Here is a 115,343-nt window from a genome sequence, read left to right as displayed (position 1 = left end):
TCGTAAATATAAAAAAGACGATATCGACAAACGTGTGCGTGAAGCTGCTGCTAGCCTTGGTTTGACTGAGTTCTTAGATCGTAAGCCGGCAGACCTTTCTGGTGGTCAACGTCAGCGTGTAGCTATGGGACGTGCCATCGTTCGTGATGCTAAAGTCTTCCTCATGGATGAGCCTCTTTCAAACTTAGATGCTAAGCTTCGTGTTACCATGCGTGCCGAAATTGCTAAAATCACTCGTAATATTGGGGCAACTACCATCTACGTAACCCACGACCAAACAGAAGCCATGACCCTTGCTGACCGTATCGTTATCATGAGTTCTACTAAGAACCCTGATGGTTCTGGTACTATCGGTCGTATCGAGCAAATTGGTACACCTCAAGAACTTTATAATGAGCCAGCCAATAAATTTGTTGCCGGATTTATCGGAAGTCCTGCTATGAACTTCTTCAATGTCAAAGTTGATGGCAACCGTATCACTAACTCTGAAGGCTTGGATATTGCAATTTCTGAAGGTCAAGCTAAAATTTTGAAAGAAACTGGTTATCAAGGTAAAGAAGTTATCTTTGGTATCCGTCCTGAAGATGTTTCAAGCCGTCCAATCGTTCAAGAAGTATATCCAGATGCCAATGTTGATGCTGAAGTCGTTGTTTCAGAGCTCCTCGGTGCAGAAACAATGCTTTACCTAAAACTTGGAGAAACTGAATTTGCTGCTCGTGTTGATGCGCGTGACTTCCACAATCCAGGTGAAAAAGTTAACCTTACTTTCAACGTTGCTAAAGGTCACTTCTTCGACGCTGAAACAGAAAAACGTATCAGCTTGTAAGCACAAAAAATCAGCCTTCCTGAGCTGATTTTTTGTATGGCTTGATCAAACTACCTTTTAACTTTTACTTCCTGATACTCACTAACCATAACTCTATCAATCTATGATATAATAGCCCTTGGCACCTCGACACCGCCTACGAAGGGAGGTGAATTTGCCTATGATGGATTTACTATTCAAAACTATCATCGGACCTATTGTGGTCGGTGTTATCCTTCGTCTAATCGACAAGTGGTTAAACAAGGATAGATAGTGCTAAAAAAGACCCCGAGCTTATGTGGAAGTTAGCTTGGGGTCTTTTCTTGCCTATGATATAGACTTACTATTCAATACAAGAGTATTATGTCATAAAAGCTTATAATTGTCAAGAAACTTGAAGATATTCACTAAGTAGAGATCCTAGTCTTTAGTCTTGTCTTCTTCGTCTTTTTTATCATCATCGGTCTTATTTACAGCCGCTTTAAATTCGGATAGCATTTTACCAATAGATTGACCAAGTTCTGGCAAGCGTTTAGGACCAAAGATGAGGAGGGCTCCTAGGACAATGATGATAAGTCCTGGGGCTCCGATATCACGTAGAATTCCCATGAGATTTCCTTTCTATTTATCTTTATATTTTCTTTGTTTACGTTTATAAATGAGCTTACTAAGCGTTACGCTAACTTCATAAAGCAAGATTAAGGGTGCCGTCATGGCCAAGTCGCTAATAAAGTCAGCTGGTGTCAGAATGACCGCCAAAACTAAGAGAATAAAGTAAGCATAGCGTCTATAGTGTGTCAGAAAAACTGGTGTTATTATGCCGATAGATGTCAAAAAACTCACAACTACGGGAAGTTCAAAGAGAACAGCCAAAGGCACTGTCGTATGCAGTAAAAAACTGAGGTAGTTTTGCGCTGTAATTTGTGTATTAAAGAGCCCTTCGCCTAGTTTTAAAAGCACTTCTAAGATAGCTGGACTCACAAAATAATAGCCAAAAGCCAAGCCCAATACAAAACAGACAAAAGTTGCAGGTATATAAGCAAAGATTGCACGAGCTTCATTGTCCCTCAAACCTGGTTTCACAAACTGCCAAATCTGGTAGGTCGTGAAAGGCAAAGTGACCGTAAAAGCCATGAGACTTGCTAGATTAATGTAAATCCAAAGAATATCGTTAGGTCCTAGAACTAACAAAGGCTTGTCAAATCCTCTTGTCAAATAAGCATAGAGCTCCCCGGCGAACAACAAGGTGATACAAAAAACTAGGAAAAAGCAAATGACTACTGCAATGAAGCGTCTCCGAAATTCCACCAGATGCTCAACAATTGTCATCTCATCCTTATTTCTTACCATGCTGTTTCACCGTCACAAAGGCAATAATAACAATAAAGATCAGTTGTGGAATCAAGACTTCCAAGCTTGGATAGATACCAGCCCAATCAATGGTTGGGAAACCACTAATCAAATGATTAGACATCATATTAGTCAACTGAAGGGCATGAATGCTGACACCGAGCATCTTAAAGGCCAGGGCATAAATCAACCAAGTTAAAATAAAGAAGATACGATGTGGTTTAATATAGTGACTCGCTTTAGTCATAGCTACAGCAATGATAACAAGAACTGCAATGGCTAAACCAATACCAATCAAGAAATTAGCTGTCGTGATACGTGGGATAATACCAACATAGAAAAGGATTGTCTCGGCACCTTCACGGAAAACAGCCAAGAAACTGAGGGCAAACATTGACACAAAACTTCCGGTAGCTGTCACCGCCCTCATCTGACGATCCATAAAGTCATTCCACTGTTTAACTGAAGACTTGCTGTGGAGCCATATTCCGATAAGAATCATCATCGCAACTGCAAAGATACCAACGCCACCTTCAATAATTTCACGGTTAGCCCCAGAGGTCACAGCTGGAAAGACAACTTGCAAGATAACAGCTATAACTGCGCTGGCAAGAACACCAGCAAGGGCTCCGCCATAAACCCATTTGAGTCCCTTACGCATCTTGGCTGCCTTAAGAGTTGTCACAAGGGCCATAACGATGAGGAGGGCTTCTACTCCTTCACGCAAGAGAATCAACATGGCATCAAAGGCATTATAAGAAGCGCTAGTATCGATAGCAGATAAATCTGTAATTAAGGCTTGGAGTTTATCTTGATAAGCCTTTTCTTTCCCCTTAACCATGATAACAGGCGTTTCACTCTCCACACGTGTATAGAGGCTAGGATTAGTTGTGCTTACATCTCCTTCAATGGTTGGCCAGATAGTGATGAACTTCTTCATCGTTGCCGCAGCTGTTTTATCATCACCTGCTTGGAATTGACCTAAAGCCTTTTTCAAGAGTTTAATACCATCATTAAGGGTTAAACTTGAGCTTGTACTATCAAGAGGAACTCCCTTGATGAAGTCATCAATTCCACCCTTGAGATCATCATAAGATGACTGGATGCTGGTGAAATCAGTAGGCTCCGTCTCAATACTGCTTCGTAGAAGTGAAATAGCCGTCTCAATCTTACCGTAGTAAGCAGTACTATGGTCACGGACAACAGCTTCATTTCGTGTCCAAGCATTATTTAATTCACCGTAAGTTTTGCGGGTCGCGGCTAGGTCTTTAGCCGTAATGGCATCCTGTAAGTTCTTGAAATATGGCTCAAGGCGAGTATTTAGTTTTTCCTTCTCTGCGTCTAAGTCAACAGGATTTTGCTCTTTTTCAAATTTAAGAAGGGCTGACGAGATAGTGGTTAAATCTTCTTCTGTTACATCGCCCTTAATATCAAGAGCCTTGCTGACTTCTTTACCAGCCTTGGAATCGTGATTTTCTTTAGTTTCGAAATCGGACTTAATCTCACCAACCAATTCCTTAGCTTTAGCTTGATCTTTATTTTGAACAGCTGTTGTTGCATCTGTGATTTTGATATAGAGATCACTATAGGATTCAGCAGCTACTGGATAAGTCCAGAATAAGGCCAGTAGCCCCACCAAAACGAGGAGTTTATTCAAAGAGTGCTTGACCAAGGTAGCCTCCTTTCTCCACGCCAGCAAAGCAAGCAAATAGCCCGCTACCGATATGGGTGATGTACTCGTTCATCTTGTCTACAGCACCAAGATTGGTCTGAATTTTAACAAAACTATTTGGATCTTTTTGAAAAGCGATAAAAATCAAGCCTGCATCAAATTGCCCTGTTCTCTCATCGATTCCATCCGAATAGGAATAAGACCGCCGTAAAATAGGGAGATTTAGCTCTTTTGCCAAGCGAACATGTGAATCTACTGGTAGTTTAGATAAATCTACTTCATCAAATTCGTTGGTTTTCCCAAATGGAGCACCGGACTCCTTGTAGCGACCAAAAGTATTTTCCTGCTCCTGCAAATTGGTACGATCCCAAGTTTCTAGGTGCATCTGTACCAGACGAAGAGCCATATAAGAACCACCCTTCATCCAATCCTTACTGTCAGTCCAGACAACCTTGTCAAATTCCTTTTCTGTCGTAACATTAGCAGTTCCGTCCTTGAAACCAAAGAGATTTCGAGGCGTTTCCTTGCGGTCACCGATGGCTGCAAAACCGGACTTGCTCCACTTCATAGTGATGCTATTACGACCTTTGCGGATGAGATTTCGGACCGCATGAAAGGCTACTTGCTCATCGTCGGCACAGGCCTGAATGACGATGTCACCACCAGTGTATTTGTCCTGCAACTGCTCCTTTGGAAAAGGAGGCAAATCACGAAAGAGCTTGGGACGTTTAGATTCCAAACCTAATTTCTTGAGAAAGCTAGCAGAGACACCAAACGTCAGGCTCAAGCGATAGGGGTTCAGTCCGACCGTTTCCCCTGTATCTTTTGGTGGTAAGAACCCATTGGCACCATTTTTTTGAACCAACTGCCCTTCGACTAATTTACTACTATAATCGGTCCAGTCTTTAAAGAGCTGGATGACTTCTTTTTTGTCCGTCGTGTGAAGATCTAATACCACCAAGTAGCAAGCCTTCTGCATGGCCGTCGTAATCCCAGCCTGGTGCTTACCATAAAAAGTGATATCTTCATCACCATCATAAGCCTTTTTACTTGAACTATCCTGATTAGCGAAAAAAGCAGATGCACCAGAAAGACCAAGTGCAAGACCAGCCCCTCCAATACCTGCTTTTTTAAGAAATTCACGACGGTCCATTTTTCGATTTAAAAATTTTTCGTCAGTCATTTTTCTTATTTCCCATCTAGGATAACACCCATTTGTGATAATGGTTCACCAAGTTTCGTTACAGCTTCAGCCAATTCCTTAGTATCAGTCTCACTCAAATCAGTATAAGACTTATAGTTTTTATCATCAATCATGTGTTTGTCCAAAAGTCCATTCACATTCTTGAACTCTGTTTCCAAAGTCTTCACAAGCTTAGCATCTTTCTTCTCAATCAATGGTTTGAAGAGTTCAAAGATTTTTTCAGCCCCTTGAATATTGGCACGGAAGTCGTAGAGATCAGTGTGTGAGAAGACTTCTTCTTCACCTGTAATCTTTTGAGTGGCTACTTCGTTAAGAAGGTCAACAGCACCTGTCAACATGATATCTGGAGTAACTTTAACAGTTGCAATTTTAGCCTTGAGTTCCTTGATATCCTTAACCAATTGATCTGCATAAGTCGCAGTCCCATCCGTCGTGTTGTCCTGCCACATGATGCGTTCAATACGGTGGAAACCTGACCAGCCGTCTTCTGATTTATTTTCATCCATGTAATCTACCAAACGGTAATCGATTTTCACATCAGACTCACCAAAGCTTTCTGCAATTGGTTCTGAACGTTCGTAAGCCATACGAACTAATGGGTATTGTTTCTTAGCTTCTTCAAGATTTCCTGACTTGAGGGTTTCACTGAATCCCTCAGTATCTTTCAAAAGCTGATCAATTTCGCCTTCTATGAAAGTCTTGTAATCACTTGTAGCCTGCTTCAATTGCTTTTGCTCACTGGCTGTGAGTTTTGAGCTAGTTGAGCTTGAATTACTTGAATTACCAGATTTGGCACAAGCTGTTAACAAAAGACCTGATGCTAAAAGAACAACACCAAGTTTATTTAATTTTTTCATGAATGCCTCCTATTTTCAAGATAGTGTGCGACATCTGTCGATATATATGTGAATCGCCGCTTTCATGTTTATGAAAAACGAACGATGATAAGTCAATAATGATCTCTCGTATGTAAGAGAACATAATTCTAAACTAACAGAAGAAACCTGCACTGTCAACGGTTTTAGCCTATTTAAGAACTATTCTAAAGAGCAGATAAGAATGATTCTAAATAAAAGAAAAACAACAGGAAATAACCTGTTGTCACTTATTATTTCATCCGTCGTTTTCTAAGGAATCCTAGGCTAAGAATGCTTAGAAGACCTGCTAAAAAGAGTCCACGATTTGTCTTTTCACCAGTGGATGGCAGTTGCTTATCAGTTTGACGACTAGCTTCAGTCTTAGCCTGACCATTGCCATGATTAACAAGTTCAGCATCTCCAACAAGGTACTCTTGACTTGAGGTTTTAACAGTTGTTTTTGTTAACTCAGTATCTCTATCAGCAAATGACCCGTTCCTTTCAGAAGGCTGATCTACTGCCGCAGTTGGCGTCTGAGCATTGGTCAAACGAATAATAGTCGCTGTTAGTGGATCCAAGGTCAAGATGTGATTGTTGATTGTCACACCTGATAACTCACTAATGCCGGATAGATTGACTTGACTGCCATCTGCCAAAACCAGATAGGATAGACCATTTGTAATCTTGCTCAAATTAAACTGACGAGCCTTGCTATCAGCATTGACATAGACAAGGTAACGGTCTCCATTGGAAGCAACAGTTTGGTATCCTAATACCAAATCTTCTTGAGCGACATTGTCCTGACCAAGAACTGTCAATAGCGTTAGACGTGCATCTACATCTGCTTTTGATTTAAAATTGAAGGCATCTGTAGACTTACGTAAAGCGATTAATCCTTTGGTAAAGGCACGTGTTTTCGTATTTTCTGGGAATAACTTAGTATCAGTAGCCTTAGTCCAGTCAAAATGGTTAACCGCGTCACTAGAATCATAAGAATCATGGATAAAGTACGGATAATCAAATGGATTGCCCTTTTCATCCACTAAGAAATGGGACTTATTCGGCACCTTGTCCTCAGACACAGGATAACGGTAGGCAGGATCACGGAACTGTTTGGTGCGGCCGTATTCCTGACCAGAGTGAATAAATGGTGTTCCCTGAGCAGTCAAGACCATGAGGTTTCCTAGACGCAAGCGACGATGAATTTCAGCATTATTCTCAGTCTTGCTTGGATCCTTCTTGATTGATTGGGCGATGATATCAAAAAGGGTCAAATTATCGTGAGCAGCAATATATTGAATCACATCACCTGGAGAATCAGCCTCGAAGTTAGTTGGTTGTGCCTTGATATTGTCAAAAACCTTATTAATATCACGTTTGCCACCTGTAATGAAAGCTGGTGTCCCCTCGTTTGGATAACCTGATTTGAGGGTGTTTCGAATATCATCTGAAAATACAGCTACGGTATCAGTATCTTTCATCCAAGACTGATCGGCAGGCTGAACAGGGCTATTTTCATCGCCAGTATAAGTCACCCAGCCCTCACCAAGCATAATAAGGTTTGGATTAAGGGCACGTGCAGCATGGTAAGCTTGCTCGATACTTTCAGCATCATGGTCACCCATCATATCAAAGCGGAAACCATCTACCTTGTATTCCTTAGTCAAATAAGCAATCGAATCAACCAAGACACGACGGCTCATATAGTGAGTTGTTCCAAGACGCCCTCCACCAAAACTCGAACGAGGAGTACCATCAGCATCCATAAAGTGATAATAATTTGGCTCAAGGTCTTCAAAAATAGCTGTCTTGGCTGTATGATTATAGACCACATCCAAGATAACGCCCATACCGTGGGCATGAATAGCCGCAACTAAATTCTTGAATTCTTCGATCCGTTTACCTGGTTCACTTGGATTTTCAGAATACATACCCGTCAAAGAGAAATAATTTTGTGGATCATAGCCCCAGTTGTAGTTACTATTACTTGAAGCGTAGGTATACAAACGCTTCCCATTTTGCATTTCATTAACAAAATAGTAGCTTAATACTGGCAAAAGCTGAATATGGGTAACACCGAGATCTTTAAGATAATCCAAACGCTCCGCAAAGGCTGCGAAGGTACCAAACTGGTGTTTCAATTCAGCAGAGATAGCCTTATCAGAAGTGAAATCTCAGACATGAGCCTCATAAATGATGGCATCTTCTCGAGATTTAAAGTTAGGAATCTTAGCGTAATCAAGGTCTTTTGGTCCATAATTAGCAGGATCTACAAAGGCAGCCTTGGCAATCTTATGGTCATGTCCCTTGCTGGCATCGTCACTATTCCAAGCAGCCAAAGACTTAGCATAAGGATCCAAAACGATTACTGACTGATCACCACGTTTAATGCGGTATTGATAGAAATAACCTGTTAAGTTTTCAAGACCAAGGTCAGTCGCAAGCAAGTCAGCTTGCCAAGTACCCCGAGGTCCTTTGCTTAGTTTATGTTCAGCAAGCACCTTGTCTTGATTATTCCTATCATAGACAATGATATCTACTCGATCAGCACTTGGTGACCAAAGGGTCACATGTGCCTTACTACCATTCTCTTCTAGACGAGCACCCAATTCTCCATCGTAACTGTAGAGCGCATCCTTCAATTGCCAACTCTCAGACGTTTTAAAACTATCATTGCCCAAAGTGACCTTGTAAGGCAGATTTTCCGCAGTAAAATCACCTGTTAATGTAGCTTTTTTGAGTTTAGCATCCAAGTCAAGCTGTTTAAGAGTGACGCTATTACCATCCTTATCTGTCACCTTGAGGTCTTTGAGAATATCTTCAGATGAAACCTCTTCTAGATTGGTGAAGCTAAGTTCGATTTGGCTTGGACTAAGCTGCTGAGCTCCAGTCAAACGCACATCCTTAACAAAATAAGGGTTAGTGTAGACTGTCGTATCAGTATCTCGTACGAAAAGCTGACGAGTTTTTTTCAAGTCACTAAATTTATAATCATTTGGTTGAATTTTCACATCATCTCCTGTTTTGCTCTCATCTAAGAGTAAAAATCCGATAGATTTAGCAGCCTCGGTTAGCGGAATGTCTAAATAGGCACCATACTTACCATTTGGTTGGAAATTGACACCATCAGGCCAATTACTTGGAGCGTCCTTAACATCACCCCAATACCAGACAGACTTATTACTATAGTCGCCATCCGTACGGAAATAATTGATACGAACGTGATCTTGAGGGATAGGTTGATAACTGTAAACTTGAAAATCTTTGTCAATCCAAGCCTCATTCATTTGAGGGCTAAGAATTTCTACTGCTTTATCCCCTGAAAGGTTCGTTCCAGCGGCATTATTAATCAAGAAGCTAAGCTTTTTGGGAGAAGCAGACAACTTCACATCTAAATAGACGCCATAATCATCCTGTTTAGCTTCTGCAAATGAGGTTGCTCCTGTTGGCCAGGCACCCTTCTGAGATGATGGTGTCTCAACATCATCCCAAGTCCAAAGTCCAAGTGAAGCCTTGTCTAGACTTGGTAACTCTTGAAAATGCAAGCGAATAGTTCCCTCAGCAACAGGATCCTCAGACGCATTAGTAAGAGATTGACTATTGTTAGTACTTACTGTTTTTGGTGTGTTTTCAGTTGTTTCATTTAGCTTGTAAGCCACAGTAGGGCTAGTATTTTCTTCTGAAAGAGAAACTGGCTCATTTTCCTTGGACACTGTGGTATTATCAGCTGTTACAGGAGCTGTTGGCGTTTCAATTACTAGACCACTGCTGGTAAGACTAGAATCAGATGGTTCTACCTGTGTACTTGATACAGGTGTTGAAACTTCTTCTGCCTTTACCCCTTGAACCGCAGTAAAGCTCAAAAAAACAGCTCCAATTGTTACAGAAGCCAAACCTAACTTGTACTTACGAAGACTATAACGAAGGACTTTTTCGTTATTAGATTGAGTATTTCTTTTCATTATAACTCCTTTTAATAGCGTTTTCACATTTTCTAATATACCATTTAGATTACATTTATGCAAGCGTTTTCGCTCTTTGAAAATAAAAAGAGAACCATTAGATTCTCTCAATTTCTTAATTATAAACAGAATAATAACGCTTAATCCCTGCTACAATCGCATTAGCCAAAGTTTCTTGGTAAGCAGACGTCGTTAAGCGAGCTGCTTCTTGAGGATTTGACAAGAAACCTAGTTCTAGAAGGACTGCCGGCGCTGTTGTTTCTCGCAAGACCGCAAAGGTGCGACGCTTAACGCCCTGATTCTGAGCTCCAGTTGCGTTAATAAGGCTAGACTGAATAGCATTTGCCAGGGTATCACTCATACTCAAACGAGTCGGATTGGCATGATAAGCCGCATTAATACGTGAAGGATATTCCGCAAAAGGTTGGTAATAATAAGTCTCAATACCTTGCACATCAGAGCTTCCTGCAGCATTGATGTGGATACTGACGAAAATATCTGACTCAGATGCATTGGCTGCACGTGAACGATCTGTTAGGTCAACAAAGGTATCACTTGTGCGTGTGGTGACTACTTGATAGCCTTCTGCTTCTAGTTTAGCTTTCACACGACTTTGGATAGCCAAGGTCAAGCTCTTTTCAGAAATACCAAAGTACGAAGCTCCTGGATCATAGCCACCATGACCAGCATCTAGATAAACAATCTTATTAAAGACATCATAGTTTCCTCGTGAGGCTGAACCGATTTTCTTATGAGCTACCACGTCAACAGAAGTTGCACCAAAACCAACATTCTTACCCGATGCATCTGTCAAATATCCGTGAACGATGTACTTGCCTGAATTCCACTTGTGTTGGCTGGCAGAAACGGTCACCTTATAGGAACCATCCTCCTGTTTTGTAGCATTATGCCAAACAAGATCGTCTTGGCCATTTTGGTCAGACCATACAGGGATAACGACACCTGTAATCCCCCCTGGATTGGTGAGATTAGTGATGACAACATCAAAAGTGCCTCGATTTTTGTCGTTGTTGACAATAGTTAAGGTTCCTTGAGTCTTGGTAATATCAAGGGTTACTTGTTTGCCTCCAAGGCCAATGAATTTACCATCATTATCAACCAAGTAGACATGAGAGTTATAGAGACCGCTATCACCTTTATGGTTGCTTGAACGAACGGTTACCTTATAGTCTCCATTAGCTTGTTTAGCTGCCTTGTACCAGATGATATCATCTTGACCATTCTTTTCTGACCAGGTTGGAACTAGAACTTCTTTGAAGCCGTATGGTGCAACCAAATTTGAAATGACAAGATCATAGCTACCAGTAGCATTGTTCAAACCTGTAATGGCAAGGTCTGCTTTAGGTTCCGATAAAGTCACTTTTGCTTGAGTCGCCCCAACTCCAACTTGTGAGCCATCGTTTTGAATATAGTAAAGATGGACATTGTAAGTACCTGTCGAGTATTTGTGATTAGCCACTTGGACATTAACTTTGTAACTGCCATCAGCTTGACGAGTCGCTTCATACCAGCGAATATCATCTTGCCCATCTTTTTCGGACCAGATAGGCACTTGAACCGTACGCACACCCTTAGGACTATAGACATCACTGATAAGCACATCAAAACTACCAGCACCATTGTTATTTAAGATAGAAATGCTGCCACTTGGCTTAGTCTCACTAACCTCAACCACAGTCTCAGTCAAATACTGACGGTTACCAGCATTATCTATGAGATAAGCATCCGCTCTGTATTTACCAGTTGAATGTTTGTGGTCTGAGGCTTTAATGGTAACACGATAGCTACCGTCTGCTTGCTTACTTGCCTTATGCCACACCAAATCATCCTGTCCATTAACAAGACTCCATGACGGTACCAAGACTTCCTTCAAGCCATTTGGTGCAACAATATTTCGAACCACAGCATCAAAAGTGCCTGTCGTAGCATTGTTATTTTCAATCGTTAGGCTGGCACTTGGACGCGATTGGCTAACTTCCACCACTTTTTCAGTCAAGTAGAAACGCTTGTTAAAATTATCTACAATATAGGCATCGGCACGGTATTTACCAGTTGAATGTTTGTGGTCGCTTGCCTTAATAGTAGCGCGGTACGAACCGTCCGCTTGTTTCGTAGCCTTGTGCCAAATTAAATCATCTTGACCACCGACTAAACTCCATGACGGTACGAGGATTTCTTTTAAACCTGTAGGAGCAATGATGTTTTTCACTACAGCATCGAAGGTACCTGTAACCGCATTATTGTTTTCAATAACGAGACTTGCACTTGGACGAGAGTAAGTTACAGAGACTACTTTCTCAGAAATATAATGTCTCTTATTTGTTCGGTCAACAACATAGGCATCTGCACGGTAATTGCCGGCTTCCCCCTTGTGATCAACCGCCTTAATCGTTACACGATAAGAGCCGTCCATTTGCTTAGCTGCCTTATGCCAAATCAAATCATCTTGGCCATTGGCTAAACTCCAAGATGGTACGAGAACTTCTTTGACACCCAAAGGAGCGACAATATCACGCACAACTGCATCAAAGGTACCAGTCGTCTGATTGTTATTCTCAATTGAAAAATTTGCTTTAGGTTGCAAGGCATCTGCAGTTTGACCTGCTACCGAATGAGTCAATCTTTCTGGCTCAGTCGAAGCTGCACTTGATACCTCTGAAACACTTGAAGTAGATGTATTTTCTGAACTTGCTACCGAACTTACTTTAGCTACTGATTCGGAAGCGACTGTCCTTGATTCAGTAGTTTCAGTTGAAACTACCACTGATTGACTGACTTGTGGAGTACTTGAGTTTGCTACTTCACTTGTAGCGGTTGACGGAGTTGCCACAGTGGATGCTGCTGATGATGACGGTGCGTCCTTAACCAGAACTCCTTCACCTCCAAAAATATCAGCTGCTGTTGCAGGTTGATAATGACTACCTTCAGCAACGGTAGGTATTTGAGTAGCTACCTCATCGGCACTAGCCACTTGAGTGGTTACTGCCATAAGAACAGCTGCACTGGCATAGTAGATAAAATCTTTTGTTCGCATTTAACTTTCCTTTAACACTTTTTTATACGTCAATCATTTTACCACAGAAACTGTTTTACGAATAGGGGAAAAGTGATAATTCTCTAAAAAAATAACAAAAATGAAAAAAGAATAAGTGTTTTTCAAATAAAAGACTACTCAATTCAGGTTAATTAATCTAATATTCATCATAATAACAAGGATTTAAATACAAAATAAAAGATTTTGACAATTGATTGATTTAGTTCCAAGAATACACAATAGGAACAATAAAAAGCCCACAGAAATTCACTTCTGAAGACTTTTCATTTAATAAACTAAGCAAAGATTGAGAAGAATGGTGCACCAAGTTTAGTGTCCATTGGATCTGTACTCTTAACACCATGAATGTAATCCAAAGAATACCAGCCATTATTTGCAGCATTAAATGGATCACGTACATAAGTTTTACCATTATCATAGCCATGAAGAACAATTTCATGCGTATATGGATAGTTGATAAACTGACTTGCTCCTACCGCAGCAAGAACGTGTTGACCGGACAACAAAGCAGAAGCAATACTAGAGATGCTTGAAAGCATGTTACTCTTAAGCCCCCAGTTTTTACTTGCTGAGACAATACCTTCTGCATCAGTACCAGCAACTGATGTTTTATTGAATGAATTTGTATTGTAATACAAGTAATCCGCTACAGTTGTTGGTGATACAGTTGTTCCCAAGATATCTGTAAAAGTCATCGCCAATGATGTTGGGACACAGCCAGATTGATCCATATTGCTGACACCATACCACTTAGAAGCCCAACGAGGGTCACGTTGAGAATAATAAGTCGTTTGTGGCTCAACACGACGATTACGTGGAGCAAGAGCTGTCTCACCAAGGTTGAAACCTTGTACAGTATTATCTACATAATCAACATAAACATGAGTCGTGTAATTTCCAGCAAGATTCTTATGATTGACTGTAGAAACATTGACCTCAGTATGTGTGCCAGTCGGTGTAGCATCGTACCAAGAAAGGTTCCCTTGGTTGCTCTCAGACCAAACCGCCACTCGAATTTTCTGAATTTGACGCCCTTGAGGTGCCTGATCTACCACTACAGTGAAGCTACCAGCTTCTGAATTAACATTAGTGATATAGGTTTGCGTTTTAGTCTTAGCATTACGGAATTCAACTGTTGTCGTTGTCCCTCCTACACCAACTTGTGCCCCATCATTTAAAATGTAGTACAAATGAATATTGTACAAACCTGTTGAATTCTTGTGGTTAGTAGCTTGAACATTTACCGTATAAGTGCCATTAGCTTGATGTGTTGCTTCATACCAACGAATATCATCTTGTCCGTCTTTTTCAGACCAGATAGGTACTTGAACAGTACGGACACCTTTAGGGCTATAGACATCACTGATAATGACATCAAATGTTCCAGCATCCTTGTTATTGTTGACTACTGAAATCGTACCAACTGGTTTATTATGTTTAACGTCTACCACCGTTTCAGTGACATAGTAGCGTTTGTTAGTATTATCTACGATATAAAGGTCAGCACGATAATTGCCAAGCGAATTCTTGTGTTCATTAGACTTGATAGTGACACGATAACTACCATCTGATTGGCGAATCGCTTTGTGCCAGATAAGGTCATCTTGACCGTTCACAAGACTCCATGATGGCACTAAGACTTCCTTAACACCATTTGGAGCAGAAATATTACGAACAACGGCATCAAAAGTTCCCAATTCAACATTATTGTTTTCAATAATGAGACTTGCAGTAGGACGAGTTTGAGTAACTTCTACCACTTTTTCAGTAAGGTAGAAGCGATTGTTTGAGTCATCTACAATATAAGCATCGGCACGGTATTTACCAGTTGAATTCTTATGGTCTGTTGCCTTAATCGTCACACGGTAAGAGCCATCAGCTTGACGAGTTGCCTTATGCCAGATAAGGTCGTCCTGACCACCAGCTAAACTCCATGAAGGAACAAGGACTTCTTTCAAACCTGTAGGAGCAACAATATTACGAACAACTGCATCAAAAGTACCTGCTGCCGTATTGTTGTTTTCAATCGAAAGGACACCACTTGGACGTGCATAGTCAACCGATACTACTTTTTCTGAAATATAGTGACGATTGTTAGAGTTATCTACAATATAAGCATCCGCACGGTAATTACCTTTATTGCCCTTATGCTCACTTGCCTTAATGGTTACACGATAGCTGCCATCGCTTTGTTTAGTTGCCTTATGCCAAATAAGGTCGTCTTGACCGTTTTCAAGGCTCCATGATGGCACCAAAACATCCTTAACACCCAAAGGTGCTGTGATATTAGTGATGACGGCGTCAAATGTACCATTTTGGGCATTGTTATTCTCAATAGCAAAACTTGCTTTTGGTCTTAGCTGCTCAGGGGTCTTGCCAATGAAGACTTGCGTTGTTGTTCCCCCTACACCAGTCAATTGTCCATCTTTCTGAACATAGTAAAGATGAACATTATAGAGACCTGTTGTGTTTTTATGAGCTGAAGCTTTTACATTGACAGTATAAGCACCATTGCTTTGACGGTCAGCCGTATACCAAATAATATCATCCTGACCATCAACTTCTGACCAGATAGGCACTTTTACAGTCTCAACTCCATTTGGTGCCTTGACATTAGAAATGACAACATCAAAGCTACCTAGAATTGGGTTGTTATTGACAATCGAGATAAGACCACTCAAATCACCTTGAGTTGGATCTGCCTCAACACCGACATTAGCTGTAAATCGCCCAGTATAATCAACACTTTGGTCAAAGACATGTTTTCCTGGCAAAAGATTAGCCGTCGCTGAGAACTGCCATGCACCAGTTTTACCGTTATAGCGCATATTCTTAGCACTTGTAGCTGTAAGTGTTGTTGATGGATATTGAGCAACCCAGAAGTTTTCAAGACCAAATTGAGAGGTTGAAACTGGACCTCTATAACCTAGATTGTTTTCATCCAACCAGCTGGCACTTGTGTAGAACATCAAGTTGTTATAGCCATACTTACGCATTTCATTAACCCAGGCTTGGGTATTACGGTTGATGTTTGGAAGCATGTTGGAATCTTCAAAGTCATTAACCATAACAGTGCTCTTTGGAAGGTTAAGTCTTTGTGCTGCTTCGATATAGAAGCGAGCCTCTGCACGTGCTTCTTCCTCAGTTGTGTATCGAGAAAAATGATAAGTCGATACTTGGAGACCTGCGATTTGAGCATTGCGAACCTGTGAAGGAGCTTGGGGATTATTGTACCAAGTGTCTTCAGTCAATTTAACGACGACACCACCCACACCTTGGCGGGCAAGAGCACGGTAATCTTCTACACTGATATCACCGTTATGGCTGCTGACATCAATAAAAGTCTTAGGCTGAACCCTAAGATTTGTCGAAGAGACATCCGAAGAATTCGTTAATTTAGCAGGTGTGGCAACAGCGTTGTTAGGGGCCTCATAAGCTGTTGAATGTGCAGAAGCGGTCACACTCTCAGAGCTAGCGTTTGAAATCGCTGTTGATGTAGACGTAACAATCGTTGTTGAGTTAGCTACAGATGTTGATGCAGTTGAGGTTACAGCCACACTAGACACTTCCGAACTTTGTTTAGCAATAGCTGTAGAGACTGCTGGAGTGTTAGCTTTTGGCACTTCACTTGTTGCTACAAAGGCAGGGGCTGAAACAGTTGAGCTTGGTGTTTCAGTAATTGACGCTTCACCACCAAAAATTTCTGCTGCAGTCGCAGGTTGATAGTGGTTTCCTTCAGTAATAGAAGGCGTTTGTGTTGCCACTTCATCAGCTTGAGCAACCTGAGTAGTTACAGCCAAGAGAACAGCCGCACTGGCATAGTAGATAAAATCTTTCGTTCGCATTTAACTTTCCTTTTGCATTTGTAATACTTGAACCATTTTACCACATAAAAACTCTCGTGGAAAGGTTATTATTAAAAATTTTCTAAATAAAATAGAAATATTATAAAATTATAAACAAACTTTCTCTCTTGATAGAGAACTCTTTAACTTATTATTCGTATGTTTCTACAAAACTATTGAAAATCCGTGACGATTTTTTCAAATAAATACAAATGAAAATGTATGAAAAAATTCCCGAACCTTTGTTCGAGAATTTAATTTATCTTTATTTACGTTTTGGTGGGTTATGGATAGCTTCTCCAAGTACGTCAGCAAAGGCTTCGTACATATTTTCAGAGAAGGTTGGGTGACCATGAATAGATTGCAAGAGTTCATCTACAGTCAATTCATTTTCCATAATTGTTGATGCTTCGTTAATCAATTCGGCTGCAGCCGGACCAATAATGTGAACACCAAGGATTTCATGGTACTTCGCATCTGCAACGACTTTAACAAAACCTTGAGCTTCGTTGGAAGCAATGGCACGTCCGTTACCAGCAAAGCTTGATTTACCAATCAGAACATCGCCGTATTTAGCGCGTGCTTCTTCTTCAGTAATACCACACATCGCAACTTCTGGGTGTGTGTATACAGCAGCTGGTGTGTAGTCAAGGTGAGCCTTACGAACGTTACCATGCATTGCATTTTCAGCCGCAACTTCACCCATACGGTAGGCAGCGTGAGCGAGCATCTTGGTTCCATTGACATCACCTGGAGCATAGATTCCTGGAATAGATGTTTCTTGGTAAGCATTAACTTTGATACGACCACGGTCGAGTTCAAGATTAAGATTTTCAAGACCATCCAACTGAGGAACACGTCCGATAGAAAGAAGAGCACGGTCAGCTACAATCTCTTCACCATTATTAAGTTTAAGGGTCAATTGGTTGTTAGCTTCTACAATCTCAGAAACTCCGACAGATGTCATAATCTTAATACCCTTCTTAGCAAGGATTTTTTGAAGTTCAAGTGATACTTCTTTATCCATAGCAGGGATAATGCGGTCAGCCATCTCAACAACAGTTACATCCACACCGTATGAAGCATAAACAAGACCAAGCTCGATACCAACGACACCACCACCCATAACAGCGAGTGATTTAGGCAACTCACGCAAGTCAAGAATATCGTCAGATGTCATCACAAGTTGTGAATCAATGCCAGGGATATTGATACGTGAAACTTTTGATCCAGTCGCAAGGATGATATTACGTCCCTTGATTGTTTCTGATCCGATTGTAACCGTCTTATCTGGGTTAACTTGACCAAGACCGTTGAAAATAGTCACTTTGTTAGCCTTCAAAAGACCTTGAACACCACCAGTAAGTGTCTTAACGACAGAGTTCTTAAAGTCAACAGTCTTATCCATATCGATAGTGTAGTTTGTTGACGCTAGGTTGATACCACGACCTGCAGCAATCTTAAGTCCATTAAGAATTTCTGCATTTTTAAGGTAGGTCTTAGTTGGGATACATCCTTTATTCAAACATGTTCCACCAAATTCAGATTTTTCTATGATAGCAACCTTACCACCAAGTTGTGCCCCACGAATAGCAGAATAATATCCTGCAGGACCACCACCAACAACGATAATATCGTATTCATTGTCAGCAAGTGGTGCTTTTTCTGTAGCAGCTACTGGAGCAGCTTGGGCAGGTGCTTTAGGAACTTCAAGTCCAGCTGATTCCAATTGAGCAGATGCTTCTGCAGCTGGTGCGCTCGCAGCATTATCAGCCACAACTTCACCTTCTGCTCCGATATAACCAATTACCTCAGTTACTGGAACTGTTTCACCAGCCTGACGAGTAATCTTCAAAAGGACACCTGAATCTTCCGCTTCAAGTTCCATGTTCGTCTTATCTGACATGATTTCAAGAAGGATATCTCCCTCATTAACCACATCACCCTCTTGTTTTTTCCACTCGATGATCTCGCCTTCCTGCATATCAACACCAAGCTTAGGCATAATAATCTCAAAAGCCATATTTTATGATACTAAGAACGCTAAAATGCGACAGAATTTTAGGAGTTTTACGTTAGTGTGCTTGCACACAAGTAAAACTATCTAAATTCCGAAGCATTTCGTTCGAGTTCAAATCAACTCAAACGCTTTAACGCCCTCTCCTTTCTATTTCAAAACTTCAGTTTTCAGATATTTTATTTCACTTAAATCAACAATTCCATTGGATTTTCAATCAGATGCTTCAAATCAACCATGAATTTGGCACCATTCATACCATCCACAATACGGTGGTCAATAGTTAAGCAAAGTCCCATAATTGGACGCACGACAACTTCACCATCAACAACGACAGGTGTCTGAATAGTTGCTGAAACACCAAGGATAGCTGAGTTTGGTTGGTTGATGATTGGATTAAATGATTTAGTTCCAAACATTCCCAAGTTAGTAATTGAGAAGGTAGAACCTGACATTTCGGCAGCCTTCAATTTACCAGCTTGAGCTTTTTTAATGACATCCTTAGAGGCCACAACAAACTCGGACAAACTCATCTTATCTGCACCATGAACAACTGGCACAATCAAACCATCATCAAGACCAACGGCAATACCGATATTAACAAATTTGTGTAATTCGATATTTTGCGCATCATCAATCAAGGATGCATTGAGGTAACGATGTTCCTCCTTCATAAGGGTACGAACGACTGCTAAACCAATCAAATCAGTGAAAGTCACCTTCATACCAGTCTTGTTCATGATTGGATCAAGGACTTGCTTACGAAGAGCCATAAGGTTAGTCATGTCCACATCATAGTTAAGAGTAAATGTTGGTGCAGTCAAGTATGAATGCGTCATTCCCTTAGAAATCGCCTTACGCATAGCAGACATTGGAATGACTTCCACACCTTCTGGCAAGACTTTTTCAGGTTTAACTTCAACCGCAGGTGCAGCAGCAGCTTCCTTAACTTGTGCTGGAGCACTGATTGCAAGGACATCTTCCTTAGTAATCTTACCACCAAAGCCTGTTCCAGAAACGGTCGCTAAATCAATACCGAGGTCTGCAGCAATCTTACGTGCTAATGGGGTTACCTTAGGTTGAGCACCTTTGAAGTTCTCAACGTCATCTGCATGAACCCGACCTTTTGGTCCAGTTCCCGGAACCTGAGCAAGGTCAATGCCCAACTCACGCGCCACCTTACGAGCCTTAGGCGTTGCACGAACCTTACCACCTTCATGAACCACAGCTACTTGTGGTTGAGGCGTAGCGGCAGGCGTTTCCACAACAGCAACTTCTTCAACTTGCGGTGCAGCTGCTGCAACTGGTGCGCTCGCAGCATTATCAGCCACAACTTCACCTTCTGCTCCGATATAACCAATTACCTCAGTTACTGGAACTGTTTCACCAGCCTGACGAGTAATCTTCAAAAGGACACCTGAATCTTCCGCTTCAAGTTCCATGTTCGTCTTGTCTGACATGATTTCAAGAAGGATATCTCCCTCATTAACCACATCACCCTCTTGTTTTTTCCACTCGATGATTTCACCTTCCTGCATGTCCACACCAAGCTTAGGCATAATAATCTCAAAAGCCATATTTTATGATACTAAGAACGCTAAAATGCGACAGAATTTTAGGAGTTTTACGTTAGTGTGCTTGCACACAAGTAAAACTATCTAAATTCCGAAGCATTTCGTTCGAGTTCAAATCAACTCAAACGCTTTAACGCCCTCTCCTTTCTACTTTAAATTATATTTTCCGATACTCTCACAGTTAAAACAAGAAACACATTTTACTAGCGAGACATATCACTTAACCGTCGCTAGAAAGTTAGTTTCCTTTATTGGCCATCTTGATAATAGCAGCCTTAATCTTTTCAACATCTGGAAGAACCGCTTGTTCCAAGACACGCGCATAAGGTACAGGCACATCTTCACTTGCCAAACGTACAATTGGGTGGTCAAGGTAATCAAATGCTTCACTTTCAGTAACCATAGCAGCAATTTCGCCGATAAAGCCACCAGTCTTATAAGCATCATTTACCAACATCAATTTTCCAGTTTTCTTAACTGAGTCGAAAATCAATTCCTTATCAAGTGGAACGAGGGTACGAGGGTCAACGACCTCAACATTAATACCTTGTTCAGCCACTTCTTCAGCCGCCTTAAGAACACGTTCCAACATACGACCATATGATACGATTGTCAAATCAGTACCTTCACGTTTAATCTCACCTTTTCCAAGTGGGATGTAGAAATCAGGATCTTGTGTTACTTCTTCTTTCTTACCGTAAAGTGCCTTAGGTTCCATGAAGATAACAATGTTATTATCTTGAATAGCAGATTTCAAAAGGCCTTTAGCATCATTAGCATTCCCTGGTGCAACCACTTTAATTCCTGGGATGTGGGTCAACCATGACTCAAGAGATTGTGAGTGCTGTGCTGCAGAACCAATCCCTGAACCAGATGCCACACGGAAGGTTACAGGTGTCTTCAATCCACCACCAAACATGTAGTTGTTCTTTGCACCGTTATTAACGATAGCGTCAAGGGCAATTGTGATGAAGTCCATGAAAGTCAAGTCAACAATCGGACGAAGACCTGTGATGGCAGATCCAACAGCAGCACCAGCGATAGCTGCTTCTGAAATTGGCGTATCTCTAACACGTTTTTCACCAAATTCAGCCAACATACCCACTGAAGTACCAAAGTCACCGCCGTAGATACCAACATCTTCACCCATAAGGAATATATTTTCATCTTTACGCATTTCCTCGCTCATGGCAAGGTTTACTGCCTCACGTAAGGCCATCAATTTTGTTTCACTCATACTTGTTATTCCTCAACCTTTCTCTTTAGTCTACCCATACATCTTCAAAGGCAATTGAAAGTTCTGGATCTGGGCTATTTTGAGCAAACTCATACGCTGCATCGATTTGTGCCTTAACTTGGCTTTGAATAGCATCTAGTTCCTCATCACTTGCGATTTTTTCAGAAACCAAATAGTTACGGTATTTAATGATTGGATCGTTATGGTTCTTCCACTCATCAACCTCTTCCTTGGTACGATAAACTCCAGCATCGGCAGTGGAGTGACCAAACCAACGGTATGACTCTACCTCAACGATAGCAGGACCATTTCCACCACGAACATGTTCCACAGCCTTGCCCATTGTTTCGTAGACTGCCATGACATCATTACCATCCTGACAGTAGAAACCTGGAATACCATAGGCTTCCGCACGTGTATACAAATGAGGAGTGTTGGTAGCTCTATGAATATCCATTGAGATACCATAACGGTTGTTAATGATGAAGAAAATTACTGGCAATTTCCAAGCAGAAGCCATATTGACTGACTCGTGGAAAGAGCCTTCATTAGTAGCACCATCTCCTGAAAAGGCAACAACGATATTTCCAGTTTCTTTATATTGTTGCGTGAGGGCTGCGCCTACGGCAAGGGCATAGCCACCACCAACGATACCATTGGTACCATAGTTACCTTTTTCGAAGTCAGCCAAGTGCATTGAGCCACCACGGCCCTTTGAAACACCCGTTGCCTTACCAGCTAGTTCGGCCATCATTTTGTTCAAGTCCATGTCTTGAGCAATAGATTGTCCATGACCACGGTGGTTTGAAAAGAAAATATCATCGTAGCTCAAGTGTTGAACAGCCCCAACGTTAGCGGCTTCTTCACCAACTGAAAAGTGAGTCATCCCTTGAACAAACCCACGACGAACCAATTTATTAATACGTGAATCAAATTCACGGATACGTTCCATTTTAGTGAACATCTCAAGATGTGTCTCTTTAGAAAGTTTTATCATATCGATCTCCTCTATCGAATTTTTTCTATACATCTAGAATAGGGGAAAAAAACTTTATGGGCAAGAAATATGCTTGAAAAATGAAAAGCCTTACATAACTGTCACTAAGAGGCAATTCGTATGCTATTTTTCCAAGGGGTATGATATAATTGAATAGATTTTATCCGAATAGGAGATTATATTATATTGAGTGATGCCATTGTTCACGGGCTTACGGCATGTACAGCTTTTATATTACAAATTGTTATCTTCAAATTAACCACGCATAGACCCGTAAGATACTGGGTTCTCTTTTTAGCTGGAGTAGCGATTATGACTTTCAGCTTTTTAGGTATTCTCTTCCCAAAATCAGGTTTTATAGCGCTTGTATTCCTTCATTCTGTCAAATCCTTCAAAAATCTTAGACATACCATCTTGGAATCCTTCTTTATACCATTTACCTTTGCCCTAATGGTAAGGCTTGTGATTTCCCTCATTATTCCAATCTTTTTTCCTTTTGTCTTAGATTACAATTTCGCTGGCTTCTTAATCCTTTTCTTAGCCTTCTTACTTTGGTTTGCTCAGAATGCTCTTCTACAAGTCGATTATAATCGCTTAAAGCAAATTGATTCTGCCAGACCATGGTACAGATCTACGTCAGTCGCACTTTATAGTCTAGCAGTCATTTACTTTATCTCGGAATTGATTACGAATAATATCCAACTCACTCTTTTCTTTCTTATTGCTACGGCTTTAATTCTATCTAAACAAGTTACCCTCTATAGAAAAGAATTAAAAGCCCAAACAAGGGCTGCTCAAGAGGTGCATATAGACCTTCTGCAAAAATCAAGTCAAAACATCAATACTTGGTATCAAAAAAAGACTAGCCAAGAACTTTTTATCAAGGATGAAGCTGAAAATCTCTATGACCTCATTCGCTTCCAACAAAACGACGAAGCTGAGGAACTTATAGATTATTTGCTAACACCAAACCCTTTAGATAAAAAGATTGACCGATTCTACAGAAATAAGCTTGAAAACATAAAATTAGCTGACTTGCAGGCGCTTTTTGAAGCTAAATTTTTAAAGGCTAAAGAACTAGATGTCTGGGTTAGTATGGAAATTCCCGAACCAATCACTGTCTATCCTATTTATCCCTTAGACTGGGTTTATATCTTATCGACTATCTTAGATCATGTCATTGACCAAGCAAGAGACAGTAGACAAAAATACCTTAGCTTTGCCTATTTTAAAGACGAGGACAGTCAGCACTTTGTCGTGGAAAGCTCAAGCACAAAAGAAGATTCACCGATTACTTCTGATTTTAGCGACCCAGAATTAAAACGTGTCACCCACATTCTGGTCAATTATCCAAATGTTAACATTATTTCAAATACACGTGCTGGTATTTATCGTCTACAAATTGAAATTGACATGACCAAAGGAGGTTATCATGATTACTAATATTATCAATCCTCTCCTGCAGGCCATTAGTTTTATTTCTATCTGGTACCTTTATCAAATCATGTCTAAGGTTAAACCATTACCTGGGCACCTCTTTCTCATTTTCATCTCTTACGTTGCTGGGGCATCTTACTTCAACCTTGTCAAAATCATTGTAGACCCTCTTTTCTTTCTAGTTGTTGACTTGGCTCTTGTTAGAGAACGCTCCTTTTATCATCGACTTCTTTTTGCTTTTTATCCAACTATTCTCTTTGATGTTGCCACGCGATTGCTCTCAATCGTCATATTGCCTCATGTCCTACATATCAAGGGAGATGTGAGTCTTGATAATAACCTACATATTCTGACTTACTTTTTAGCTCCTCTTATCATCTTTCTGATCCTTAAGATTTTCGCTATTGATTTAGATCAGATGAGCAAACTCGATGAATACTGGGCGAGACGTAATTGGTTGCGTAGTACCACTTTTCTCGCTGTTTATTACGTCTTTTTCACAGTCATCCATGGTCTTAATAGCGTTCTTCCAACTACGAATGACCCCCAGAACTTATTTGAAATGGTATTTAGAGTGAGTTCAAATAGTATCATCGTTTTGATGCTTTACCTCGCCCTTCTCCTATGGGATTTTTACAATTGGAACGAAGCCGTCCACTCACAGTTCATCAAAAGATTGAACAGAGAACGTTTTAAATTGCTAGGGACTATGACTAATTACAACAAAGCCCTAGTCCAAATTATCACCCAAAAACAAAAATTTTCAGAGCTTTACAAAAAAAATCTGAAGGATGTCTCAGTAGCTTTAAAGGCTGATGATGCCACAAAAGCTAAAGATTTACTTGAGATTTATAAAACGAGTAATTCCATCATTAGTAGCCCAGAAACTCAAGAAAAATTGAATCAGCTGACTAATCCTATCTTAGCTAGTTTTCTTTCTAATCGTATTGTAGGGACGAGGTCAGCTCATATTGATATCACGATCAATATTAGTCCAAAATTTGGAGAAGTTCCTTTATCAGACTTAGATTTGTACCAACTTCTTCAGGCCTCAGACAAAGCTGTTCTCAAACAACTCCGTCCTGATACCAAGATACATAGTAGCTATCTACAAATGGACCATTCCCAACTTTTTGTTGTTGAACTACCAGTCCTAACTGATTCCGTTAGCAAGGACAAGGAACTTAATGATTTGGTTAAAACGCTGCCAAACGTCGATTACCGAGTCGGTTTCCATGAAGGCTACCTTATTCAAATTATTGAAGTCTTTGAGCCTGGATATTAAAACGATAATAAAAAGAGCCAATGGCTCTTTTTTGGTGTGCATATAAAGAAAAAGCGCTTGTTTTGGAACCTTTAGAAACAACACAGTTCTAAAACAATAAGGAGTAGTCTATGACAAGGTATGACAGCATTTCTACCTATAAGATATGCTGCTTACAACGGCAATACTTAAAAAGTAATCAACTAATTAGCGGATCTAAAAAGAGACCTCAACCAATCGATTTATATTGTCATATCATCATTTGACTAAAATTTGTAGGATCACCCCCGCGTGTGCGGGAAAAACTTATCGAGCAAGGCCGCAAGTCAAAGAATGGTAGGATCACCCCCGCGTGTGCGGGAAAAACAACAGTATCCATGAATTAGAGTTTTCAATCCCGGGATCACCCCCGCGTGTGCGGGAAAAACTCGTGTGGGACTTCAAAAGTTGGCTCTGGCTTAGGATCACCCCCGCGTGTGCGGGAAAAACAACGACATTGCACAACCGTTCGAAATTATTGTAGGATCACCCCCGCGTGTGCGGGAAAAACAACAGTATCCATGAATTAGAGTTTTCAATCCCGGGATCACCCCCGCGTGTGCGGGAAAAACCAAGCAATATCCAAGAGGGTGTTAATACTCTTGGGATCACCCCCGCGTGTGCGGGAAAAACTCACTAAGAGGATTGTCTAGTGACCTCATGTTGGGATCACCCCCGCGTGTGCGGGAAAAACGTTAATGATGTCCATAACCTTATCAATACAACGGGATCACCCCCGCGTGTGCGGGAAAAACTCTCAGAAAAAATTGAAAACTGTATCAAGGTTAGGATCACCCCCGCGTGTGCGGGAAAAACAGGTGCTTGTCAATAGGTGTTTCCAGTCTAGCGGGATCACCCCCGCGTGTGCGGGAAAAACTAATAAGTTTTTTCATTTTCAATTTCCTTTCTAGGATCACCCCCGCGTGTGCGGGAAAAACAAGTGATGGCATTGTCAGCCGTATTCGCTAGTGGGATCACCCCCGCGTGTGCGGGAAAAACTCTATTGCTCTCTGCTTAGACTGGCTATTGGCGGGATCACCCCCGCGTGTGCGGGAAAAACGAACTTACAGGAGCAGGTCTAGCTACAGATGTGGGATCACCCCCGCGTGTGCGGGAAAAACAATCTATCTCTTGACGCTCTAAACTGGCTTATGGGATCACCCCCGCGTGTGCGGGAAAAACGTATTCCGTAGAATCGCCTTTCTGCGGCTTCCAGGATCACCCCCGCGTGTGCGGGAAAAACTGTTCGTTGATACGTATGTTGACGGTAAGTTCAGGATCACCCCCGCGTGTGCGGGAAAAACTTTGAAATGCGTATATAATAGGAAGAAACCCTAGGATCACCCCCGCGTGTGCGGGAAAAACGACAAGCAAGCGAATACTAATGCAGTAATTGCAGGATCACCCCCGCGTGTGCGGGAAAAACATCAAGGATATGTGGGAATCGTTAACGGTCACGGGATCACCCCCGCGTGTGCGGGAAAAACTGTTCCCAATAAATGTATGTTCTTTTTGTGACAGGATCACCCCCGCGTGTGCGGGAAAAACACGCTATCAACGAGCTGCACCGCTTACGAGGTGGGATCACCCCCGCGTGTGCGGGAAAAACGCCAAAGGTATCGGAGACGGTCTCAAATCAGCGGGATCACCCCCGCGTGTGCGGGAAAAACTTGATTTTTTTCTTAGCGATTTAAGTCTGTTCAGGATCACCCCCGCGTGTGCGGGAAAAACTATATTACGACAATATGCCAGACAGTGAGCATAGGATCACCCCCGCGTGTGCGGGAAAAACAAGTTCGCAAGAACTTCTGAAAAATCATTGCTGGGATCACCCCCGCGTGTGCGAGAAAAACGCCGCACCGAAGGCTGTCACGAATGGCGCTGCAGGATCACCCCCGCGTGTGCGGGAAAAACTTGTTCCTCCTCTCTAACTAACTTACAAACATAGGATCACCCCCGCGTGTGCGGGAAAAACTTGAATATGCCATTCTATGCTTACTATGACATAGGATCACCCCCGCGTGTGCGGGAAAAACGCAGACAAGCACAATAGTCCACTTTTGCCAGCGGGATCACCCCCGCGTGTGCGGGAAAAACGTTCTCAGCGACAACCTCGGTCACGTAAACACGGGATCACCCCCGCGTGTGCGGGAAAAACACACATTCAAGGGTTTGAAGTCTAACTGGAGTGGGATCACCCCCGCGTGTGCGGGAAAAACTAAAAATGTCAGTCCTCTCACGTAAATACTTCGGGATCACCCCCGCGTGTGCGGGAAAAACCCGACGAAAAACGGAAGAATCTTGAAACAGACAGGATCACCCCCGCGTGTGCGGGAAAAACGCAGGTACTGTAGTTGATTCTGAAGGTGCTTTGGGATCACCCCCGCGTGTGCGGGAAAAACCATCAACGTTTGGCAAGTCGATACCTTCCGTGAGGATCACCCCCGCGTGTGCGGGAAAAACAAAATCCCGGATACATCAATCTAAAACCATCTAGGATCACCCCCGCGTGTGCGGGAAAAACGGGGTTACTTCTATCGTGAATGTGTGTCATTCGGGATCACCCCCGCGTGTGCGGGAAAAACTGGGTGGGGCGTAGCATGATGCAAACATCAACGGGATCACCCCCGCGTGTGCGGGAAAAACTCAAATGGCGTAAATAGACAGTCTAGCATACTAGGATCACCCCCGCGTGTGCGGGAAAAACTGAGCCCGACCTCTTGCGAATTATTAAATGCTGGGATCACCCCCGCGTGTGCGGGAAAAACTGCAACTCTGGCAAATCGAGGATAGGTGCATCGGGATCACCCCCGCGTGTGCGGGAAAAACGCGGTAGTAGTCGTAATCATTCTGTTTAATGCGGGATCACCCCCGCGTGTGCGGGAAAAACACTAAAAGATCCCAATGAAATTAAGACTTTTCTTTCATCCTAGCTAAGAATTTATTTACTTTAGTTGATAAATGATAGATTAGTCTAGCATCTTTCAAAGCTCTATGAGGAACTTGATCCTCGATCCCATATGCCTTTAGAGCAGTCTGCAATTGATAATTATCCAAGAATAACTTCTCATCCTTGACGTATCTCATTATATCATGAGTTTTATTTATTAATATGGGTAAACCAAATTTATTCAGTTTATTATTGATAAACTGAATATCAAAATGGATATTATAGCCAACTAAAGTTAATTTACCAATAAACAATAAAAATTCAGAAAGTACTTCTTCTAAATCGCGTCCTTCTTGATCTAATAATGATTTAGAAATTCCTGTCAATTTAGAAATTGCAGTAGGTAATTTCTCCTCATACTTAATCAAAGAATTAAATTCCTCTACTTGTTGTCCATTAAACTTGACTGCTCCAATCTCAATGATTGTATTCTTTTTCTCGTCTAGGCCATCAGTTTCTATATCAATAACAACATAAGGTTTTAAAGAGTTAGCTTGTGGTTCTTTATAACTAGAATATCGTTTTATTTTACGAGACTTCGCAGCGTTACTATATCCTAATTTAGGATGATTTTCTGAAGATATCTTTGGGTTAGGTATTAATACTAGTGGAATACCATCAAAATCCACAACAGATTTTTGGGAATTTATCGTATCAAACTGATAACCAATCTCGTTGCGATAGTAATAACTAATCGTTGCCTCTCCTTCACCAACATTTGCCTGAATTCTATTCCATAATTTCTCTCGAATCCTAGAATTAAAATTACCGATGTAAACTCCTGTAGCAATCTCTTGCATCCATTTAGTGAGATCCCCCCTAAGAGACGGAGGGACACTTTTTAATGTCACCACTGTAAAGGGCATCTCACAACTCCTCCTTGTAACTAACACCATGCTTTACAAGCATATCTTTGTCATCCCATAAAGATAGAGTATCGACAAGTAGTTCTTCATCATCGTCAAGATCAAATAAATGTTGAATATCCTGTACAATTCGAACTATTAATTTACCATCAACAAAGGAATCTCTAACCTTCTGACGAGCAATCTTCCCAATATCATCAATCTCAGTAAAATTAGCTGCGATTTCAAACGCCAACGGAATTGTTAATTCGGCTTTATATAAATCTGCTATATCGTAAATAAAAGATAAATCATGACCCGTATGTACAAATCCTAAACCTGGTGAAGCTCCTAATGCAACTACTATACTATGTACTAGACCATATAAAGCTACATTAGCAGCTGACAATGCTTGATTAACGATATCACCACCTTCAAAGTCATCAGGATTGTACTCTCTTTTAGTCCAAGAAACTTGATATTTTTCAGATTGCAACCGATAGACTCTTCGAACTCTCGATCCTTCCCGTCCACGTAGTTGTTGCATGGTCATCGCAGATACATCTTCATCTGGGAATCTCATTTGATACATCTTACGTGCAACCGCTAAACGTAATCGAGAATTTGATACAAGTTTTGCTTGTTTCTCTATAAATTTTGTTGAATGTGCCAAAGATCTCCCATGTGCATATTGACGAACACCACGTTCACCAACCCAAACCATACTGGTTCCAGTATCTCCTATCAATTCTACAGCACGATGACTAATATCGGTACCCGGTCCTAATAACAATACACCAATCATAGCAGCTGGTATTCGAACTGTTCCTCTACTATCTATCACTGTGATTGCACTATCAACACGATTTATTTTAGCATGTTCAACGTAAATAAAACTAACACGATCGCTAATTTTAGGTAGTTCTCTCAAAGAAGTTTTCTTAGCTCCACTTTTTTCTACCATGACTCATTCCTCAAGTGGCACCACTGTCATCAAGCCAAAACCATATGCTTTTTTCTTTCCAATTCCCTCCGTCAGCATTTTTTTGAAAAGCGTCTCATCACTAACAGTTAAAGTACCTTCGTAAACAACTTTTGATAGACGTATGGGATTTTCTGATTTCTGAAAAAGCTCATAACCACGCTCAACAATTGAAAATCTTTCCCCTACTAATGAGAAGCCATTTTTCTCAGATCGTTTCACTAGAAAATCCATCTGATGTTCAATTGTCACATGTGGCTTTACAACCCCACGTTTTGATTTATCGGGTGAAGTAATTGAAATAACCGGATTCAACACTACTCTAAAATTCATTCGACAACCAGTTTTGATGTTATCTAAAAAATGTTGATAGTGCTTAGTTTGAGCGCTTCCTACAACACCATATTTTTCAAGTTTTTGTAAATTAGGTTTTTCTTTACTTACAATAATAAGATAATCCTTATCTTGAATACGATCGATTCGCCATAATTTTCTTGTACGGATTGATTGCTCTAATTCCGATGGAAAACTCTCTTCCACCCAAGCATGATAAGCTCCTACATGCGTTAAATCTCTAACCTTTAGTCTATTATATCGATCAATTTCTACCCTAGAAATGTACATTACTTCAATCTCCTATACTCTCAAAAATGTTATGCTCTGTATTCCTATTTGAAAAGTGAGGATTTTGAACACTAATTAATTCACGTACTTCATATCTAAAACCAAATCTTCTCCCTTTTTGTGAAAATGACCTAACATAATCTTGCCTCAGCTGATATACATCCTTATTGACTAACTGATTATCTAGATAAACTTCCAAAGAAATAGCATCCTTATCATGAGATTTTTTCATAAACCATAGAGAAGCTTGCCATTTCAGAGATTTTAGGCTCTCCAATGGATTAACATCTGTCTCACCTAAGATAAAGTCTGAAATTATTGGGAGTGTCCTTCTTCCCATAAAAGGTTGGAAATAGGGATTTTTTAGAGCACCTTTAATGATATCTATAAAGCTATCATCTGTATGGGAGAGGGCTACAACAAATACAGCGTCTTCTAGATAATACCGATTCGTAACATAATTTCTATCAAATTTACCCTTTTCTGTATACTTCTGTGCAACATGGAAGTCTCTTAACAGATTTCCTTGCTGATCGACACGAACAGCAAAATCAAGTTCATTTAGTTTTTGAATTTTTTCATCTTCGTCTCTCCTATAACCTAAACTAGCAGCAAGTAGTCCAATTACCGCACTTTTGGAAGGATAAAAATCTGTATGCCTAGTTTCAAAATGTGAACTCGTTCCCCATGATTGTAAGGGGCCAGCAAATTTCAACAATATCGTCTTCATAGCATTCACCTATTTTAAATATATTGGGCTATCATTTCTGAAAAATCTTCCAATAATTTTGAAATTGAATCTTTTTCCTCCCCAATTTGTTTTAGATTGTCGCTCTCATGCAAAGTAACATAGAAGGTCATAAGTGGTTTGTCTACAAATTTCTCAACCTTAGTAAACTCTTTGGCGAGTTTATCGATAGATTTAGTAACATAGCCCTCTATTGATTTAACTGGTTCTTCAAATGCACTGACAAGATTAACCGGACGATCACTTCGAACCGTTACAATTAAAGTCTGTGGTAGCGTTTGATTAGCAAATGTATTTACTTTCCCTGTTGGAAGTGACTTTGCAAAAGCCTCAATGAACAAAGATAAACTATTCTCCAACGATTCCTCATTTCCTAATTGTTTTGATAATTCATGAATCGCAACATTTGCATAGCGATATAGTGTAGAAGAATTAAACTCTACCGTTCCAAGCATACCTGCCCCTGCATTATCCTCTGGAGCTAAATCATCAACAGCCGTAAAGAAATCAAATTCAGTTTGTACAGCATGTGTGGAAATGGCATGTGCAACCTGAGAAGAAGAATCCTCATTAAGAGTTGGATCTTCAGCTACCATTCGACCAAACAGGGCGATATCAATAGCTGGATCTGCATTAGCCAACTTTTGAAGCTCTTTTTTATGTGTTATATTGTCATAGGCTGCTTGAGCTAACTTCTTAGCTTGACTATCACCCATAAAATAAAGTACTTTAACTTCACCTTTTTTCTTGATTCCAGAAGCTATCAATACTTTATCAGCTTTTTCCAAAGCATCTTCAATACTGATAGAACTATCTAGTTCTACTATTTTATCTGCAACATATCTCACAATTTCTTTTGTTCTAATACCAACATTCGACTGATCACCATGAGTATTAAAATACTCTCTCATCGCTTTCTTCCATGCTTGAGAACTTACGCGAGATCTTCTAACTCCTCCATACTGAGCTGTTTTCGGACTACCTGTATCATCTCTATTCATATTTGAAGGTGGTAAGGTTTGAATAGCATGAATATCTAAAAATAATCGTTGTTCAGTTGTCATTGTTTTTTTCTCCTTTAATTTGTTTATAATATGCTCTTGCCCAATTTAGGCGGACATTTTCTTGACTATTATTTAAAAACCAATATAAATCATTTGCTAGGCCAGAGTAATTAACCTGAATCACCGGTGACTCCACTTTAAGTAGCGAAATCAAATGCCTTAAATGATAAGTAAGTTCTTCAAACGTTGATGAGGTAATCATGGTATTGAATCGTCTATCAATTGAAGTGGTATCATCTTCTTTCCTAAGCTTACCAAGTGCAGAACCTATATTTTCATAGGGCTTAGAATCATCTAGCATCACACTTGTTGAAACACCTTGCTGATGCAATGCATACAATTGAAGCGCTGTATAAATAGCTAATTCCTCATAGCTTGGTTGCTGATAAGAACTTAAAAACTCCTCTGGTAAATTTTTGAACAGAATTGGCCACATTTCTGTTGCTTCACTCAAGGGTTTCCCCAATGTTTTCCTAATTTTTGCTAGTGTAGCTTTATCATACGTTTCCTCTTTTTGGTTACTCAATTTAAAAATAATTCTGTTTGTAACAGTCCAAACTGTTTGTTTAGTTTGTTGTGACATTCTCTACTCCTATTTTAACTGTTGACGAAGCCAATAATCAAACGAATTATAGGCAGTTGCAATATTCTTAATTCGCCCATCTTTTTGGATACCAAGATAGTCTCTCGTACCCCCTTGATGTAAAATAACTTCTGCTTCAGCTTTAACTATTTTCTTCAGTAAATCTCTCCATTCTTGTATCTTAGAATCTTTATCATCTTCTGGTTGAATGCTAGCTAACCATTGTCGGAAAGGTTGGTCGATTTTGAAATATAGACTTTCAACCATCTGTTGAGTATAACTACCATTAGAGATATTTCGAATTTCCTTTATATCATTAATATACGTTTTATATGTTCTAGAAATAATTATTTTTGTTTCTTCTACTATTTCATTGATACGAGGAACCCAACCACCCTCGTCTAAATCCGTTAAAACCAAATCATTGATAAAAATTGAGTCAATAACCTCATCCGTTGGAAGCCTTGATTGAGGGTTTCCATCGTCCTGCATACTAATTGCAACAATATTTGATAGTCGATTTCCTATTATATCATCAATATTTGTAAGCCATTCGATAACGCCTGGTTTTCTATGTTGAAGACTAGTATCTTTTATAGATAACAAGCCAAAAGATCGCCATAAAGACTGATTCAAAAGATGTTTCTTTGGTGTATAGCTATCCCTATTTTTACCCGAAACATTATACTTCCAAAGTGTCATTGGCTCCAAAAAATTATCCCTATGATTGATATCAGGTAATTTCACAATATCAAAAGAGAAAGCTTTATTTAAATTAAAGTCTGGGTCAATATAGATTCCTTTACTCCAAATAGTATATAAACTAGCTATATTGGTAATATCTTTTTCATCAAGGTAACTTTTAATGATATCAGAACTTTCAAGTTCCCAGCAAGGTCGCTGAATATTTTCTACATTACCACATTCATTATACGGTGAAATATAATTTAGTAACAACGTTTCGAATAAAGTGTTACCTTTAATATAAATAGCACCAATATCAAATAGCCATCCTTTCGAAGGTGTATATTTTTCATTTCCAAAAATGACCTTATCGGATACTCCTGAATACCCTTGAAATGTAATTAGCCATCTAGCTAATTCTGCGGCAGTTAGAGTATTTTTATTTTCTTCATCTTTTGAGGAAAATAAAGCTATCTTATTTCCACTCTCAGATATAATTCTATTTATATTTTTACCCAAAATACTAGTTCCTTTAGCTTTGCTAATTTTATCTCCAGCAATCTCTTCTTTCGTTACCTGAAAAAATGGATACTTTTGGTCAAATAAGTAAAAGCGATCTCGCCATTTTTCTAAGTATTGATTAACAATATTTGGAAATCTTTTATTAGTCCAAAGTTTTTCCCATGTTTCATAAAGAGCTTCTTCATAATTCTCAATATCCATCTCATCCACTGGTTCAAGCTGATTCCATCCTTCATCAATAGTAAGATACTCATAAGCATTTCCATCTATATCAAATCGGGAAAAAACTGTATGCAAAACAGCCAACAATACTCGTAATACCGCAAAATCTTGTGTTTTCGTATCTCCTGCTAATTCTTTATACTGATGAGCATTTGTAAATAAATCCTGTAAAGAAACATCTTTTGTGGATCCTTTCTCGTCATAAACAACAGAAATCCAGGGTTCATCAAGTAAATTAAACCGACTCATTCTTATCCAACCTTTCTATGGTAACACCATATTTTTCATCATATAATAGTTTAAATCCATTCAGTATAAACTCATTGTTTTTATCAAAAATAATCCCAAGAGATCCCTTTAACCATGATGAGTTTCGCCATTGACTTAAGTGGCTATTGTTATATCTTTCAAGCTCATTAATCGTTTGATCAATATTAAAGGCTTTGGATAAACTCATCGGAAGTCGTAAAGTATTTTGTGCTACCTTTTTTGCAATTATAGGATCAGTAATATTCTGAGATATATCTTTATTTTCTATGAACAAACCATACCCATCAGATATTTTTTTTAAAGCAATCACTTCAACTGTATCTTCAATATCTCGAACTTGAGCATATGCTTTTTCTTCACTATCATTTGGATGGAGGTTCTTTAACCAACCAATCAGACTGTTAGTTCGAACTCTCGATTTTTTTAAGACAGGATTAGCAATACGGTATGACTTTGCCTTTGTTTCTTTATTTTTAATCTTATCATCATGTTCTATCTTAGCATCCAAATATTTTTTATGAAATTCTGGCTTTGGAAACGTAATTGTTAGGTCTGAATTATAAACCTTTTGGACTAGCGGTGAAATATCATCAGGAAGTCGTATTTTATCTGGTAAAAAGTATTGAGTTCTAGCTAATAGGTAGTCCCCATAAACCAAACGCGTTCCTTCATCAAAATCAAACTCTTCAAATGTTCCTAAAACATAAAATCTTGCTACTTCGTGCTTTTGGGGCCGTTTGATTTTGTGACGATGTAGTCGTCCGATACGTTGAATAAGTAAATCCATAGGCGCTAAGTCGCTTATCAGTACATCAAAATCAATATCTAACGACTGTTCAATCACCTGTGTACCAATAATGATTTTCTTTGGTGGACGCATTGCTTTTTTCCCAATTTCTTGCAGTAAATCCTTTTCTTTTCGGATTCTTTCAGTTGCTATGAAATTAGAATGAAGCAAATCTACCATATCATCTCCAAAAATATCTGAAAAATTTCTTGCCAATTCTTGAGATTTTCTCACCGTATTGACAATTATTCCCACTACTCCACCATTGTCAATAGCTTCTTTTACAATATCAAATAACCGTTCTTCTGGTAAACGATGAATGTAGATATTCTTTTGTTCTTGCTTTTCGAACGTTTTAACTTGATGAATGTTAGGTCCGTCATTATAAGTGATTAAAGGATAGGCGTCAATTTTTATCTGATCTGTATTTTCAATATCTCGCCATTTCACTCCCATTCCAGCCATATAGCTTCTTATGAGTTTTTCTCTTTGTTGGGCAGGTAAAGTTGCTGATAAAATAACTACAGGAACACCATAAGCTCCCATCCATCTGATGGCTTCCAACAAATATTGGCTCATATAGGCATCATAAGCATGAACTTCATCAATAACAACAACTTTTTTACTAAATCCCAAATGTCGTAAGGCCAAATGTTTTTGTTTTAAAGCCACCATTAAAAATTGGTCGACTGTCCCAACTACAAAATCATCTAATGCTGAAGTTTTTCTCCCAGAAAACCACTCATTGACAAAAATACTACCGTTTTCCGAGTCGTCCATGTTAATTGTATTTCCTTTAGGTAGCTCAATAAAATCCGTATTTAAGGCTGCTTTTCCATGAACCAGCTGAATGGAAAAATGATCAGAATTGTTACCCTTTATATTCTCTGTCCACTGTTCAATCCTCTTAAAAATTCCATTGGAGGTTGCTTGTGTGGGCAATCCAAAAAACAATCCACTACATCCTTTTTTACTAGATAACTGCTCTGATACCGCTAGAGCCGCCTCTGTTTTCCCGAGTCCCATTGGCGCTTCCAGTATCACTATCCCAGGATTAGTCGTCTTTTCGATTGTTTGTGAGAGTATCAGCTGAAAATTTCGTGGACTAAATCCAAATCTTTCCTGATAAAGAGTAACAAGGTCAACGAAAGTTTCAGGTTGCCACAAGTTAGATTTTTTCCACTTTTTAAACCCAGTTTCAATACGTTGACTCTTGCTTTTCACATCAGTTTCATCCAAACTTAACAAAGGAAAAAAATGCTCATTACTAGCAATCCAGTCAGACATTATGAGTAAACCTGATAGAATAACTTGAGCAGGCTGTTTGATTTTTGGAAGCTGAGACACAGAATTAAACCCTGTTTCTGTTAAAGCCCAGTTTAAAAAAGCTTCTTGAGTTGACTTCCATTTCTGATAAACGAGACTATCTTTCTTTTCATCCTGGTAATAATTGGAGGGATAGCTCTTTTGAGAATTTAAACCGTCTAAATCATCAACTGGTCGTCCATGGTGTCCACCAATAATTGTTGCAATATCTTCGTCCACGCCATAATGGGATAACAAATATTGACCTGCAATGCTATGATGACTCTTTTTAGGGGAGGCTAATTGGAGAGAACTAATCCCAGAAAAACCTGCGCGTTCCAATTTTTCTAACAATTGAATATCTAAATCTACTGAATTTGTATAACCTTTTTGCGTCTGAAAAGCTGGTGTTGCTTTACCGATATCATGAACAGCCCCTAGGAATTGTGCCAATCTTTTCCCTTGGTTTTCAATATTTGCTTTAGCATTAATAGAATTTTCAATTAATACCTTTTGTCCTTCACTTAACCAATGTTCCCATAAGAGGCCTGCAATATTTTTCGTGTCTTCTAAGTGTTGAGTTAATGGTAACCAAAGAAGTCTACCATTTTCCTCTGTTTTCTTAGCCCAAAAATTATCGTGAATCTGTTTCATATACAAATTTCCTTTAACATTGTATCACCTCTATATTTTATACCTAACACAAAAATTAAACAATATATAATTGAAAGAGCTTCCAACATTTCATTTAATAGCTCTTTCTTCATTACCAACTATCACTTTTAACACCCAAAAACTCCCCTTATAGTCTCTAGTGAAATAATGTGTTATTGTCACTGTCTCTATAAAGGGAGTCTAGTTATTTTATATTTTTACGTATCCACCTTCAACTACAAAGTATAGTTATTAAAAGCCGATACATTTGGTAAGTAATTGTTTTTCTGGTCTTAGAAGGCACCTCCACCTCCGCCTCCTCCACCACCAGAGAAGCCACCACCACTAAAGCCTCCACTACCACTACTTGAGTTGATAGAAAAGTTACTTACAGTATCTGAAGCAGAAACATAATTTTGCAATGCAGTTGAATTATTGAGCATGGCAAAAGATACAGGTGAATAAGTGAAGGCATCTAAAGATGGATTGCTAAGGTGAATGTTGTAACGTTTCAGGACGTCACTAACTTTCTTGGCCTGTCCATAAAGTGTCGCATAAACTAGAATACGATTCCATAAAACAATGGATTGTAATTCTGCTTGATTAAACTGCCCGATACTCTTAATCATGTTGTTAAAACTATGCCATTGATAATAAATATCCGAGTTTTCTGGAACAAGGCACCCGTTTGCCCGCCCATTGATTTGAAGACGATAAATAAGATGCATGGTAATAACTGGGAAGAAAATGAGTAAATATAAAAAGGATAAATTAGAGGAGAAACCAATTGAGAGAAGGAAGAAACCAATAGCAATGAGTACATAAAGAGATATAAACATTATGTTTGCTACTGAAGATAAATGCGTTTCTGAAGGAGTCAGCTGCCTATACAGGCTTGGTAATCCGAGTTGCTTTTCTTGATTTTCGACACCTTGGGTAACCCTTGTAGCATCTTCTAAAAACAGACTTCTAATATTTCTACCTATAGAACGAAGCTTATCTCTTTCTGTCCTATTTTTAGCTTTTTTATACTGACCTTCAATTTCACCTTCGTTGATATAGTATCGTGAGAACATATCTTTCTCTTTGACTTGACTTTGACCATCAAAGAGCATGTCAATAAAAGCTACTTCAAAATCGGCTAAACCATCACTTTTAACAAATTCAAGGATTGGCTCTCCCCTTGATTGACTAAAGGATAAATTTCCTCTATCTATAAGATCCAGTATCGTTGCTTGGACCATATGGTTAAAGGATATTGGGTAAGTCACACTATTCAGACCACTAATGTCAAATCGTTGGTTGTAGACGTTCTGAGCAAGAACTAGAGGAGCTAGATTTTGAGGTATGTCATAGAGTCTACTATCTTTTGGAAAACGTGGTGGCCTAGTGCTTCTCAAGACTGAACTATAAAACACAATAGCTAAAACAAATAGGACGAGGAGAAGTCCTGGGAAAAGACCATAGAAAATGATGTGATAAATCTTTCTATTTCTCACAATATCATTTTCCTGTTTTAGGAATTTATCTTTAGCTGAACTATTGATGATATTAGTGGAATTTTTAGATTTTAGACTTGGTGTCATAGGCCAATAAGCATGAAGTTCGAGTTTCCCCTTTGCAGGAAAATGATCAAACTGAATATTATAGCCTTCATCCGTCCTTTGAACCTGAGGATTTTTTTGAAAGAATCCTGCATGAGCATAAAGCTCACCCTTATTGGAATCTAAACCATCAACAGTAAAATCAACATGACCAATCGACTTATCCCAATCGGAAATCGGAAACCAATTGAGGACAGCAACATCAGAATAAAGATTTAAAATACGACTAATTTGCCAAGTAACCTTAAGAACAACTTTATCACCACTATGCCCCTGGTTGTAAACTTTCAGCTTAGTTCCATCTGATAATTCTGATGCTTCAACCCTAACATAGGGTTTGGTTTGGCCATTTACTGTCGCTGTTACCGTTGGATTACCACTAATGTAAAAACCATCTGGAACTGGCTTTGCACTACCCAATGTGACATACTGCCCATGATAATCACTCTCAAAATCATAAGTAATTTCCTGCGTAAATGTAGCACTACTATTATCCGAAATACTTAGATGCCCTTTGTATGAGGGGATACGGTAACTAACGTCATCAGCTTTAACAGAAATTACGGGGACTATAAAAGCTATTAAACAACCAAGCCAAATCAAAAATTTTTTCATATTCTCTCCTTACTGTTAGCCCTAAAACCAAAAGAAATGGCAATAGACAAAACCATAACAATTTCATTCGGTTTCTCAAATAAGAAGGGGCAAAAACTTAGGCTTGATAAACAATCTCACCGTCACAGATAGTGTATTTGACACTTCCCGTAAGCTCTTCACCGACAAATGGTGAGTTGGCCGCTTTAGACTTAAAGTCTGCTGTGACCTGACGTTTTTCTTTATCTGCAAAAATCACAAGGTCAGCTGGTCCATTTTCAGCCAAATAACCGGCATCGAAGCCATAAAGCTCAGATGGATTGCTGGTCATCACTTTCAATAACTCAATTAAACTCAAATGGCCTGCATCAACCAAGTATGTCAATCCAAGAGATAGAGACGTTTCGAGTCCTGTCATTCCTGACGGGGCTTTAGTCACATCAGCCACATTCTTTTCGTCTGCATGGTGTGGCGCGTGATCTGTGGCAATAACAGTTATCACTCCAGATTTCAATCCCTCAATAACGGCTTGACGGTCAGATTCCAAACGAAGTGGTGGATTCATCTTGGCATTAGCACCTTTTGAAAGCAAGAGGTCTTCAGTTTTTGAGAAGTGCTGTGGTGCTACTTCCGCTGTGACTTGTGCTCCAAGTTTTTGAGCAAATTCAACCACTTTGACAGATTCAGCTTTTGACAAGTGTTGAATATGAACATGGGCTTGGGTATCATAAGCAATCATGACATCACGCGCAATCATACTGTACTCAGCTACACCAGTTGCTCCACAAATATGAAACTCTTTTTTAGCAATATTTTCATTAAATCCGAGAATACCATTAAGGTCAGGGTCCTCTTCGTGAAGGCTGATAAAGGTATTATTCTCTTTAGCCAACTCCATGGCCTTTTTGACAATTCCAGCATTGGTCAATGGAATACCGTCATCTGAGAAACCAGCAGCACCTGCTTCAAGCAAACCCTTGAAATCAGTGATGTTTTCACCATCAAAATTCTTAGTGATTGTTGCAACAGACTTCACATGGATATTTTCTTTAGCTGCTGAAGTCAAGACTTCCTCCAAAGTTTCCTTGTCTGAAATCGTTGGATTTGTATTAGCCATCATTACAACAGTCGTAAAGCCACCCGCCGCCGCTGCTAAGGCACCAGTATGAATGTCTTCCTTATGGGTTTGGCCTGGTTCACGGAAATGAACATGGATATCCACCAATCCAGGAGCAACCACAAGACCAGTCGCATCAATGACTTGAGCATCACCTGCGTCAATATTTTCAGCGATTTTAACGACTTTTTTACCATCAACAAGAACATCAGCTTGCGTGTCTAAACCTGATTTAGGGTCGACAACACGACCATTTTTAATAAGTAACATAATCTTCCAACTTTCTATTTTACTTCAACCAATCAATTGGGGATTGGCCTTGAGAGACAAGGTAGGTATTGGCTTTTGAAAAAGGCTTACTACCAAAAAAACCACGATAGGCCGACAAGGGACTCGGGTGGGCACTTTCAATAATGGCATGCTTAGGATTAGTCACTAGAGACTTCTTCTTACGTGCATAGCCGCCCCAAAGTATAAAGACAACGGGACTATCTTTTTGATTGAGGACCTTGATAACAGCATCTGTGAACGGTTCCCAAATCTGACCGGCATGCCCATTGGCTTGACCTGCTGGAACAGTCAGACAAGCATTAAGCAATAGCACTCCCTGCTTGGCCCAGGTCGTTAAATCATGATGCGTTCTAGGCCCAAGATCCTCTCCCAATTCTTTGAGAATATTAACCAAAGAAGGTGGGGCTGGAATCGTCTCAGGCACTGAAAATGACAAGCCTTGAGCCTGATTAGGACCATGATAAGGGTCCTGTCCAAGGATAACCACCCGAACCTCTTCGAAAGGAGTCTCTAACAAGGCATTAAACACCTTGTCACGTGGGGGATAAACGATTCCCTGGCTATAAACCTGGTCCATAAACTGATTTATCTTTGAAAAATAATGGTCCGGCAAAGCTTCTTTCAAAAGCCTATGCCATGTCGAATGTTCCATAAAAACCTCTTTTTTAGACTGTTTAATCCCCTAAATTATACCATAAATGTGTAGGGAATATTCGGAAAATACTGAAAAAGGCTGACTCTTTGCATTCTCCTTCTGACTCTCATTTTAAAATCGAACAAGCATGACGATAAAAACAATACAACCTTTAATAAGCTATCATTTTATGCTATAATAAACACTTGTATTTAAACAAAAGGGTAATTCTATGACGACGTATGAAAACTTACGGGCGGCGAGGCGAGGTCCCATCGTTAGTATCGTAGCCTACATGCTCCTAACAATAGCGAAACTTCTCGCTGGACACTTTTTAAACTCTAGCTCTTTGATAGCTGATGGTTTCAACAACTTGTCAGATATCTTAGGAAATGTAGCTCTCCTCATTGGACTACACCTGGCTAGTCAACCAGCCGATTCAGACCACAGGTTTGGCCATTGGAAGATTGAAGACTTATCAAGCTTAATCACCTCCTTCATCATGTTTGTAGTGGGCTTCCAAGTCCTTATCCAAACAGTCCGAAAGGTTTTTCTAAGAATTGAAACTGTAGTTGATCCTCTTGGTGCTACCGTTGGAGTCCTCTCTGCCATCGTCATGTGTGGCGTCTACTTTTACAATAAGAGTCTTGCCAAAAAACTGAAGTCCAGCGCCCTCATTGCGGCTGCTAAAGACAATCTCTCTGATGCTGTGACTTCTATCGGAACCTCAATTGCCATCATCGCAGCATCTTTCAACCTTACCATCATTGACTATATTACTGCCATTATCATCACTTTTTTCATCCTAAAGACAGCCTATGATATCTTCATGGAAGCAACCTTTAGTTTATCAGATGGTTTCGATGAGAAAAATCTTAAGGCCTATGAAAAAGCCATTCTGGAGATTCCTAAAGTTACCAAAGTTAAAAAGCAACGTGGCCGTTCCTATGGGAGTAACATCTACCTTGACATTGTTGTTGAAATGAACCCCGACCTCTCTGTTTACGAGAGTCATGCCATCACTGAACAAATCGAAAAAGTCCTCAGCAAGCGTTTCTCTGTCTACGACACTGATGTCCATGTCGAACCAGCTGCAATTCCTGAGGATGAGATTTATGGCAATGTCTTCCATAAACTCTCTCGAAATGAAAAGATATTTCTATCAAAAATTCCTGACTATGAAAATCTTTTAGCCCCTGATTTCTACTTGATTGATGAAAATGGACATCATCACAACCGCCAAGAAGTCATTGCTAACCAACAACCGCTCCTCAACAATTATAAAGACTTTAAGATGACATCCGTAAGTCAAAAAACCAAATTAATTAGTTACGAATTGGAGGGAAATTTCCATACCAGTATCTGGCGTCGAAATGAGACATGGTTTATGATTTACCATCAAGTAACAACCATAAAAAATGACAAGTAACGAGCAAATAGCTCGTTTTTTTCTTGTCCCAGCATTATTGACTACAACATTCAATAGATTCTAAAAATTGCATTAAATTCTCCAAAGATGCTAAAAGACTAGGTTTTATATGGTATAATGGGAATAATAGTCACTATCAAATAAGAAAATTTCAGTTTGAGTGACATGCTTTTACTATTATTGAATGTGAGGAGGTTCTTGCTAAGTCAGAGCCTCATAGATAATAAAGGAGACACATTATGAAAAAGAAAATTGTTGCCATCCTTTTAACAGCTTGTCTGGCTCTAGCACCAAGTTTGTCTAGTGCTGACGAGTTAATGGATATCACACATGCCGCTGGCTATACTGAAGCTACGGAGGCCTATCGTCCTAAGTCCACTCTCCTAATTGATGGAAATACTGGTGACGTCCTCTGGGAAGAAAACGCTGATGAAGTCCGTGACCCTGCCTCTATGTCCAAGGCTATGACGCTTTATCTGGTCTTTGAAGCTATGTCTAAAGGTGAGATTTCAGAAGATACTGTCATCACAGCTACTCCTACCGATCAAGCTATAGCTGAGATCTATGAAATTTCCAATAATAAGATTGTCGCTGGTGTCCAATATACCGTTTCAGAACTCATTACCATGACTGCTGTGCCGTCTTCAAACGTTACAACCGTAATGTTAGCCAATTATCTGACCAATAATGATCCAGATAAATGGATTGATAAGATGAATGAGAAGTCTAAAGAGCTGGGAATGACCCATACCAAATGGTACAATGCTTCTGGCGCTGTTGCTGTTGCCTTCAAAGGCTACTACAACCCCCAACGCTATGATATCAACCAAACCAACCAGACGACTGCACGTGATTTGGCCATCATGACCTATAACTTTATCAAGAAATATCCGAAAATTCTCAATTACACCGACAAACCAGTTGTAACGGTTAAAAAAGGAACACCTTATGAGGAAACTTTCGAAACCTACAACTACTCTATTCCTGGTGCTAAATACGGTATTGAGGGAGTTGATGGTTTGAAGACAGGTTCTAGTCCAGAAGGTGCCTTCAACTATATTGATACCATCAAGCGTGGCGATCAGCGTATGATTGCTGTCATCATGGGTTCTGGTGACTGGTCTGACCAAACAGGGGAAGAAATTCGCCATACGTTTGGGAATGCTCTTGTTGAGAAAATGTACAAAGACTTCTCTTACAAGAAAGTTTTAAGTAAAGGCGAGCAAAAAATTGACGGTAAAAAATATGATGTCGCAAAAGATGTCTATGCCACTGTTAAAAAAGGCCAAGAACCTAAAATCTCTGTCAAAGATGACCAAATTGTGGTTGATAATGGCCTAAAAACAGTCTCACCTAAAATCAAAGCTACTTCGGTTAAGGCTACTAAAGTTAAAGGCTGGTTCGATTTTGGAAGTAACCAAAAGGGTAATGCAACCACTAATACTAAAGGAAGTAACAGACTACCTGTTTATTTCTGGTTCTTATGCCTTGTCCCAGTTGGACTTCTATACTTGATTTATCTTAACGAAAAAGGCCATCGACAAAAAGTCAAAGAACGCAAACAAGCTCGACAATCTAACAAGTAAAAAAAAACGTGCGCAATGGCACGTTTTTTACTTGTCTTGAAGAAAGGTTTTGAGATCATCAATATTGGTTCGCATTTGTTTCAGTCCTTCTTGATAGATGGCTTCAAACTTTTCTGGATCTTTTTCTAAACGCCCGACTTTAAGTGCATGTTCAGGACGAATGGCATACAGTTTTCCAGATGTTTCCAAAGCCTCAATTTTCTCAATGCTCTTATTGTAGTGAAGATGGCGGCTTGAAGCAACTTTCACAAATTCCGGGTATTTTCGATAAAAAATCTTGTAGAGTCTCTTACTGGTTTTAGAAGGCTGTTTACGATAGCCCTTAGGACGAGTCAGAATGACAATAAGCTTATCAAAGCCTAAGTTTTCCATAAAACCAACAGGAAGACTGTCAGAAAGGCCACCATCCATATAACGCTTACCCTTGTAGTCTACAATCTCAGAAACCAAGGGGAGGGCGGAACTGGCACGAAGGGCTTCCATCTGTTCAAAGACATGGTCAATCTTGATATAGTCTGGCTTACCTGTCTCAATATCTGTAGTAACCACATAGAAAGGAACCCCTGACTCAGCAAAAGCCTCCTGATCAAAAACATCTAGTTCCATTGGCACCTTATAGTAGGAAAATTCCTTATTAACAAAGTTACCAGTTGTTAACCAGGACCAGAAACTCATGTAACGCCGGTCTCCCATAAAACGCTTGTTATAGCGCAATGCCCTCTTAGGTTGATTGGACAAGTAATTGACACCAAAAAGCGCCCCTGCAGACACTGAAACTACCCCATCAACCTTGATACCAGCCTCTAAAAAGGCATCTAAAACACCAGCTGTATACAGGCCACGCATGCCTCCACCTTCCAGGATTAAACCTACCCTCATTCTAAAATCTCCTTTATGATTGGTTCAGCTATGGCTTGATAACCTAATGGGGTTAAATGAAGACCATCAGTTGTATATTTCTCATCTAACTGACTTTGATCATCCACTAGATAGTCAAAAAGGTCCACATAGGTCACACCAGGAAGAACCGCAAGTTCTTGATTGAGCTCAGAAACCGTTGTATTATTCCTTACTTTTACCTTTGAGCGATGCTCTGACCTTTCACTGACTGGAAAGACACTCAGCAAATAAATCTCTGTTGAAAGTGATTCTTGACGAACTGCCATAACCATATCCGAAATACGATTGACGATATCTCGAATAGGATAGCCTCGTCCAATGTCGTTAATACCAATCAAGATGATTAATTTATCAGGCTCTAAATCTAAAACCTGCTCTTTAAGATGCTCTAAGAGCCAAACGGAATCTGTTCCTGCAATTCCACGATTAATCAAAGGGAGGTCTCTTCCTAAATATTTTTTCAAGGAAAAAAATTCTGTAATCGAGTCTCCAGCAAACACAATTTGACCCTTGCCAAGTTTTTGATTGTCACTCACAAATTTAGCTAATCGTTCTTCTTGATAAGTCGAAAGCTCAGGTCTTGTTGATTCTATCATATCTCACACCTTATCCTTAACACATTTATAAATTCTTAATTTCTGCACGTAAGCAATACTTCCACTATTTCTTCGAAAAGATAGGAAAATCTTGATAGTTTTATTCTAGCATTTTTTTGAAAATTGTGTGAATCAGATAAGAAAATCCATTATATATAAATAGTATCTAAATACTAGTAATTCTATTAATAAGATCAAACACCATTTATATAAATGTAGTATCGTAATACTCTATAACATAGACGCTCCAACACAACTATCCTTGTTGCTGACGATGTTTAGTCAAGCGTATCAAAAAACAGACCATAGTCTGTTTCACTTAATATTTAGTTTCAAGCGACTTAGCTGTCTTGTCCTGTTCACGTTTAACCACATTGTCCTTAACAATCTGATAAAGAGTCGCAGCTACTGGCACAGAAACCAGCATACCTAGGATGCCACCTAAGGCTGATCCGATGGTGATGGCGAAGATAACCCATATACCAGGCAGACCAGTAGAACCACCAACAACATAGGGATAGATGAGATTTCCCTCGAACTGTTGCAATATAACCACATAAGCAATAAACAAAAGTGCCAAAGTCACTGAATGAGTCATAATCAAAATGGTACCAATCGTCACACCAATGTAGGCTCCCACAACTGGAATCATAGCTGAGAATCCAATCAAGATAGAGATGGTCGCAGCATATGGGAAATCAAAGATACGCATCCCAATATAACATAAAGTCCCCAAAATACATGCCTCAAGAGACTGATAAACAAAGAAATTACGGAAACGATTATTGAGAATCCCAACGACATAATGGAACGTCTTACCAAAACGACCTAAATAAACCTCTACCAAGCGATTGACCTGATTACCAAGTTTTTCTTTGCCAGCCAAGACATAGCAAGAAAAGACGATACTGATAAAGAGGTTAATCAAGGTTGACGGTAAACTCGTCAATGACGTCAAGAAGCTCGTCAAACCATTCATAATCTGTTGAAGTAATTGAGCACTGTAAGTATTAATCAGCTCTCTAACCTGAGTCACACCACCAAAATCTTGAATAACTTTTTGCAAAGACTTATTTTTAAGTAACCAATTAATCAGGTTATTAATAGCCGATCTATCTTGACTAATCAGTGTATTGATACTATCAATCAAATCTGGAAGAACTGTAAAGACTACCCAGGTAAAGACTAAACCAATGGTCGCAAATGCTAAAAGCAAAGAAATGGGGCGTTTGATTTTATGGGTAAAAGCAAAAGGAACAAGCTTGACTAGCCATTTTTCATAAAAAGACATCAAGATATTGACCACAAAAGCTATTCCTGCTCCTACCAAGAAGGGCTGGCTGGCAACAAAAATGGTGTTACAAATTGAAACAACTGTTTCCCAGTAAGTGTATATCAAAAAGCAACTGAAAAAAAGGACAGCCAACCAAATAAATTGATTTTTTGTAAACTTCATAGATACTCCAAAATTTAAGATACCCTTTCATTATACACTAAGAAAGGGCATCTTACTATCTTTGACATGAGAAAGCTTCTAGAAATCCGAAAACTCTCGATCAGCTATTGGATCGATGAGTTTGATAAAGTGAAAATCAGTCCCATCATAATCGAAAACTAAGATGGCACAATTACCTGGACAAGACTGAAACGCACGCTCTGGCTCCACAGCATGTAAAAAAGTCATCAAAGCCCCAGCATGACTAACAGCCAAGATAGATTGATCGGGATGTTTATCGACTATTTCCCTAGCACTTTTCACTACACGAGCAACAAATTGGTCCTGACTTTCCCCACCAAACTGAGCATAATGGTCACCAAAATGCCCTACAATAGTTGTCTTGGGGTGAAGATATTCAGGTTGACCCTCAAAAATACCAAAATTCATTTCCTTGAGTCCCTTTACCCTATGGTAGGCAGTCTGTCCTGTCGCCAATTCCAAGGTATCAGATGCCCGCTCCGTTGTCGTGCAATAATATTGGTCAAAGATCATATGATGTTTTTGAAAATAAGCCCTAACCTGACGTGCCTGGTCTCTCCCCTTTTCAGTCAAAGGGGAATCGCACCAACCTTGGATACGATTAAGTGTGTTAAAAAGTGTTTGCCCATGTCGCATTAGATAGAATCTTGTCATTTTTCTCCTCCGAAAATATACTCTTCCTCTACCGGATTATAAATCGAAACCAATACAAATTGACCTTGATCATAAGTAAAATGTAAGATACAACAATTTTTTAGACCACGTAGTTCTGGAGTCGGATCTAAAACACGTCTACAAAACTGTAAAATAGATGGACCATGACTAACCAGTAAGGACTTAGAATCTTCAGCCACACTCTCCATGATGGCTCTAACCGTCAACTCCATACGATCTCGAACCTGAGTAGTGCTCTCACCACCAAATTGAAGAAAGTAATCTCCAAACCCCTGACCATCTGGTAAAGGTTTCGGAAGCAGATACTCTGGCTGCCCCTCAAAGGCTCCAAAATCCTGTCCTTTAAGCCCTTTAAGCCTTTCATAGTCTGTTCGGCCAGTTACAATTTCTAGAGTATCACTAGCTCTCTCAGATGTTGAAGAAAAGAGATGGTCAAAAATTGGTTCTTGCTTAGCTAGATACTGACCTGCCTTCTTAGCCTGTTCGATTCCAACTTCTGTCAAAGGAGCATCACAGACCCCTTGAAGCCTATGCTGAACGTTAAAACGTGTTTGCCCATGTCTCATCAAATAAAATTCTTTCATATTATCACCTCTAAAGCAGAAATCGGATTCATAAACTGAAGAAGCCCTGTGTATCTTTAGGTATACTATTAAACACTAGCATGGCATCTAATAAAAGACACTCCTTCAGAAAATGGCAAAGCCATGGTAGTGATTACACCCATGACTGATTCACCTCTATTATACTCCTTTTAGAAAACGCTTTCCAGTATTATTGCAGAAAAATATTCTTATTTTTTCAAATTTAGAAAGAATTAGATTGTTTTGTTAGCCTAGATTGTTTATAATAATAGTATGAAATTGAAAAATATTTTAAGAATAGTGCTTATTCTTCTAATCTTAACAGGTGTCGTGGCTGGGCTACTCTATGTCACTATTTACTTTAATCAACGTGATATAAAAAAGCTCTCCATACCGTCTAATAAGGATGGATTGAGCTTCACCATCAAAAATAAGGAACTACTAGATCAATCAATCCTTCTTGAGACTGGTAGTATTAAAAATGTAGACATGCAAATCCTTTCTTTTAAAAAAGACGGAAAATACGTCCTCCAAAAAGGAAGAACCGAAGATAATAATCCTGAACTCACAGAGCAAAGTATTAAGTACGAAGCTAAACGTCGTAAAGCCATTGCTCTGATTAACTCAGGATTTTGGTCTTATGAAGGTCTAGACCGTCCTTTCGCTCAAAAAGAAATCGAACTTGGCAAAACTGGCCTTCTTTATGGCGATGATCAAAACAATATCAGTGCAGGAACCTACCCAAATATAGATACAGCCAAAATGTTCACTCATATGGGAAGCAACGGTTGGGATACTGGCGCCTTTGGTATAGTCATTAAAAATAAAAAGGTAGATAAAACATGGGAAAAAGGTGATCCTGACCAACCTAATGCCCGTTCTATTTACGTTGAGACCTATGATGGTATTATCCGTATTATCCAAACCTACGGCCACACCTCCCTCAATAAAGGCTTGAATCACGAAGAAATTTATAAGCTTTTAGAAAATTTAGGCTACTCAAATATTCGACTTGCTTTCCTACTCGATGGTGGTGGAACAACTCGTATGTATACGCGATCTGATAATGGTAAAGAAAAGGTTGCTGGTACCTTTGTCGATAATAGAACCTATATTGAATATCTTTATCTTACCAAACGAGATAGTAACGCCACTGATCCATATATCTGGCGTGATCAAGAGCTTGTAAAAGCAGGAAAATCTAAGTCAATCACATATGACGACTATATCAAAGCCATCTACTCAAATGGGAAAGTTCCAGGAACACAGTACCAATTTGAAGTTTCTAAATAATGCAAAAACTCCTCAATAAAATGAGGAGTTTTATCTTACTTTAAATTGTTAAGCGCAGTAATTAGGTAGTGACCGTCACGAATCTCCTGACCGACACGCTTGGTATTTTTAACTAAGATTTGGTAATCGTCTTCTGAGAGATTTTCAATGATAGCCTTCAAATCATAAAGAGAGTCTACTACAATACCGCAGCCCTGCTCAAGTACAAAATGTGACAAGGCTGACTGTTTCCACACCACAAGCGGGAAGCCTGATGCCAAGTATAGCGAAGCTTTGTGAGAATTGTTGTAACGTAGGTATTCACCAAAGACACCACTACAGGTCTCAGCACTTTCTCCATCCCAGACAAGACCAAAACCACCCTTTAGGGCTGCAGGAAGCTCATCAGGTAGGAATGAACCAAAGTAGTTCTCGTTTTCAAGGGCTCTACCCTCGTCAAAACCTACACCATAAAGGTTATAAGCAGGTTCTGCAGGAAGTGAGTAAAGATAGCCAGCTTTTTCTTGTTCCAAGTTACCAGCCACAATAATTGGCTGATTTTTTGACAGTCCGTTCTTTTCTTGGAAATTGGGAATCAAATAATCAAAAATACCAAGACTGACAATCTTTTCTTCCGCAATCCCTTTATCCACCAAGACTGACTTCATAATTGGATTATGGGCAATAATGCCAGTTACACTATGAAATGTATCACTTTCCGTTAATTTCATCCGTAATTTCATTCTAAATGGTAGAGTCCTGTCATTTACAAAACGCAAGGTTTCTAAATCATGAATCAGCAGATAGATGTTAACACCTCTATTTTTAAGAGATTTTAGTAAACTGTTAATGAACAAAGAATGATGTAACAAGGGAAATTGTATCACAATATCATCATTTTTCTTTAAGCGTTTGAAGGCTCTCAAAAGTGCTCTATATTTGTGAATCTGAGCATTAAGGACATTCATTTTATACCAGTCATCTACTAAAACTTTTAGGGGAGCATAACCTAGGTTATTTAAAATCACTTCAACGTCATTACGTGCTTTATTTCCCGCATTTTTAGCATTATTGTCGTGTAAAAATTCTTCTTTTAAATAGTATTTCATCTTTTACTTCTCATTTTTCATAAGCTGATTTTTTAGGATAGTATTCATTTAAGATTTGCTTAAAATGAATGAGGTTTTCTTCATTAAAGTCACCATCATCATTCACACAAAGTAATCTTTTATGCTTATCTTTAAAGATTCTATCAAGTTTATCCACTTGATTTAAACCAATTGTTTCTCCGAAATTTTTTGACATAGGGAAAAATTGATTACTTTCAATTTGCCAGTTAGAACAAACGTATTGATTGACATCTACCCCATAATCTCTAATCTTATTTCTGGATGTTCTATCCAAAGTTTCACCTTCGATGTCCCACAAATGTGACAAAGTACTCTTCTTCATCGGTACAGGCAAATGCTGATTCACATAGCCCGTCGGTCCCCATGGTAAGAGTAGCAAGTTTTTCAAAATCAAGGAACCATAACGGAAATTAAAGAATTTCCAAGGTGAAGATTTCATAGCCTTCTTATTAGGAAAATGGCGATAAATTAATTCAACATTATTGTGATAAGTATTTGTAAATGGTGACCAAGGAACTAAAGCATCGTAAACTGCTAAAAGCTTGGGTTGCCCATTTTTATAAAAATCGGAAGGTTGAGTATCCTTTATCATGAACATATCATCATTGAAGTAGATAAAATGTTCTGATAAGCCCTCAATACGATGAAGATTTAACTCAATTGCTGCTGAATTATATGAAGGAAGGTAAGCTTCAGGCATAAATTCCCTATGAGTGATCAACTTAAGTTTTGGATGCTCCAAATTTAACCAGTCAGGCTTTTGCCCGTTGGTAATTAGATAAACATTATTCACCCAAGGAGCATGCTTTTCAATCATTCGAAACCAGTAATTAAAAATACCGTAATCACGATAACGTTGCTCTCCGTCGATTTCTTGGTCTATTTTTGACATTTGACCTGTCACGGCTTGTTTCTCGCGGATAAACTCAGTATCACTTCCGTCGACCCAAAGAACCACGATATCAATTTTTTCTTGTGTCATTTAATAAATTCTTTCTCAACGACTTCCAAGGTACGCTCAATGACCACGTGCATGTCGTAGTATTTATAATCTGCAAGACGTCCACAGAAGATAACCTTGTCATTTTTCTCAGCTTCTTCTTGGTACTTAGCAAACATGGCATTGTTCTTTTCATCATTGATTGGGTAGTAGGGTTCATCTCCACGTTGCCAATCAGCTGGGTATTCACGGGTAATGACCGTCTTAGGCTGTGTACCATACTCAAAGTGCTTGTGTTCAATAATCCGGGTATAAGGAATTTCACGCTCGGTGTAGTTGACCACAGCATTACCTTGATGATTTTCCTCATCCAAAACTTCGTGTTCGAACCGAAGGCTACGGTATTCTAACTCCCCATGTTTGTAGTCAAAGTACTGGTCAATCATCCCTGTAAAGACCACTTTTTCAGCAGAGCTTTCCAGTTCTTCACGATTGGCGAAGAAATCAACCCCAAGTTCTACTTCTACATCACCCAGCATGTTTTCAATGATGACATTGTAACCACCGATTGGAATCCCTTGGTAACGGTCATTAAAGTAGTTATTATCAAAGGTCAAACGCACTGGGAGGCGCTTAATGATGAAAGGAGGCAGGTCTGTTGCAGAACGTCCCCATTGTTTTTCCGTATAGCCCTTGATCAACTTTTCATAGATATCTGGACCGATCAACTTGATCGCCTGTTCTTCCAAGTTTTTCGGCTCAACATCTTTCATATCCGCCGTTTGCTCCGCAATCTTGTTTTTGACTTCTTGAGGAGTCTTTGTCCCCCACATGGCATAGAAGGTATTCATGTTGAAAGGAAGATTGTAAAGACTACCCTTGTAGTTAGCTACTGGAGAATTAATATAGTTATTGAATTCAGCGAACTGGTTAACATAGTCCCAGATTTTTTTGTTGGACGTATGGAAAATGTGAGCACCGTATTTATGAACATTGATGCCTTCAATATTTTCACAGTAGATATTACCACCGATGTGATCACGCTTGTCAATCACTTTTACCTTTTTGCCACGTTTTGTAGCTTCATGTGCGAATATAGCGCCAGATAATCCAGCACCAACAATAAGATAATCGTACATAGTTTACTCCTTAGTTTTTCATTAACTGTTCCTTCAAGTCTCTCACATCAAGGGCACGTAAAACAACAATCAAAATTAAATAAATGATGGCTCCAACAAAACCATCTACTGCTACGTTTAGCATAGGTTTAAATTGAACAAAGGTTCTAAAGACAAAAAGTCCAAGATACATCACAACTGATGCAATGATAATTTTAGACATAGCAGGAAGGATAGAAACATCTTTCATAAATTTTCTTGCAAAATTAAGCTGAATCACCCAAACCAAAGCTTCTGTAAGAACGGAAACAATGGAAGCCCCAATGAAACCAAATGGGGGAATCAATAAAAGGTTAAGTCCCACACTAACAAATGCTGGAATCGTTGTAGAAAGCATGAATTCACGGTGCTTATTATGCGGAATTAAAATCTGAATTCCCATGATATTTGTCCAACCAATAAAGAACATCCTAAAAACCATGATGGCAATGGCAATATTAGCTGCTTGGAAGTCCTTTCCTAGGAAAAAACTAACAAAGTCTTTATTGACAACCAAGAGACCAGCAATAATTGGGAAAATGACGAGATTATAAATCAAGAAAGAGAATTCATGCATCTTGTTAACAGCCTTATAGTCTCCACTAGACAAAAGACCAGATACCCTTGGAAGCATTACACTTCCCAATGAAGTCACCAACGTCAACAAAATATTAATAATTTTCAAAGCCTGATCATAAATCCCTACATCATTTGTCGATGACAAGGCCCCCAACATAGTACGGTCCAAAGTCACATAAAGTGAAATAGCAATCTGAGGCAAGAACAGTAAAATAACTGGCTTAAGATGCTTCTTAGCAAAAGACAAATCAAATTGAGGCTCACCAATATATGGCCTTGCTGGGAGCCACATGCTTAATTGTCCTAGTAATTCAAAAAAGGTTAGTAGAAACACATAGAGGTATAAATCACCGGAAGTTTTTACAAATAAGAAAATGGAAATAACTCCTAAGAGTTTAACTGTTGTGTTTCTTGCCGTAATACGACGAAAATCCTCCAAACCTTGGAACAACCAAGAAATATCCATTCCTTTAGATACTAAACTAAGCCCAAGTATATAGGCCACCATGTTTTGCATTGCTGGCAAAAATAAACACAAGAGCGCATACAAAAGAAGTGACAAAAAAGTGGCAATCAATTGGAGGGTATAAATACCCCAGAAATTTTTCCGAATATCCTTACGATTACTAGAAATTTCCTTGGTCCCGTAGTTAGCAACTCCTAAGGTCGCTAAGAGAATAAAGTAGGTCACAATAGAGTTAAAGTAACCATAGGTACCTAAATCTTTAGAACTAAAAATCCTAGTTACATAAGGTGTCGTAATAATTGGTAACACAATGACCAATAATTGGTAGGAAAGATTATAGGCGTAATTCTTTAAAACTTTCATTTATAGTATCTCTATTTTATTTTCCTCATCATTTATTTCTTTTATCGAAATTAAACTTGCAAATAATGTAAACATGAAGATGTTGTATCCTGGTCTAATCCAAAATGCTTCTATCATACAATTAATAGTTATTAAAGAAAGTAATGATAGAAATAACATTTTACCTTCTTTGTAAAATCTCCTGGATGATAAAACATAAACTAATACAAGTAAGACTACAGGAACAATTCCATAGTAGAATAACATTTGAATATAAGAGGAATCAACATAATTATAACTGAGTACTGACTCTGTAGTACCTCCATAACCAATAAATTTTACATTATTAGTTCCAAAAAGGTGTAACTTGTATGTATCAAGGGCATTTTTACCCAAAAAAAGTCTCATACTGAAGAAATCGTTCAACTTAACAAAAAATGGGGAAGAAAAAGAAAAATGAGAAGACAAATAAAACATCAATGATGAAAAAATTGCCGCAGAATAGGGTAGTATGTAATAAACTTTAAATTTCTTTTCTTTAGTATAGTACATTACTAAAAAAATAATTACAGCTATCAAAATAGACATAGAATTCAATCTAGCATCACAAAATTTGATAATAAAGGCTGATAAGGCTACTCCAACTGCCACCCTAAGCCAAATATACTTCTCTCTAAGTAAATATCCCCAAGCAATAAACAAATAAAAACAGTGTGAGGCAAAATCTGTAGGATAAATGAAGCCAAATGAATTTCTTATAACTAAACCAGAAGATCTAACTTGGGCAAATTGTAAATTTGGTAGAAGACCAATTATTGAAAGTAAGAATATACCTATGACAATTGAACCAGCAATAAACACGTAAGTTTTTAAAATAACATCTACATCAACATCATAAAGTAGTAAAATCAATAATGAGTAAAGAAGAAAATTGGTAGCACCAGTTTGTAAAAAAACACATAAACTTGTTACGATTAAAAGAATTCCTGAAACAATGAATGATATACTAAAATTTTTAATAAATAAAAATCTTAGTGACAACACCAATGCAACACCAATCAAGAGAATAGTTGGTAATTGAGGGAGAGTTTTATTTAGAACCGAAGTCATAATAACATCGTACCCTACAATTACCGATAAGACCAAAATAACCAAAAGGTTCTCAAACTTAATTTTTAACATAATACCCTTTTACCGTTTATAAGAATAGCTAATTTATTTAAAAGCAATTTTACGTAAAATTGGATTCATTTTCATTTTTTCAATAAAGATGACTGTCCGAAACTTTTTTTGGGTAAGAAGATCAATACTCAATCTTCTAAGAAAAGAAGAAATATTTCGCTGTCTCAATAACATATTATAAGGACCAATGATTTGATCTCCATTCCCTGAAAAAATATTGTCAAAAGCTTTATTTGAAATAATGGACTGTAGTAATTCTATTTTTTCTTGTCTTTTCAACTTTAAATTAGAAATCTGGAAAACTGAACTTATGATAATTTTGGTCTTAATATCCTGCATTAATGTAGCATCTTCTAATTGGAACTGTTCAAGCAATTTATGTAATTCTTGAAGTTCATCTAATTGAAATTCAATTCTTTTAGGATGATAACTCGTCAGTGCAGAACCACTTCTACCTGCAATATAATTATAGAGAGTCGAATCAATAAAAAGAATGTTATCTAATTGTTGATAAACTTGGAAATTAAATAAAGTATCTTCCCCTATTGGTTTACTAGGAAACTTAATATTATTTTTTAGAATAAATTCTTTGTTATAAATTCTCGACCAAACATTATACATCATATCAGTTTTAAAAAGCTCTATGAAGTCATTCCTAAACTCTTCCTTTTTAAGAAGTCCTAGGTGCTGATAAGAATGAGAACGGCAAGACAAAATAGTGTTATTGGTTTCTTTAATTTCATTGTAACCAAAACAAAGAACATCCCATTCTCCATTAAGATTAGGACATATCTTCTCAAAGAAATCATCTGATAAGAAATCATCTGAGTCCATAAAGTACAAATATTCACCCCTCGAGAGAGAAATCCCTAAATTTCTAGCTTCCGAGACTCCATTATTCTCAATATGTCTAACAAAAATATTTGAATAATTATCTTGATACTCATCACAAATCGCACCACTCTGGTCGGTTGAATCATCATCAATTAATAGAATCTCATACTTAATTGGTGACGATTGCATAAGTATGGAATCTAGGGCTCTTTTTAAATAACCTTCAACATTAAATACAGGAACAATTATGCTCAAATCTATATTATCCATTAACTCTTCATCCTTAATTTATGACGAATAAACTCTAGTGTCCATTTTTCTTTTTTAAATTTCTTTAATATTGTCGATTTAACATATGCCCAATAGAATTTATTTCTTGTTACTTCTAAAAGCTCTTCCTTAGAAATTTTCTCTCCAATAACTAATTGATTTGGTATAACATAAAATGAATCTACTAGTCTAAACTCAGGACACTTAATCACTCTCTTTTGGAAATGTGCATATAGAGGACGATTAACCTTTATATTACCGTCGATTAAATTTATTGATTCCAAACCATTTTCCTCTGACCAAAAATAATAGCGTTTAGGTTCATTTTCACCATATTCTCTAAATGAGAAATGACTAATATCAATATCATCAAAAAACTTATCTTGCAGTTGTTTGAAATTATTTTTTTCAAAAATCTTTTGGATACCATCTGCCTCATCAAAAATAAAATTTTGCTCACTTGTAAAGATATTGTGAAAATCCAGTCGATAGTTTAAACCTTGGCCAGACATAAATATATGATTAACTTCCTGTGAATTTTTAAATATTTGGAGATGACCTAAAAGGCCATATCGAGAATAGTCATTCTCAAAAAAGCTATGTTCTTCCAGAAATTGATAAATATCACCAAGTAAGACATCTGTATCACAAAATCCCCAGTAGTCATATCCCTTCAACTCCTCTTCAAAGATAAATCCATAAGCAACTTTATAGTCACATAATTTATAAGGTGTTTTGAGAGAAATTTCAAAATCAAATTTAGACTGAACTTTTTTTCTTAAATCATCAAACGAAAGAGTCTTAAATTCAATATTCTCAGCGTTCAAAATTTCAAATTGGTCAATATTTTGATCAGTATAAATTAAGAAATCAATCTTTTGATTACGTTTGGCGGTCAACAAAAAATAAGGGAAAAACTTTGGAAGTTTTCCAAAGTACGGAATAATGAGTCTTATCTTTTTCATTTAGTTAAATCCTCTCCACCCTTATTCAACCAAGTCACAGCATTAAAATAGTGGTGGTAAGTTTTTAAATCGATACCGACATGACCTTGCTTTTCAGCTGATTTGAAATGAACCAAGGAAGGTAGGTCACTATAATTCTTAGAAGAGAAGATGACTTTGCTTTTGTAAGGAAGTTCTTCAAACTCTTTCATAAGCTCGTAAGTACAAGCATCGTTATCGTTGAATTTGAAATACATATTATCCCAATGAATGCGTGCCAATCGACGTTGCCATTTTTGAGTCGCTTCTTCTTCATCTGCATAGTGCAAAAAATGAAGTTCAATATCATCAAGAAGTGCTAGAGGATAGGCATTATCAAAGTCTTTGATGTATTTCGATTCCTTAACGAATTTCAAGGGGATATCTCCACTCAAATAATGTTTTAGATTCTTGAGCATTTTGATGTAATCAGGTGAAAAGACAAACATTCCAACAAAAGGCGTTTGATAAGGTAGTCCCAACTCCTGATAAACCTTCCCAGCCCAACAATTATCACAAATAATTGTGAAATTCTTATTCTTAAGTCGTCGTCTTGGGATAAAATTAATAATTGGATAAACGATTGGTTTTAGTTTATTCTTTAGTGTTTCACTGTTCATATTAGTACTTCTTATATAATTCCGAGAAATTACGAATATAACTTTGTAATGAAAAGAGTTCTTTTTGGCGTTTGACAGATGCCTTGCCAAATTGTTCTCGCTTCTCGGTATTATCCGCTAATTTTTGAATTGCCTTAGACAGTTCTGAAGGCTGATTTGGAATAGCAAGAAGGCCATTTTCACCTTCTTGCACCATTTCACAAACGCCACCATGACGGTAGCCAACGATGGGTTTCCCACAAGCCATTGCTTCTAAAACTACAGTTGGAAGTGGATCAGGATTGGTACTTGGCAAGACAAAGATATCAAACATATTATAGAGCTCTGTTGTCTTACTATAATAATCGATACGCTTGATTTGACCAGCTACTGGCGAGTCAGCAATAATCTTTTCTAACTCATCAATGCGCCACTCTTCTCCCTCAAAAGCACTACCTGCAAGAAAGGCAACGGCTTTTGGATTAGCCTGTAAAATTGGAGTCACAGCTTCCAAGAAGTCTCCTTGCCCCTTCCAGGCATTGACACGGGCAACCATCCCAATAACAAGAGCATCTTGAGCAATACCAAACCGCTCTCTAATGGCTGAAGCATCCACTACATGGAAAACATCATTATCAACCCCATTATAGATGACTTGTACCTGATTATCATTCACATAACGAGACATTTTGACATGATTTGCCACGGCATTTGAAACCGTTACTATCGTATCAGCAAAGCGTCCCATCAAAAAATTGATGAAGTCAGAAATAGCTTTTGGTTTGACAATAATTTCGTGCACATGCCAAATCAAAGGAAGTTTCAACTTACGTTTAAGGTAAATGCCTTCAAGCACCGCCGTCGTATTGTTGTGAATCAGGGTAATCCCGTTCTCTTTGGCATACTTGGCAATTTGTTTAGAATAACGGTTATAAGAGCCAAAGTACTCCATGATACCTTTAGGATTAAAATATTTACGTCGCAAGATTGGGTAGTCAATGACTTTCACTTTGGCACCGACATTTTCTAAAGCAGCCACTAAAACACCATCATTTGGTAAAATAACATGCGCTTCAAAGGCATCTTTATCCAAGCCTTTAATAAGCTCCAACAACACCTTGTCAGCGCCATACATTTCAGCACCCGCATGGAGATATAAAATTTTCTGCATTTCTATCCTTTAAATACTTTTTCGTAGTCTGTGACAATTTTTTCCCATGTGAAAGCTTGGGCAATACGTTGACTAGATTTTTGATTAAGAGCTTCGATATCTTGATTGTCCAATTGTTCAGCTTGATCAATAACAGTTGCCAATTGATCTTTTTTCCAATAAAGAGCACCATCTTCACCAACCTCACGGTTAAAGCCAACATCCAACAAAAGATTAAGTTTGGTAGACTCTAATGCCTCTAGAAGTGATGGATTCGTCCCTCCGACTTCATGACCGTGGAAATAAGCAAAGGCATTTTCACGAATATATTTGAGCAATTCCTGGTCATATACCGTTCCAACAAACTTCACACGAGGGTCCTTGTCAAAGCCAGTTTCCTGACGCAACTTGTCATAGAACTTGTTTTCTTCAACATTAGTAATGAGCACAAAATCCTTGTCAGAATGTGACGCCATAAAACCACGAATCATTGCCTCATAGTTGTTTTCAGGGACAAAGCGACCTACAACAAGGTAATAGTTGTTTTCAATAACCCCTTTTTCAAAATACCAGGTACGAACTTTATCATCAACCTTAGTCAATCGAGATTTAGTCGTATCAGTTCCATAAGCAATATAGGTTGTTTGGGGATGATACTTAGCATAATCTTTTTGAATGTAGGACTCGATATTTTTACTATCACAAATCAAAAGGTCAGCATGTTTAACCATAAGTTGTTCTGAAATCTTCCAGTATTTACGGACAGGAAGACTCCATTTTGCACGTAACCATTCATGACCATCAGGATTAACCATTAGGGTACCACCAATAGCCTTGATTTTCTTCTTGATACCTGAGATAAATGGTCCAATACGGCAAGCCAAAACATAGAAAATCGGTTCTTGATCATCATTGGCTTTAGCGATTTCAATGGCCTTATTTAGAGCTGCAATGTCATAAGCGATGGCACGAGCAGGACCAATATTAGGCACATCAATGTTGAAACACTTTGCGCCATTATGCTCGAAAGAGTCAGCTGTAATTCCTGATTTAGCAGAATTTTCACGCATACAAGCTACGTAATACTGGATATCTTTATCTTGCTGGAACTCTGTTAGTTTCTCAACAAAAGTCTCAAAACCACCATATTTTGCTGGAATTCCCTTAGAACCAACGATATAAACTGTTTTTTTCATTTAATCACCATTAAAAGAAATGGAGAAAGCCATCACTTTGCTCCATCCTTCATTACTACTACTTTAATTGTTTTCAATAAGATTCTGATATCGCGCCAGATAGTCCATCCATCCATATAAGCTACATCAAGTTTGACGACTTCATCAAAATCTGTAATTTCACTTCGACCACTTACTTGCCAAAGGCCAGTGATTCCTGGTCTAAAGCTTAATCGACGTTTTTGTTCTGGAGTGTAGGATTCGTATTCGTCTAAGGTCGGCGGACGTGTACCAACCAAACTCATATCCCCCTTAAGAACATTCCAAAATTGTGGAAGTTCATCAAGGCTCGTTTTACGGATAAAATGACCAACTTTAGTAATGCGAGGATCATTATCCATTTTAAACATACCGCCAGACATCTGATTTTGTTCCATGAGATTCTTCTTGATTTCTTCGGCATCAACTCGCATTGAACGGAATTTATAAAACTTGAAAATACGTCCATTCTCACCAACACGATCTTGGGCGAATATTGCTGGACCTCCGTCCTTACGGATAATCGGATAAAGAAAGATTCCGACAATACCACAGAAAACCAAACCAACCAAAGCTCCGCAGATATCTAAGCAGCGTTTTGCCAATATATCACCGTAACTATAAAATTGTGTTGAAAAGGTAACAACATTAAAAGGTCCTAGTTGTTGGATTCGTTTTTCACCTTGACTCATAAATTCCAGCGAATTGAGATTGATAGAAACTGGAATCCCCATAAGTTCAAAAGGTGAGGCGTAATCCCAAATTTTGTATTGTTCACTAGGAAGATTAATCAGGACCTGATCAACTACTGAGTGGGTTGCATACTCAACCAAGTTGTCTGGCTTAACACTCTTGATAAATGGATTAGTAAAATAAGGATTATCCAAAACACAAACTGCTGTAATTCTACCATCCATATTATCTTTCATACGTGTCAGAACATTTTCAAGACGAGTCTGATCAGAAATTAAGAGAATATTTTTATTACTCTTACGACGTGTGTAGATGGATGAACGGAAATATTTGAGAACAGTGTTTGTTAGGTATAAGAGAGCACCTACAATGAGGATAAAATAAAGGAGTCCACGACGTGAAATTGAAAAATTACCATCTGCAAAAAAGGATAGAAAGGTTGCGATTGCAGCAAATATAAGACAATATTTGAGAGTAGCAATAAATTCATCCAAGTAACCACGATATTTTAAATTTTCGAAGTAATTACTAATATAATAAGTTACTACATGCACAATTCCTAAGAGAACGACACTTCCTTTGGTAATCTCAGTATAAGGCAATTTACTTGTGACCCAGGCTACAAAAAGGACCACAACCAGTTGTATAATACCAATCTCAATGCGACGAATTTCTTGTTTTTCTTTCACTCTGAACCCCTTTTTTATATGCTAATGTTTAAGGAGCTACATTATCCCCATTAATGCTATCCTTTTCTACGGCGTTGCGATCTTGAATGACTACTTTTTTGCTCTGATTTCTTGCCGTAGTCACCATATGACCCGTAAGAACCATATGTACCGTATTTATCTACAGTCATATCTACTTTATTTAGAACAACACCCAAGAACTGAGAACCACTTTGTGTTAATTGTTCTACTGCCTTTGTTACGAAACGACGTTTAATTTTACCTGCAGCTGTCACCAAAAGACTAGCATCGGCTTGGTGAGCAACAATGACAGCATCGATAACTAAACCAATTGGTGGTGTATCAATAATAACATAATCATATTGGCTACGAGCAACGTCCAATAGGTGTGTGAAATTTTCATTTTGTAAAAGACTTGTTGGATTTGGTGGAATAGGACCAGACGAAATTACATCCAAACCTGCGATGTCTGTTCGACAAACGGTTTCCTCCAAAGTAGCATTCCCAGAAAGAAAATTTGAAAGGCCTTTATATGGCTCATTTGATTTAAATGTTCCAGACAAAACTGAATTACGGGTATCTGCATCAATGAGCAGTGTTCTAAGGCCAACACTAGCAAACGAAATGGCAATATTAACAGATGTTGTTGATTTACCTTCACCAGCTTCGACTGAGCTAACAGCAATAACTTTCATCTGAGCGCCAGAAAACTGAATATTTGTGCGAATAGCATTGTAATATTCTTCGGTTTGTTTGGCAAAGTTTACTTTAGAATTTACTAACTTTAATAGAGGCATTTCTTCTCCTTAAATCTTATCTATATCAGGGACAATTCCAAGAAGTGTCAGTCCTAAGGCGTCTTCAATATCTTCCGGACGACGAATACGATCATCCAAGATTTCACGAACCAATACACCAACAATTGCAAGGAAACCTCCGAGCACTGCTCCAAGAGCAACATTACGTTTAATGTTTGGAGAAGAAGGTGAATCTGGCAATTTCGCATCTTCAAGCGTTGTGACATCTTCTACTTTTGTCACTTTTTTGATTTTTTCTGCAGCAACATCACGAACCTTGTTAGCTAGGGATTGAGCATCTTGTCCAGTTTTTGCATTAACAGAAATTGAAATAAGACGCGTATCTGTAGGAATGTTAACTGAAATCATTTTAGCAAGGTCTGCTTCAGTCATATTCAATTTTTCGTCTTTAATTACTTCAGACAAAACATCATTAGACGTAATAATTTCTTTATAGTCTTTTGTCAAAAACGTACCAGCCTGCAAGTCTTGTGCAGAAAGATTCTTGCCATCATCAGCTTGATTTACCACATAGATACGTGTTGATGACGTATAAGTTGGTTGAATAAAGAAATAAGTTCCTAAGAAGGCAAAAACAGCAACATAAAAAGCTGTAAATAGAATGAAGACTTTCTTAGTCCAGAGTTTTTGCAAGAGTGCAAGTACATCGATTTCAACACGTTTCGTGTTTTCTTGAGTCATAGTTTCTCCTATATGTATTGATTTTCAAGTAGAGTTTGTGGGTTTTTGATAAAAAGATTACGGGCACGTCTAGTACCATAAGTTTTCTCAATAATAGCGTAGGCTTCCTTCATAAATGGAGGTCTTGGTCCCAAATTATGCATGTCACTTGCAACCATGTGAACTAGATTCTTTTCCAAAAAATAACGGACACGTTTTTTTCTCACTTTTTCCTTATCACCAAAAAGCTTTGGTTTTAAGACGTGAGAACTATTGACTTGAGTATAGCAACCCATGTTGATGATTTCACGAACACGGTCAGCATGTTCCTCAAGAGCATCATAACGTTCAATGTGAGCCACAATCGGAGTTACCCCTGCTCGCAAAACATTACTTAGTCCACTATGAATTTCCTTCCAAGAAGTTCTAGCACTAAATTCAATCAAAGCAAATTGCGTATTATGCATATGAGGAATAAGGTGCTTTTCAAGCTTCTCAACAATGTCTGAAGTGTAATAGAGTTCACCACCATAGTAAATTGTTAAATCAGGGTAAAGAGCCTCTGCTTCTTCTTTTACTTTAGAAAAGTTGGCAAAGATTTTGTCCTCTGGGGTTTCAAACATTCCCTTACGACGATGAGACGTTGAAACAATAGTACGCACTCCCTGGGCGTAACTTTCGCCAATAAGTTCTAGACTTTCCTCTAAAGTCTTAGGACCATCATCAACATCAAAAACAATATGTGAATGAACGTCAATCACTTATTTTTCCTCCATCATATTTTTGATAGCTTGTGATGCGCTTGCCACACTAGAATCATCAAGTTTCATCATATAAAGACTAGAATTTGGCATAGCATATGAAGTCAATTGTCCCGTTGATCCTGTACCTGTCACTGCTTGAGAAGTCACTGTAAATTTAGAACCTGAATCAAGCTGCGTATTGGCCAAGGAATTAATAGTATCCAAAGACATGTTGGTTTGAACAGAGTCTTGAAGATTATTAACAATTGAATTAAAGTTTGATACTGAATGAAGTGAGGCTAATTTGTTAACAATCGCTGAAATAACCTTTTCTTGGTTTTTACCACGATCATTATCGCCACCATCCAAGCTATAACGCTCACGAACAAAGCCAAGTGCTTGTTCTGAGTTCATTTGAATATCACCAACTGGGAAGTCAAATTTCCCATGAAGGCTAGTAAAGGCTTGATCATTATGGACGGTCACACCACCCAGTTGGTCAATCAACTTAAGGAATGATGTGAAATTGATACGTGCATAATAATCAATATTAATGCCATAAAGATTTTCAAGTGTTTGTTCTGAAGTTTCAACACCGTAGATACCTGCGTGGGTCAATTTATCATATTGGTTTGCCCCACCACCAGGAATTTTAACATAGGCATCTCGAGGTGTTGAAGTCAAAAGAATCTTATGCGTATTCATATTGACGGTCATAATGATATTAACATCAGAACGTGATACTGTTGAAATAGAACCATAAGTATCAATACCGCTGATATAAATATTAAATACTTTGGAATCCGCTTGTTTTGCAGACTTGTTATTTTTCGTTTTGATTTTATAGGTATAGATTGTTTTCAGATTTGAAGCGTAATTGCTATCAACTGACTCTAAAAGGCTAGCATATGAACCACTCAAAACCATGGCTTTAGATTTTCCAGATTTAAGATTGTCATAGGCCTCTTGGTAAGAAGCAACATCGTCAACTTTTACATCAACCTTCTTGTCATTTTTCAGAGCTGACATCATGGTTTCAATGTTATTCTTATCAACCTTCATAGGTGCTTGGACAGTAGAAAGCTGACTGACATCTTTGATGTCACTATCTTTTGGAACCACTACACTCATCTCAACTTCTGAGAATGATGCAGTCTGATTCATACGGTTAGTAATATCAATTAGCTGTTTGAAGCCAAATACACCAACCAAAGAAATTAGGGTGAAAATAACCAATATAACAGTTGTCACAAGTGGTGATTTCTTAGCTTTTTGAAGATAGATACTAATAGCAAGAACAACCACCAAGGCAAGTGCGATGATAATATTCAAAAACCTAAAAGATAGGAAATTGTAGTTGAACATAATGAAAAGTAAAATCGCTGCTAAAATAGCATACAGAATGGTCAACCCAATGTTGACCATTCCCCAGGATCCTTTACTTGTCTGTTTCTGCTTACGATACGTATGCGAACTCATATAAATTGCTCCTAAAAATTAAAATTAGACATTTCCCATTATCATTATAACATTACTTTAACTTCATTTCAATTGTCATTCTTTTTAAAAAAGAAGAAACAGTTTTTCATTAGCTTATCAAGTCATTAATTTCTATTAATTTTCATCATATTGTCAGGAAAAATTTCACAATTAGTATACTAATTCTATAATTTTCTGACATTTACCTTGATATTATAAACTCACTCCATAAAAAATAGTAGTTACTATACTATTCTTTTGACAATTTTAAATCTATTACCACTATTCATAATAAAGGAAACAAGTCAACTATAACCCAACAAAACCAAAAAGGAACACCAAAAGGTGTCCTTTCATTATAGCAACTAATCAGAAATAAGTGTTTCTAAACCGACTTTCATCATATCAGTGAAAGTATTTTGACGTTCCTCTGCAGTTGTATCCTCATCTGGATTCACCAAACTATCAGAGATTGTCATAATGGCAAGAGCATCTACCTGATGCTGAGCTGCAAGGTAATAAAGAGCTGCCGCTTCCATTTCAACAGCTTTCACGCCCCATTTACCGAGTTCAATATTTTTCTCATAGTAATTTGAGTAGAAAACATCAGAAGACAGTACATTACCAACATGGGTAGTCATACCGAGATCTTTGGCAATGTGGTAAGCCTTATCTAAAAGGTTGAAACTTGCAATTTGTGGGAAATCGTATTGTGGCCAATCGTTACGAATAATGTTAGAGTTTGTCGCTGCAGCTTGTGCCAAGACCAACTCACGCACATGAACATCCTTATTTAATGAACCTGCAGTTCCCACACGAATAAGTTTTTTAACCCCGTAATCAACGATAAGTTCACGTGCATAAATAGAGATAGATGGCATTCCCATCCCAGTCCCCATCACAGAAACACGTTCATCCTTATAAGTTCCTGTGTAACCAAACATGTTACGAACCTCATTGAAACAGACAGCATCTTCAAAAAAATTCTCAGCAATGAATTTGGCACGAAGAGGATCCCCAGGAAGAAGAATTTTATCAGCAATCTCTCCCTGCTTAGCAGCAATATGAATAGACATAATTTATGATACAAAGAGCGATCAGAAAGCGACTGAAAATTAGGAAGCTGACGAAGATGCCTCGCATCTAGGCAGATTATCTATTTTCCAAGCTTTCCGCTCGTGTTCAAATATGAACACCTGCTCTACCTTTCTTAGTTATTTATAGAATCGGCGTTAAAGAGGCAAAGTAAAAATAGGAAATCCGACAAAGATGCACCGCATCTTGGAAGATTTATCTTTTTTACACCGCCTCTAGCCCGGGTTCAATTTCAAACCCAAGCTACCCATCCTTTCTTTTTTATTAAGTAATCTGGAGTGCGATCAGAAAGCGACTGAAAATTAGGAAGATTATCTATTTTCCAAGCTTTCCACTCGTGTTCAAATATGAACACCTGCTCTACCTTTTTTACGTTATATTTTTTAAAATTTTCTACTATTATATTGATAGTACATGAGCTACTTAAATGTTTAGCCTTGGGTTAGTGAATCTAGAAAAGCAAATAACTTTTTATTCATTTGAGAATAGTCATTGGCCCGCAATTGTTCTGGTGTTTGAACAAAAGGTAACTCTTGATTTTGCTGGCGCAAGTGCTCTTCACCATCAGCAGCTATCAGTAAATCAATAGCCTCTGGATCGAACTCCAAATGTGCCTGGAAAGCATAGTGTTTAGGACTAAAGCGAACAATTTGACGAGGGCAACCTTTACTTGTAGCCATAACAACTGCATTGTCTGATAATCCAGGCATATCTCCATGCCAGTGACCGGTATCTAAAGTAGAACCAAAATCTTTAATATGATCATCAGCTAATCCAGCTTCAGTAAGATTTATTGGAAAAACACCAATCTCACGTTCGGGACTATGCTCGTACTTACCACCATAAGCCACAGATAAAAGTTGAGCCCCTAAACATACCCCAACAATATAGATATCAGCGTCAATAGCTTTTTGAATTAATTTAATTTCAGCCTTTGGATCATAGTATGGAAAGGCTTGACGATTTTCATCAGGTGACTGAGGTCCACCCATTACAATAAGAAAATCAATACCATCAACAGTTTCAGGAAGTTTCTCCTCCTCATAAACCTTAGTTGATGTGACATTGTGGCCACGCTCTTGAGCCCATTTCAAGTAAGCTCCTGGAACCTCAAATGTTTCGTGTAAGATAAAATGAATATTCATACTTTTTCCTTCCATTTATTATTAATTATCCTTGATAGGATGCTGGCTAGTATGAGTGGTAATACGATAACTCCTCCAGTGCCTGTAAAACCAACAACCAAAGCCATTCCTGTTAGGGGGGCATTCAAAGTTGTTCCTAAAAATATAGTTGCTCCTAAAAGCATTCCTAAATTCGGACTTAGGGAAAGGCCAAAATTTCCAAAAAGCCCCGTTATCAGATAACCCGCACCTGTGCCTAATGCAAACGATGGCGTCAGAGTGCCACCATAGGCACCACTTCTTAAAAGTAGACAGACCAATAGGCATTTGATGATGAGAACGACAGGAAGATATGCTGAAGAGTTCCCAGAAAAAAGCCATTGGGCTAAAACCTGTCCATTTCCCATAAAAATAGGGAGGTATGCTGACAGTCCACCTAGAATCATAAAGGCAAAAGGCAAAGTCCAAAGTATTTTTTTGTCTGTAATACGATGTCCACTGGCCTTTTTCGTCAAATAACCAAACATCATAGCAAGTGGTGTTACAAATACTGTCAAGATGATTGCCTGCATGAAACTGGAAGAATCAATAGTCACTTTATCGACTAAATATAGAGCCTGTCCACCAACAATTGGTCTGGCACAATAAGCAGATACATAAGTAGTCACAAGAATAATGACGATATTCTTTAGCTTCCAACTAACTCCTAATGTTTCCAAAACAAACAAAGCGCTGGCAAAAGGCACCTGGTAAACAGAGGCTAAGCCTGCTCCAGCACCACAAGCAATTAATAATTGTCTATCGGAAATGTCTAAACGTAATCCCTTAGAAAGACTACCACCGAAGAGAGCACCTAATTCTCGAGGTGCTCCTTCTTTGCCAATTGAGGCCCCGGCAGCAACGATTGCCACCTGGACTAATGCATGTAGAGACTGGCCTAGAAAGTTTGGACTCCTTTTACCAACAAGTTGCTTAGCTTTGCTAATGGAAAGTAAGGAGATCCGTCGTTGAAGAAAATACCAAAATAAACTAGCTAGGACCCCAACCACAATCAATACAAAAAATCTTCGAAAAGCATTCACTGATTGAAACTGTAACAAGAGATTGCCTTTATCTTTACCAAACGCAAGAACTTGTATAAATTCTAAAAGATAGTGGCAAAGAATTCCAACAAGACCTGAAGCGATACCAGTTCCAAAAACAGCCAAACTTAGCTTAAGAGATTTTGGTAACAACCTTAAACGTTTTATTTCCCGAAAAATCATGTTTTAAAGTTCAGCCAAAATAGCTTTCAGCAAACCTTTGAAATCCCCTTTAACACGTTCTGTCACTTCCACCACTTCTTCGTGATTGAGTTCTTCTTGGAAACCAGCCGCAAAGTTGGTAATACATGAAATACCCAGAACTTTCAAGCCAGAATGTGCTGCTACGATAACTTCAGGAACAGTTGACATACCAACCGCATCTGCACCCAATGTCTTAAAGGCACGAATTTCAGCAGGTGTTTCATAGGTAGGTCCTGTTGCTCCAAGATAAACCCCTTCTTCCAACTTGATACCAAGTTTATCAGCCACTTTGTGGGCGATTTCAAGGTATGCTGGAGTATATGCTTTAGACATATCTGGGAAACGTGGGCCAAACTCATCCAAGTTTTCCCCAATCAAAGGGTTTTGACCAGTCATATTGATGTGGTCTGTGATAGCCATGAGAGTGCCAGGACCAAAACCAATTCCACCAGCCGCATTCGTTACGAGTACTCCTTCACAACCGAGAGCTTTCATCACACGTACAGGGAAAGTGACTACTTCAAGCGGATTTCCTTCATAAAAATGGAAACGTCCTTGAAGAGCCAAAACCTTACGTCCAGCCAAAGTACCATATACAAGTTTACCTGCATGACCAACAACGGTCGATTGTCCCCAGTTTGGAATGTCCGCATAATCAATGATAATTGCATCTTCAACTTCTTCAGCCAACTCGCCAAGTCCAGAACCTAAAATCAAACCAAATTCAGGCTTTTCAATTCCTTTACTTTCCAAAAAGGCTTGCGTAACTCTAATTTTTTCAAGTAGCGACATCTTATTTCTCCCTCAATATTATTTCATTCTTAAAAAGTGACCAATTTTTGAAAAAGTTCTTGCATTTCGAATGGTGATATATGGATAGAAAGGTGTTTTCAATAACTTCTTATGATAAGCCGTTTGGCTATAACTTGATTTATCATACTTTCCCCAGTAGACACCAAGTTGACCAAGATGAAGAATTTCATCTTTCAACTCTAAAGAGTTAATGATTTTCTTCATTTCGTTCTTATCAAGTCTTTCAGTATATAAGAGGACATCTTTTCTATAGAAGTCATCTTCCCACCACTTAGGTAAAGATGCCACTTCATTTTGGTAATCTTCTAGAGTAAAAAGAGAAAACACCTTAATAAATGGATAAGTCTTATTAAGAAATCTCTCTAAAACTAAGAGGAGTTCTTCTTTCATCAAGGAAGAATCAAAGAAAAGATTTCCACTATTTATATAGGAAGAAACATTTGACATACCGAGTTTTTCTAACTCTCGACAAAATTCTTCCATGACTACCTTATGACGACCACCAACGTTTATCCCACGAACCAAAAATGCGTAGCGCTTCATTTTAGACAAGTTTATCCAAGAAGCTTTCACCAATCATAGCTTTATCGACACCGAAATTTTCAGCAACAGTTGCTGAAATATCAGAGAAATGACCTACAGGAATAAGTCCATTTCCTTTAAATGATGGGCTGTAAGCCAAGAAAGGAATATATTCACGTGTATGGTCAGTACCAGCGTAAGTTGGATCATTTCCGTGATCTGCTGTAATCATTAAGAGGTCATCTTCACGCATTGCTGCGATGATTTCTGGCAAAAGTTGGTCAAATTCGTGCAAACAATCACGATATCCATGAGGATTACGACGGTGTCCATAAAGGGCATCGAAGTCTACCAAGTTTGTGAATGAGAAGCCATGTTTGAAATCTTCAGAAGTCATAGCTTTAATCAAATTATCAATACCATGGCTATTTGATTTGTTGTGGCCCATATCGTGATTAATACCAGCTCCGTTGAAGATATCGTTAATCTTACCAACAGCATAAGTATCAATTCCAGCTTCATTCAATTTATCCAAAACAGTTGGCGCAAATGGTGAAACAGCCAAGTCACGACGGTTAGATGTACGAGTGAAGTTTCCAGGCTCACCAACGTAAGGACGCGCAATGATACGACCAAGAAGAGCTGGACGTTCCAAAGTGATAGAACGAGCGTATTCACAAATACGGTAGAGTTCATCCAAAGGAATAATGTCTTCGTGTGCCGCAATTTGAAGAACTGGGTCAGCTGAAGTGTAAATAATCAATTCACCAGTTTCCATTTGACGAGGTCCAAAGTCTTCAATAACGGCTGTACCTGAATAAGGTTTATTAGCTTCTCGAATGACCTTTCGACCTGAAAACTCTTCAATTTTAGTAATAATCTCTTCTGGAAATCCGTTCCAGAAGGTATCAAAAGGTTCAGTAATATTGAGACCCATGATTTCCCAGTGGCCAGTCATGGTATCTTTACCAAGAGACACTTCCTGCAATTTTGTTGCATAACCAGTTGGATTATTTTCAGCTGGTACGGTCTTCAAAGGCACTTCACGTGGAATGTTCCCAAGACCAATTTTTGCCATGTTTGGCACATTCAAACCAACAGTCTTCGAGATATGGCCAAGTGTATCAGAAGCACCATCTGGTACACCAGCATTGACAAAGTCGTTTGCATCAGGTGCTGCCCCAATCCCTACAGAATCAAGAACAACTAAATGCATTCGATTAAATTTAGACATAATAACACCACAAAGAGTTGAAATCTTTTTAAGATTTTCTCTTTACCTTTTCTTTTATTTTTATATTTTCGTAAATAATAGTTTGCGTTCTTCAGTTAATGAAGAAACTCAGATGGGACTAAGCCTTTACTTCAACGATCTTAACACCGTCTTTTCCTGCAACAATAACCTTGTTAACCATTCCATTGAAAAGCCCATGTTCAACAACACCTGTCATGGCTTTAAGTTCCTCACCAAGTGCCACTGGATTTTCAATTTTACCTAAATCTAGATCAATGATATAGTTCTTCATATCAGTGACAAAGCGATTGCCTTCTTCCGTTAATCGGAATGATGGTTTATAGCCCTTAGACTCAAAGACGCGATACAATCGATCAGCGCCATATTGAACAACCTCAACCGGTAGTTTAAAGGCACCGAGTTGATCAACCATTTTAGACTCATCGACAACCCAGATATATTCTTTGGTAGGTGTGGCAACAATTTTTTCCATCAAGAGGGCGCCACCACCACCCTTAATACCATTAAGTTGAGGATCCACTTCATCAGCGCCATCTACAGTAACATCGATACTGTCAATATCATCAACTGCCTTCAATGGAATCCCTAAGCCTTCTGCTTGTTTTGTTGTTTGACTTGATGTCGTTACACCGACAACATTGAGTCCCTCTTCCTTAATACGACGACCAATTTCTTCCACAAAAAAGTAAGCCGTTGACCCTGTTCCTAGTCCGACAACCATACCATCTTTAACAAATTTGGCAGCGGTTACACCGGCGGTTTTCTTCAGTTCTTCCATGATCGACTCCTCTCATCTTTCTATAATAATCATTCTACTCATTATACCATTTTTCCCTTATATTTTAAAATGATTTAAGGGGGTTGAATTTTTAAAGGTGACAAAAAAACTAGACTCTTAAGCTAGAGTCTAGTTCTTATGGAGTAGCCAATTATTAGTACCACTTAGTCTTCTTTATGACGTTTGAAGAATCCGATAAAGGCTGCAAAAATCATTGAAAGAAGTCCAAGGAAGCCAGCATTACTTGTATGTTCACCAGTTTGTGGCAACTCAGGTTGCGCAACTACAGGTACCTCAGTATCAGGCGTTGGTGGTGTTGGTGGTGTCACAGGTTTTTGAGGTGTTTTTGGTGTTGGTGGAACCACATGAGACACTCTCTCAACAACATAGTTTTTGTGCCATACAACAGTTGGTTTTGCAGGAGTTTTTGGTTCAACTGGTTTTGCAGGAACTTCAACCACTTTTGGTGTTGGTGGTGTTGGCGCTACTGGACCTGTTGGTGGTGTTGGTTCAACCGGTTTTGCAGGAACTTCAACCACTTTTGGTGTTGGTGGTGTTGGCGCTACTGGACCTGTTGGTGGTGTTGGTGCTTGCGGTTTACCAGGAACTTCTACTACCTCTGGAGTTGGTGGTGTTGGTACCACTGGTTCTTTTGGAGGTGTTGGTGGTGTTGGTGCTTGTGGATTGATACCAACCGTTTTCATCAACGGTTTAGTTGGAGCTGTCGGTGGTGTTGGTGCCTTAGGCTCTTCAGGTTTTTCACCAGGATTCTTAGGCAAACCTAGGTTCGAATTAATTGCAAACCAGTAGACCGTTGGAGCACCATCAGCATTGGCACCATCAGCTGTAAATACCAAGTGACCATTCGTCATCTTGATACCAGCTCCTCCATAATAGAGGTAAGGGGAGTCTTCATTGTCCCAACCAGTTAAGTCTGAGGTTGTTTCACCATTATAGACAGAACCATGGTCAATGTATTGGTTATCATTGACTGAAGTAACTTCTTTTGTAGCTGCATCATAAGTAACTGATGATTTTGGAATAGCGATGAATTGATTATCACCAATATTAACGTATTCTTGGTGACGTGTTGATTGGTATTTTTTCTTAGGTGTGAAAGTAATCAAACCAGTTTCAGCAGAAACGCTGTATGTACCGATAACATCGTCCTTATCACCAAAAGTATAGTCTTGGTTACCAAGAGCATGACCGTTTCCACTACCTGAGGCATTAAGTGTTGTTACATCAGATGGAATTTCACGTGACACGAACCACTCTGAACCATTCCAATCAGTGATTGGAACAACTACTTTAAGTGGATTGTCGGCTGAAATGTTAACAGTAACGCCACCAAAGTCAGCATATCCTGATTTCGTAACAACTTCACCATTTTGAATAGCCAGTGTAGAACCATCCGCATAAGGATTGTAAGTTCCACGAACCGTGTTGCCGTTAACATCTTTAGCTTCGACCGTAATTGGACGTGGGCGTTCAGATGTTTCAACATAAGCTGCACCATTCCAGTGGTTTAGTGAGTTAAGTGCTACGATAGCATTACGCTCACTAAGGTTGAACATTTTACCATCTTTATCGTAAAACTCAACATCTACTGCTACTTTAACTGGTTTATCTTGATCAGTTGATGCACCAACTGTCATAGTTACTGTTGGATCCTTACTGATTTTCGCGATACCTTTTCCGTCATTTGATGGAAGGCTAACAATTTCGTAGCGGTAAACAACACGTTTGATTGCTGATGCTTCATTCTCAACAATCATGCTTGATTGGTTCAAACCATCATAAGTAACAACAAATTTGTCACCTTCTTTAACTTGAACCCACTCGTCTTCAGTATTTGTCCAAGGGCTATTTGAAACAATGTCAGATGCTTGTAACTTGTTAGAGTCATATTGGAAAACATTACTTGTGTTAAGACGCTCTTGTGCTTCTTTTGTCAAGTAGTTACTTACACCTTCAACTTTGTGTGTTGCATCGTTTTCACGTTGGAAGGTCAATTCTTGAACAACTTCAGCATCTTTAAGGTTACGATATACAGGATCATTCATGTATTTATCGTAAGCTGTTTTAGCTTCTTGGTATTGTTTAAGCGCTGTTTGGTAGACAGCTAATTTGTTTTGATACTCAAGGTATTCTTGGTCATATTTAGCTTTTTGCTCATTGTAGACAACCAAGGCTGCTTCGTATTTAGCTTTAGCATCTGCATTGTATTTTTCAATAGCTTGTTTTGTTTCAAGATCTGCTTCATAAGCTGTTTTCTTAGCGTTATAAAGTTCAAGATTCTTGTCATATGCTGCTTTTTCTACATCATATTTAGCTTTTGCTTCATTATATGCTGCTAGCTCAGTTTGATATTTAGCTTCAGCTTCAGCGTTACGTTTTTCAATAACAACTTTTTCAGCTACTTTATTATCATAATTAGCTTTTTCAGCATTGTATTTGGCCTTATCACTATTGTACTGTGCAAGAGCTGCTTCATAATCAGCTTTTGCTTGGTTATAAGTTGCCAATTCTGCTTGGTATTTAGCTGCAGACAAGGCATTTTCTTTATCAGCTGCTTCTTTTTCTGCTACCTTAGCATCATAAGTAACTTTCTTAGTCTTGTACTCTGAAAGGGCTGAGTCATAAGCTTGCTTAGCAATTTGGTATTGCTCTGAAGCTTTATCATAAGCAGTTTTTTCAGTATCGTATTTAGCTTGAGCTTCAGCATTTGATTTATCAGCAAGTGCTTTCTCAGCTAATTTAGCATCATAGTTTGCTTTTGCTTTATCATAGTCAGCCTTATCTGACTGGTATTTTTCTTTAGCCGTTTTATAATCAGAAACGACTGTATTGATTTTTTCTGCTTGTGCTTTGTTATCCGCAGCAGCTGCTTCAACACTTTCCTTAGTTTGAGCAGGTTCTTCCTTAACCTCAATCCCTTCGTTTGTTGCAGCAGTTTTTGCGTTTTCTAAGCTTGTATTTGTTACTTCACTTGTTGTAACAGTTGTGTTACCTTCTTCAGTAACGTTAACAACTTTCTTTTCAGTTGAATCTGCTACGGCTGAAGTGTTTTCTTCAACAGCATCTGTTGCTTCAACTGCTGGTGTTGCTGAATCTGTAGTTGTTGCTACCTCATCAGCGCTTGCATTTGAAGCTCCTACTGCAAGAACTGCAGTCCCCAAAAGAACAGAAGCCGCACCAAGGCTAGACTTTCTGAGTGAATAACGTTGTAATTCCTTTTTCCCCATTTAAATTACGTCCTTCTATATTTAGTTATGTTCATATTCTAACAAAAGAAAGAACCATGTCAATTTGAGATATCTCATAAAAACACGCATTCCTTTAAATTCGATTAGATTCTTAAATTCAAATACTTTTTAATATCAAAATATTTGATAGACAAAACCCTATTATTAATAGCGTTTTCGATACAAAAAGGAGGTTTAATTTTATAATATCTAGTCCAATTCGCTTTAATGTTTTTTTATTGAAAAGATTATGAAAAATACATAACTATACGTTTTCATGCTACTTTTCATTGCGAGAATTAGTTCTTGATAACCTATTTCAGCTAAATTCTTTCTTCTAGTTTCCTAAATTAGTTTTAACAATCAAACTAGTTTAAGCTGATAAAACTCAAAGAATAGATAACAAAAAAAGACTAGACTGTCTTGCATAGCAAAACAACCTAATCTTTCATTTTATCTTATTAATGTTTACGTTTGCGAGCTGACCATAGACCTGTAATTGCCATTGAAAGAAAGCCTAGACCTGTTACAGATGCTAATTTTTGGTTAGAATCACCTGTTTCTGGCAATACGGCGCTATTAGTTCTTTCTGTTTCTTGCTTAGCAACTACAGAAGAAGTTGGTGTAACGCTTGGTCCTGTAGGTGTTCCAGAAGTTTTTGGTTTTTGAGGAGTTGGTGGTGGCGTTGGTACTGGACGTGTTACTCGCTCAACAAGATAATTCTTATGCCATTTAACTTTAGGGGCTACAAGTTCCTTAGGTGAAACAGGTTTATTAGGTACATTAACTGTAACCATAGTTGGTGGCGTTGGTGCCTTAGGCTCAGTTGGTGGTGTTGGTTTGGTTGGCTCTCCAGGTACCTCTACGACTACTGGTGTAGGTGGTGTTGGAGCTTTAGGTTCTACTGGCGCTGTAATCTTACGTGGCTCTGCTGGCACTTCAACTAGTACTGGGGTTGGTGGTGTTGGAGCTTTGGGCTCTGTTGGGGCCTTAGGTGCCTCTCCATCAACTGTAACCACAGTGTAGTTAGGTTCTGTCGGTGGTGTTGGCGCTTTAGGTTCTTCTGGTTTGCTTGGTTCCGCTGGAACTTCAACAACTGTCGGAGTTGGTGGCGTTGGAGCTTTTGGTTCTGTAGGAGCCTTAGGTCCCTCTGCATCAACTGTAACAACTGTATAGTTAGGTTCTGTTGGTGCCGTAGGGGCTGTTGGCGGAGTTGGTTCTGTTGGTACCGCTGGAAGAACTTCCAATGTAATCGTTGGTGGTGTTGGAGCCTTTGGTTCTTCAGGAGCTGTTGGCTCTTTTGGCGCTTCACCTGGATTTTTTGGAATACCAACATTTGAGTTAATCGCAAACCAATATACTGTTGGTTGACCAGCAGCATTAGCTCCATTAGCCGTAAATACCAAGTGACCATCAGCCATCTTCAAGCCTGCTCCACCATAATAGAGGTATGGAGAAGATGGATTATCCCAACCTTCAAGAGTCGTTGAAGATTCACCATTAAAGATAGACCCATGTTCAATGTATTGGTTATCTTTAAATGATGTCACCTCTTTTGTAGCAGAATCATAAGAAACACTTGAATTTGGAATTGGAATGTATTTATTGTTTCCAACATTTACAGATTCTTGGTGCTCTACATTTTCAAATTTCTTCTTAGGAGTAAAGATGATACGTCCTGAAGTTGAATCAATCGTATAAGAACCGATAACATCATCTTTACCGTCAAATGTGAACTCATCTGTTCCGATAGAGTGACCATTCCCAGCACCGGAAGCATTGACTGAAGTTGCGTCGATAATAGTTTCTTCACTAACTGTAAATTCACTACCATTCCATGTCGCTTTTTGAGCTACAATTTTAATTGGATTTTCAGCAGAGATAGTGACGTCAGCAGTACCAAAGTCAGCTGTTCCATTTTTAACAACAACTGCATTGTTTTCAATGCTCATTGATGAACCATCTGCATATGGATTCCAAGTTCCTCGAACAGTGTTACCATTTTTATCCTTGGCTTCTACTGTAAGGGCACGAGGTTTATCCCCACTATCTACATAAGAAGCACCTGTCCAGTGGTTAAGAGAGTTCAACGCTACAATCGCATTGTACTGTGTCAAATCAAACTTATTGCCATTACCATCATAGAATTCAACATCTACAGCCACCTTAACTGGTTTATTTTGGTCTGTTGAAGCACCGACTGTAAGTGTTACAGTTGGGTCTGAGCTAACGGCTGCAATTCCTTTACCGTCATTTGATGGAAGAGTAAGAATTTCATAACGGTAAATCACGCGCTTGATAGGATGCATATCTGTATTTTCACGCATGCTTGACTGATTCAAATTGTCATAGGTTACAACAAATTTGTCACCTTCCTTAATTTGAATAAATTCAGTTTCATTATTTGCCCAAGGACTAGTTGCTACAATATCTGAAGCTTCCAATTTATTGGAATCATACTGATGTACGTTGCTTGTATTCAAACGAGCTTGAGCATCACGAGTGAGATAAGCGCTGATGCCATTGATGGTATGAATGGCTCCACCTTCACGTTGGAAGGTCAAATCTTGAACAGTTTCTACATCTTTTAGATCTTGGAAACCATTATCATTCATGTACTTATCATAGGCCGCTTTAGCATCTTTGTACTGTGCCAAAGCCGTTTGATATTCAGCAAGTTTTGTTTGGTATGTAGCAAAATCTTTGCCGTATTGCTCTAAATCTACATTGTATTTGGCAAGCTCAACTTCATACTTAGCTTTTGCAGCATCTTCTTCTGCTTTAATAACAACAAGTTGATCATAGGCTGCTTTATCTTTATCGTATTGCGCTTTCTTAGCTTGGTATTCTTGTAAATCTTTATCGTATTGTGCTTTAGCTGTATTATAAACAGCCATTTCTGCATCATATTTCGCTTTAGCTTCCGCATTAGCTGCATCAGCTGCTGCTTTTTCGACTACTTTGGCATCGTAGGCTGCTTTAGCAGTCTTGTAGGCAGCTAAATCAGTTTGATATTTTTCGTAAGCCGTATTGTAAGCAGCAAGATCTTTCTCATATTGCTCTTGAGCAGCCTTATCAGTAATTTCCGCTTGTGTTTTCTCAGCTACTTTAGCATCATAGGCTGCTTTTTTCGTATTGTATTCAGCTAGAGCGGCATCATACAAAGCCTTATTTGTCTTATATTCAGACAAGGCTGCTTCGTAAGTGACCATTTCTGCATCATACTTGGCTTTAGCTTTTGCATTAGCTGCATCAGCTGCTGCTTTTTCGGCTACTTTAGCATCGTAGGCGGCTTTGGCAGTCTTGTAGGCAGCTAAATCGGTTTGATATTTTTCGTAAGCGGCATTATAAGTAGCTAGATCTTTCTCATACTGCTCTTGAGCTGCCTTGTTTTCGATTTCTGTACGAACTTTTTCAACTACTTTAGCATCATAAGCTTCCTTCTCAGCATCATATTTTGCCTTGTCTTTGCTGTACTGAGCCATAGCAGCTTCATAGTTCTTCTTAGCAGTTTCATAAACAGCCAACTGTACCTTGTAATCGGCTTCTGACTTAGCATTAGCTGCATCGGCAGCTGCTTTTTCGGCTACTTTAGAATCATAAGTTAATTTTTGAGTATTATACTCTTCCAATGCTGCATCATAGGCTTTTTTATCAGCTTGGTATTTAGCTAACCCTTTTTCATAAACAGCTTGATCAGTATCATACTGTGCTTTAGAAGCAGCGTTTGCTTTATCAGCTGCTGCTTTTTCGGCCACTTTAGCATCGTACTCAGCCTGAGCTTTATCATACTCAGCTACATCTTTTTTGTGGCTTTCTTTTGCTTTCTGATAATCAGAGACAACCGTATTAATCTCTTTTGATTGAGATTGATTGTCAGCAATGGCACCCTCTAGGGATGTATGTGTTTGAGGTGCAGTTTCTTCGACTTCTACCCCTTCTTTTACCGCAGAAGTTTTAGCATCCTCAAGACTATCAGTTGTAACAACACTTGTTGTTACAGTGGTATTTCCTTCTTCTTTGACAGAAACAACTTGCTTCTCTGAATGATCAACAGTCGTTGCCGGATCAGCAGCAGTATCTGTTAGTACAGAAGCACTGAGTGGTGTATCAGTAGCAGCTGAAGTTGAAACCTCATCTGCATGTACACCAGTTGCCCCCATCGCAAGAATGGTTGTACCCAAAAGAACAGAAGCAGCTCCAAAGCTATACTTTCTGATTGAAAAACGTTGTGAATCTTTTCTTCCCATATCACAAATTTCCTTCTATATTTTCTTAACACCTAAAGTCTATCACTTTTAAACTTTCTGTCAATGGAATTGTCTTAATATTTTTAAAAATTTATACTCACTTTCAATTTGTAAGTATTATTTAATTGATTCTTTAGTTTAAAAGGATAGCTACCTTAATTTTATATGTTACTTCTTCTGAAAATTAGAATTAAATTGCACAATATAAGCTTAATATTAAAGTTTTGTTAATAATTTTTGCAACTATTTTTGTTATAGCATCAAAAAGAGCCCCAAGGGGCTCAAATCTTTATATCATTGGGATATGTTCTGTTACTTGCTTCATTAATTTGATAACAATACCTAATGACAATCCAAGTTCATATATCAGAAATCATTGACTTAAGATTTTTTTGACCAAGTCCTTCAAATCTGGAACTACTTCTTCCATAAACCATGGATTTTTGGCTTGCCATATATTATTTCTAGGAGAGGGATGAACGAGAGGAAAAAACTCTGGGAGATAATCTTTATAATGCTTAACTGTATCCGTTAATTTTGCCGATGATTTTTGATGCAAATAGTAACGCTGTGCATAGTTACCTACTAAAATCGTTAATTGAATATCAGGAGCTAAAGCAAGAACTTTCTCATGCCACTTGTCTGCAAATCCTTTGCGAGGAGGTAAATCACCTGATTTACCATGACCTGGGAAATAAAAATCCATTGGCACAATAGCAAACATGCCAGATTCATAAAATTCTTCGCGTGAAACACCCATCCAATCCCTGAGATTATCACCGCTAGGATCATTCCAGTAAAGGCCGGACTCTTGGGCACGAATACCAGGAGCTTGTCCTACGATATTAATTCGTGCGGTTTTTGGAATGGTAAACAAGGGTTTTATACCTTGTTCCGTAAAAGCTTTATTTTGTTCATCGGACATGATTGCTTGCGTTAATTCTTCAAGTGTTTCCATATTTTCCTCCTCAAAAAAGAGACAAAACTGTCTCTCTTTTTTATTTGATTAACTCATAGATAGCTTCTGCATAAATGGCAGCTGCACGGTACAAGTCTTCGACCTCAGTAAATTCATTGGCTTGATGCATCGTGTTGACATAACCTGGGAACATAGCTCCATAGGCAACGCCACGTTTAAGAAGACGTCCAAAAGTTCCACCACCAATGATTTGTTCTTCACCTTTAAGTCCTGTGTGTTTCTCATAAACCGAAAGAAGTGTTTGAACCATAGGGTCACTCACAGGTACATAGTGAGGAATATGTCCGTGTTCTGAAAGGGTGACCTCCTTAGGACCTTCAAGTTTTTCAAGGCCGGCCTTAATACCATCTACATCAACACCTTGAGGGTAGCGGAAATTCAAAGCGATTGTATTATCTTCTGATTCCTTATTGAAATGAAACACCCCAGCATTCATGGTCAATTCACCCATCTTAGGATCTGTGTAAGCAAGACCCACTTTTTCACCAAAGAAATCTTTATGCAATGTTTCAGCAATGACGTTCAAATAAGCTTCAGCATTCCCTTGGAAATCAAATTGGCTGAGGAAGAGAGCTAGATAGGTTGCACCATTAATACCTTTTTGAGGCATCATACCGTGAACTGATTTCCCATGAATAGTTACATGGAAGGCCCCAGCTTCTTCAGTCACCTGACCAGTTACTCCCTGATCAGCCGCAAAATTAGCTAACTTAGCCTCAAGTTCTTGCAAAGTGATAGGTCCAGTAAAAACAGCACTTGCAGATTCAGGGACCATATTTTCACGTAAGCCACCATTGAAGCTTACAAGACTAAATGCACCATCGTTTTGACCTTCAAAATGAAGATAGGCAGTGATATTTCCTTTTTCTCCATTAATAATTGGAAATTCAGCATCAGGAGAAAAACCAAAATCAGGATCTTTCAATCCATTATGCGCAAAATAATAAGCCATATCATCCCAACCAGATTCTTCATCTGTACCAACGATGAAACGAACACGCTTAGATACTGGAAGATTCAGCTCTTTAATAATTTTCAAAGCATAATAACAAGCCATTGTTGGACCCTTATCATCTGATGAGCCACGAGCATAAAGTTTACCATCTTTGATTACAGGTTCATAAGGGGCTGTATCCCAACCACTCCCAGCTGGAACCACATCCAAGTGTGCAAAGATACCCAAAACTTCATCGCCATGACCAAATTCAAAGTCACCAGCATAATTATCAATATTACGCGTCTTATAGCCGTCACGTTTAGCTAAAGCAAGAAAATGTTCCAAAGCTTTTACTGGCCCAGGGCCAAATGGGTGCTGTTCATCAACCTTACTGTCATCACGTTCTGAATTAATGCGTAACAAACCAAAAAGGTCCTCCATTAAATCATCTTTACGTTTATCAACTTCGGCACGAAAATCTATTGTCATAATTTACTCCTTACTGTCTCTAATTAGCACTATTTTACCATTTTTAGAAAGAGTTTTCATCCCCAGAGAATAGATCACATTAAAAAAGTAAACTATTATCTAACATCACAAGTCCCTACCAATTTCGAAAACGTTATAGTCTAACCTTGCGATAATATCATTTCAAGAATTTCCAAAAACTTTAGAATATTCTCTTAATTAATGCTATAATAGGACTATCAAAACTAAGGAGATGCATTATGCCATTTGTAAAAATTGATCTCTTTGAAGGTCGTACTCAAGAACAAAAAGTCGAGCTTGCTCGTGAAGTTACCGAAGTTGTATCACGTATCGCAAAAGCTCCTAAAGAAGCTATTCACGTTTTCATTAACGATATGCCTGAAGGAACTTACTACCCACACGGTGAAATGAAAAAGAAAAATTAATCATCATTAGCAGTCACTTCTGTGGCTGCTTTTATTCTTAAAAACTGGAGAGGAACTCCAGCTTTATTATCATAGGGCTATTTTAGGATAGTTTCCATCTCTGTATATCTCGGTTTCATACCTAAACGATCATAAAAACGTAGAGCCCCATCATTATCATTCCATACGTGAAGTGTTACGTTATAACACCCTAGCTCCTTAGCATATTCCAAAGCGAATTGATAAAGTTTTTCACCTAATTTTTTTCCTCGAGCTTCCTTATCCACACAAAGATCGTCAATAAAAAGCGTCTTATGAGGCTTCTTGGGCCCATCATTTTCAGAAATATCTTGAATTATCAAAAAAATATGTCCCAGGATACAACCATTCTCATCTTCGTAAACAAAAATAGGCTTAGTTGAATCATTAATGACTGCTTCTAACTCTGCATTAGTAAATTTACTACCTTCTGACTTAAAAATATCAGGACGCACTTGATGATGAACAATAAGAATCTGCTTCAAGAGTTCCTGTACTCTCGGAATGTCCTCAGTTTTTGCTAAACGAATCATAATTACCTCCATAAAAAAAGATGGGACAAGCCCATCTTAATTCTTATTTACCAAGTTTTGCTTTAGCAGCTTCTGCAAGAGCTGTGAAAGCTGCTGCATCGTTAACTGCCAAATCAGCAAGCATTTTACGGTTAACTTCGATTTCAGCCAATTTCAAACCATGCATCAATTGTGAGTATGAAAGTCCGTTCAAACGAGCTGCCGCATTGATACGAGTGATCCAAAGTTTACGAAAATCACGTTTCTTTTGACGACGGTCACGGTATGCATAGTAGTAAGAGTTCATTACTTGTTCTTTTGCAGTACGGAACAAGATGTGTTTTGCACCATAGTAACCTTTAGCAAGTTTCAATACACGTTTACGACGTTTGCGTGATACAACGCCACCTTTAACACGAGCCATTTATATATTCCTCCGAATTAGTTCTAGTTTAGTTAAATTGTAATGCTTGTAGCGAATTAACGCATTTGAGAAAGCATTGATTTGATACGTTTAAAGTCACCTGAATGTACCAATGATGCTTTACGAAGGTGACGACGTTGTTTTTTAGTTTTACCGTGGAAACGGTGAGATGTGAAAGCACGGAAGCGTTTCAATCCACCTGAACCTGTACGTTTGAAACGTTTAGCTGATGCGCGGTGTGTTTTTTGTTTTGGCATTTTAAAATTCTCCTCTTAAAATAGTGTTAATTTGACAATTATTTTTTGTCAGGAATTGGTGCAAGTTGCATGAACATTTGTCGTCCATCCATCTTAGCTCTTTGCTCAATAATCGAAATATCTTGCGTTTTTTCAGCAAATTCCGCCAAGACCTTAGCTCCGATTTCTTTGTGAGTAATCATACGTCCTTTGAAACGGATAGAAACTTTAACCTTATTTCCTTTTTCAAGGAATTTACGACCATTACGAAGTTTTGTTTCGAAGTCCCCTTTATCAATAACTGGGCTCAAACGAACTTCCTTAACGGTAACAACGCTTTGTTTCTTACGTTGTTCTTTTTGTTTCTTTTGATACTCAAATTTGAACTTACCGTAGTCCATAATCTTCGCAACAGGTGGCGTAGCTTGTGGTTGGATAAGAACCAAGTCAACATTTGCATCATCTGCAACAGCTTGCGCTTCTGACAATGGTTTAATTCCCAATTGTTCACCATCAAGACCAACAAGACGAACTTCACGGACGCGAATTTCATCATTAATGAATAGATCTTTCTTAGCTATGATCTTCACCTCTTTATTTTTTTAGAGAAAAACAAAGCGGACTTGATAAACAAGCCCGCACACATTATATCCCATAATTGGATTTGACATGTTGGGCCAGACAACCTAGGTCGCAAGGCGAGAAGTTCTCACTTCTGCTTTTCTCATTGTTACTAGTATAACAATTGATTTATCCCTTGTCAATAATTTTCTTCGCTTTTTCTTGAATAAATTCCACAACGCCATCAATTGACACTCCTGTGGTATCAAAAGTAATAGCATCTTCAGCCGGTTTCAAAGGTGAAACCTTACGGTGGCTATCTTTATAGTCACGTTCAGCAATTTCTTTCTTAAGTGTCTCAAGATCAGCCGGAATACCTTTTTCGATATTTTCCTTATAACGACGTTCTGCACGTTCATCGACAGAAGCAATCAAGAAAATCTTAAGTTCAGCATCTGGTAGGACAACTGTACCAATATCTCGGCCATCCATGATAATGGCCCCTTCCTCAGCAATGCGTTGTTGCTGAGAAACAAGCTCTTTACGCACTTCAGGAATGGCGGCAACCCAAGAAACATTGTTAGTCACTTGGTTATCACGAATAGGATGAGTAACATCAACATCGCCAACATAAACTTGCTGGCTACCATCTGCTGCTTTCCCAAATGAAACGGGATGTTGAGAGAGTTGCTCTAAAATTTCTGGCACATTATCTTCAGTCAAACCATTTTGCAACGCTAGATAGGTTGCAGAACGGTACATAGCTCCTGTGTCGAGATAAGTATAGCCAAGATTTTTTGCAATAATCTTGGCTACAGTACTTTTTCCACTAGACGCAGGACCATCAATTGCAATTCTAATATCTTTCATGATGTTCCTTTGCTATTAAATTATTGAACGTTAACGACATCTCCTGGGTTAGCATACCAGTAACCACTTGTCATGTGATCTGGGTTAAGGCGTTCCAACTCACTTACAGAAATACCTGCACGTGCTGCAATAGAACCAGCACCTTCTCCAGATTGGACAACGATAGAAGATCCATCAGCTGCTGCTGCAGAACTTGATGCCGTTGTTTCAGTTGCATCAGCATCTTCTTCTTTTGAAGCATGTTTTGAAGAGCTTGACGATTTAGTTGCTGAGGATTTCTCTTTTGAAGATTTTTCTTTAGTAGATTTCTCAGTTTCTTCGTCCTTGCTTGAAGCCTTTTCACTTGATGATGATTTGACTACTTTGCTTGTTGATGAAGAATAGAAACCAGAAGATTCCTTAGACTCAGCTGTTTTGTTTCCTCCAACATTTGATGTGTAGAAAACAAAGAACAAAATACAAACAACAATGATGAAGAAAAGTCCTAACAGAACTGTCAAGAATGACGAATTGATGAAGCCACCCTTGTCACGCTTTTCATCTGACGAATCATTGTCATCATCTTCTTCATAGTCATCGTAGTCTTCATACTCATCTTCATCATCTAGAAAATCAGCATCAACAACATCTTCCAATTCTTCGTCAGAAACTTTTTCTTCCCATGGTTTTTTACTCATGTTATTCTCCTTGTAAAAACAATAAATCTATTTTAAAATAATACTATGAAAGTATCATTAATTCCAGAAAAATGTATCGCCTGTGGTTTATGCCAAACCTACTCTCCTGTCTTTGATTATGACGACGAAGGTATAGTTAGGTTTAGAGATAGCGACCAACTTAGCCTAATCATTGAAGATAGCCCCGAGACCTTGACAGCTGTCAAGTCTTGTCCGACTAAAGCCCTTTCTTGCGAAGTTTAAGCTTGAGGGCTTTTTTTGATTCCTCATAGAAGGCAAAATAATCAAAGTTGGTCATATGATCCATCAGCTCTACTTCACCCTTAAAATCGGGATGAAGGGCAAGAGCATCTAAGAAATACTTCTTAGGCCACTTTCTCATGTAAAACTGACGTTTCTTTCCATTCTTGAAAATAAAACTTAGGCCTGTCTTAACCACTTCGATTTTTTCAATATCACTAATCTTAACCTTACGTGGCTTAAAGATATTGAAAGAAACAATACCAAGATTTCCTTTATCATCGATAATGAAGTAACGATGAAATCCTAAGCCAAACAGGGCAACAAAAATAGTGAATAGCATCAGAATATGATAAGGCACCGAGTACAACTCGAAGAGAAGGGCCGCAGCAATAAAGATAGGTGTAATAGCTAATGACCAATAAATGATTAGCCAAGACAATTCCGGTTGCCAATGGTAACGATACTTGCCGAAAATTTTTATCATCTCAGCACCTCCATTACTTTTAATTCTACCATAAAATTAGTATTTAGCAAGCTCAATTAAGGTTTACTGACAATTCCAAGAATAACATCTACGGCTTTTTCCATTGTCTGCAAGGAAACGTACTCATAACGGCCATGCATATTTTCACCACCTGCAAAGAGATTTGGTGTCGGAATGCCCATGAATGAAATTTTTGAACCATCAGTTCCACCACGAATTGGTTCAATAACTGGTGTAATGTCAAGCTCTTCCATAACTTCCTTGGCCAACTCGACAGGTGTCATGTCTTTTTCAATCACTTGACGCATATTATAGTATTGATCTTTGAGTAGCAACTCAACACGCTTTTGACCATATGCCTGATTCATCTTATCGGCAATTTCTTGGAAGCTTGTTTTACGATTTTCAAAGGACTTGGTTTCAAAATCACGAATAATATAAGAAGATTTCGCTTCTTCAACAGTACCAGTCATGGTTTGAAGATGGTTAAAACCTTGATAGCCATCAGTCAACTCAGGACGGTCCTCTACTGGCAACTGATTATGAAAATCAATCGCTAACTGCAAAGCATTGACCATCTGACCTTTTGCTGTCCCAGGATGAACATTACGACCATGGAAAATCAGCTCTGCTCCTGCTGCCGAAAATGTCTCGTATTGCAATTCACCCAAGGGACCACCATCAACAGTATAGGCAAAATCAACATCAAAATCAGCAACATCAAATTTGTCTGCACCAATTCCGATTTCTTCATCAGGGCCAAAGCCTACACGAATCTCACAATGTTTGATTTCAGTATGAACATTCAAATAAGCCAAAGCTGTCATGATTTCAGCAATACCGGACTTATCATCAGCTCCTAACAGGGTTGTACCATCTGTCGTAATAAGTGTCTGACCGACATAATTCTTGAGATTTGGAAAATCAGCTGGATCTAGGTTATAACCTGAAGTCCCAAGAGAAATGATACCACCATCATAGGAATCAATGACCTGTGGTGACACTCCTTCTGCATTAAAATCGGCAGTATCCATATGTGAGATGAAACCAATCTTACGTGTTAGTTGAGCATCGTTAGCTGGGAGGGTTGCTACTAGGTAGCCATTACTTTCCAAATAATGGATGTTACTTAAACCTAGTTCTTCTAATTCTGGTTTTAAAACCTTCAAGGCAAAATCCACCTGGCTTTGTGTTGTTGGCGTTCTTGTCGCATTTTCATCACTACGCGTATTGATTTTGACGTAACGTAAAAAACGCTCTAAGAGTAAATCGTAGGCCATAAGCACTCCTTTTGTTGTATTTAGTATTTACCTCAATTATAGCATAAAAACCCATCATAATGATGGGTTAACATATAACTTAAACTTTAGATTCTTTTTCGAAGTAAGACTTAATCCCTGCCACAATTGCGTTAGCTAAAGTCTCCTGATAAGCAGAGGTATTCAAACGGGCTGCTTCTTGAGGATTTGACAAGAAACCTAATTCAAGAAGGACTGCTGGAGCTGTCGTCTCACGCAAGACCGCAAAGGTTTGACGCTTCACGCCCTGATTCTGTGCTCCAGTCGCATTAATCAGGCTAGACTGGATGGCATTGGCTAAGGTATCACTCATGCTCAAACGAGTCGGATTAGCATGATAAGCCGCATTAATACGTGAAGGATATTCCGCATAAGGTTGGTAATAATAAGTCTCGATACCTTGCACATCAGAGCTTCCTGCAGCATTGATGTGGATACTTACAAAGATATCTGACTCAGAGGCATTGGCTGCACGTGAACGGTCAGTCAAGTCCACGAAGCTATCGTTAGTGCGTGTGGTCACAACTTGATAGCCTTCTGCTTCTAGTTTAGCTTTCACCCGACTTTGGATAGCCAAGGTCAAACTCTTTTCAGAAATGCCAAAATAAGAAGCCCCTGGATCATAGCCACCATGGCCCGCATCTAGATAAACAATCTTATTAAAGACATCATAGTTTCCTCGAGAGGCTGAGCCGATTTTCTTAGGAGCTACCACGTCAACAGAAGTTGCACCAAAACCAACATTCTTACCCGATGCATCTGTCAAATATCCGTGAACGATGTACTTGCCTGAATTCCACTTGTGTTGGCTGGCAGAAACCGTCACCTTATAGGAACCATCCTCCTGTTTTGTAGCATTATGCCAAACAAGATCGTCTTGACCATTTTGGTCAGACCATACAGGGATAACGACACCTGTAATCCCACCTGGATTGGTGAGATTGGTGATAACAACATCAAAAGTGCCTCGATTTTTGTCGTTGTTGGCAATCGTTAAGGTTCCTTGAGTCTTGGTAATATCAAGGGTCACTTGTTTGCCACCAAGGCCAATGAATTTACCATCATTATCAACCAAGTAGACATGAGAGTTATAGAGACCGCTATCACCTTTATGGTTGCTTGAACGAACGGTTACCTTATAGTCTCCATTAGCTTGTTTAGCTGCCTTGTACCAGATGATATCATCTTGACCATTCTTTTCTGACCAGGTTGGAACTAGAACTTCTTTGAAGCCGTATGGTGCAACCAAATTTGAAATGACAAGATCATAGCTACCAGTAGCATTGTTCAAACCTGTAATGGCAAGCTCTGCTTTTGGATTATTTTGAATTTCTATCGGATTGTCACTGATGTTAATCGCAGTATTACTTTCTTCATCCCACTCGTAGAGCTTATATGCTTCAATCAAACGAATAAGCTTGCCTGCATACCCTGGATCTGTCGCATATCCAGCATTTTTTAGTTCCTGGGCAGCAGTCCTATAATCTGTTGCATTGATAACTTTTCTATAATTGTTTTTTCGCCACTCTGTACTGGTGAAAAATTTTGCATGATCTACAACACTGTCATTCCACGATGAATATTTTCTAAAGGCAGCGTTAATGGTAATATAACGACCGTTAAGATATTCCTGAGTTGGTACCACTACCGTATCACCACCCCAATCATCCGAATCCTTAATGCCAAAGAGATTATGATTAGGTGCTTGAGCAAGGCTTGAGTTGCCCCAACCACTTTCTAGGATTGCCTGGGCTGCCGTAATTGATGGGAGCACTCCTTCCTTGGCTCCATCCATAGCTCCCTGTTTAATAGCATTAAGAAAATGACTTTGGCTCTCACTGGTACTGTCAACACTATCTGGCCCTTGATAAGCACTCCTAGTCACGGAATTATTGGTCAAATTAGAAGCTACTATATAATCTGCTTTATCTTGAAATACTGTCTCCGTTGAGTTTTGGTCAACAGTGTTAAATGAAGCCTCAGCTGTCACTGTCGTATACGAATTTTCAAAAGTAACTTCTGAGGTTTGCTTTTCTCCTTTCGGTACAGTCTCAGAATTTGAAACAGTCGTTGAACTCGTCGTTTGCTCCTTTGATATTGGCTTAGTAGCATTAGCATTTGAAGGATTTTCCATTACTTCATCAGCTCCTGCTGTCACACCACATGTCCCTAAGAATAACATGGTTAACATAACGCCACATAATCCATAGGTTTTATTCTTCTTAAATCCTAAGACATTTTTTTCTTGCATATTCTTTTCCTTTTCTACTGATATATTTCCGTTAATTCACTTCAATTCTATTTAAGTTAAGTCTTAAATTAGCTGACGATAGCTCCCAGTATCAAAATGAATTACCAGTTATATATTCGCAAAAAAGCTAGAAACTTAACAAAAGTTCCTAGCTTTTTCAGTCATTAAAGAATATTAGTCAACATCAACAAAACCAAAATGTGACAGAGGGTACAATCGGAAAGAAATAACACCTTTAATTTGGTCTTTTTTAATAAGTCCGAACTTACGACTATCTTTTGTATTTCGACGATTATCGTTTAATACTAGGTATTGTCCCTTTTCAATCTTCGTTTGCTTGTTATCGGTCAACGTTGCAATTGAAAAATCATCTGTGAAAAAATTCCCAGGCGAAACAGTAGCCAAATAAGCTGATTTATCGTGGCTAATATAATTTTCTTCAATTGGCTTATCATTGACATAAAGAAAATCATCCATAGCTGTTACGCTCTTTCCTTCACCGGCAATAACACGTCCAATGTATTCCTTGCCATTAACGGTATAAAGGATAAAATCTTTTTTCTTCGGTTCAACGTTTTTATTGAAGGTAACATAATCACCTGCATGGATATAATTATTTGCCTGATTTTCAGTCACACGATGCGTTGAAAAAACAAAAGACCTCAGTAACAAGATCACTACGATGGCAAGAACTGCTATAATAATATTTCGAATTAAATCTCTCTTAACCATATCTACTCCTTATGGGTTCTAATAAAATCATAACATAAATAGACAAATAAAAAAAGAGGAAGTGAACAGACTTAACTATCACATCCTCTATTGAGTTTATGCTTTCAAGAGTTTCAAAGACTAATTGTCATCAAGAAATGTTTGCATATTAACATCATCTGGAACCAAGGAAAGATATTTTTCCGCCGTAACACGCGCTTGATCTCTGTAGCCAAATTCGCGCAAGATATAAGCGTAATCCTGTAAAAATTCAGGGTTATCAGACAAATCAGTAGATAGGTCTTGATAAATTTGAAAGGCTTTCTCTTCATCATCAAGTGCTTGATAAGCCTTGGCAATGTTCCAACGGGCCAAGACAGAATCAAATTCGTAATCGGCTAAAGCCACGAGATCATCGTAACGTTCTTCTTCCAAATAGAGAGTACTTAAACGTAAAACAATCTCGTCCTGATCCTCAGCTAGCGGCAAGGCTTGCTTCAAATAGGATTCAGCAGACTGAGTATCGTGCAATTCGTAGGATAACTGTGACGCTAACAAAAGTAATTGCACATTAAAGGTATTTTTAGAAATTCCTTGTTGTGCTATCCGTAAAGCTTCTTCGGTTTTATGTTCAGCATGTAACGATAAGGCGTAAATATACTCATACCCCTCAAAGTCTGCAGACATGGTTTCAATCTGTTTGAAGTAAAAATTAGCTTTTTGATACTCTTCCTGATCGTAAAGTAGTGTCGCTAATTCAAAGGCAATAGTATCATCGTATTCAATTTCAATAGCTTTTTCCAAAAATTCTCGAGCAGCTTCAAACTTACCAAGACTAGCATAAGCTTTACCAATACGTTCATAAGTAGAAACCCCCGTAGCTTCAAGAAGCTCACGGTTATCAAGTTTAGCATAATAATGAATAGCCTGCTCAAAGTTTCCAAGTTCAAACTCCATTTCAGCCAAACCGAAAATGATAATGGAGTCATCTGATAGTTGACTCGCCTCTAGCAACTTGTCACGGGCTACATCTGTTAACCCCTCCATTTGGTATAGATCTGCCTTCACAACTAAAGCAGACAAATAATCCTCGGAGTCCTCAGGAATAGCATCTAAAAAGAGAAAAGCCTTCTCAATATCACCATCTTCAGCAGCAATTTGAGCTAGATTAACATTGACCTCTGGAAAATCAAAACGAACTTTTTCATAAATTTCTTGAGCCTGTGGTAAAAAACCGATAGATTCAAGGTACTCAGCTAACTCTACGAGAACTTCAGCTGGATCTTCTTGCAGAGCTTTCTTAAAATATTTATCCGCATGATCTAAATCTTGGTTACCAATAGAGGCAACCATTTTCTCACTATTTAACATCTTCTTTTTGTCCTTCAATTTCTTTGTCATCATGGTAAAGATTACTTACTGACCGGTACCAATCAAAAATCTCTTTAACAACAACCTTGACGGAAGCATAGATTGGGATTCCTAATAATACGCCCCAGACGCCGTAAAGAGAACCTGCCGTCAGAAGAATAAACATAATAGTAATAGGGTGAATACTGAGTTTGTTACCCAAAACAAGTGGAGAAACAAAACGTCCTTCAATGGTTTGCTCAATGACAAAAATAATGAGAACCTTGATTAACATTGCGGGACCTTGTACCAACCCCATAATAACAACTGGTACCATGGCAAGAAAACTTCCAAGGTAGGGAACCATATTTAAGAAACCTGCCATAATACCAAAAGTCACCCCATATCGAAGACCCACAATTTTAAACATGATACAAAACATAATGGCCACGACGATAGCAACTGTAACTTGGCCTTGAACATAACCTTCTAACTGATTATTGATATCTGACAGCATTCGAACAGTCGTTTCACGAAAACGAGTGGGTAACACTGACACAAAGCCCTGCTTCATCTTTTGACTATCCCTTAGGAGATAAAAAAGAATGAAAGGAGCCAAAATAATAGCAACCGTAACCCTAGCCACAGTACTAGCAAAGGTTCCTACCCAAGTCAAAGCTGATGAAGAGAAATTTTCAGCATAGTTAACCATTCTCGCTGAGAAATCACTGAGCATAGCTTCTAAATCTCCACGGTAATTGGAAAGAAAAGGGAGATTTAGCCAGCGTTCAGCTTCACTATTAGCTCGGGCAATATAAGACGGTGTATTTCTAATCAAAATCAAAATCTGATTTTGCAAACTAGGAATAGCTGTTGAGATTCCCAAAACTAAGAGTAAGGCGAGAATAGCATAGATGACCAAGATAGAAATCGTTCTACTTAAACCAGTTTTTTCTACTAAGAGAACCAAAGGCTTTATCAAATAGTAAAGGAGCGTAGAAATAACCAGAGGCAACATGATGATTGTCAAAAAATCAATGACTGGTGAGAAAATAGGACTAATTTTGGTAAAAATCAAAACCGTCAAACCAATCAACAGTAATATTAAAAAGGCCACTACAGCCTGATTATTCAAAACCCATTTAAAAAACCAAGTTTCTGAAAAATTTTCTGTCTTTTTTCGCTTCATAGTTTCTCCCTATTTATCATAAAAGGTCACAGTCTTGTCTACCAAGTTCTGGTTGGAATCATAAACAAACTTAGCAGAGAAGAAAGGTTTGTCTTCAAGAATCCACTTAAAGATCTCATAGTCACCTTCCCAAGTTGGCTTAGACAAAACCTTATCATAAGGTACCCATTCAAGCGTTCCTTCACGAGACTCCTCATCTGAGATGAGTTCTCCTTCAAAACCAGTCACCTTAAAGACATAGGTGTACCAATCATGACCAGGGGTAAATTCTGGGAAGGTAATCATACCTTTAAAATCCATCTCTGTCACTGTAAAATGTGTTTCCTCGAGAATTTCACGACGAGCACATTCATCTGGTGTCTCTCCAGCTTCTAGTTTTCCCCCAACAGAAATCCACTTTCCTTCATGAACATCATTAGGCTTTTTATTACGATGTAGGAGCAAAAGCTCTTTTCCATTATCAATATAACAAATGGTAGCTAACTTTGTCATAATGCATCTCTTTTCCAATGTTTTTTAAATATTATACCAAATCTGAGATTGGATTTGGTCTTTGAGCCATGATTTTGAGATAAAGCAAAAATTTAGGTGTCATGAAGCATTCTGGATCGAAAAAAGAGAACCAGAACGGTTCTCCTTTAATTGCATTAATATTTCAAATAACGGCGCATTGCCATACGAGACCCAACTGAACCGATAATAATACCGACTGCAAAGAGGGTTCCGATAACAGCGTAGACAAACCATTCTGGATCATACATAGAGACACCACCCTTAACAAAATCAGGATTTAAGGTTGAATAAACCATGTGGTACAAAAGATAGATGAGGCCAGAAGGAATGATGGCGCCTAATGCACCAATCCAAGCACCTTCCATCAAGTAAGGACGGCGAATATAGGAATTCTTAGCACCGACCAAACGCATGATGTGAATTTCAGTCGCACGTGACATGATGGTGATACGAATGGTATTAGAAATCAAGAGTACAGCCACAACAGTTAAGAGAGCTGTCGCAATAATTCCCCACAATTGAACACGTTTCATGGTAGACATCAGAATTTCACTATCTGAGCCACCAAAGTTAGAATTATCAACCCCCTGAATAGCCTTAGCTTCCTTAGCAACACGACTCACATCATCTGGTGTTTTAGTTTGAATAATGTACACATCTGATAGAGGGTTTCCATCTCCAGTAGCTGTTTCGAAACTTGACCCCATTGTTTTGATGAGTTCTTTCTTTTGTTCTTCTTTACTAGAGAAAGTAACCTTATCGACACCCTTTATCTTGGTCAATGCATCATAAACTTTATGGTAGTCTTTATTGGCAACAATTTGACCAGATATCTCTTTAACAGTTTTTGAAGCATCCGTCGAATCAGGCTGCAAGTACACATTGACCTGAATATTTTTTTCAATATCAGAAGCCAATTTTTGAGTGTTAAGAATAACAGAACCAAAAACACCTAAAAGTGACAGCACAATCATTACTGAGAATACCGCCGTAAGAGTAGACAATAGATTACGTTTGAGGTTCTTAATAGATTCTCCTAAATGGCGGAAAAAGCGTCTAATCATGGTAACCGTACTCTCCTTCCTCTTCATCACGAACAATACGTCCCTCTTCAATCGCTATGACACGATGACGAAGGTTATTAACGATAGTTGAGTTATGGGTTGCCATTAAAATGGTCGTTCCCTGCAGATTAATACGTTCAAGAACTTGCATAATTTCCCAAGAAATCTCAGGGTCCAAGTTCCCTGTTGGTTCGTCCGCAATCAAAACTTTTGGATTATTTACGATAGCACGCGCAATAGCGACACGTTGTTGCTCACCACCAGATAATTGGTTAGGGAAAGAACGCATCTTGTGCTTAAGTCCAACCAATTCGAGAACCTCTGCGACACGTTTTTTTATGTGACGAGGGCGCTCACCGATGACCTCCATCGCATAAGCAACATTTTCAAAAGCTGTTTTCTTTGGAAGAAGTTTATAATCCTGGAAAACAACCCCGATAGAACGTCGCAAGAGTGGAACATCTTTTTTACGAAGATGGGTTAAATCAAACTCCCCTACCTTCATAGAACCACTCGTTAATTTTTCTTCTTGGTAAAACAAGCGAATTAAACTTGATTTACCGGCACCAGAAGGTCCAACTAAGTAAACAAATTCCCCTGAATTAACAGACAAATCAATGTGTCTTAGGGCAGTTGTCGACTTATCATACTTCTTAGTAACATCTTTTAATTCAATAAGAGCCATAATGTCAGTATTCAACTACTAAAATAGCTGAATGTCTTCCTTTCATTGAGATAAAGTATCTAAATACTTAAAAACAGTATATCATTACTATTCTTCCATACGCCACTTGAGGTAGGCATCAATGAAGCCTTCAATATCTCCATCCATTACCTTATCAACCTGGGCAACTTCATAGCCTGTACGATGATCCTTAACCATAGTGTATGGGGTGAAAACGTATGAGCGAATTTGGCTTCCCCAAGTGATTTCTTTCTTATCACCTTTCAAAGCATTCACTTCTTCTGCTTTCTTTTCTTGCTCCATTTGATAGAGTTTCGCTTGAAGCATCTTCATCGCACGGTCACGGTTTCCGTATTGTGTACGGTCAACCGTTGAAGCTACAACAATACCTGTTGGAATGTGAGTCAAACGCACACCGGTAGAAACCTTGTTGACGTTCTGACCACCTGCACCACCTGAACGGAAAGTGTCCATCTTGATATCATCATCACGAATATCAACTTCAATGGTATCATCCAATTCAGGCATGACTTCCACAGAAGTAAATGAGGTGTGACGACGTTTGGCAGAGTCAAAAGGCGAAATACGAACCAAACGGTGGACACCCATTTCTGACTTGAGGAATCCGTAAGCATTAGGACCTTCAAAAGCAAGGGTTACAGATTTAATACCAGCTTCATCACCCGCCTGATAATCCAAAGTTTCAACCTTGAAACCTTTGGCATTTCCATAACGTTGGTACATACGGAGCAACATATCAGCCCAGTCTTGAGCCTCTGTTCCACCAGAACCTGGGTGAATTTCCAGAATGGCATTGTTATGGTCATATGGTTCAGACAAGAGTAAGGTCATCTCGTAACTTGTCATAATCTTATCAAGTTTTTCGAGCGTCTCTTCGAGTTCCTCCTGAACACTGCTATCTTCTTCCAACATCTCCAAATATAGTTCTGTCTCGTCAGAGAGTTCTTGCATATTGTTGAAAGTTTCGTATTTCATTTTGAGCTCGTTCAACTCTTGAGAAGTTTTTTGAGCTGCAATATTATCATTCCAAAAATCAGGCTCAGTCATTCGGTTTTCAAGGAGCGCAATGTCCTCTTCCAAACGATCTAAGTCAAAGAGACCTCCCGAAGCTCACGAGCTTCTCTTGATTTTCAGAGATTTTTTGGCGAATTTCTGCCACTTCCATGGATAGGTTTCCTCCATTTTATAGTATTATGCTTAATTCTAGCATAAATCGCCTAAATTTGCCATTTTGCACATACAAGCTCCCACTCAGCTTGGGATTCTTTATCTTTGGGTGAAAGTCCTCTCATATAGTCTAACATAGCTTGATCTGGCTTCTTAACTATCTCACCGAGAGCCCAAATAGCCGTTGCCGTATGGATGGGATTATTATTCTTATCAATAATCTCCATCAGTTTGACAATGGCGTTGCGATCATGTAAGTTGGCCAAAGCAATAATGGCATTTCGCTGAAGAATATTCTTACCACGCCAAGAACCGGCGATCATGCCAAACCTCTCTTTAAAAGACTTATTAGTCAGCTCTAGAAATGGGAGCAATTCAGGCATGGCAAGCTCAGGGTCAATATCTGAAGCTAAAGGATTGTCAATACCTCTGTTATATGGACAGGAAATCTGACAAATATCACAACCATAGATAACAGTCTTGATCTTCTTTCGAAACTCCATATCCATCATGCCCTTATCTTGGGTTTGGAAGGAGAGGCAACGACGAGCATTCATAGTCCCATCACCAATGAGACAAGATGTCGGACAGGCATCCAGACAACGACGGCAATCCCCGCAACCATAGTCTACCTCATGATCAGGTTCAATCTCTAGATTCGTGATAAGCTCCCCGAGATACATGTAGGACCCGTATTCTTTCGAGATAACCAGTCCATTCTTACCAATAAAACCAATTCCTGCTCGCTTGGCTACTGCAGTATCGACCAAGGCTCCAGTGTCCACCATACCTTTATATTCGAAGTTTTCTGTCAGTTTTTCAATGCCTTCTGCCAGGCGTTTTAGTTTATCCTGCAAAACATAGTGATAATCGAGACCCCATGAATTTGGAGTGATTTTGCCACGCTTATACTCTGTTTTTTGGGGTTGTTGTGGCAACTTATGCGGATAGGCAACTGCAATGGAAATGATGGTTTTAGCTGATTCCAAGCTCAATTTGGGGTAAATACGCTCTTCAATATTTTTATGCTCAAATCCTGTCGTTCGCCCTTCTTCAACGCCAAGTCGAAGGGACTTTTCCAGATAGGCGAAATCATCGGCTGTTGTAAAACCAATTTTTGAAATGCCAATCTCCTTGGCCATCTTTTGTATTTCTAACTTGATATCCATATTCTTATCATAATGAAAATGTAGCCCTAGGGCAAGCATTTTTCATCATCTTCGTTTAAAGACAAGGCACAACCTTTTTGTTACAATGTTTCTATGACAAGACTTGCAGTAATGAGTGATTTACATATTGATTTGAATCACTTTGAGACATATGAAATTGATACTCTTATAAAATGTCTAAAAGATCAAAAAATCAGCCACCTTCATATTGCTGGTGACATTTCTAATCATTATTTTAGCGACACTAAACCATTTCTACAAAAGCTTTCCAAGGAGGTCAAGGTCACTTATAATTTAGGCAATCATGATATGCTTGATTTGGAGGATGACCTTATTGATAAGCTTGATTTCCAGCTGATTGATTTAGGTAATAAGACATTATTGGCTTTTCATGGCTGGTATGATTATTCCTATTCAGATGAAAAGTTGGATAAAATTCTCAGGCGTAAGAGACAGCTTTGGTTCGACAGACGTCTCAGACGATTGGGGACTGATTCAGAAATCTGTCAAACTAGTCTCAAGAAGCTAGATAATGTTTTAAGCGAATTAGATACGAGCAAACTCATTGTTGCTATGCATTTTGTTCCTCACAGCCGTTTTACCATGACGCACGAACGTTTTAAACCTTTTAATGCTTATTTGGGATCAGAAGAGTTCCATCAGATTTTCGTCAAACACGACGTTAAAGATGTTGTTTTTGGTCATGCCCACAGGAGTTATGGGACGGTAAAGAGTGACGGTGTAACCTATCACTCTCGCCCCCTTGGCTACCGTCGAGAATGGGATTTAACCATTAACTTTGTTTCCAATCACCCTGAACTCAATCCAACTGGAACATGGAACCTCTCCAAACGTTACAACCTGGTCAAGAAACTCCCAGAGTTTTTAGAGTATGAAAAAAAGGAACTAGCAAATGAGTTCCTTTCATCCATGACATTATTCAATGTATAGAACGGCTCTATGGGAGTCGTTTTTTATTCGGTGAAGAATCCCTGCTTTTGAAGGTCCTTCAAGGTATTTGCACGATTAGCGACAGATTTATCCATAGTCTTTGCAATCTGAGTCGTAAATTTATCAACTCTGTGATTAAGATCGCGAAGGTCATAATACTCATGGACGTCAGCATCGTAGTCTTTAAGTTCTTCCAAGGGATTTTCCAAATCCTGATAGTAATTTTCCATATGGATGACGTGACGTGGCAAACGAGGTTTCAGCTGTGGTTCCTGATTTGGCCAACCAACTGCTAAGCCCACTGCGGGATAAACATACTTAGGCAGTTTAAGAAGCTCTGAAAGTTTAGCATTATCATTTAAGATACTACCCAAGTAAACAGCTCCCATACCCAAACTCTCAGCAGCTACAACCATGTTTTGAGTAGCAATCATAGCATCTGAAAAAGCTGAAATAAAGCGTTCGGGGCTACCTTGCACCAAGGCCTCAGCGCCCTTTGCTTCCGCAATCAAGGTATTACGTCTTTGATCCACAACAACTACAAAAAGATGCCCAGCCTTTGGAATATAGGGTTGGTTGGCAATCTCTGCAATTTGTTCCTTCAACTTTTCATCAGTGATGCTTATAATTGAATAAGACTGTCTAAAATTACTCGTTGATGTATGTCTGGCAACATCAACCAAGAGGTTGACTTCTTCCTGTGTCAGAGCTTTGGGTTTAAACTGACGAATACTACGATGATTAAGTTGTGTCTTAATGGTTTCGTTCATATGCTTCTCCTTAAACTAGTCATTACTTCCCCTCAATTATAAACAATACATCTGACGAATTCAAGATGTGATAAGAAAAAGCTCACGACTTAATCTCTGATCAAAATGTTGAAAAATGTCCTTAAAAAATCTAGTAAACTAAGAAGCTTTACTAAAATCGGAAAAGACTCTTTATTTAGCGACTGTACGGTACATATTCCGAGCCTTTCCGACGTGATAAAAACGACTGAAACATAAAAGTTGCAGTCGTTCGGAAATTTGGAGACTTTAGGCTCGAAACGTAGTCATAGAACTTCGAAGAAGTTCGCTGACGTCCGCTATCACATAAGGAAAGTCTCAAAAATAGACCTTTATCTCTAATAAAAGCCAGAGACCTGTATCTCTGACTTTGTATTTTATATAGCGTCTTTATCCTTGCCAAGGGCACGTTGAACGGCTTTGACTAATTCAACAAATACCACAATCAAGAAGGAACCTACAATAACCGCAAGCCATTGTGTCAGACTAAGGTGTGACACATGGAAGAGATTATTAAATCCAGGAACCACGATAGTTGCCATCAGAAGAACAAAGGCTACTGGAATGGCCCAATTGAAAGTATTGTTTCTGAAGAGACCAACTTTAAAGACTGATTGATACACAGATTTAACGTTAAAGGCATGGAGCAACTGAATTAAGCCAAGTGTTGCAAAAGCCATTGTAAGGGCATCTGCGTGAATGGCTCCTTGCGTATGGTGTTCTGGGAAGACAAGACCCCAACCATAAACGGCAAGAACAAGGATAGTTTGAAGAATTCCCTGATAAATAATAGCACCGAAGACACCACCATCAAAGAAGTTTGATTGACGTCCACGAGGTTTGTGAGTCATAATACCTGGTTCAGCTGGCTCAACCCCAAGTGCGATGGCTGGAAGGGTATCAGTTACTAGGTTAATCCAGAGAAGATGAACTGGTTGAAGCACATCCCATCCAAACAGTGTAGCGAAGAAGATAATGAAGACTTCGGCCATATTGGCTGACAAGAGGTACTGGATTGATTTTTGGATGTTTGAGAAGACCTTACGACCTTCTTCTACAGCGACGATAATTGTCGCAAAGTTATCATCGGCAAGAACCATGTCAGAAGCTCCCTTAGAAACCTCTGTACCAGTAATTCCCATACCAATACCAATATCAGCTGTCTTAAGTGAAGGTGCATCATTAACCCCGTCACCTGTCATGGCAACAACCTTGCCATCATTTTGCCATGCCTTAACAATACGAACCTTATGTTCAGGAGACACACGCGCATAGACAGAGTATTGTTTGAATACTTTTTGGAATTCTTCATCAGAAAGTTCATTCAGCTCAGCACCAGTGAAGACATGGTCTTCTGTGTCATTTGGATCGATGATACCAAGACGTTTAGCAATAGCTTCTGCTGTATCTTGGTGGTCACCAGTAATCATGATTGGACGAATACCCGCTTCTTTCGCCACACGAACAGCTTCTGCTGCTTCAGGACGTTCTGGGTCAATCATACCTACCAAACCTGAGAAAATAAGGTCTGACTCAACAACTTCAGATTCCAAAGTAGGAATTTCACTCGTTGTCTTATAAGCCATCATCAAGACACGAAGGGCTTGTTTGGCTAAATCTTTATTAGTCGTAAGAATAGCTTGTTTATCTTCATCCGTGATAGGACGAACCTCACCATTGATTTCAATACGAGTCACACGTTTGAGCAATTGGTCAGGCGCACCCTTAACGGCTACAAAGTATGTACCATCCGCTTCCTTATGGATAGTAGACATGAGCTTACGGTCAGAGTCAAATGGCAACTCTGCCACACGAGGCTCTGATTTCAAGACGTCACGCACATCAAAATTATGGTCCAAACCAAATTGAACAAGGGCTGTTTCCGTTGGATCCCCGATTAATTTACCATCTGGATCCACCTTTGTATCATTGGCAAAGTTCATAATACGAAGGGTCGTATTGTCCGCACCAAGTTCTGTGTCAGCGCTTTGCAATTGACCGTTTGCATAGACTTTTTCAACGGTCATTTGGTTCATTGTCAAGGTACCAGTCTTATCAGATGCGATAATTTCTGTTGAACCAAGTGTTTCAACAGCTGGCAATTTACGCACAATCGAATTACGTTTAGCAAGTGTCGTTGTTCCCAATGATAAGAGGATGGTTACAATAGCAGGAAGTCCTTCTGGAATGGCTGCAACGGCAAGAGCAACGGCAACCATCAAACCTTCAAGGGGCTGTTCGCCACGAATGAAGACACTCACCAAGAATGTCACCAAGGCAATCGCAACAATAAGGTAGGTTAAACTCTTAGATAATTGTTCTAGGCTTTGCTTCAAAGGTGTTTGTGATTCGTCCGCATTAGCCAGCATATCAGCAATTTTACCAACTTCAGTATACATACCAGTATTGGTAACAACCCCAGTACCACGACCATAAGTCACGTTAGAATTCTGGTAACCCATATTTACACGGTCACCAATACCTGCATCTGCTGCAACCGTTTCAGTAATATCCTTTTCAACTGGAACAGACTCACCTGTAAGGGCAGCCTCTTCAATCTTGAGTGAGGCAGCTTCAAGCAAACGCATATCGGCCGGAACAACATCACCTGCTTCAAGCAAAACAATGTCTCCAGGAACCAATTCACGTGAATCAATCTCAACGATATTGCCATCACGACGAACACGAGCTAGAGGACTTGACATGTTTTTAAGGGCTTCAATAGCAGCTTCTGCTTGTCCTTCTTGATAAACACCAAAAGCAGCATTTAAAACAACAACAGCTAAAATAATGCAAGCATCTGTCAAACCATGCATCCCTTCTGTAATGACAGAAAGGGCAGCAGCGACAAGCAAGATGATAATCATCAAATCTTTAAACTGGTCGATGAATTTTGACAAGAGGCTACGTTTTTCACCTTCATCCAACTCGTTAAAGCCATAGGCATCTAAACGTTCCTTGGCTTGTGCAGTTGACAAACCATCAACAGAAGTATCCAAGCTTTTTAGGACTTCTTCCTCTCCTTGTGTGTAAAACAAGGCTTTACTTTGTTCTTTCGACAAAATAATCTCCTCCTTCTATATAGGGAAAAATGACTATCAAGGCTCTTTTCATATAAAAAATGATACAAAAAGAGACTTGTTTCCTTAAAAACAAGTCTCGCTGTTTAAGAATATGCCGGAAATGTAAAATTTCGTAATGACGACATAATCGCAACCTTTAATCAAATCTATTGACTAAAGTCGCCTGCTACTCCCTTGATATACCCTTACATTTTATCATAATTTAGGGCTTTTTCAAGCCAAATGACTCAATTTTTTCACAAATTAAAACCATGAAACCTCTAATTCATAATCAGCAAAGATGTCTTCCGTTTCTGGATGTTGCAATTGATAATGAATATCAACTGTTTGGCCATCAGGATCATAGGCAAAAAGGCTCGTAACGGTTTGAAAATGCTGATTACCAAGCGGCGTCGGAATGTGAACCAAGGCAGGTACCTTGGCTGAAAAACGCATGATTGATTTAGGCTGAGAAAAGCGTGTCATAATGAGCTCTTCCTGATTCAATTTTATTACCACTTTTTCTTTCTCGGAATTATGGTGAATAAGATAGAGATAATCTCCTTTTTCCGTAACCTCACAAGGGTGGATTTCCTCAATGATTTCCGTTTGATCTGCTACTTTAATTTTATTTTTGATTTTAATTTCCATTAATTACTCCTTTTGTTGCTATACCTATTTTTCCAACTCTAATGTGACACTGACAGCAGACACATTTTCAAATTCTTCTAATAACATTAGTCATTCTTTCTGTTTCAAGTAGACCACTTGAGTTTGTTTGACAAAGCCGATTTTTTCATACAAATGCTTAGCTCCCACATTATCATCTTCCACTGCAATTTGGAAGGACTTGTCGTTATGCGCAATGAGTTGATTGACGACTGATTTTGCCAGATAGCTTCCATAGCCTTGCCCACGATAGTCTTCTGCCACAGCAAGTCCATAGAGATAGTTGCTATTCCCAGACAAATCAACCGTACAAAGTCCGATGACCTGACCTTCTTTGAGGAGGATGTAAAGTAGGCTATTGGAATCTTTCAAAGCCTCAGCAATATATCTGAGGCTCACCTCAAATGTTTCTTCTGCATCAGAAAAGGCTTGGTGGTGGAGCTGGGCAATTTCTTCAAGATAAGAGGAAGTTGCTAAGAGCGACTTGACATCTGAACGGAAATCCAGAGTATATGGAGTTCTATCTCTCCCTAGCCAGGTTTCAGTGCCTGCATCTTCAACTAGGCCCCAATGACTGATAAAATCAGGATGACAATCTAGAAAAACACGTTCTGTCTGAAAGGTCACTGATTGAATAGGATAAGATGCCGTTTCCTTCTGAAATTTGTCAAACAAACTCCTCGCAATGCCTTTGCGGCGATACTCTGGGACAACTAAAATCGCCACTTCAACATCTTCGTTATCCGCATAAACCGTTAATAAACCAAGCAATTCTTCCTCTTGATAATAGAGAAAAAAGGTCGGCATAGTGGAATCAAAATTAAGCATATTGGAGAGATAAGGTTCTCGAAAGGTGTGGTCATTAGCTTGGCAGCTAGCAATCAATGCTTTTGCTTCCTTACGTTCTTTATCTGTCAATTGGTTTGTAAATCGAATCACTCTTGTCTCTCCTTTATTAGTCTGACCTTATTTTACCAATTAAAAAGCATTTGGGCAATTCTTAGTAACAAACCGTTCTATACAGTTTGGAGTCGGCTTTAACAGTTTTCGATTCGCCAATATTATTTTTCTCAGGAAGAACTATGACAAAGCGCCCAAATTTTAGTAAAATAGAAGGGAAACTAACTTAATGAAACAGGTATTTATATGTCTATTAAACTTATTGCTGTTGATATTGACGGGACGCTTTTAAATAGCCAACATCAAGTCACACCTGAAGTCTTTCAAGCGATTCAAGAGGCCAAGGCTGCGGGTGTTAAAGTCGTTATTGCGACTGGTCGTCCTATTCCTGGCGTGCTTCCACTTCTTGAAGAACTTAATCTTAACCAAGATGGCGACTATGTCATCACTTTTAATGGTGGTCTTGTCCAAGAAACGTCTACCGGTAACGAATTGATTCGTGAGACACTCTCATACGAAGACTACCTTGACATTGAGGTTTTGGCTAACAAGCTTGGTGTTCATTCTCACGCCATTACTAAAGATGGTATCTACACAAGTAATCGCAACATTGGACGCTACACGGTTCATGAGTCTACACTTGTTCATATGCCGATTTACTATCGTACACCTGAAGAGGTGACTGACAAGGAATTCGTTAAGGCCATGTATATCGATGAACCTGAAATTCTTGATGCAGCTATTGCCAAACTTCCACAGGAATTTTATGACCGCTTTACTATTGTAAAATCAACACCATTTTACCTAGAAATTCTCAAGAAAACAGCCAACAAAGGAATTGCTGTAACCCATCTTGCTGAGAAACTCGGTCTTTCTAAAGAAGAAACAATGGCTATCGGTGATGAAGAAAATGACCGTGCTATGCTTGAAGTCGTTGGCTCTCCTGTTGTTATGGAAAATGGTAATCCAGAAATGAAGAAAATTGCGAAACACATCACAAAATCAAATGATGAATCTGGTGTCGCTTATGCTATTAGAAAGTGGGTTCTAGAATAATATGTATACCTATAAAACTGGACTCAGTACTTCTGAGCATGACTGCTTTGTGATTGATAGTCCTCAAACCAACTTATTACAAAGTAGCTCATGGGCAAAAATCAAGGATAGTTGGGGCAATGACCGTCTAGGTTTCTATAAAGATGATAAACTTGTTGCCGTTGCTAGTGTTCTTATTCAACCACTGCCTCTTGGCTTCTCTATGATTTACATCCCACGAGGCCCTATCATGGACTACCACGATAAAGAGTTAGTCGCTTTTGTCCTGGCTTCACTGAAAAAGTATGCCAAAACAAAACACGCCCTCTTTGTTAAATTTGATCCAAGCCTCTTTGTCACTAAAAATTTGATTTCTCAAGAAGTTAGCATCAACGAAGATACTATGGCTATTGCCAAAAACATCCAATCTCTTGGTGTTGAATGGACTGGTCTCACTGAAGACATGGCTGAGAATATTCAACCACGCTTTCAGGCTAATATCCATAAAGAAGATTTCACTGAAGAACAGCTCTCTAAGAGCACCAAGCAGGCTGTTCGTACTGCTCGAAACAAAGGTATTTCGGTTCAATTTGGTGGCACTGAGCTTCTTGAACAATTCGCTTCTTTGATGAAGAAGACTGAAGCTCGTAAAAACATCCATCTTCGTGGCATAGACTACTATGAAAAGTTGTTGACGACTTACCCAGAATCGTCTTACATTACACTCTCAACACTAGATTTGCCAGCCCGTCTTAAAGATCTTAATAAGCAACTTGAAAAGAACATTGCTGATGCTGCCAAGTTCACTGAAAAAACCAAACCTGGAAAAGTTGAGAACAATAAGCAAGAGCACAAACGTCTCAAAGAAGAAATTGCCTTTCTCCAAGAAAAAGTAGATGCTGGAAATCAGACAGTCCCACTCTCTGGTACCCTAGTTCTTGAATTTGGTAAGACGTCTGAGAATATCTACGCTGGTATGGATGAAGACTACCGTCGTTATCAACCAGCTATCCTGACATGGTATGAAACTGCTAATCATGCTTTTGAGCGTGGCGCTGACTGGCAAAACATGGGAGGTATTGAAAATTCCTTGGACGGTGGCTTGTATAACTTCAAATCAAAATTCAACCCCCGCATTGAACAGTTCGTCGGTGAATTTAACCTTCCGGTTAGTCCTCTTTATGGCTTAGCTAACTTTGCCTATAAAGTCCGTAAAAAAATAAGAAGCAAACATTAATCACTATACTAAAAACGAGACTTCCAAGAGAAGTCTCGTTTTTTGATACTAGCTTAGTCTTTATCAGGAATAACCTTAAATAAATAATAGGTGATGAAAAGTGTCAGACAGAAGAGTCCAATTTTCACCCAAAGAATAGGAGCAAAAAAGATTGAAATCCCCATCAAGACATAGATTTGAATGATAATCTTTTTCTTCCGTTCTTTAGCAATAGATTTGGTTTCTCGAAAATCAGCTACATAACTTTGATACAATTTAGTGTGATATAACCATTTTTCAAAACGTTTAGAACTTCTAGCAAAGCAAGCAATGGCTAAAAGTAGAAAGGGGGTTGTCGGCAATATTGGCAGAGGGATTCCTAGAATACCTAAACCAAGCGAGATAAAACCTAAGGAGAGATAAATGACTTTCATAACAATAATCCTTTCAAAAAGAGCCACACTAAACTTATTAGTGTAGCTCTTTCACTATTTCTCTAAATATCAGTCAGTGGAGTGGCTGTATCTGGAGAGGTATCAAAAACCTTAAAGTCAGTACCAACACCAAAGTCCGCACGTGCCAACTGATTTTCCATCGTCATATGGGCCAATTCCTTGATATTATTTTCTTTGGAGAGGTGACCCAGATAGATCTTTTTAGTTTTATTACCGATGGTACGAATCATAGCGTCCGCCCCATCTTCATTACACAAGTGACCTTGATCAGAGAGGATACGTTGCTTGGTTGACCATGGGTAAGAGCCTGCTCTCAAGATTTCAATATCATGATTAGACTCAATCAGATAGCCATCAGCATTTTCAATAATCCCAGCCATGCGATCTGATACATAGCCCGTATCCGTCAACATAACAAAGCTCTTTCCATCTTTCATAAAGCGATAGAACTGTGGATCTATAGCATCATGACTAACTCCAAAAGATTCAATGTCAATATCACCAAAGGTCATAATCTTGTCACGAGAAAAAACGTGCTTCTGGCTATTATCAACCTTACCTAGCATATTTTTACTGTCCATAATCTGCCAGGTTTTCTCATTGGCGTAGATGTCCATGCCATATTTACGAGCTAGAACACCGACACCATGGATATGGTCCTTGTGTTCATGCGTTACTAGGATAGCATCAAGATCACTCGGATCACGGTTAATCTCAGCTAGCAAATTTGTAATTTTCTTACCTGACAAACCAGCATCTATTAGAATTTTCTTTTCTGGAGTTTCCAAGTAAAAAGAGTTTCCTGTAGAGCCTGAAGCCAAAATACTATATTTAAACCCTAAATCTGAGGTCATTTCTACTACATCTCCCACTCATCAACCATCATGGCATCCTTGTCATATGGAAGAACAATAGTAAAGGTTGAACCCTTACCATATTCACTCTTAGCCCAAATAAAGCCATTATGTTGTTTAATAATTTCCTTGGCAATGGACAAACCAAGACCAGTTCCACCTTGAGCACGGCTTCTTGCCTTGTCAACACGGTAAAAACGGTCGAAAATCAAAGGTAAATCTTTCTTAGGAATACCTAAACCTTGGTCGGAAATTGAAACAATTAATTGCGCATCCGTAGTCTTCATGGACACCGTAATCTCTCCACCATCGGGCGAATACTTGATAGCATTATTAAGAATATTATCCACGACCTGAGTCATCTTATCTGTGTCAATTTCCACCCAAATAGAATTAACAGGATAATCTCGAATAATTTCATAATCCTTACCAGTATTATTTTCTTGACTTTTGATTTGATCAAAACGATTCAAAATATAGGTCATAAAGGCCGTAAAATTGGTCATTTCAACATCAAGATGTGTGCTCTTATTATCAATATGAGAAAGGGCCAAAAGGTCAGAGATCATCCTCATCATTCGGTTGGTTTCATCCAAAGAAACCTTAATAAAGTTTGGAGCAATCTCTTCATTAAGGGCACCATCATCAAGAGCTTCAAGGTAGGATTTAACAGAAGTTAAAGGCGTCCGCAATTCGTGACTGACATTTGATACGAATAAACGACGTTCACGTTCTTCTTTTTCCTGTTCAGTGGCATCATGAATAACAGCAACTAAACCTGAAATAAAGCCAGACTCCTTACGAATCAGGGCAAAATTAACACGCAAGGTTACAAACTCATCGTTAGCGTCTCTACGTGACAAATGAATTTCCGGTGTCTTAGATAGTAATTCACTATAAGTATAAGGACTTTCACCATCTAACAAATCCAAGATTGACATCTGGGTCGCCGTTTCCCTATCAATATTTAATAAACGCTTGGCTGTACTATTAATCATGGTAATTTGACCACGACGATTGGTCGCAATAACTCCATCACTCATATAGGAAAGGACTGAAGACAAGCGATTTTTTTCTTGGGCTAGATTTTCATGCGTCAGACGGAAAACGTCTGATAAATCATTCAAGCTATTTGCCAGCTCTAAGAGCTCCGAATCTCCCTTTAAGCGTAACTCTTCATTATAGTTTCCAGCCATCAAAGATTTTACTCGCTTAGTCAACTTCCGAATGTTCTTCACTTGACGGTAATCACGATAAGCAAGAAAAATAAAGTAAAAAGCAACAAATAAGAGAGTAAAGAGTAAGGCTAACTCAAAGCTCGTAATATTTAAGCCAATACTAGTCATAGTTCTTCATGTAGTAGCCAACACCACGGCGGGTCAAAATATACTCTGGACGGCTTGGTGTATCTTCAATTTTTTCACGAAGACGACGAATAGTGACGTCAACCGTACGCACATCACCAAAATAGTCATAACCCCAAACAGTTTCAAGTAGATGCTCACGTGTCATGACTTGTCCCATGTGAGTTGCCAAATGGAATAACAATTCAAATTCACGGTGAGTCAATTCAACTTCATTCCCACGTTTTTTAGCTACAAAGGCATCTGGAACGATAATTAATTCACCAATCGAAATTTCTTTCTTGCCTGAGTTTGAGCTCTCTTCAGCCGCTGCTGTTTCAATAGTCTCTGTTCGACGCAAATGAGCCTTAATTCGTGCTAACAACTCACGATTTGAGAATGGTTTAGTGACATAATCGTCTGCCCCAATCTCCAAGCCAATGACCTTATCAAACTCGCTATCTTTAGCTGAAAGCATGATAATCGGTATATGACTTGTTTTTCGGATTTCCTTGGCTACTTCTAAACCATCTAGTTCAGGTAACATCAAGTCCAAGATAACTAAATCAGGATTTTCAGCTTCAAATTGCTCCAAAGCTTCACGACCATCAAATGCCGTCACAACTTCGTAACCTTCCTTGGTTAGATTAAACTTGATAATATCCGAAATTGGTCTTTCATCATCAACAACTAGAATTTTTTTCATACAAACACCTCATCGGTTTTCTTAGTTCATTTCAATTTAGTAAAGCAATCCACTTTACGTATCTATTCTATTATACCAAAAATTAGGTTAAGGACCAAGTTTGGGCTATGCGTTCCTAGTAAGATACAGACTTACCTGTAATTTTCAAACACCACTAATGGCTTATATTCGTTAAAAAATTAATATTATGATTGAATTTTCAAACATTTTTGACATTTTCCTATATCTATAGTAAAATACACTCTTGTTGTTACATATATTAATGTAAAATTTTAGGAGGCTCTTATGGCACTTATTGAATTTAAAAATGTCAATAAATATTACGGAGATTATCATGCACTTCGTGACATCAATCTAGAAATTGAAAAAGGACAAGTTGTGGTTCTCTTGGGACCTTCTGGGTCTGGGAAATCTACCCTTATCCGTACAATCAATGCCTTGGAATCCATCGATAACGGTACGCTTATCGTTAACGGACATAATGTGACGGAAGCTTCTGCCAAAGACTTGGTTGAGCTTCGTAAGGAAGCGGGTATGGTATTCCAACACTTTAACCTCTACCCGCACAAAACCGTTCTTGAAAATGTTACCTTGGCACCTATCAAGGTTCTTGGAATCAGTAAGGCAGAGGCTGAAAAGACTGCTGAAAAATTCCTTCGCTACGTTAACATGTGGGACAAGAAGGATTCATACCCTGGTATGCTTTCTGGTGGGCAAAAACAACGTATCGCTATTGCCCGTGGTCTTGCCATGAATCCTGAGCTCTTGCTCTTTGACGAACCAACGTCAGCCCTTGACCCAGAGACTATTGGTGACGTGCTTGCGGTTATGCAAAACCTTGCCAAAGGTGGCATGAACATGGTTGTCGTAACCCACGAAATGGGCTTTGCCCGCAGTGTGGCTGACCGTATCATTTTCATGGCTGAAGGTCAGGTTCTTGTAGACACTACGGATGTGGATGGTTTCTTCGACAATCCAACTGAACCTCGTGCAGTTCAATTCCTTTCTAAGATTATCGACCACAACTCTGATCGTGTCCAAGTGGACGCCTAAGGAGGACTTATGTTAATCAAGAAACTTAGTCGCATTTTAGCTATCTCTGTTATAGCTTTTCTAGCAGTTCTCCTCTGGAACACTAAAAGTAGTCAGGCAGATGAAAGCAGTAAACTACTCAATAGTGCTGCAATTCAAAAAATTGTCAAAAAAGGGACACTAAACGTTGGTGTCAAACAGGATGTCCCAAACTTTGGTTACTATTCAGCCAAAACTAATACCTATCAAGGGATGGAAATTGACCTTGCTAAGAAAATTGCCAAAGAACTTAAGGTTAAGGTGAATTTTACAGCGGTTACCCCACAAACTCGTGAAGCCCTTATGGATAACGGAACTATTGACATGCTTATCGCTACTTATACCATTACAGATGAGCGTAAGGCTTCATATGCCATGTCAAATCCTTACTACTACGACCAAATCGGTTTCCTCGTTCAAACCAAATCTGGCTATAAGAAACTTTCTGACCTAAACGGTAAAACTATTGGAGTGTCTCAAGGGTCATCTGCCAAAGCTGCTGTTGAAGAGTACGCTTCAGCTAATAACCTTAAGTTTGACTACGTTCAACTTGGATCTTATCCTGAGTTAGCCGTATCACTCTATGCTTACCGTATTGACGCCTTTGCTGGTGATAAATCAATCTTGTCAGGTTACGAAAGTGATAAAACCAAGATCCTTGATGAAGGTTTCAAAACACAAGAATACGGTATCGCTTCAAGCAAGTCTAACCAAGAGTTGATTGATTATACCAACGATTTGATTGCTAAATGGCAAAAAGATGGTAGTCTTCAAAAACTCTACGATAAGTATCACTTGAAACCAGCTAAGGCTGAAGATAAATAGAAAGGAGTCCTGAATTTATGTATCTTTTAACTGAAACGGCTAGTCCTTTCGCTCTTGAACGTTGGGCTGCTTTCTTCGCTAACTTTGGGCAATTTGCCAAAGGTTTCTTCTATACCCTTGGCATTTCAATTGGTGCCTTGATTGTTGCCCTTCTTCTTGGGCTCATCTTTGGGGCTATGAGCTCTACTCACAACAAGGTCCTTCGTGGCATCTCACGTGTGTATGTTGAAATCTTCCAGAACACACCCTTGCTCGTCCAATTCGTGGTTGTCTTCTATGGGATTTCAATCTTGACTGATGGTCATGTCATGATTCCAATTTCATTGACAGCTATCCTTTGTGTAGGTGTCTACACCGGAGCCTATATCTCTGAAATTATTCGTACAGGTATCGAGGCGGTTCCTAAAGGTCAAACCGAAGCGGCTTTGTCTCAAGGATTCACCTACGCTGATACCATGCGTATCATCATCTTGCCTCAAGCAGTGCGTACTATCTTGCCACCATTGACCAACCAAGTGGTTAACTTGATTAAGAATACTTCTACAGTTGCCATTATCTCTGGGGCAGATATCATGTTCACAGCTAAGGCTTGGGCTTATGATACCACTAACTATGTGCCGGCCTTTGCTGGGGCTGCCTTCCTCTACTTTATCATGTGTTTCCCTCTAGCTACCTGGGCACGTCGTAAAGAAGAAGAGAATAAGAAAGCTTACTAAGGAGGTCCACTATGTCAGAAGTTTTATCAGCTACTAACCTTAAATTCTTGGCACAAGGGATGTGGACGACTCTTTACTTGTCTTTCTTCATCATCGTGCTATCTACCCTGTTCGGAACAATTCTGGCGGTGATGCGTAACGGAAAGAATCCTATCCTTCGTTGGATCGCTTCTATCTACGTTGAGTTCGTCCGTAACGTTCCTAACTTGCTTTGGATTTTCATCATCTTCTTGGTCTTCCAACTCAAGTCAACTGCGGCAGGGATTACCTCTTTCACGGTCTTTACTTCAGCTGCCTTGGCGGAAATCATTCGTGGGGGACTGAACTCTATCAACCATGGCCAAACAGAAGCTGGCTTGTCTCAAGGATTTAACAACAAACAAATCTTTATTTACATCATCTTCCCACAAGCTATTCGTAAGATGTTGCCATCTATCATTTCTCAATTCGTAACAGTTATCAAGGATACTTCTTTCCTTTACTCTGTTATCGCCTTACAAGAATTGTTTGGTAAGAGTCAGATTTTGATGGGTGGTTACTACGAACCTAGTCAAATCTTTACCTTATACGGTATTGTGGCTTTAGCTTATTTCGTGGTTAACTTTGCGATTTCTAGCTACTCTCGCTACCTCTCTAAACAATGGGAGCAAGCTAGTGAATAAAACAAAAAACTCACCTGCCGGTGGGTTTTTGTTTTTCTCATATTTATATCAAAAAATGATTAATTATTTAGTAAAAACCGAACGTTTTGAAAGAATATTCGGAATTTTTTGACTTTCGACTTTACTTATGCTAAAATTCAATATATGTTAGAAAAGCTAACAAGTAAATCCATTATAGGAGGCTCTTATGGCACTTATCGAATTTAAAAATGTCAATAAATATTACGGAGATTATCATGCACTTCGTGATATCAATCTAGAAATTGAAAAAGGACAAGTTGTGGTTCTCTTGGGACCTTCTGGGTCTGGGAAATCCACCCTCATCCGTACAATCAATGCCTTGGAATCCATCGATAACGGTACGCTTATCGTTAACGGACATAATGTGACGGAAGCTTCTGCCAAAGACTTGGTTGAGCTTCGTAAGGAAGCGGGTATGGTATTCCAACACTTTAACCTCTACCCGCACAAAACCGTTCTTGAAAATGTAACTTTGGCACCTATCAAGGTTCTTGGAATCAGTAAGGCAGACGCCGAAAAAACTGCCGAAAAATTCCTTCGCTACGTTAACATGTGGGACAAGAAAGATTCGTACCCTGGTATGCTTTCTGGTGGGCAAAAACAACGTATCGCAATTGCCCGTGGTCTTGCCATGAATCCTGAGCTCTTGCTCTTTGACGAACCAACGTCAGCCCTTGACCCAGAGACTATCGGTGACGTGCTTGCGGTTATGCAAAAGCTTGCCAAAGGTGGTATGAACATGGTTGTCGTAACCCACGAAATGGGCTTTGCCCGTAGTGTGGCTGACCGTATCATTTTCATGGCTGAAGGTCAAGTTCTTGTAGACACTACGGATGTGGATGGTTTCTTTGACAATCCAACTGAACCTCGTGCGGTTCAATTCCTTTCTAAGATTATCGATCACAACTCTGATCGTGTCCAAGTGGATGCCTAAGGAGGTTGCCTATGATTTTCAAAAAAATCTTACGTTACCTAACTGTTGCAAGCTTGGCAATTCTCACTATTTTTCTTATCACGAGTCACAAGACTAAGGCGGAAGATAAGAGCAAGCTCTTAAATAGTAAAGCAGTTCAAAAAATTGTTAAGCGAGGTACACTTAACGTTGGTGTTAAGCAGGACGTTCCTAACTTTGGTTACTATTCTGCTAAGACCAATACCTACG

95 protein-coding genes, 2 pseudogenes, 1 CRISPR repeat array and 1 other annotated feature (1 of these 99 running past the window's edge) are annotated in these 115,343 nt (G+C 38.9%); of the genes and pseudogenes, 18 read left to right on the top strand and 79 right to left on the bottom strand.

The genetic code is table 11. The features are described 5' to 3' along the window. Both PCY14_RS04510 and PCY14_RS04505 read left to right on the top strand, forming a co-directional pair. A protein-coding gene (locus tag PCY14_RS04510; protein WP_002884983.1) for an ABC transporter ATP-binding protein crosses the window boundary here: on the top strand, nucleotides 1-826 show its 3' portion. The gene continues 311 nt to the left of window position 1, outside the view; only the last 826 of its 1,137 coding nucleotides appear in the window; its start codon lies off the left edge, out of view; it ends in the stop codon at nucleotides 824-826. Nucleotides 827-986: 160 nt separating this feature from the next. Beyond that, a complete protein-coding gene (locus tag PCY14_RS04505) occupies nucleotides 987-1,079 on the top strand; it encodes a type I toxin-antitoxin system Fst family toxin (RefSeq protein WP_004182539.1) in 93 nt (30 codons plus the stop codon). A 146-nt stretch (nucleotides 1,080-1,225) separates the two neighbouring features. Here the strand turns inward: PCY14_RS04505 and PCY14_RS04500 are convergent, their stop codons facing one another. The 12 genes and pseudogenes from PCY14_RS04500 to PCY14_RS04445 form a co-directional block, all read right to left on the bottom strand. Further along, the gene (locus tag PCY14_RS04500) at nucleotides 1,226-1,414 is read right to left on the bottom strand and encodes a twin-arginine translocase TatA/TatE family subunit (RefSeq protein WP_008534622.1); all 189 of its coding nucleotides are present in this window, start codon (nucleotides 1,412-1,414) and stop codon (nucleotides 1,226-1,228) included. Nucleotides 1,415-1,426: 12 nt separating this feature from the next. Continuing rightward, complete coding sequence (tatC, locus tag PCY14_RS04495) at nucleotides 1,427-2,155, bottom strand: twin-arginine translocase subunit TatC (protein WP_042766964.1); 729 nt, start codon at nucleotides 2,153-2,155, stop codon at nucleotides 1,427-1,429. Continuing rightward, nucleotides 2,142-3,827: an FTR1 family protein gene (locus tag PCY14_RS04490; RefSeq protein WP_164376235.1), complete on the bottom strand. Its 1,686-nt coding sequence runs from the start codon at nucleotides 3,825-3,827 to the stop codon at nucleotides 2,142-2,144. The genes tatC and PCY14_RS04490 overlap by 14 nt, the downstream gene beginning before the upstream one ends. Then, on the bottom strand, nucleotides 3,805-5,010 hold the full coding sequence (gene efeB, locus PCY14_RS04485; RefSeq protein ID WP_021151893.1) for an iron uptake transporter deferrochelatase/peroxidase subunit: 1,206 nt from the start codon (nucleotides 5,008-5,010) through the stop codon (nucleotides 3,805-3,807). Before efeB ends, PCY14_RS04490 begins: the two co-directional genes overlap by 23 nt. Nucleotides 5,011-5,015: 5 nt before the next feature. Beyond that, nucleotides 5,016-5,888, bottom strand: coding sequence for an iron uptake system protein EfeO (efeO, locus tag PCY14_RS04480; protein WP_008534615.1), 873 nt, complete (start codon nucleotides 5,886-5,888; stop codon nucleotides 5,016-5,018). 251 nt (nucleotides 5,889-6,139) lie between these two features. Beyond that, a pseudogene (locus tag PCY14_RS04475) lies at nucleotides 6,140-9,850 on the bottom strand (pullulanase). Nucleotides 9,851-9,965: 115 nt separating this feature from the next. After that, complete coding sequence (locus PCY14_RS04470) at nucleotides 9,966-12,905, bottom strand: GBS Bsp-like repeat-containing protein (RefSeq protein WP_301363199.1); 2,940 nt, start codon at nucleotides 12,903-12,905, stop codon at nucleotides 9,966-9,968. 296 nt (nucleotides 12,906-13,201) lie between these two features. Then, the gene (locus tag PCY14_RS04465) at nucleotides 13,202-16,771 is read right to left on the bottom strand and encodes a GBS Bsp-like repeat-containing protein (RefSeq protein WP_060933950.1); all 3,570 of its coding nucleotides are present in this window, start codon (nucleotides 16,769-16,771) and stop codon (nucleotides 13,202-13,204) included. A 265-nt stretch (nucleotides 16,772-17,036) separates the two neighbouring features. After that, entirely contained in the window at nucleotides 17,037-18,794 is a 1,758-nt protein-coding gene (lpdA, locus tag PCY14_RS04460; protein ID WP_164376240.1) for a dihydrolipoyl dehydrogenase, read from the bottom strand. 182 nt (nucleotides 18,795-18,976) lie between these two features. Continuing rightward, nucleotides 18,977-20,365 carry a dihydrolipoamide acetyltransferase gene (locus PCY14_RS04455; RefSeq protein ID WP_298822555.1) on the bottom strand — a complete coding sequence of 463 codons (1,389 nt, stop codon included), beginning with the start codon at nucleotides 20,363-20,365 and terminating at the stop codon, nucleotides 18,977-18,979. Between the two features lie 235 nt (nucleotides 20,366-20,600). After that, nucleotides 20,601-21,599 (bottom strand): alpha-ketoacid dehydrogenase subunit beta, encoded by a 999-nt coding sequence (locus tag PCY14_RS04450; protein ID WP_002888870.1) that lies wholly within the window; start codon nucleotides 21,597-21,599, stop codon nucleotides 20,601-20,603. Between the two features lie 25 nt (nucleotides 21,600-21,624). Further along, a complete protein-coding gene (locus PCY14_RS04445; protein ID WP_008534604.1) occupies nucleotides 21,625-22,596 on the bottom strand; it encodes a thiamine pyrophosphate-dependent dehydrogenase E1 component subunit alpha in 972 nt (323 codons plus the stop codon). A 312-nt stretch (nucleotides 22,597-22,908) separates the two neighbouring features. On the opposite strand from PCY14_RS04445, the gene PCY14_RS04440 reads away from it, so the two are divergent. Together PCY14_RS04440 and PCY14_RS04435 are read left to right on the top strand one after the other, a co-directional pair. Further along, nucleotides 22,909-24,039, top strand: coding sequence for a hypothetical protein (locus PCY14_RS04440; protein WP_301363198.1), 1,131 nt, complete (start codon nucleotides 22,909-22,911; stop codon nucleotides 24,037-24,039). Then, nucleotides 24,029-25,318: a hypothetical protein gene (locus PCY14_RS04435; protein ID WP_301363197.1), complete on the top strand. Its 1,290-nt coding sequence runs from the start codon at nucleotides 24,029-24,031 to the stop codon at nucleotides 25,316-25,318. The genes PCY14_RS04440 and PCY14_RS04435 overlap by 11 nt, the downstream gene beginning before the upstream one ends. Before the next feature lie 255 nt (nucleotides 25,319-25,573). Beyond that, a CRISPR array of direct repeats spans nucleotides 25,574-28,226; the repeat unit is 28 nt; unit sequence GGATCACCCCCGCGTGTGCGGGAAAAAC. Between the two features lie 20 nt (nucleotides 28,227-28,246). Here the strand turns inward: PCY14_RS04435 and cas2e are convergent. From cas2e to PCY14_RS04380, 11 genes are all read right to left on the bottom strand, one after another. Continuing rightward, nucleotides 28,247-29,152 carry a type I-E CRISPR-associated endoribonuclease Cas2e gene (gene cas2e / locus PCY14_RS04430; RefSeq protein WP_008534595.1) on the bottom strand — a complete coding sequence of 302 codons (906 nt, stop codon included), beginning with the start codon at nucleotides 29,150-29,152 and terminating at the stop codon, nucleotides 28,247-28,249. 1 nt (nucleotide 29,153) lies between these two features. Beyond that, nucleotides 29,154-30,095 (bottom strand): type I-E CRISPR-associated endonuclease Cas1e, encoded by a 942-nt coding sequence (cas1e, locus tag PCY14_RS04425; protein ID WP_021145406.1) that lies wholly within the window; start codon nucleotides 30,093-30,095, stop codon nucleotides 29,154-29,156. A 3-nt stretch (nucleotides 30,096-30,098) separates the two neighbouring features. Then, the gene (gene cas6e, locus PCY14_RS04420; RefSeq protein WP_021145407.1) at nucleotides 30,099-30,737 is read right to left on the bottom strand and encodes a type I-E CRISPR-associated protein Cas6/Cse3/CasE; all 639 of its coding nucleotides are present in this window, start codon (nucleotides 30,735-30,737) and stop codon (nucleotides 30,099-30,101) included. A gap of 4 nt (nucleotides 30,738-30,741) precedes the next feature. Next, the gene (cas5e, locus tag PCY14_RS04415; RefSeq protein ID WP_301363196.1) at nucleotides 30,742-31,467 is read right to left on the bottom strand and encodes a type I-E CRISPR-associated protein Cas5/CasD; all 726 of its coding nucleotides are present in this window, start codon (nucleotides 31,465-31,467) and stop codon (nucleotides 30,742-30,744) included. Between the two features lie 14 nt (nucleotides 31,468-31,481). After that, nucleotides 31,482-32,549, bottom strand: a complete 1,068-nt coding sequence (gene cas7e / locus PCY14_RS04410) for a type I-E CRISPR-associated protein Cas7/Cse4/CasC (protein ID WP_301363194.1) — start codon at nucleotides 32,547-32,549, stop codon at nucleotides 31,482-31,484. Then, nucleotides 32,539-33,132, bottom strand: a complete 594-nt coding sequence (gene casB, locus PCY14_RS04405) for a type I-E CRISPR-associated protein Cse2/CasB (RefSeq protein WP_293942052.1) — start codon at nucleotides 33,130-33,132, stop codon at nucleotides 32,539-32,541. Before casB ends, cas7e begins: the two co-directional genes overlap by 11 nt. Before the next feature lie 9 nt (nucleotides 33,133-33,141). Then, nucleotides 33,142-34,809, bottom strand: coding sequence for a type I-E CRISPR-associated protein Cse1/CasA (locus tag PCY14_RS04400; protein ID WP_021145411.1), 1,668 nt, complete (start codon nucleotides 34,807-34,809; stop codon nucleotides 33,142-33,144). Then, on the bottom strand, nucleotides 34,796-37,576 hold the full coding sequence (gene cas3, locus PCY14_RS04395) for a CRISPR-associated helicase Cas3' (protein ID WP_301363193.1): 2,781 nt from the start codon (nucleotides 37,574-37,576) through the stop codon (nucleotides 34,796-34,798). Before cas3 ends, PCY14_RS04400 begins: the two co-directional genes overlap by 14 nt. Nucleotides 37,577-37,869: 293 nt before the next feature. After that, nucleotides 37,870-39,795 carry a DUF2207 domain-containing protein gene (locus PCY14_RS04390; RefSeq protein WP_301363192.1) on the bottom strand — a complete coding sequence of 642 codons (1,926 nt, stop codon included), beginning with the start codon at nucleotides 39,793-39,795 and terminating at the stop codon, nucleotides 37,870-37,872. A 97-nt stretch (nucleotides 39,796-39,892) separates the two neighbouring features. Further along, nucleotides 39,893-41,161: a dihydroorotase gene (locus PCY14_RS04385; protein ID WP_021145416.1), complete on the bottom strand. Its 1,269-nt coding sequence runs from the start codon at nucleotides 41,159-41,161 to the stop codon at nucleotides 39,893-39,895. 19 nt (nucleotides 41,162-41,180) lie between these two features. Beyond that, the gene (locus PCY14_RS04380; protein ID WP_008534577.1) at nucleotides 41,181-41,834 is read right to left on the bottom strand and encodes a uracil-DNA glycosylase; all 654 of its coding nucleotides are present in this window, start codon (nucleotides 41,832-41,834) and stop codon (nucleotides 41,181-41,183) included. Nucleotides 41,835-42,048: 214 nt separating this feature from the next. Here PCY14_RS04380 and PCY14_RS04375 point away from each other — a divergent pair, with 214 nt between their 5' ends. Together PCY14_RS04375 and PCY14_RS04370 are read left to right on the top strand one after the other, a co-directional pair. Further along, complete coding sequence (locus tag PCY14_RS04375; RefSeq protein WP_164376248.1) at nucleotides 42,049-43,245, top strand: cation diffusion facilitator family transporter; 1,197 nt, start codon at nucleotides 42,049-42,051, stop codon at nucleotides 43,243-43,245. A gap of 239 nt (nucleotides 43,246-43,484) precedes the next feature. Next, nucleotides 43,485-44,831 carry a DUF1958 domain-containing protein gene (locus PCY14_RS04370; protein ID WP_164376249.1) on the top strand — a complete coding sequence of 449 codons (1,347 nt, stop codon included), beginning with the start codon at nucleotides 43,485-43,487 and terminating at the stop codon, nucleotides 44,829-44,831. A 27-nt stretch (nucleotides 44,832-44,858) separates the two neighbouring features. On the opposite strand, the gene PCY14_RS04365 is transcribed toward PCY14_RS04370, so the two are convergent. The 5 genes from PCY14_RS04365 to PCY14_RS04345 form a co-directional block, all read right to left on the bottom strand. Next, entirely contained in the window at nucleotides 44,859-45,710 is an 852-nt protein-coding gene (locus PCY14_RS04365; protein ID WP_164376250.1) for a patatin family protein, read from the bottom strand. Next, entirely contained in the window at nucleotides 45,707-46,327 is a 621-nt protein-coding gene (locus tag PCY14_RS04360) for an SGNH/GDSL hydrolase family protein (RefSeq protein WP_164376251.1), read from the bottom strand. Before PCY14_RS04360 ends, PCY14_RS04365 begins: the two co-directional genes overlap by 4 nt. 319 nt (nucleotides 46,328-46,646) lie before the next feature. Next, the gene (locus tag PCY14_RS04355; protein WP_143567307.1) at nucleotides 46,647-47,783 is read right to left on the bottom strand and encodes an AI-2E family transporter; all 1,137 of its coding nucleotides are present in this window, start codon (nucleotides 47,781-47,783) and stop codon (nucleotides 46,647-46,649) included. A gap of 78 nt (nucleotides 47,784-47,861) precedes the next feature. After that, a complete protein-coding gene (locus tag PCY14_RS04350) occupies nucleotides 47,862-48,458 on the bottom strand; it encodes a histidine phosphatase family protein (protein WP_301363191.1) in 597 nt (198 codons plus the stop codon). After that, nucleotides 48,455-49,063, bottom strand: a complete 609-nt coding sequence (locus PCY14_RS04345; protein ID WP_293924438.1) for a histidine phosphatase family protein — start codon at nucleotides 49,061-49,063, stop codon at nucleotides 48,455-48,457. The genes PCY14_RS04350 and PCY14_RS04345 overlap by 4 nt, the downstream gene beginning before the upstream one ends. A gap of 273 nt (nucleotides 49,064-49,336) precedes the next feature. Between PCY14_RS04345 and PCY14_RS04340 the strand changes: the two genes are divergently transcribed. Continuing rightward, entirely contained in the window at nucleotides 49,337-50,356 is a 1,020-nt protein-coding gene (locus PCY14_RS04340) for a phosphodiester glycosidase family protein (protein WP_293920679.1), read from the top strand. Nucleotides 50,357-50,391: 35 nt separating this feature from the next. Here the strand turns inward: PCY14_RS04340 and PCY14_RS04335 are convergent, their stop codons facing one another. The 26 genes from PCY14_RS04335 to pepV all read right to left on the bottom strand — a co-directional run bounded on the left by PCY14_RS04335 (nucleotide 50,392) and on the right by pepV (nucleotide 83,039). Next, entirely contained in the window at nucleotides 50,392-51,444 is a 1,053-nt protein-coding gene (locus tag PCY14_RS04335; RefSeq protein ID WP_301363190.1) for a galactofuranosyltransferase, read from the bottom strand. 10 nt (nucleotides 51,445-51,454) lie between these two features. Then, a complete protein-coding gene (locus tag PCY14_RS04330) occupies nucleotides 51,455-52,447 on the bottom strand; it encodes a stealth family protein (protein WP_164376252.1) in 993 nt (330 codons plus the stop codon). Continuing rightward, nucleotides 52,444-53,544, bottom strand: a complete 1,101-nt coding sequence (gene glf, locus PCY14_RS04325; RefSeq protein WP_164376253.1) for a UDP-galactopyranose mutase — start codon at nucleotides 53,542-53,544, stop codon at nucleotides 52,444-52,446. The genes PCY14_RS04330 and glf overlap by 4 nt, the downstream gene beginning before the upstream one ends. A gap of 10 nt (nucleotides 53,545-53,554) precedes the next feature. Then, on the bottom strand, nucleotides 53,555-54,970 hold the full coding sequence (locus PCY14_RS04320) for a flippase (protein ID WP_021145431.1): 1,416 nt from the start codon (nucleotides 54,968-54,970) through the stop codon (nucleotides 53,555-53,557). Continuing rightward, nucleotides 54,971-56,131: a polymerase for repeating unit of receptor polysaccharide gene (locus tag PCY14_RS04315; protein WP_021151916.1), complete on the bottom strand. Its 1,161-nt coding sequence runs from the start codon at nucleotides 56,129-56,131 to the stop codon at nucleotides 54,971-54,973. It lies immediately after the preceding gene. A gap of 33 nt (nucleotides 56,132-56,164) precedes the next feature. After that, a complete protein-coding gene (locus PCY14_RS04310) occupies nucleotides 56,165-57,235 on the bottom strand; it encodes a glycosyltransferase family 2 protein (protein WP_008534558.1) in 1,071 nt (356 codons plus the stop codon). After that, nucleotides 57,235-58,200: a DUF6625 family protein gene (locus tag PCY14_RS04305; RefSeq protein WP_060934238.1), complete on the bottom strand. Its 966-nt coding sequence runs from the start codon at nucleotides 58,198-58,200 to the stop codon at nucleotides 57,235-57,237. Before PCY14_RS04305 ends, PCY14_RS04310 begins: the two co-directional genes overlap by 1 nt. Further along, on the bottom strand, nucleotides 58,197-58,838 hold the full coding sequence (locus tag PCY14_RS04300) for a DUF1919 domain-containing protein (RefSeq protein WP_002888643.1): 642 nt from the start codon (nucleotides 58,836-58,838) through the stop codon (nucleotides 58,197-58,199). The genes PCY14_RS04305 and PCY14_RS04300 overlap by 4 nt, the downstream gene beginning before the upstream one ends. Before the next feature lies 1 nt (nucleotide 58,839). Further along, complete coding sequence (locus PCY14_RS04295) at nucleotides 58,840-59,988, bottom strand: glycosyltransferase family 4 protein (RefSeq protein WP_060934237.1); 1,149 nt, start codon at nucleotides 59,986-59,988, stop codon at nucleotides 58,840-58,842. Nucleotides 59,989-59,990: 2 nt separating this feature from the next. Continuing rightward, nucleotides 59,991-61,163 (bottom strand): beta 1-4 rhamnosyltransferase Cps2T, encoded by a 1,173-nt coding sequence (cps2T, locus tag PCY14_RS04290; protein WP_060934236.1) that lies wholly within the window; start codon nucleotides 61,161-61,163, stop codon nucleotides 59,991-59,993. 32 nt (nucleotides 61,164-61,195) lie between these two features. Then, the gene (locus tag PCY14_RS04285; protein WP_008534553.1) at nucleotides 61,196-62,563 is read right to left on the bottom strand and encodes a sugar transferase; all 1,368 of its coding nucleotides are present in this window, start codon (nucleotides 62,561-62,563) and stop codon (nucleotides 61,196-61,198) included. Between the two features lie 56 nt (nucleotides 62,564-62,619). Further along, the gene (locus PCY14_RS04280) at nucleotides 62,620-63,360 is read right to left on the bottom strand and encodes a tyrosine-protein kinase (protein WP_021145440.1); all 741 of its coding nucleotides are present in this window, start codon (nucleotides 63,358-63,360) and stop codon (nucleotides 62,620-62,622) included. 9 nt (nucleotides 63,361-63,369) lie between these two features. After that, entirely contained in the window at nucleotides 63,370-64,062 is a 693-nt protein-coding gene (locus PCY14_RS04275; RefSeq protein WP_002888634.1) for a capsular polysaccharide biosynthesis protein, read from the bottom strand. An 8-nt stretch (nucleotides 64,063-64,070) separates the two neighbouring features. Continuing rightward, nucleotides 64,071-64,802 (bottom strand): capsular polysaccharide biosynthesis protein Cps4B, encoded by a 732-nt coding sequence (cps4B, locus tag PCY14_RS04270; protein ID WP_002888631.1) that lies wholly within the window; start codon nucleotides 64,800-64,802, stop codon nucleotides 64,071-64,073. Further along, nucleotides 64,803-66,263 (bottom strand): LCP family protein, encoded by a 1,461-nt coding sequence (locus tag PCY14_RS04265; RefSeq protein WP_021145441.1) that lies wholly within the window; start codon nucleotides 66,261-66,263, stop codon nucleotides 64,803-64,805. A 365-nt stretch (nucleotides 66,264-66,628) separates the two neighbouring features. After that, nucleotides 66,629-67,339, bottom strand: coding sequence for a purine-nucleoside phosphorylase (gene deoD / locus PCY14_RS04260; RefSeq protein WP_060934235.1), 711 nt, complete (start codon nucleotides 67,337-67,339; stop codon nucleotides 66,629-66,631). Nucleotides 67,340-67,789: 450 nt separating this feature from the next. Further along, on the bottom strand, nucleotides 67,790-68,503 hold the full coding sequence (locus tag PCY14_RS04255; protein ID WP_060934234.1) for a type 1 glutamine amidotransferase: 714 nt from the start codon (nucleotides 68,501-68,503) through the stop codon (nucleotides 67,790-67,792). Beyond that, nucleotides 68,500-69,747: a chloride channel protein gene (locus tag PCY14_RS04250; RefSeq protein ID WP_060934233.1), complete on the bottom strand. Its 1,248-nt coding sequence runs from the start codon at nucleotides 69,745-69,747 to the stop codon at nucleotides 68,500-68,502. The genes PCY14_RS04255 and PCY14_RS04250 overlap by 4 nt, the downstream gene beginning before the upstream one ends. Nucleotides 69,748-69,750: 3 nt before the next feature. Then, nucleotides 69,751-70,560: a purine-nucleoside phosphorylase gene (locus tag PCY14_RS04245; protein ID WP_021151927.1), complete on the bottom strand. Its 810-nt coding sequence runs from the start codon at nucleotides 70,558-70,560 to the stop codon at nucleotides 69,751-69,753. 18 nt (nucleotides 70,561-70,578) lie between these two features. Then, complete coding sequence (locus PCY14_RS04240) at nucleotides 70,579-71,124, bottom strand: DUF1697 domain-containing protein (protein ID WP_021151928.1); 546 nt, start codon at nucleotides 71,122-71,124, stop codon at nucleotides 70,579-70,581. Nucleotide 71,125: 1 nt separating this feature from the next. Beyond that, nucleotides 71,126-72,337, bottom strand: a complete 1,212-nt coding sequence (locus PCY14_RS04235; RefSeq protein WP_021145448.1) for a phosphopentomutase — start codon at nucleotides 72,335-72,337, stop codon at nucleotides 71,126-71,128. Between the two features lie 118 nt (nucleotides 72,338-72,455). Further along, nucleotides 72,456-73,136 carry a ribose-5-phosphate isomerase RpiA gene (gene rpiA / locus PCY14_RS04230; RefSeq protein ID WP_060934231.1) on the bottom strand — a complete coding sequence of 227 codons (681 nt, stop codon included), beginning with the start codon at nucleotides 73,134-73,136 and terminating at the stop codon, nucleotides 72,456-72,458. 164 nt (nucleotides 73,137-73,300) lie between these two features. Further along, nucleotides 73,301-76,384: a GbpC/Spa domain-containing protein gene (locus tag PCY14_RS04225; RefSeq protein WP_301363189.1), complete on the bottom strand. Its 3,084-nt coding sequence runs from the start codon at nucleotides 76,382-76,384 to the stop codon at nucleotides 73,301-73,303. Between the two features lie 461 nt (nucleotides 76,385-76,845). Then, nucleotides 76,846-80,634 carry a GbpC/Spa domain-containing protein gene (locus PCY14_RS04220; RefSeq protein ID WP_301363188.1) on the bottom strand — a complete coding sequence of 1,263 codons (3,789 nt, stop codon included), beginning with the start codon at nucleotides 80,632-80,634 and terminating at the stop codon, nucleotides 76,846-76,848. A gap of 373 nt (nucleotides 80,635-81,007) precedes the next feature. Next, nucleotides 81,008-81,592: a uracil-DNA glycosylase family protein gene (locus PCY14_RS04215; RefSeq protein WP_014634430.1), complete on the bottom strand. Its 585-nt coding sequence runs from the start codon at nucleotides 81,590-81,592 to the stop codon at nucleotides 81,008-81,010. Nucleotides 81,593-81,632: 40 nt separating this feature from the next. Continuing rightward, nucleotides 81,633-83,039 (bottom strand): dipeptidase PepV, encoded by a 1,407-nt coding sequence (gene pepV, locus PCY14_RS04210; protein ID WP_021145455.1) that lies wholly within the window; start codon nucleotides 83,037-83,039, stop codon nucleotides 81,633-81,635. Between the two features lie 239 nt (nucleotides 83,040-83,278). Between pepV and PCY14_RS04205 the strand changes: the two genes are divergently transcribed. Continuing rightward, nucleotides 83,279-83,464, top strand: a complete 186-nt coding sequence (locus tag PCY14_RS04205) for a 4-oxalocrotonate tautomerase (protein ID WP_002888803.1) — start codon at nucleotides 83,279-83,281, stop codon at nucleotides 83,462-83,464. Between the two features lie 77 nt (nucleotides 83,465-83,541). Here PCY14_RS04205 and PCY14_RS04200 read toward each other — a convergent pair whose 3' ends face one another. From PCY14_RS04200 to PCY14_RS04175, 6 genes are all read right to left on the bottom strand, one after another. After that, nucleotides 83,542-84,015 (bottom strand): GNAT family N-acetyltransferase, encoded by a 474-nt coding sequence (locus PCY14_RS04200; RefSeq protein ID WP_301363186.1) that lies wholly within the window; start codon nucleotides 84,013-84,015, stop codon nucleotides 83,542-83,544. Nucleotides 84,016-84,058: 43 nt separating this feature from the next. Beyond that, nucleotides 84,059-84,418, bottom strand: coding sequence for a 50S ribosomal protein L20 (rplT, locus tag PCY14_RS04195; protein ID WP_008534524.1), 360 nt, complete (start codon nucleotides 84,416-84,418; stop codon nucleotides 84,059-84,061). A gap of 56 nt (nucleotides 84,419-84,474) precedes the next feature. Beyond that, complete coding sequence (gene rpmI, locus PCY14_RS04190; protein ID WP_002888810.1) at nucleotides 84,475-84,675, bottom strand: 50S ribosomal protein L35; 201 nt, start codon at nucleotides 84,673-84,675, stop codon at nucleotides 84,475-84,477. A gap of 38 nt (nucleotides 84,676-84,713) precedes the next feature. Further along, complete coding sequence (infC, locus tag PCY14_RS04185; RefSeq protein WP_301363185.1) at nucleotides 84,714-85,244, bottom strand: translation initiation factor IF-3; 531 nt, start codon at nucleotides 85,242-85,244, stop codon at nucleotides 84,714-84,716. Between the two features lie 13 nt (nucleotides 85,245-85,257). Continuing rightward, nucleotides 85,258-85,381, bottom strand: a sequence feature (ribosomal protein L20 leader region). Nucleotides 85,382-85,404: 23 nt separating this feature from the next. Then, the gene (cmk, locus tag PCY14_RS04180; protein WP_002888812.1) at nucleotides 85,405-86,085 is read right to left on the bottom strand and encodes a (d)CMP kinase; all 681 of its coding nucleotides are present in this window, start codon (nucleotides 86,083-86,085) and stop codon (nucleotides 85,405-85,407) included. Between the two features lie 20 nt (nucleotides 86,086-86,105). Then, nucleotides 86,106-86,762 (bottom strand): SAG1386/EF1546 family surface-associated protein, encoded by a 657-nt coding sequence (locus PCY14_RS04175; RefSeq protein WP_293941899.1) that lies wholly within the window; start codon nucleotides 86,760-86,762, stop codon nucleotides 86,106-86,108. A gap of 45 nt (nucleotides 86,763-86,807) precedes the next feature. On the opposite strand from PCY14_RS04175, the gene PCY14_RS04170 reads away from it, so the two are divergent. Then, on the top strand, nucleotides 86,808-87,005 hold the full coding sequence (locus tag PCY14_RS04170) for a ferredoxin (RefSeq protein ID WP_301363184.1): 198 nt from the start codon (nucleotides 86,808-86,810) through the stop codon (nucleotides 87,003-87,005). Here the strand turns inward: PCY14_RS04170 and PCY14_RS04165 are convergent. From PCY14_RS04165 to queG, 11 genes are all read right to left on the bottom strand, one after another. After that, nucleotides 86,980-87,489, bottom strand: a complete 510-nt coding sequence (locus tag PCY14_RS04165) for an EbsA family protein (RefSeq protein WP_002888814.1) — start codon at nucleotides 87,487-87,489, stop codon at nucleotides 86,980-86,982. The two genes, PCY14_RS04170 and PCY14_RS04165, sit on opposite strands and share 26 nt — an antisense overlap. A 56-nt stretch (nucleotides 87,490-87,545) precedes the next feature. Further along, nucleotides 87,546-88,769 carry a peptidase T gene (gene pepT, locus PCY14_RS04160; protein ID WP_301363183.1) on the bottom strand — a complete coding sequence of 408 codons (1,224 nt, stop codon included), beginning with the start codon at nucleotides 88,767-88,769 and terminating at the stop codon, nucleotides 87,546-87,548. Nucleotides 88,770-88,848: 79 nt separating this feature from the next. Continuing rightward, nucleotides 88,849-91,038, bottom strand: a complete 2,190-nt coding sequence (locus tag PCY14_RS04155; protein WP_301363182.1) for a GBS Bsp-like repeat-containing protein — start codon at nucleotides 91,036-91,038, stop codon at nucleotides 88,849-88,851. 174 nt (nucleotides 91,039-91,212) lie between these two features. Further along, a complete protein-coding gene (lepB, locus tag PCY14_RS04150) occupies nucleotides 91,213-91,770 on the bottom strand; it encodes a signal peptidase I (protein ID WP_008534513.1) in 558 nt (185 codons plus the stop codon). Nucleotides 91,771-91,890: 120 nt separating this feature from the next. Then, on the bottom strand, nucleotides 91,891-93,120 hold the full coding sequence (locus PCY14_RS04145) for a tetratricopeptide repeat protein (RefSeq protein ID WP_021145469.1): 1,230 nt from the start codon (nucleotides 93,118-93,120) through the stop codon (nucleotides 91,891-91,893). After that, nucleotides 93,110-94,288 (bottom strand): AI-2E family transporter, encoded by a 1,179-nt coding sequence (locus tag PCY14_RS04140; protein WP_293919024.1) that lies wholly within the window; start codon nucleotides 94,286-94,288, stop codon nucleotides 93,110-93,112. The genes PCY14_RS04145 and PCY14_RS04140 overlap by 11 nt, the downstream gene beginning before the upstream one ends. Nucleotides 94,289-94,297: 9 nt before the next feature. After that, nucleotides 94,298-94,780, bottom strand: coding sequence for an 8-oxo-dGTP diphosphatase (locus PCY14_RS04135; protein WP_008534510.1), 483 nt, complete (start codon nucleotides 94,778-94,780; stop codon nucleotides 94,298-94,300). A gap of 155 nt (nucleotides 94,781-94,935) precedes the next feature. Beyond that, nucleotides 94,936-95,865: a permease-like cell division protein FtsX gene (gene ftsX, locus PCY14_RS04130; protein WP_021151940.1), complete on the bottom strand. Its 930-nt coding sequence runs from the start codon at nucleotides 95,863-95,865 to the stop codon at nucleotides 94,936-94,938. Next, nucleotides 95,858-96,550 (bottom strand): cell division ATP-binding protein FtsE, encoded by a 693-nt coding sequence (gene ftsE, locus PCY14_RS04125; RefSeq protein ID WP_008534508.1) that lies wholly within the window; start codon nucleotides 96,548-96,550, stop codon nucleotides 95,858-95,860. The genes ftsX and ftsE overlap by 8 nt, the downstream gene beginning before the upstream one ends. An 87-nt stretch (nucleotides 96,551-96,637) precedes the next feature. After that, nucleotides 96,638-97,736, bottom strand: a protein-coding gene (gene prfB, locus PCY14_RS04120; protein WP_134954254.1) for a peptide chain release factor 2 whose coding sequence is annotated in 2 segments (ribosomal slippage) — nucleotides 96,638-97,663 and nucleotides 97,665-97,736 — 1,098 coding nt in all. Because the reading frame shifts where the segments join, the coding sequence is not laid out codon by codon here. A gap of 52 nt (nucleotides 97,737-97,788) precedes the next feature. Then, on the bottom strand, nucleotides 97,789-98,907 hold the full coding sequence (queG, locus tag PCY14_RS04115) for a tRNA epoxyqueuosine(34) reductase QueG (protein ID WP_042772068.1): 1,119 nt from the start codon (nucleotides 98,905-98,907) through the stop codon (nucleotides 97,789-97,791). Nucleotides 98,908-99,000: 93 nt separating this feature from the next. Here queG and PCY14_RS04110 point away from each other — a divergent pair, with 93 nt between their 5' ends. Further along, nucleotides 99,001-99,858, top strand: coding sequence for a metallophosphoesterase (locus PCY14_RS04110; RefSeq protein WP_042766980.1), 858 nt, complete (start codon nucleotides 99,001-99,003; stop codon nucleotides 99,856-99,858). A 23-nt stretch (nucleotides 99,859-99,881) separates the two neighbouring features. Here PCY14_RS04110 and PCY14_RS04105 read toward each other — a convergent pair whose 3' ends face one another. The 4 genes from PCY14_RS04105 to PCY14_RS04090 all read right to left on the bottom strand — a co-directional run bounded on the left by PCY14_RS04105 (nucleotide 99,882) and on the right by PCY14_RS04090 (nucleotide 105,316). Next, nucleotides 99,882-100,628, bottom strand: coding sequence for an NADPH-dependent oxidoreductase (locus tag PCY14_RS04105; RefSeq protein ID WP_021151942.1), 747 nt, complete (start codon nucleotides 100,626-100,628; stop codon nucleotides 99,882-99,884). Between the two features lie 395 nt (nucleotides 100,629-101,023). Continuing rightward, the gene (locus PCY14_RS04100; protein WP_021145476.1) at nucleotides 101,024-103,708 is read right to left on the bottom strand and encodes a cation-translocating P-type ATPase; all 2,685 of its coding nucleotides are present in this window, start codon (nucleotides 103,706-103,708) and stop codon (nucleotides 101,024-101,026) included. A gap of 264 nt (nucleotides 103,709-103,972) precedes the next feature. Continuing rightward, nucleotides 103,973-104,359 carry a DUF1934 domain-containing protein gene (locus PCY14_RS04095; protein ID WP_021145477.1) on the bottom strand — a complete coding sequence of 129 codons (387 nt, stop codon included), beginning with the start codon at nucleotides 104,357-104,359 and terminating at the stop codon, nucleotides 103,973-103,975. A 90-nt stretch (nucleotides 104,360-104,449) separates the two neighbouring features. Then, the gene (locus tag PCY14_RS04090) at nucleotides 104,450-105,316 is read right to left on the bottom strand and encodes a GNAT family N-acetyltransferase (protein WP_021145478.1); all 867 of its coding nucleotides are present in this window, start codon (nucleotides 105,314-105,316) and stop codon (nucleotides 104,450-104,452) included. Nucleotides 105,317-105,523: 207 nt separating this feature from the next. Between PCY14_RS04090 and yidA the strand changes: the two genes are divergently transcribed. Then, nucleotides 105,524-106,333, top strand: coding sequence for a sugar-phosphatase (gene yidA / locus PCY14_RS04085; protein WP_301363181.1), 810 nt, complete (start codon nucleotides 105,524-105,526; stop codon nucleotides 106,331-106,333). Nucleotide 106,334: 1 nt separating this feature from the next. Next, on the top strand, nucleotides 106,335-107,549 hold the full coding sequence (locus tag PCY14_RS04080) for an aminoacyltransferase (protein WP_164376647.1): 1,215 nt from the start codon (nucleotides 106,335-106,337) through the stop codon (nucleotides 107,547-107,549). A 53-nt stretch (nucleotides 107,550-107,602) separates the two neighbouring features. Here PCY14_RS04080 and PCY14_RS04075 read toward each other — a convergent pair whose 3' ends face one another. The 4 genes from PCY14_RS04075 to yycF form a co-directional block, all read right to left on the bottom strand. Beyond that, entirely contained in the window at nucleotides 107,603-107,962 is a 360-nt protein-coding gene (locus tag PCY14_RS04075; protein WP_008534495.1) for a YbaN family protein, read from the bottom strand. 62 nt (nucleotides 107,963-108,024) lie between these two features. Next, nucleotides 108,025-108,837, bottom strand: a complete 813-nt coding sequence (locus tag PCY14_RS04070) for an MBL fold metallo-hydrolase (protein ID WP_164376648.1) — start codon at nucleotides 108,835-108,837, stop codon at nucleotides 108,025-108,027. A gap of 5 nt (nucleotides 108,838-108,842) precedes the next feature. Then, nucleotides 108,843-110,183 (bottom strand): cell wall metabolism sensor histidine kinase VicK, encoded by a 1,341-nt coding sequence (gene vicK / locus PCY14_RS04065; protein ID WP_143567344.1) that lies wholly within the window; start codon nucleotides 110,181-110,183, stop codon nucleotides 108,843-108,845. Next, complete coding sequence (gene yycF, locus PCY14_RS04060) at nucleotides 110,176-110,886, bottom strand: response regulator YycF (protein WP_021145486.1); 711 nt, start codon at nucleotides 110,884-110,886, stop codon at nucleotides 110,176-110,178. The genes vicK and yycF overlap by 8 nt, the downstream gene beginning before the upstream one ends. Nucleotides 110,887-111,171: 285 nt before the next feature. Here yycF and PCY14_RS04055 point away from each other — a divergent pair, with 285 nt between their 5' ends. From PCY14_RS04055 to PCY14_RS04030, 6 genes and pseudogenes are all read left to right on the top strand, one after another. Further along, nucleotides 111,172-111,939: an amino acid ABC transporter ATP-binding protein gene (locus PCY14_RS04055; RefSeq protein ID WP_002885036.1), complete on the top strand. Its 768-nt coding sequence runs from the start codon at nucleotides 111,172-111,174 to the stop codon at nucleotides 111,937-111,939. Nucleotides 111,940-111,948: 9 nt separating this feature from the next. Further along, entirely contained in the window at nucleotides 111,949-112,782 is an 834-nt protein-coding gene (locus PCY14_RS04050) for a transporter substrate-binding domain-containing protein (protein ID WP_037611665.1), read from the top strand. A 17-nt stretch (nucleotides 112,783-112,799) separates the two neighbouring features. Next, nucleotides 112,800-113,498 (top strand): amino acid ABC transporter permease, encoded by a 699-nt coding sequence (locus PCY14_RS04045; protein WP_002886251.1) that lies wholly within the window; start codon nucleotides 112,800-112,802, stop codon nucleotides 113,496-113,498. An 11-nt stretch (nucleotides 113,499-113,509) separates the two neighbouring features. Beyond that, entirely contained in the window at nucleotides 113,510-114,160 is a 651-nt protein-coding gene (locus tag PCY14_RS04040) for an amino acid ABC transporter permease (RefSeq protein WP_293919039.1), read from the top strand. Between the two features lie 187 nt (nucleotides 114,161-114,347). Continuing rightward, the gene (locus PCY14_RS04035) at nucleotides 114,348-115,115 is read left to right on the top strand and encodes an amino acid ABC transporter ATP-binding protein (protein ID WP_021145491.1); all 768 of its coding nucleotides are present in this window, start codon (nucleotides 114,348-114,350) and stop codon (nucleotides 115,113-115,115) included. 11 nt (nucleotides 115,116-115,126) lie between these two features. Then, a pseudogene (locus PCY14_RS04030) lies at nucleotides 115,127-115,343 on the top strand (glutamine ABC transporter substrate-binding protein); the annotation flags it as partial.

Origin of the sequence: Streptococcus sp. SV2 (genome assembly GCF_030440175.1) — a bacterium.
GTDB classification, from domain to species: Bacteria; Bacillota; Bacilli; order Lactobacillales; family Streptococcaceae; genus Streptococcus; species Streptococcus raffinosi.
Note: the sequence above shows the minus strand (reverse complement) of the source record. Positions and strands in the feature narration are given on the sequence as shown.

Bases quoted from the DNA above. Each gene is read 5' to 3' on its own strand.
- PCY14_RS04350 (WP_301363191.1), bottom strand. From the start codon at position 48,458: ATGACAAGATTCTATCTAATGCGACATGGGCAAACACTTTTTAACACA.
- PCY14_RS04280 (WP_021145440.1), bottom strand. From the start codon at position 63,360: ATGCCTCTATTAAAGTTAGTAAATTCTAAAGTAAACTTTGCCAAACAA.
- PCY14_RS04400 (WP_021145411.1), bottom strand. From the start codon at position 34,809: ATGAGTCGGTTTAATTTACTTGATGAACCCTGGATTTCTGTTGTTTAT.
- PCY14_RS04315 (WP_021151916.1), bottom strand. From the start codon at position 56,131: ATGTTAAAAATTAAGTTTGAGAACCTTTTGGTTATTTTGGTCTTATCG.
- PCY14_RS04145 (WP_021145469.1), bottom strand. From the start codon at position 93,120: ATGTTAAATAGTGAGAAAATGGTTGCCTCTATTGGTAACCAAGATTTA.
- PCY14_RS04445 (WP_008534604.1), bottom strand. From the start codon at position 22,596: ATGATAAAACTTTCTAAAGAGACACATCTTGAGATGTTCACTAAAATG.
- PCY14_RS04050 (WP_037611665.1), top strand. From the start codon at position 111,949: ATGTTAATCAAGAAACTTAGTCGCATTTTAGCTATCTCTGTTATAGCT.
- PCY14_RS04310 (WP_008534558.1), bottom strand. From the start codon at position 57,235: ATGGATAATATAGATTTGAGCATAATTGTTCCTGTATTTAATGTTGAA.
- vicK (WP_143567344.1), bottom strand. From the start codon at position 110,183: ATGACTAGTATTGGCTTAAATATTACGAGCTTTGAGTTAGCCTTACTC.
- PCY14_RS04360 (WP_164376251.1), bottom strand. From the start codon at position 46,327: ATGATAGAATCAACAAGACCTGAGCTTTCGACTTATCAAGAAGAACGA.
- PCY14_RS04440 (WP_301363198.1), top strand. From the start codon at position 22,909: ATGACTTTCAGCTTTTTAGGTATTCTCTTCCCAAAATCAGGTTTTATA.
- PCY14_RS04035 (WP_021145491.1), top strand. From the start codon at position 114,348: ATGGCACTTATCGAATTTAAAAATGTCAATAAATATTACGGAGATTAT.
- PCY14_RS04235 (WP_021145448.1), bottom strand. From the start codon at position 72,337: ATGTCTAAATTTAATCGAATGCATTTAGTTGTTCTTGATTCTGTAGGG.
- PCY14_RS04220 (WP_301363188.1), bottom strand. From the start codon at position 80,634: ATGGGAAGAAAAGATTCACAACGTTTTTCAATCAGAAAGTATAGCTTT.
- PCY14_RS04205 (WP_002888803.1), top strand. From the start codon at position 83,279: ATGCCATTTGTAAAAATTGATCTCTTTGAAGGTCGTACTCAAGAACAA.
- PCY14_RS04345 (WP_293924438.1), bottom strand. From the start codon at position 49,063: ATGAAAGAATTTTATTTGATGAGACATGGGCAAACACGTTTTAACGTT.
- PCY14_RS04470 (WP_301363199.1), bottom strand. From the start codon at position 12,905: ATGCGAACAAAAGATTTTATCTACTATGCCAGTGCAGCTGTTCTTATG.
- cas2e (WP_008534595.1), bottom strand. From the start codon at position 29,152: ATGCCCTTTACAGTGGTGACATTAAAAAGTGTCCCTCCGTCTCTTAGG.
- ftsX (WP_021151940.1), bottom strand. From the start codon at position 95,865: ATGATTAGACGCTTTTTCCGCCATTTAGGAGAATCTATTAAGAACCTC.
- cps2T (WP_060934236.1), bottom strand. From the start codon at position 61,163: ATGAAAAAAACAGTTTATATCGTTGGTTCTAAGGGAATTCCAGCAAAA.
- PCY14_RS04465 (WP_060933950.1), bottom strand. From the start codon at position 16,771: ATGCGAACGAAAGATTTTATCTACTATGCCAGTGCGGCTGTTCTCTTG.
- PCY14_RS04390 (WP_301363192.1), bottom strand. From the start codon at position 39,795: ATGAAAAAATTTTTGATTTGGCTTGGTTGTTTAATAGCTTTTATAGTC.
- PCY14_RS04080 (WP_164376647.1), top strand. From the start codon at position 106,335: ATGTATACCTATAAAACTGGACTCAGTACTTCTGAGCATGACTGCTTT.
- PCY14_RS04095 (WP_021145477.1), bottom strand. From the start codon at position 104,359: ATGGAAATTAAAATCAAAAATAAAATTAAAGTAGCAGATCAAACGGAA.
- PCY14_RS04330 (WP_164376252.1), bottom strand. From the start codon at position 52,447: ATGACACAAGAAAAAATTGATATCGTGGTTCTTTGGGTCGACGGAAGT.
- glf (WP_164376253.1), bottom strand. From the start codon at position 53,544: ATGTACGATTATCTTATTGTTGGTGCTGGATTATCTGGCGCTATATTC.
- cas1e (WP_021145406.1), bottom strand. From the start codon at position 30,095: ATGGTAGAAAAAAGTGGAGCTAAGAAAACTTCTTTGAGAGAACTACCT.
- cas7e (WP_301363194.1), bottom strand. From the start codon at position 32,549: ATGACAACTGAACAACGATTATTTTTAGATATTCATGCTATTCAAACC.
- PCY14_RS04055 (WP_002885036.1), top strand. From the start codon at position 111,172: ATGGCACTTATTGAATTTAAAAATGTCAATAAATATTACGGAGATTAT.
- PCY14_RS04450 (WP_002888870.1), bottom strand. From the start codon at position 21,599: ATGAGTGAAACAAAATTGATGGCCTTACGTGAGGCAGTAAACCTTGCC.
- PCY14_RS04500 (WP_008534622.1), bottom strand. From the start codon at position 1,414: ATGGGAATTCTACGTGATATCGGAGCCCCAGGACTTATCATCATTGTC.
- PCY14_RS04175 (WP_293941899.1), bottom strand. From the start codon at position 86,762: ATGAGTAAAAAACCATGGGAAGAAAAAGTTTCTGACGAAGAATTGGAA.
- PCY14_RS04225 (WP_301363189.1), bottom strand. From the start codon at position 76,384: ATGGGGAAAAAGGAATTACAACGTTATTCACTCAGAAAGTCTAGCCTT.
- PCY14_RS04255 (WP_060934234.1), bottom strand. From the start codon at position 68,503: ATGAATATTCATTTTATCTTACACGAAACATTTGAGGTTCCAGGAGCT.
- PCY14_RS04070 (WP_164376648.1), bottom strand. From the start codon at position 108,837: ATGACCTCAGATTTAGGGTTTAAATATAGTATTTTGGCTTCAGGCTCT.
- cas6e (WP_021145407.1), bottom strand. From the start codon at position 30,737: ATGTACATTTCTAGGGTAGAAATTGATCGATATAATAGACTAAAGGTT.
- PCY14_RS04040 (WP_293919039.1), top strand. From the start codon at position 113,510: ATGTCAGAAGTTTTATCAGCTACTAACCTTAAATTCTTGGCACAAGGG.
- PCY14_RS04140 (WP_293919024.1), bottom strand. From the start codon at position 94,288: ATGAAGCGAAAAAAGACAGAAAATTTTTCAGAAACTTGGTTTTTTAAA.
- PCY14_RS04380 (WP_008534577.1), bottom strand. From the start codon at position 41,834: ATGGAACATTCGACATGGCATAGGCTTTTGAAAGAAGCTTTGCCGGAC.
- cmk (WP_002888812.1), bottom strand. From the start codon at position 86,085: ATGAAAGATATTAGAATTGCAATTGATGGTCCTGCGTCTAGTGGAAAA.
- PCY14_RS04295 (WP_060934237.1), bottom strand. From the start codon at position 59,988: ATGCAGAAAATTTTATATCTCCATGCGGGTGCTGAAATGTATGGCGCT.
- PCY14_RS04340 (WP_293920679.1), top strand. From the start codon at position 49,337: ATGAAATTGAAAAATATTTTAAGAATAGTGCTTATTCTTCTAATCTTA.
- PCY14_RS04370 (WP_164376249.1), top strand. From the start codon at position 43,485: ATGAAAAAGAAAATTGTTGCCATCCTTTTAACAGCTTGTCTGGCTCTA.
- lpdA (WP_164376240.1), bottom strand. From the start codon at position 18,794: ATGGCTTTTGAGATTATTATGCCTAAGCTTGGTGTTGATATGCAGGAA.
- rpiA (WP_060934231.1), bottom strand. From the start codon at position 73,136: ATGGAAGAACTGAAGAAAACCGCCGGTGTAACCGCTGCCAAATTTGTT.
- PCY14_RS04375 (WP_164376248.1), top strand. From the start codon at position 42,049: ATGACGACGTATGAAAACTTACGGGCGGCGAGGCGAGGTCCCATCGTT.
- ftsE (WP_008534508.1), bottom strand. From the start codon at position 96,550: ATGGCTCTTATTGAATTAAAAGATGTTACTAAGAAGTATGATAAGTCG.
- PCY14_RS04245 (WP_021151927.1), bottom strand. From the start codon at position 70,560: ATGTCGCTACTTGAAAAAATTAGAGTTACGCAAGCCTTTTTGGAAAGT.
- PCY14_RS04075 (WP_008534495.1), bottom strand. From the start codon at position 107,962: ATGAAAGTCATTTATCTCTCCTTAGGTTTTATCTCGCTTGGTTTAGGT.
- PCY14_RS04170 (WP_301363184.1), top strand. From the start codon at position 86,808: ATGAAAGTATCATTAATTCCAGAAAAATGTATCGCCTGTGGTTTATGC.
- PCY14_RS04265 (WP_021145441.1), bottom strand. From the start codon at position 66,263: ATGAGTTCGCATACGTATCGTAAGCAGAAACAGACAAGTAAAGGATCC.
- efeB (WP_021151893.1), bottom strand. From the start codon at position 5,010: ATGACTGACGAAAAATTTTTAAATCGAAAAATGGACCGTCGTGAATTT.
- rplT (WP_008534524.1), bottom strand. From the start codon at position 84,418: ATGGCTCGTGTTAAAGGTGGCGTTGTATCACGCAAACGTCGTAAACGT.
- PCY14_RS04155 (WP_301363182.1), bottom strand. From the start codon at position 91,038: ATGCAAGAAAAAAATGTCTTAGGATTTAAGAAGAATAAAACCTATGGA.
- PCY14_RS04105 (WP_021151942.1), bottom strand. From the start codon at position 100,628: ATGAACGAAACCATTAAGACACAACTTAATCATCGTAGTATTCGTCAG.
- yycF (WP_021145486.1), bottom strand. From the start codon at position 110,886: ATGAAAAAAATTCTAGTTGTTGATGATGAAAGACCAATTTCGGATATT.
- PCY14_RS04165 (WP_002888814.1), bottom strand. From the start codon at position 87,489: ATGATAAAAATTTTCGGCAAGTATCGTTACCATTGGCAACCGGAATTG.
- PCY14_RS04320 (WP_021145431.1), bottom strand. From the start codon at position 54,970: ATGAAAGTTTTAAAGAATTACGCCTATAATCTTTCCTACCAATTATTG.
- PCY14_RS04385 (WP_021145416.1), bottom strand. From the start codon at position 41,161: ATGTTACTTATTAAAAATGGTCGTGTTGTCGACCCTAAATCAGGTTTA.
- deoD (WP_060934235.1), bottom strand. From the start codon at position 67,339: ATGTCTATTCATATTGCTGCTAAGCAGGGAGAGATTGCTGATAAAATT.
- rpmI (WP_002888810.1), bottom strand. From the start codon at position 84,675: ATGCCAAAACAAAAAACACACCGCGCATCAGCTAAACGTTTCAAACGT.
- casB (WP_293942052.1), bottom strand. From the start codon at position 33,132: ATGTCACAACAAACTAAACAAACAGTTTGGACTGTTACAAACAGAATT.
- PCY14_RS04300 (WP_002888643.1), bottom strand. From the start codon at position 58,838: ATGAACAGTGAAACACTAAAGAATAAACTAAAACCAATCGTTTATCCA.
- PCY14_RS04335 (WP_301363190.1), bottom strand. From the start codon at position 51,444: ATGAAATACTATTTAAAAGAAGAATTTTTACACGACAATAATGCTAAA.
- lepB (WP_008534513.1), bottom strand. From the start codon at position 91,770: ATGGTTAAGAGAGATTTAATTCGAAATATTATTATAGCAGTTCTTGCC.
- PCY14_RS04435 (WP_301363197.1), top strand. From the start codon at position 24,029: ATGATTACTAATATTATCAATCCTCTCCTGCAGGCCATTAGTTTTATT.
- efeO (WP_008534615.1), bottom strand. From the start codon at position 5,888: ATGAAAAAATTAAATAAACTTGGTGTTGTTCTTTTAGCATCAGGTCTT.
- pepV (WP_021145455.1), bottom strand. From the start codon at position 83,039: ATGACAATAGATTTTCGTGCCGAAGTTGATAAACGTAAAGATGATTTA.
- PCY14_RS04505 (WP_004182539.1), top strand. From the start codon at position 987: ATGATGGATTTACTATTCAAAACTATCATCGGACCTATTGTGGTCGGT.
- PCY14_RS04455 (WP_298822555.1), bottom strand. From the start codon at position 20,365: ATGGCTTTTGAGATTATTATGCCTAAGCTTGGTGTGGACATGCAGGAA.
- PCY14_RS04355 (WP_143567307.1), bottom strand. From the start codon at position 47,783: ATGAAGTTTACAAAAAATCAATTTATTTGGTTGGCTGTCCTTTTTTTC.
- cas3 (WP_301363193.1), bottom strand. From the start codon at position 37,576: ATGAAACAGATTCACGATAATTTTTGGGCTAAGAAAACAGAGGAAAAT.
- PCY14_RS04135 (WP_008534510.1), bottom strand. From the start codon at position 94,780: ATGACAAAGTTAGCTACCATTTGTTATATTGATAATGGAAAAGAGCTT.
- queG (WP_042772068.1), bottom strand. From the start codon at position 98,907: ATGGATATCAAGTTAGAAATACAAAAGATGGCCAAGGAGATTGGCATT.
- PCY14_RS04215 (WP_014634430.1), bottom strand. From the start codon at position 81,592: ATGGAAACACTTGAAGAATTAACGCAAGCAATCATGTCCGATGAACAA.
- cas5e (WP_301363196.1), bottom strand. From the start codon at position 31,467: ATGAAGACGATATTGTTGAAATTTGCTGGCCCCTTACAATCATGGGGA.
- PCY14_RS04110 (WP_042766980.1), top strand. From the start codon at position 99,001: ATGACAAGACTTGCAGTAATGAGTGATTTACATATTGATTTGAATCAC.
- PCY14_RS04250 (WP_060934233.1), bottom strand. From the start codon at position 69,747: ATGATTTTTCGGGAAATAAAACGTTTAAGGTTGTTACCAAAATCTCTT.
- PCY14_RS04200 (WP_301363186.1), bottom strand. From the start codon at position 84,015: ATGATTCGTTTAGCAAAAACTGAGGACATTCCGAGAGTACAGGAACTC.
- pepT (WP_301363183.1), bottom strand. From the start codon at position 88,769: ATGGCCTACGATTTACTCTTAGAGCGTTTTTTACGTTACGTCAAAATC.
- yidA (WP_301363181.1), top strand. From the start codon at position 105,524: ATGTCTATTAAACTTATTGCTGTTGATATTGACGGGACGCTTTTAAAT.
- PCY14_RS04045 (WP_002886251.1), top strand. From the start codon at position 112,800: ATGTATCTTTTAACTGAAACGGCTAGTCCTTTCGCTCTTGAACGTTGG.
- tatC (WP_042766964.1), bottom strand. From the start codon at position 2,155: ATGGTAAGAAATAAGGATGAGATGACAATTGTTGAGCATCTGGTGGAA.
- PCY14_RS04365 (WP_164376250.1), bottom strand. From the start codon at position 45,710: ATGAGGGTAGGTTTAATCCTGGAAGGTGGAGGCATGCGTGGCCTGTAT.
- PCY14_RS04275 (WP_002888634.1), bottom strand. From the start codon at position 64,062: ATGACTCAAGAAAACACGAAACGTGTTGAAATCGATGTACTTGCACTC.
- PCY14_RS04305 (WP_060934238.1), bottom strand. From the start codon at position 58,200: ATGAAAAAGATAAGACTCATTATTCCGTACTTTGGAAAACTTCCAAAG.
- PCY14_RS04240 (WP_021151928.1), bottom strand. From the start codon at position 71,124: ATGAAGCGCTACGCATTTTTGGTTCGTGGGATAAACGTTGGTGGTCGT.